At 66.4% G+C, this 108695-nt stretch carries 113 protein-coding genes and 1 pseudogene (2 of these 114 cut by a window edge); 57 read left to right on the top strand and 57 right to left on the bottom strand.

All coding sequences use genetic code 11. The features are described from left to right. Positions 1-173 carry the end of an SDR family oxidoreductase gene (locus AC5RUF_RS02325; RefSeq protein ID WP_494129576.1) on the top strand. It extends 709 nt beyond the left edge of the window, so 173 of the gene's 882 nt are visible here — the last part of the coding sequence; its start codon lies off the left edge, out of view; the stop codon is at positions 171-173. A 138-nt stretch (positions 174-311) separates the two neighbouring features. Beyond that, entirely contained in the window at positions 312-569 is a 258-nt protein-coding gene (locus AC5RUF_RS02320) for a PLDc N-terminal domain-containing protein (protein ID WP_494129575.1), read from the top strand. 25 nt (positions 570-594) lie between these two features. Here the strand turns inward: AC5RUF_RS02320 and AC5RUF_RS02315 are convergent, their stop codons facing one another. Next, positions 595-879 (bottom strand): hypothetical protein, encoded by a 285-nt coding sequence (locus tag AC5RUF_RS02315; protein ID WP_494129574.1) that lies wholly within the window; start codon positions 877-879, stop codon positions 595-597. A 240-nt stretch (positions 880-1119) separates the two neighbouring features. Between AC5RUF_RS02315 and AC5RUF_RS02310 the strand changes: the two genes are divergently transcribed. Together AC5RUF_RS02310 and AC5RUF_RS02305 are read left to right on the top strand one after the other, a co-directional pair. Further along, a complete protein-coding gene (locus AC5RUF_RS02310; protein WP_494129573.1) occupies positions 1120-1602 on the top strand; it encodes a GNAT family N-acetyltransferase in 483 nt (160 codons plus the stop codon). A 26-nt stretch (positions 1603-1628) separates the two neighbouring features. After that, positions 1629-2162: a GrpB family protein gene (locus tag AC5RUF_RS02305; protein WP_494129572.1), complete on the top strand. Its 534-nt coding sequence runs from the start codon at positions 1629-1631 to the stop codon at positions 2160-2162. A 6-nt stretch (positions 2163-2168) separates the two neighbouring features. Here the strand turns inward: AC5RUF_RS02305 and AC5RUF_RS02300 are convergent, their stop codons facing one another. From AC5RUF_RS02300 to AC5RUF_RS02285, 4 genes and pseudogenes are all read right to left on the bottom strand, one after another. Continuing rightward, a complete protein-coding gene (locus AC5RUF_RS02300) occupies positions 2169-2936 on the bottom strand; it encodes an SCO1664 family protein (protein WP_494129571.1) in 768 nt (255 codons plus the stop codon). Further along, positions 2936-3490: a DUF3090 family protein gene (locus AC5RUF_RS02295; RefSeq protein ID WP_494129570.1), complete on the bottom strand. Its 555-nt coding sequence runs from the start codon at positions 3488-3490 to the stop codon at positions 2936-2938. Before AC5RUF_RS02295 ends, AC5RUF_RS02300 begins: the two co-directional genes overlap by 1 nt. Before the next feature lie 9 nt (positions 3491-3499). Continuing rightward, complete coding sequence (locus AC5RUF_RS02290; RefSeq protein ID WP_494129569.1) at positions 3500-4207, bottom strand: histidine phosphatase family protein; 708 nt, start codon at positions 4205-4207, stop codon at positions 3500-3502. A 55-nt stretch (positions 4208-4262) separates the two neighbouring features. After that, positions 4263-4853: pseudogene (locus tag AC5RUF_RS02285) on the bottom strand (recombinase family protein). Positions 4854-5068: 215 nt separating this feature from the next. Between AC5RUF_RS02285 and AC5RUF_RS02280 the strand changes: the two are divergent. Beyond that, a complete protein-coding gene (locus AC5RUF_RS02280; RefSeq protein ID WP_494129568.1) occupies positions 5069-6067 on the top strand; it encodes a hypothetical protein in 999 nt (332 codons plus the stop codon). 248 nt (positions 6068-6315) lie between these two features. Here AC5RUF_RS02280 and AC5RUF_RS02275 read toward each other — a convergent pair whose 3' ends face one another. Further along, entirely contained in the window at positions 6316-7326 is a 1011-nt protein-coding gene (locus tag AC5RUF_RS02275) for an NAD-dependent epimerase/dehydratase family protein (RefSeq protein WP_494129567.1), read from the bottom strand. A 720-nt stretch (positions 7327-8046) separates the two neighbouring features. On the opposite strand from AC5RUF_RS02275, the gene AC5RUF_RS02270 reads away from it, so the two are divergent. Beyond that, positions 8047-8349 (top strand): cupin domain-containing protein, encoded by a 303-nt coding sequence (locus tag AC5RUF_RS02270; protein ID WP_494129566.1) that lies wholly within the window; start codon positions 8047-8049, stop codon positions 8347-8349. Between the two features lie 138 nt (positions 8350-8487). On the opposite strand, the gene AC5RUF_RS02265 is transcribed toward AC5RUF_RS02270, so the two are convergent. Further along, entirely contained in the window at positions 8488-9762 is a 1275-nt protein-coding gene (locus AC5RUF_RS02265; protein ID WP_494129565.1) for an MFS transporter, read from the bottom strand. Between the two features lie 33 nt (positions 9763-9795). Beyond that, on the bottom strand, positions 9796-10968 hold the full coding sequence (gene argE / locus AC5RUF_RS02260) for an acetylornithine deacetylase (RefSeq protein WP_494129564.1): 1173 nt from the start codon (positions 10966-10968) through the stop codon (positions 9796-9798). Positions 10969-11137: 169 nt separating this feature from the next. Here argE and AC5RUF_RS02255 point away from each other — a divergent pair, with 169 nt between their 5' ends. The 5 genes from AC5RUF_RS02255 to AC5RUF_RS02235 all read left to right on the top strand — a co-directional run bounded on the left by AC5RUF_RS02255 (position 11138) and on the right by AC5RUF_RS02235 (position 15213). Next, positions 11138-11563, top strand: coding sequence for a nucleoside 2-deoxyribosyltransferase (locus AC5RUF_RS02255; RefSeq protein ID WP_494129563.1), 426 nt, complete (start codon positions 11138-11140; stop codon positions 11561-11563). Between the two features lie 168 nt (positions 11564-11731). Beyond that, on the top strand, positions 11732-12517 hold the full coding sequence (locus AC5RUF_RS02250) for an arginase family protein (RefSeq protein ID WP_494129562.1): 786 nt from the start codon (positions 11732-11734) through the stop codon (positions 12515-12517). 32 nt (positions 12518-12549) lie between these two features. Continuing rightward, complete coding sequence (locus tag AC5RUF_RS02245) at positions 12550-13074, top strand: NUDIX hydrolase (protein WP_493996082.1); 525 nt, start codon at positions 12550-12552, stop codon at positions 13072-13074. 239 nt (positions 13075-13313) lie between these two features. After that, positions 13314-14639 (top strand): MFS transporter, encoded by a 1326-nt coding sequence (locus AC5RUF_RS02240; protein ID WP_494129561.1) that lies wholly within the window; start codon positions 13314-13316, stop codon positions 14637-14639. A gap of 4 nt (positions 14640-14643) precedes the next feature. After that, positions 14644-15213, top strand: a complete 570-nt coding sequence (locus AC5RUF_RS02235; RefSeq protein WP_493996080.1) for a CGNR zinc finger domain-containing protein — start codon at positions 14644-14646, stop codon at positions 15211-15213. A gap of 334 nt (positions 15214-15547) precedes the next feature. Here the strand turns inward: AC5RUF_RS02235 and AC5RUF_RS02230 are convergent, their stop codons facing one another. Further along, the gene (locus tag AC5RUF_RS02230; protein WP_493996079.1) at positions 15548-15931 is read right to left on the bottom strand and encodes a GntR family transcriptional regulator; all 384 of its coding nucleotides are present in this window, start codon (positions 15929-15931) and stop codon (positions 15548-15550) included. Further along, on the bottom strand, positions 15928-16806 hold the full coding sequence (locus AC5RUF_RS02225) for a hypothetical protein (RefSeq protein ID WP_494129560.1): 879 nt from the start codon (positions 16804-16806) through the stop codon (positions 15928-15930). Before AC5RUF_RS02225 ends, AC5RUF_RS02230 begins: the two co-directional genes overlap by 4 nt. Before the next feature lie 475 nt (positions 16807-17281). Between AC5RUF_RS02225 and AC5RUF_RS02220 the strand changes: the two genes are divergently transcribed. After that, the gene (locus tag AC5RUF_RS02220) at positions 17282-17530 is read left to right on the top strand and encodes a hypothetical protein (protein ID WP_494129559.1); all 249 of its coding nucleotides are present in this window, start codon (positions 17282-17284) and stop codon (positions 17528-17530) included. On the opposite strand, the gene AC5RUF_RS02215 is transcribed toward AC5RUF_RS02220, so the two are convergent. From AC5RUF_RS02215 to AC5RUF_RS02205, 3 genes are all read right to left on the bottom strand, one after another. Further along, a complete protein-coding gene (locus tag AC5RUF_RS02215) occupies positions 17470-18054 on the bottom strand; it encodes a DUF3060 domain-containing protein (RefSeq protein ID WP_494129558.1) in 585 nt (194 codons plus the stop codon). The two genes, AC5RUF_RS02220 and AC5RUF_RS02215, sit on opposite strands and share 61 nt — an antisense overlap. 203 nt (positions 18055-18257) lie before the next feature. Continuing rightward, positions 18258-18767, bottom strand: coding sequence for a putative immunity protein (locus AC5RUF_RS02210; protein WP_494129557.1), 510 nt, complete (start codon positions 18765-18767; stop codon positions 18258-18260). A 48-nt stretch (positions 18768-18815) separates the two neighbouring features. Continuing rightward, positions 18816-19790 (bottom strand): DMT family transporter, encoded by a 975-nt coding sequence (locus AC5RUF_RS02205; RefSeq protein WP_494129556.1) that lies wholly within the window; start codon positions 19788-19790, stop codon positions 18816-18818. Between the two features lie 72 nt (positions 19791-19862). Here AC5RUF_RS02205 and AC5RUF_RS02200 point away from each other — a divergent pair, with 72 nt between their 5' ends. After that, positions 19863-20759 (top strand): LysR family transcriptional regulator, encoded by an 897-nt coding sequence (locus AC5RUF_RS02200; RefSeq protein WP_493996073.1) that lies wholly within the window; start codon positions 19863-19865, stop codon positions 20757-20759. Positions 20760-20839: 80 nt separating this feature from the next. On the opposite strand, the gene AC5RUF_RS02195 is transcribed toward AC5RUF_RS02200, so the two are convergent. After that, complete coding sequence (locus tag AC5RUF_RS02195; RefSeq protein WP_493996072.1) at positions 20840-21346, bottom strand: hypothetical protein; 507 nt, start codon at positions 21344-21346, stop codon at positions 20840-20842. Positions 21347-21471: 125 nt separating this feature from the next. On the opposite strand from AC5RUF_RS02195, the gene AC5RUF_RS02190 reads away from it, so the two are divergent. Together AC5RUF_RS02190 and AC5RUF_RS02185 are read left to right on the top strand one after the other, a co-directional pair. Next, entirely contained in the window at positions 21472-22065 is a 594-nt protein-coding gene (locus tag AC5RUF_RS02190; protein ID WP_494129555.1) for a DedA family protein, read from the top strand. Between the two features lie 135 nt (positions 22066-22200). After that, the gene (locus AC5RUF_RS02185; RefSeq protein WP_494129554.1) at positions 22201-23541 is read left to right on the top strand and encodes an APC family permease; all 1341 of its coding nucleotides are present in this window, start codon (positions 22201-22203) and stop codon (positions 23539-23541) included. A 13-nt stretch (positions 23542-23554) separates the two neighbouring features. Here the strand turns inward: AC5RUF_RS02185 and AC5RUF_RS02180 are convergent, their stop codons facing one another. Continuing rightward, positions 23555-24115: a TetR/AcrR family transcriptional regulator gene (locus AC5RUF_RS02180; protein ID WP_493996069.1), complete on the bottom strand. Its 561-nt coding sequence runs from the start codon at positions 24113-24115 to the stop codon at positions 23555-23557. A 95-nt stretch (positions 24116-24210) separates the two neighbouring features. On the opposite strand from AC5RUF_RS02180, the gene AC5RUF_RS02175 reads away from it, so the two are divergent. After that, a complete protein-coding gene (locus AC5RUF_RS02175; protein WP_493996068.1) occupies positions 24211-24957 on the top strand; it encodes an SDR family NAD(P)-dependent oxidoreductase in 747 nt (248 codons plus the stop codon). A 35-nt stretch (positions 24958-24992) separates the two neighbouring features. Here the strand turns inward: AC5RUF_RS02175 and AC5RUF_RS02170 are convergent, their stop codons facing one another. The 3 genes from AC5RUF_RS02170 to AC5RUF_RS02160 all read right to left on the bottom strand — a co-directional run bounded on the left by AC5RUF_RS02170 (position 24993) and on the right by AC5RUF_RS02160 (position 27549). Next, a complete protein-coding gene (locus tag AC5RUF_RS02170) occupies positions 24993-25502 on the bottom strand; it encodes a universal stress protein (protein ID WP_493996067.1) in 510 nt (169 codons plus the stop codon). A gap of 179 nt (positions 25503-25681) precedes the next feature. Next, positions 25682-26965: an MFS transporter gene (locus AC5RUF_RS02165; RefSeq protein WP_494129553.1), complete on the bottom strand. Its 1284-nt coding sequence runs from the start codon at positions 26963-26965 to the stop codon at positions 25682-25684. Between the two features lie 71 nt (positions 26966-27036). Continuing rightward, on the bottom strand, positions 27037-27549 hold the full coding sequence (locus AC5RUF_RS02160) for a PaaI family thioesterase (protein WP_493998897.1): 513 nt from the start codon (positions 27547-27549) through the stop codon (positions 27037-27039). Between the two features lie 171 nt (positions 27550-27720). Here AC5RUF_RS02160 and AC5RUF_RS02155 point away from each other — a divergent pair, with 171 nt between their 5' ends. Continuing rightward, on the top strand, positions 27721-28341 hold the full coding sequence (locus tag AC5RUF_RS02155; RefSeq protein WP_494129552.1) for an ArsR/SmtB family transcription factor: 621 nt from the start codon (positions 27721-27723) through the stop codon (positions 28339-28341). Beyond that, entirely contained in the window at positions 28338-28550 is a 213-nt protein-coding gene (locus tag AC5RUF_RS02150; RefSeq protein WP_493998936.1) for a hypothetical protein, read from the top strand. The genes AC5RUF_RS02155 and AC5RUF_RS02150 overlap by 4 nt, the downstream gene beginning before the upstream one ends. 57 nt (positions 28551-28607) lie before the next feature. Here the strand turns inward: AC5RUF_RS02150 and AC5RUF_RS02145 are convergent, their stop codons facing one another. Next, the gene (locus tag AC5RUF_RS02145) at positions 28608-29063 is read right to left on the bottom strand and encodes a hypothetical protein (RefSeq protein WP_493998937.1); all 456 of its coding nucleotides are present in this window, start codon (positions 29061-29063) and stop codon (positions 28608-28610) included. A gap of 229 nt (positions 29064-29292) precedes the next feature. Here AC5RUF_RS02145 and AC5RUF_RS02140 point away from each other — a divergent pair, with 229 nt between their 5' ends. The 3 genes from AC5RUF_RS02140 (at position 29293) to AC5RUF_RS02130 (ending at position 30467) form a co-directional block, all read left to right on the top strand. Next, the gene (locus AC5RUF_RS02140; RefSeq protein WP_494129551.1) at positions 29293-29601 is read left to right on the top strand and encodes an SDR family oxidoreductase; all 309 of its coding nucleotides are present in this window, start codon (positions 29293-29295) and stop codon (positions 29599-29601) included. A gap of 72 nt (positions 29602-29673) precedes the next feature. Continuing rightward, positions 29674-30015: a PadR family transcriptional regulator gene (locus tag AC5RUF_RS02135; protein ID WP_493997781.1), complete on the top strand. Its 342-nt coding sequence runs from the start codon at positions 29674-29676 to the stop codon at positions 30013-30015. Then, positions 30012-30467: an HAAS signaling domain-containing protein gene (locus AC5RUF_RS02130; RefSeq protein WP_493997782.1), complete on the top strand. Its 456-nt coding sequence runs from the start codon at positions 30012-30014 to the stop codon at positions 30465-30467. The genes AC5RUF_RS02135 and AC5RUF_RS02130 overlap by 4 nt, the downstream gene beginning before the upstream one ends. A gap of 8 nt (positions 30468-30475) precedes the next feature. Here AC5RUF_RS02130 and AC5RUF_RS02125 read toward each other — a convergent pair whose 3' ends face one another. Next, the gene (locus AC5RUF_RS02125; RefSeq protein WP_493997783.1) at positions 30476-31252 is read right to left on the bottom strand and encodes a hypothetical protein; all 777 of its coding nucleotides are present in this window, start codon (positions 31250-31252) and stop codon (positions 30476-30478) included. A 152-nt stretch (positions 31253-31404) separates the two neighbouring features. Here AC5RUF_RS02125 and AC5RUF_RS02120 point away from each other — a divergent pair, with 152 nt between their 5' ends. After that, on the top strand, positions 31405-32241 hold the full coding sequence (locus AC5RUF_RS02120) for a PhzF family phenazine biosynthesis protein (protein WP_493997784.1): 837 nt from the start codon (positions 31405-31407) through the stop codon (positions 32239-32241). A 15-nt stretch (positions 32242-32256) separates the two neighbouring features. On the opposite strand, the gene AC5RUF_RS02115 is transcribed toward AC5RUF_RS02120, so the two are convergent. Further along, entirely contained in the window at positions 32257-33663 is a 1407-nt protein-coding gene (locus AC5RUF_RS02115) for an acetamidase/formamidase family protein (RefSeq protein ID WP_494129550.1), read from the bottom strand. A 460-nt stretch (positions 33664-34123) separates the two neighbouring features. On the opposite strand from AC5RUF_RS02115, the gene AC5RUF_RS02110 reads away from it, so the two are divergent. From AC5RUF_RS02110 to AC5RUF_RS02100, 3 genes are read left to right on the top strand one after another with little or no spacing between them, the layout of a single operon-like run. Continuing rightward, positions 34124-35098 (top strand): efflux RND transporter periplasmic adaptor subunit, encoded by a 975-nt coding sequence (locus AC5RUF_RS02110; RefSeq protein WP_494129549.1) that lies wholly within the window; start codon positions 34124-34126, stop codon positions 35096-35098. After that, positions 35095-35814, top strand: coding sequence for an ABC transporter ATP-binding protein (locus AC5RUF_RS02105; protein ID WP_493996269.1), 720 nt, complete (start codon positions 35095-35097; stop codon positions 35812-35814). The genes AC5RUF_RS02110 and AC5RUF_RS02105 overlap by 4 nt, the downstream gene beginning before the upstream one ends. After that, entirely contained in the window at positions 35811-37004 is a 1194-nt protein-coding gene (locus AC5RUF_RS02100) for an ABC transporter permease (protein WP_493996268.1), read from the top strand. The genes AC5RUF_RS02105 and AC5RUF_RS02100 overlap by 4 nt, the downstream gene beginning before the upstream one ends. 36 nt (positions 37005-37040) lie before the next feature. On the opposite strand, the gene AC5RUF_RS02095 is transcribed toward AC5RUF_RS02100, so the two are convergent. Continuing rightward, a complete protein-coding gene (locus tag AC5RUF_RS02095) occupies positions 37041-37673 on the bottom strand; it encodes a M15 family metallopeptidase (protein WP_494129548.1) in 633 nt (210 codons plus the stop codon). A gap of 87 nt (positions 37674-37760) precedes the next feature. On the opposite strand from AC5RUF_RS02095, the gene AC5RUF_RS02090 reads away from it, so the two are divergent. Next, positions 37761-38456 (top strand): response regulator transcription factor, encoded by a 696-nt coding sequence (locus AC5RUF_RS02090; protein ID WP_493996266.1) that lies wholly within the window; start codon positions 37761-37763, stop codon positions 38454-38456. A gap of 10 nt (positions 38457-38466) precedes the next feature. Next, the gene (locus AC5RUF_RS02085) at positions 38467-39594 is read left to right on the top strand and encodes a sensor histidine kinase (protein WP_494129547.1); all 1128 of its coding nucleotides are present in this window, start codon (positions 38467-38469) and stop codon (positions 39592-39594) included. On the opposite strand, the gene AC5RUF_RS02080 is transcribed toward AC5RUF_RS02085, so the two are convergent. After that, a complete protein-coding gene (locus AC5RUF_RS02080) occupies positions 39591-40877 on the bottom strand; it encodes a YibE/F family protein (RefSeq protein WP_494129597.1) in 1287 nt (428 codons plus the stop codon). The two genes, AC5RUF_RS02085 and AC5RUF_RS02080, sit on opposite strands and share 4 nt — an antisense overlap. Before the next feature lie 124 nt (positions 40878-41001). Here AC5RUF_RS02080 and AC5RUF_RS02075 point away from each other — a divergent pair, with 124 nt between their 5' ends. Then, complete coding sequence (locus AC5RUF_RS02075) at positions 41002-42354, top strand: hypothetical protein (RefSeq protein WP_494129546.1); 1353 nt, start codon at positions 41002-41004, stop codon at positions 42352-42354. An 86-nt stretch (positions 42355-42440) separates the two neighbouring features. Here the strand turns inward: AC5RUF_RS02075 and AC5RUF_RS02070 are convergent, their stop codons facing one another. Continuing rightward, positions 42441-43406 (bottom strand): helix-turn-helix transcriptional regulator, encoded by a 966-nt coding sequence (locus AC5RUF_RS02070; protein WP_494129545.1) that lies wholly within the window; start codon positions 43404-43406, stop codon positions 42441-42443. A gap of 105 nt (positions 43407-43511) precedes the next feature. Here AC5RUF_RS02070 and AC5RUF_RS02065 point away from each other — a divergent pair, with 105 nt between their 5' ends. Beyond that, positions 43512-43979 carry a VOC family protein gene (locus tag AC5RUF_RS02065; protein WP_494129544.1) on the top strand — a complete coding sequence of 156 codons (468 nt, stop codon included), beginning with the start codon at positions 43512-43514 and terminating at the stop codon, positions 43977-43979. A 49-nt stretch (positions 43980-44028) separates the two neighbouring features. Here AC5RUF_RS02065 and AC5RUF_RS02060 read toward each other — a convergent pair whose 3' ends face one another. Together AC5RUF_RS02060 and AC5RUF_RS02055 are read right to left on the bottom strand one after the other, a co-directional pair. Further along, on the bottom strand, positions 44029-45552 hold the full coding sequence (locus AC5RUF_RS02060) for an amino acid permease (protein WP_493996261.1): 1524 nt from the start codon (positions 45550-45552) through the stop codon (positions 44029-44031). Positions 45553-45885: 333 nt separating this feature from the next. Continuing rightward, entirely contained in the window at positions 45886-46578 is a 693-nt protein-coding gene (locus AC5RUF_RS02055) for an SDR family NAD(P)-dependent oxidoreductase (protein ID WP_493996260.1), read from the bottom strand. Positions 46579-46679: 101 nt separating this feature from the next. On the opposite strand from AC5RUF_RS02055, the gene AC5RUF_RS02050 reads away from it, so the two are divergent. Then, a complete protein-coding gene (locus AC5RUF_RS02050) occupies positions 46680-47546 on the top strand; it encodes a helix-turn-helix domain-containing protein (RefSeq protein WP_494129543.1) in 867 nt (288 codons plus the stop codon). Positions 47547-47576: 30 nt separating this feature from the next. Here the strand turns inward: AC5RUF_RS02050 and AC5RUF_RS02045 are convergent, their stop codons facing one another. Further along, a complete protein-coding gene (locus AC5RUF_RS02045; protein WP_494129542.1) occupies positions 47577-48650 on the bottom strand; it encodes a DNA polymerase IV in 1074 nt (357 codons plus the stop codon). Positions 48651-48740: 90 nt separating this feature from the next. On the opposite strand from AC5RUF_RS02045, the gene AC5RUF_RS02040 reads away from it, so the two are divergent. Next, complete coding sequence (locus tag AC5RUF_RS02040) at positions 48741-49289, top strand: hypothetical protein (protein ID WP_493998148.1); 549 nt, start codon at positions 48741-48743, stop codon at positions 49287-49289. 42 nt (positions 49290-49331) lie between these two features. Here AC5RUF_RS02040 and AC5RUF_RS02035 read toward each other — a convergent pair whose 3' ends face one another. The 4 genes from AC5RUF_RS02035 to AC5RUF_RS02020 all read right to left on the bottom strand — a co-directional run bounded on the left by AC5RUF_RS02035 (position 49332) and on the right by AC5RUF_RS02020 (position 51576). Continuing rightward, the gene (locus AC5RUF_RS02035; protein WP_493998147.1) at positions 49332-49913 is read right to left on the bottom strand and encodes a YdeI/OmpD-associated family protein; all 582 of its coding nucleotides are present in this window, start codon (positions 49911-49913) and stop codon (positions 49332-49334) included. A gap of 123 nt (positions 49914-50036) precedes the next feature. Further along, the gene (locus tag AC5RUF_RS02030; RefSeq protein ID WP_493998146.1) at positions 50037-50165 is read right to left on the bottom strand and encodes a hypothetical protein; all 129 of its coding nucleotides are present in this window, start codon (positions 50163-50165) and stop codon (positions 50037-50039) included. A gap of 131 nt (positions 50166-50296) precedes the next feature. Continuing rightward, positions 50297-51313 carry an NADPH:quinone reductase gene (locus tag AC5RUF_RS02025; RefSeq protein WP_494129541.1) on the bottom strand — a complete coding sequence of 339 codons (1017 nt, stop codon included), beginning with the start codon at positions 51311-51313 and terminating at the stop codon, positions 50297-50299. Between the two features lie 68 nt (positions 51314-51381). Next, positions 51382-51576 carry a hypothetical protein gene (locus AC5RUF_RS02020; RefSeq protein WP_494129540.1) on the bottom strand — a complete coding sequence of 65 codons (195 nt, stop codon included), beginning with the start codon at positions 51574-51576 and terminating at the stop codon, positions 51382-51384. A gap of 468 nt (positions 51577-52044) precedes the next feature. Here AC5RUF_RS02020 and AC5RUF_RS02015 point away from each other — a divergent pair, with 468 nt between their 5' ends. Further along, a complete protein-coding gene (locus tag AC5RUF_RS02015; protein ID WP_494129539.1) occupies positions 52045-52650 on the top strand; it encodes a class I SAM-dependent methyltransferase in 606 nt (201 codons plus the stop codon). On the opposite strand, the gene AC5RUF_RS02010 is transcribed toward AC5RUF_RS02015, so the two are convergent. Beyond that, positions 52647-53648: a CPBP family intramembrane glutamic endopeptidase gene (locus AC5RUF_RS02010; RefSeq protein WP_494129538.1), complete on the bottom strand. Its 1002-nt coding sequence runs from the start codon at positions 53646-53648 to the stop codon at positions 52647-52649. The genes AC5RUF_RS02015 and AC5RUF_RS02010 overlap by 4 nt on opposite strands. Positions 53649-53779: 131 nt before the next feature. Here AC5RUF_RS02010 and AC5RUF_RS02005 point away from each other — a divergent pair, with 131 nt between their 5' ends. Beyond that, the gene (locus AC5RUF_RS02005) at positions 53780-54952 is read left to right on the top strand and encodes a sensor histidine kinase (RefSeq protein ID WP_494129537.1); all 1173 of its coding nucleotides are present in this window, start codon (positions 53780-53782) and stop codon (positions 54950-54952) included. Then, complete coding sequence (locus tag AC5RUF_RS02000; protein ID WP_494129536.1) at positions 54949-55611, top strand: response regulator; 663 nt, start codon at positions 54949-54951, stop codon at positions 55609-55611. Before AC5RUF_RS02005 ends, AC5RUF_RS02000 begins: the two co-directional genes overlap by 4 nt. Positions 55612-55639: 28 nt before the next feature. Here AC5RUF_RS02000 and tatA read toward each other — a convergent pair whose 3' ends face one another. The 9 genes from tatA to AC5RUF_RS01955 form a co-directional block, all read right to left on the bottom strand. After that, complete coding sequence (gene tatA / locus AC5RUF_RS01995; protein WP_494129535.1) at positions 55640-55921, bottom strand: Sec-independent protein translocase subunit TatA; 282 nt, start codon at positions 55919-55921, stop codon at positions 55640-55642. Next, positions 55911-56888 carry an alpha/beta hydrolase gene (locus AC5RUF_RS01990; RefSeq protein WP_494129534.1) on the bottom strand — a complete coding sequence of 326 codons (978 nt, stop codon included), beginning with the start codon at positions 56886-56888 and terminating at the stop codon, positions 55911-55913. The genes tatA and AC5RUF_RS01990 overlap by 11 nt, the downstream gene beginning before the upstream one ends. Continuing rightward, complete coding sequence (locus AC5RUF_RS01985) at positions 56888-57562, bottom strand: N-acetylmannosamine-6-phosphate 2-epimerase (protein WP_494129533.1); 675 nt, start codon at positions 57560-57562, stop codon at positions 56888-56890. The genes AC5RUF_RS01990 and AC5RUF_RS01985 overlap by 1 nt, the downstream gene beginning before the upstream one ends. Continuing rightward, entirely contained in the window at positions 57555-58511 is a 957-nt protein-coding gene (locus AC5RUF_RS01980) for an ROK family protein (RefSeq protein ID WP_494129532.1), read from the bottom strand. The genes AC5RUF_RS01985 and AC5RUF_RS01980 overlap by 8 nt, the downstream gene beginning before the upstream one ends. 5 nt (positions 58512-58516) lie before the next feature. Continuing rightward, positions 58517-59449: a dihydrodipicolinate synthase family protein gene (locus tag AC5RUF_RS01975; protein ID WP_494129531.1), complete on the bottom strand. Its 933-nt coding sequence runs from the start codon at positions 59447-59449 to the stop codon at positions 58517-58519. A gap of 45 nt (positions 59450-59494) precedes the next feature. Further along, positions 59495-60307, bottom strand: coding sequence for an ATP-binding cassette domain-containing protein (locus AC5RUF_RS01970; RefSeq protein WP_494129530.1), 813 nt, complete (start codon positions 60305-60307; stop codon positions 59495-59497). Continuing rightward, a complete protein-coding gene (locus AC5RUF_RS01965) occupies positions 60304-62496 on the bottom strand; it encodes a dipeptide/oligopeptide/nickel ABC transporter permease/ATP-binding protein (RefSeq protein WP_494129529.1) in 2193 nt (730 codons plus the stop codon). The genes AC5RUF_RS01970 and AC5RUF_RS01965 overlap by 4 nt, the downstream gene beginning before the upstream one ends. 2 nt (positions 62497-62498) lie before the next feature. Continuing rightward, entirely contained in the window at positions 62499-63458 is a 960-nt protein-coding gene (locus tag AC5RUF_RS01960) for an ABC transporter permease (protein WP_493997540.1), read from the bottom strand. Between the two features lie 70 nt (positions 63459-63528). Then, a complete protein-coding gene (locus AC5RUF_RS01955) occupies positions 63529-65145 on the bottom strand; it encodes an ABC transporter substrate-binding protein (protein ID WP_493997537.1) in 1617 nt (538 codons plus the stop codon). A 200-nt stretch (positions 65146-65345) separates the two neighbouring features. On the opposite strand from AC5RUF_RS01955, the gene AC5RUF_RS01950 reads away from it, so the two are divergent. From AC5RUF_RS01950 to nagA, 3 genes are all read left to right on the top strand, one after another. Continuing rightward, positions 65346-66083 carry a FadR/GntR family transcriptional regulator gene (locus AC5RUF_RS01950; protein ID WP_493997538.1) on the top strand — a complete coding sequence of 246 codons (738 nt, stop codon included), beginning with the start codon at positions 65346-65348 and terminating at the stop codon, positions 66081-66083. Further along, the gene (locus AC5RUF_RS01945; RefSeq protein ID WP_494129528.1) at positions 66080-66805 is read left to right on the top strand and encodes a glucosamine-6-phosphate deaminase; all 726 of its coding nucleotides are present in this window, start codon (positions 66080-66082) and stop codon (positions 66803-66805) included. Before AC5RUF_RS01950 ends, AC5RUF_RS01945 begins: the two co-directional genes overlap by 4 nt. A gap of 61 nt (positions 66806-66866) precedes the next feature. Further along, a complete protein-coding gene (nagA, locus tag AC5RUF_RS01940; RefSeq protein ID WP_494129527.1) occupies positions 66867-68081 on the top strand; it encodes an N-acetylglucosamine-6-phosphate deacetylase in 1215 nt (404 codons plus the stop codon). Positions 68082-68103: 22 nt separating this feature from the next. On the opposite strand, the gene AC5RUF_RS01935 is transcribed toward nagA, so the two are convergent. The 3 genes from AC5RUF_RS01935 to AC5RUF_RS01925 form a co-directional block, all read right to left on the bottom strand. Then, positions 68104-68676, bottom strand: a complete 573-nt coding sequence (locus AC5RUF_RS01935; protein ID WP_494129526.1) for a Clp protease N-terminal domain-containing protein — start codon at positions 68674-68676, stop codon at positions 68104-68106. A gap of 4 nt (positions 68677-68680) precedes the next feature. Beyond that, entirely contained in the window at positions 68681-68896 is a 216-nt protein-coding gene (locus tag AC5RUF_RS01930) for a helix-turn-helix domain-containing protein (protein WP_493997708.1), read from the bottom strand. A 139-nt stretch (positions 68897-69035) separates the two neighbouring features. Next, positions 69036-70064: an isopenicillin N synthase family dioxygenase gene (locus AC5RUF_RS01925; RefSeq protein ID WP_493997709.1), complete on the bottom strand. Its 1029-nt coding sequence runs from the start codon at positions 70062-70064 to the stop codon at positions 69036-69038. Positions 70065-70213: 149 nt separating this feature from the next. Here AC5RUF_RS01925 and AC5RUF_RS01920 point away from each other — a divergent pair, with 149 nt between their 5' ends. After that, positions 70214-70714, top strand: coding sequence for a glutathione peroxidase (locus tag AC5RUF_RS01920; RefSeq protein ID WP_493997710.1), 501 nt, complete (start codon positions 70214-70216; stop codon positions 70712-70714). A gap of 17 nt (positions 70715-70731) precedes the next feature. Here the strand turns inward: AC5RUF_RS01920 and AC5RUF_RS01915 are convergent, their stop codons facing one another. Beyond that, positions 70732-71631 (bottom strand): Cof-type HAD-IIB family hydrolase, encoded by a 900-nt coding sequence (locus AC5RUF_RS01915; RefSeq protein WP_494129525.1) that lies wholly within the window; start codon positions 71629-71631, stop codon positions 70732-70734. Positions 71632-71777: 146 nt separating this feature from the next. On the opposite strand from AC5RUF_RS01915, the gene AC5RUF_RS01910 reads away from it, so the two are divergent. From AC5RUF_RS01910 to AC5RUF_RS01900, 3 genes are read left to right on the top strand one after another with little or no spacing between them, the layout of a single operon-like run. Beyond that, positions 71778-72077, top strand: a complete 300-nt coding sequence (locus AC5RUF_RS01910) for a type II toxin-antitoxin system VapB family antitoxin (RefSeq protein ID WP_227904874.1) — start codon at positions 71778-71780, stop codon at positions 72075-72077. Next, on the top strand, positions 72070-72744 hold the full coding sequence (locus AC5RUF_RS01905) for a LytR C-terminal domain-containing protein (RefSeq protein ID WP_494129524.1): 675 nt from the start codon (positions 72070-72072) through the stop codon (positions 72742-72744). Before AC5RUF_RS01910 ends, AC5RUF_RS01905 begins: the two co-directional genes overlap by 8 nt. A 6-nt stretch (positions 72745-72750) precedes the next feature. Beyond that, positions 72751-73476, top strand: coding sequence for a 4'-phosphopantetheinyl transferase family protein (locus AC5RUF_RS01900; protein WP_494129523.1), 726 nt, complete (start codon positions 72751-72753; stop codon positions 73474-73476). Here AC5RUF_RS01900 and AC5RUF_RS01895 read toward each other — a convergent pair. Next, positions 73461-74633, bottom strand: coding sequence for a heparan-alpha-glucosaminide N-acetyltransferase domain-containing protein (locus AC5RUF_RS01895; RefSeq protein ID WP_494129522.1), 1173 nt, complete (start codon positions 74631-74633; stop codon positions 73461-73463). The two genes, AC5RUF_RS01900 and AC5RUF_RS01895, sit on opposite strands and share 16 nt — an antisense overlap. Before the next feature lie 458 nt (positions 74634-75091). Here AC5RUF_RS01895 and AC5RUF_RS01890 point away from each other — a divergent pair, with 458 nt between their 5' ends. From AC5RUF_RS01890 to AC5RUF_RS01865, 6 genes are all read left to right on the top strand, one after another. Then, positions 75092-79162, top strand: coding sequence for a Pls/PosA family non-ribosomal peptide synthetase (locus AC5RUF_RS01890; RefSeq protein ID WP_494129521.1), 4071 nt, complete (start codon positions 75092-75094; stop codon positions 79160-79162). Next, positions 79159-80124, top strand: a complete 966-nt coding sequence (gene dapA, locus AC5RUF_RS01885; RefSeq protein ID WP_493996863.1) for a 4-hydroxy-tetrahydrodipicolinate synthase — start codon at positions 79159-79161, stop codon at positions 80122-80124. Before AC5RUF_RS01890 ends, dapA begins: the two co-directional genes overlap by 4 nt. A 23-nt stretch (positions 80125-80147) precedes the next feature. Next, entirely contained in the window at positions 80148-81593 is a 1446-nt protein-coding gene (locus AC5RUF_RS01880) for a heparan-alpha-glucosaminide N-acetyltransferase domain-containing protein (protein ID WP_494129520.1), read from the top strand. A gap of 38 nt (positions 81594-81631) precedes the next feature. Beyond that, a complete protein-coding gene (locus AC5RUF_RS01875; protein ID WP_494129519.1) occupies positions 81632-82669 on the top strand; it encodes a hypothetical protein in 1038 nt (345 codons plus the stop codon). Positions 82670-82733: 64 nt separating this feature from the next. Next, entirely contained in the window at positions 82734-82910 is a 177-nt protein-coding gene (locus AC5RUF_RS01870) for a hypothetical protein (protein WP_493998804.1), read from the top strand. A gap of 51 nt (positions 82911-82961) precedes the next feature. Beyond that, positions 82962-84359, top strand: a complete 1398-nt coding sequence (locus tag AC5RUF_RS01865; protein ID WP_494129518.1) for a M1 family metallopeptidase — start codon at positions 82962-82964, stop codon at positions 84357-84359. Here AC5RUF_RS01865 and AC5RUF_RS01860 read toward each other — a convergent pair. The 3 genes from AC5RUF_RS01860 to aceA form a co-directional block, all read right to left on the bottom strand. Continuing rightward, positions 84356-85009, bottom strand: coding sequence for a DsbA family oxidoreductase (locus AC5RUF_RS01860; RefSeq protein WP_493997353.1), 654 nt, complete (start codon positions 85007-85009; stop codon positions 84356-84358). The genes AC5RUF_RS01865 and AC5RUF_RS01860 overlap by 4 nt on opposite strands. A gap of 122 nt (positions 85010-85131) precedes the next feature. After that, complete coding sequence (gene aceB / locus AC5RUF_RS01855) at positions 85132-86763, bottom strand: malate synthase A (RefSeq protein WP_494129517.1); 1632 nt, start codon at positions 86761-86763, stop codon at positions 85132-85134. A 93-nt stretch (positions 86764-86856) separates the two neighbouring features. After that, positions 86857-88155, bottom strand: coding sequence for an isocitrate lyase (gene aceA, locus AC5RUF_RS01850; RefSeq protein WP_494129516.1), 1299 nt, complete (start codon positions 88153-88155; stop codon positions 86857-86859). A gap of 238 nt (positions 88156-88393) precedes the next feature. Between aceA and AC5RUF_RS01845 the strand changes: the two genes are divergently transcribed. Both AC5RUF_RS01845 and AC5RUF_RS01840 read left to right on the top strand, forming a co-directional pair. After that, complete coding sequence (locus tag AC5RUF_RS01845; RefSeq protein WP_494129596.1) at positions 88394-89818, top strand: helix-turn-helix domain-containing protein; 1425 nt, start codon at positions 88394-88396, stop codon at positions 89816-89818. Between the two features lie 52 nt (positions 89819-89870). Further along, a complete protein-coding gene (locus AC5RUF_RS01840; protein WP_494129515.1) occupies positions 89871-90764 on the top strand; it encodes an Fpg/Nei family DNA glycosylase in 894 nt (297 codons plus the stop codon). A gap of 104 nt (positions 90765-90868) precedes the next feature. Here AC5RUF_RS01840 and AC5RUF_RS01835 read toward each other — a convergent pair whose 3' ends face one another. From AC5RUF_RS01835 to AC5RUF_RS01825, 3 genes are all read right to left on the bottom strand, one after another. Then, complete coding sequence (locus tag AC5RUF_RS01835) at positions 90869-94669, bottom strand: S8 family peptidase (RefSeq protein ID WP_494129514.1); 3801 nt, start codon at positions 94667-94669, stop codon at positions 90869-90871. 413 nt (positions 94670-95082) lie between these two features. Continuing rightward, positions 95083-95928, bottom strand: a complete 846-nt coding sequence (thiD, locus tag AC5RUF_RS01830; protein ID WP_494129513.1) for a bifunctional hydroxymethylpyrimidine kinase/phosphomethylpyrimidine kinase — start codon at positions 95926-95928, stop codon at positions 95083-95085. 119 nt (positions 95929-96047) lie between these two features. Next, on the bottom strand, positions 96048-96701 hold the full coding sequence (locus AC5RUF_RS01825; protein WP_494129512.1) for a TetR/AcrR family transcriptional regulator: 654 nt from the start codon (positions 96699-96701) through the stop codon (positions 96048-96050). A gap of 213 nt (positions 96702-96914) precedes the next feature. On the opposite strand from AC5RUF_RS01825, the gene AC5RUF_RS01820 reads away from it, so the two are divergent. From AC5RUF_RS01820 to AC5RUF_RS01810, 3 genes are all read left to right on the top strand, one after another. Next, positions 96915-97652, top strand: coding sequence for a queuosine precursor transporter (locus AC5RUF_RS01820; protein WP_494129511.1), 738 nt, complete (start codon positions 96915-96917; stop codon positions 97650-97652). A 722-nt stretch (positions 97653-98374) separates the two neighbouring features. Further along, positions 98375-98587 (top strand): hypothetical protein, encoded by a 213-nt coding sequence (locus AC5RUF_RS01815; protein ID WP_494129510.1) that lies wholly within the window; start codon positions 98375-98377, stop codon positions 98585-98587. 131 nt (positions 98588-98718) lie between these two features. Beyond that, positions 98719-98940 carry a hypothetical protein gene (locus AC5RUF_RS01810; protein ID WP_493998501.1) on the top strand — a complete coding sequence of 74 codons (222 nt, stop codon included), beginning with the start codon at positions 98719-98721 and terminating at the stop codon, positions 98938-98940. Positions 98941-99122: 182 nt separating this feature from the next. Here the strand turns inward: AC5RUF_RS01810 and tgt are convergent, their stop codons facing one another. After that, positions 99123-100397, bottom strand: coding sequence for a tRNA guanosine(34) transglycosylase Tgt (gene tgt / locus AC5RUF_RS01805; protein WP_493998500.1), 1275 nt, complete (start codon positions 100395-100397; stop codon positions 99123-99125). A gap of 379 nt (positions 100398-100776) precedes the next feature. On the opposite strand from tgt, the gene AC5RUF_RS01800 reads away from it, so the two are divergent. Next, a complete protein-coding gene (locus tag AC5RUF_RS01800) occupies positions 100777-101805 on the top strand; it encodes an FUSC family protein (RefSeq protein ID WP_494129595.1) in 1029 nt (342 codons plus the stop codon). A gap of 21 nt (positions 101806-101826) precedes the next feature. On the opposite strand, the gene AC5RUF_RS01795 is transcribed toward AC5RUF_RS01800, so the two are convergent. Continuing rightward, on the bottom strand, positions 101827-102696 hold the full coding sequence (locus tag AC5RUF_RS01795) for a DUF6707 family protein (protein WP_493998680.1): 870 nt from the start codon (positions 102694-102696) through the stop codon (positions 101827-101829). Between the two features lie 117 nt (positions 102697-102813). Further along, positions 102814-103353 (bottom strand): NUDIX hydrolase family protein, encoded by a 540-nt coding sequence (locus AC5RUF_RS01790; protein ID WP_227913103.1) that lies wholly within the window; start codon positions 103351-103353, stop codon positions 102814-102816. A gap of 128 nt (positions 103354-103481) precedes the next feature. Here AC5RUF_RS01790 and AC5RUF_RS01785 point away from each other — a divergent pair, with 128 nt between their 5' ends. Next, entirely contained in the window at positions 103482-104108 is a 627-nt protein-coding gene (locus tag AC5RUF_RS01785; RefSeq protein ID WP_494129509.1) for a YdeI/OmpD-associated family protein, read from the top strand. A 58-nt stretch (positions 104109-104166) separates the two neighbouring features. Beyond that, positions 104167-105039 (top strand): class II glutamine amidotransferase, encoded by an 873-nt coding sequence (locus AC5RUF_RS01780; protein ID WP_494129508.1) that lies wholly within the window; start codon positions 104167-104169, stop codon positions 105037-105039. A gap of 27 nt (positions 105040-105066) precedes the next feature. On the opposite strand, the gene AC5RUF_RS01775 is transcribed toward AC5RUF_RS01780, so the two are convergent. Continuing rightward, on the bottom strand, positions 105067-106194 hold the full coding sequence (locus tag AC5RUF_RS01775) for a glycoside hydrolase family 76 protein (protein ID WP_494129507.1): 1128 nt from the start codon (positions 106192-106194) through the stop codon (positions 105067-105069). 150 nt (positions 106195-106344) lie between these two features. Between AC5RUF_RS01775 and AC5RUF_RS01770 the strand changes: the two genes are divergently transcribed. Then, positions 106345-107118: an SDR family NAD(P)-dependent oxidoreductase gene (locus AC5RUF_RS01770; protein WP_494129506.1), complete on the top strand. Its 774-nt coding sequence runs from the start codon at positions 106345-106347 to the stop codon at positions 107116-107118. A 74-nt stretch (positions 107119-107192) separates the two neighbouring features. Continuing rightward, complete coding sequence (locus AC5RUF_RS01765) at positions 107193-108404, top strand: acyl-CoA dehydrogenase family protein (RefSeq protein ID WP_494129594.1); 1212 nt, start codon at positions 107193-107195, stop codon at positions 108402-108404. A gap of 161 nt (positions 108405-108565) precedes the next feature. Here AC5RUF_RS01765 and AC5RUF_RS01760 read toward each other — a convergent pair whose 3' ends face one another. Then, positions 108566-108695, bottom strand: partial view of an IucA/IucC family protein gene (locus AC5RUF_RS01760; RefSeq protein WP_494129505.1) — the final stretch only. 1748 nt of this gene lie beyond the right edge of the window; only the last 130 of its 1878 coding nucleotides appear in the window; its start codon lies off the right edge, out of view; it ends in the stop codon at positions 108566-108568.

The raw sequence follows: 108695 nt of genomic DNA, 5'->3' as shown, positions 1-108695 counted from the left end.
TCGCCGCCGGCCTGCCGGAAGCCGTGGCGGACTTCCTGCTCGCCTGGGTGCGCGGGATCAACTCGGGCGAATGGGACCACCCGAGCGGTGATCTGGACAAACTTTTGGGGCGCAGGCCGACGTCGGTGCGCGACTACCTCCGCGATCACTACCCCGCCCCGCAGCAGCGCTGAGCGAACGCTGTTAAGGAGCGTCCGACGTCGGCCGCCGGTACCAGCCCGAACGCACCGCTGCGGGCGCACCGTCGGAGGTGACCGCCTAGGGTGGGTGCAGGCCGCGCGTACGTGGGGCGCACAAACAAGGGGGTTGCGATGCTGGCATGGACCGCGGACGAGGGAGCAAATCCGGTCATTCCCACTCATTGGGAGTTCACCGTGATCGGAGTGGGGGTGCTCGCCTTGGTCCTCTTTGTGCTGGTTCTCATCGACATTGCACGCTCGCGCCGCGTCACCGGCCCGGCCCGCGCGGTATGGGTGCTTGTGGTGCTGGTTTTCCCGGTGGTCGGTTCGCTTCTGTGGCTCCTTGTTGGCCGCCGCAATAACGCGTCTATCCGTCCTCACGGACAGTGAATCGAGCGGCGCAAAGGTGCCGGACTCACCATGCGCCGGAGGAAGTGCCCCCTGTCGGCATGGTGTCCGCGCGGTTTTCCGCATGGCGGATCACCAGGGACGCTGTCACCAGTGCGATGGAGAGCAGCACGCAGGACGCCAGCACCGTCAGGTAGGCCAGCGACACCAGCACGGCCACAGGCGCCGATTCCCACATTTCGGGGAGCTGAAGGAAGTTGCTGCTGTCGCCGAGGCCGAAGTTCCGGTTGATGAACGGACCCAGCACAAGCAGGGTGATGGCAGCCAGACCCAACCGCATGCCGAATCTCATCGCTGAACTGGCCAATGCCGGACCGGACATATCGTTCCTCTCCAAATGACGTTGGCCGCATATAACCCAGGTGCCTGGGCCTGAGTATGGGTGCAGTTTGCAGGAGGATCAATACGTGGCCGCCCGGCCCGATCTGCCCGGAGCGGTCTGGTGTGGCATCTCGCCAATCCGGTTCCCGACGTCGTCGTACCCGTCTCGCCGTGGGCCCCGTTCGGCGGACCCACCCTCTAGAGTGTTCGGATGACTCTTGAACTGCGTATGATGCCGGCCGAAAGACTCCCCGCCTGGCTCGAGGAAACCCGCCGGAACTACGAGCAATCGCGCATTGAGTCAGGTGAAGCCGCGGAAGTAGCGGCGCACAAAGCGCGGGTGTCGATGGCGGCGTCTTTCCCGGACGGAAAGATCGCGCCCGGCCACCTCGTGTACGACGTCGTCGCTCACGAAAACAACGGAAAGTCCACGATCGTCGGGTACCTCTGGATCTCCCAAACAGAAGACAGGGCAGACGCGTGGTGGGTTTCGGATATCGAGATTCATGAGGGCCACCGGGGCAAGGGCTACGGCCGTGCCGCAATGCAACTGGCGGAGACGGCCGCTGCCGAACAGGGCGCTGCGACGCTTGGCCTGAATGTGTTTGGCTACAACACTGTGGCCCGTCACCTGTACGAGTCCCTTGGCTACGAGACCGTTTCCGCGCAAATGCGAAAGCCGGTGGGGCGGTGAAAAACCGAAAACCGCGGCGCCCGGACGTGACGACTCTGGAGCTGATCGGCGGTCCCGAGCGGGTCGAGGTAAGCCTGTACAACTACGACGCCGGGTGGCCGGACCTGTATCTGGCGCACCGCCGCCGGATCGAGGCCGCCCTGGCGCCGGCCAGCGCGCAGATCGAGCACATCGGCTCGACGTCGGTTCCCGGCTTGGCCGCAAAGCCGATCATCGACATTGTGGTTGCCGTAGCGGACATCACCGCCGAAGAGGACTACCTCGATCCGCTCCTCGCCGCCGGATATGAACTGCGGGTGCGTGAACCGGGACATCGCCTGGTGCGCACACCGGCCCGTGACGTGCACGTGCACCTGTACGGGCAAGGCGATCCTGCTGTGGAGGAATACCTCCTCCTGCGCGACCACCTGCGGGCAAACGCGGAGGACCGTGCCCTGTACGAGGCCACCAAGAGAGCACTGCTCAGCGGCCAGTGGGACGACATGAATGACTACGCCGACGCGAAAACCGACGTCATCCTGGCGATCAAGGCACGGGCACGGGCAGCCCGGCGGGCCTAGGCGAAGCTAGAACAACGGCCAGGGAACCGCCGGCATGTTCCCGCTCGGAGCCGGAAACTCACCGGCCGCGCGCAGCCGGGCGCAACGGGCGGCAAACGCCGCAATCTCCTCAGCGGTCAGCAGGCCCGCCAGCTGCGAGCCCAGCTCACCCTGCAATCCCTCCAGCACCCGGTCAATGCCCTCGAGTTCCTCGGCGCTCAGCTCCTCGCCGATCCAGCCCCACAGTACGGTGCGCAGCTTGTGTTCCTCGTGGAACGTCAGGCCGTGGTCGACGCCGTACCGGTGCCCGCCGGGCATGGCCAGGACGTGGTCGCCCTTGCGGTCGGCGTTGTTGACCAGGATGTCGAACACCGCCATCCGCCGCAGCGCCGCAGTGTCCTCGTGGATGAGCGAGACGATCCGCCCGGCGTCGTCGGAGCCCTGCAGCACCTCTTTCCAGCCGCTGTCCGGCAGGTCATCGGCGGGCACCAGGTCTACCGGGGCCTGCGCCGGGTCGGTCTCCTGCCAGAGCTGGACCATGCCCTCACCGAACTGTCCGTCCCGTAGCCAGGTGCGCGGCACAATGTTCCAGCCGAGGACCTCCGAGACGAGGTAGGCGGCGACTTCGCGGTGGGCGAGGCAGCCGTCGGGAAAGTCCCAGAGCGGCTGCTCGCCGGTAATCGGTTTGTAGACCACCGCGGCATCGCCGATGCTGCCCAGGAAGGTGGCGTTCGACGCCGTCGTGAGGCGGCCGGTGAGCGTCAGCTCGTCGGTGACCAGGTCCGGGACCGGCATCAGGACTCGGGGAAGGTGCAGGTGTGCCCGTCAGGGTCGATCGGCTGCCCGCAGATTACGCAGATCGGCCGGCCGGCGCCCACCACCTCGCGGGTGCGCTTGGCGAAGGCGCGGGCGGTGCCCACCGGCATCCGCACGCGCAGCAGCTCGGAAGGATCGGCGTCTTCGTCGTCCTCGAGGAAGCCGTCGTCGTCCTCGTCCACGTCCTCAAGCGGGTAGGCCTCGATGACGACCTGCGCCGTCGTCGGATCCCAGCCCAGGCTCATCACGCCGGCGCGGAACTGTTCCTCCACCGCCTCGAGATCATCATTGTCCACCAGCTCGAGGGGCGTGCTGGCGGGGACGTGGAAGGGGTTGCCCCCGGCGGACATCAGCTGGTCGAGGATCTCGTCGATCTTCTCGGCAAGCTGGGCCGACTGCAGCTTCTCCAGGGCGATACTGACAATCTGCTTCCCGGTGCGCACCTGCAGGTAGAACGTGCGCTGGCCCGGGACGCCGACGGTGCCGACGACAACGCGGTCCGGCCAGTCGAACTCATGAACGGTTGTAGGCATGGAACTACTCTAGGCTCCTTGGGCCGGAGGCGCCGTATGTCCTGCGCCACCGCCCACCGGCGCATCCTCGGCCGGAGCGTGCGCCGCCAGCCAGGACAAGTCCCCGCCGTCGGTGTTGGAGGCCAGGACGGTGGGCCGCCCGGTGCCGTAGTGCACGATCGATACGGATGCCGGACCCACGTGGAGGCGCTGGAACATATCCAGGTGCATGCCCAGCGCGTCGGCGAGGACCGACTTGATGATGTCGCCGTGGCTCACCGCCGCCCACACCGCTCCCGGCCCGTGCTCGGCCTCGAACGCGGTGTCGTGCCGCCGGATCGCGGCTACCGAGCGGGCCTGCATCGCGGCCATGGACTCGCCGCCGGGGAAGGTGACGGCGGAGGGCTGGGACTGCACCGTCTTCCAGAGTTCCTCCTTCGCCAGCTCCTCCAGCGTACGGTTCTGCCAGGCGCCGTAGTCGCACTCGGTCAAACCGTCCTCGACCGGGGTGTGCGGGGTGCCGGCCTGGCGGTCCAGGATGAACTGCGCGGTCTGCTGGCAGCGCTCCAGCGGGCTGGACACCACGCCCACCAGGGGGACGACGGCAAGCCGGTCTCCGGTGGCGGCCGCCTGGTCGCGGCCCACAGAGTCAAGTTCGACGCCGGGGGTGTGGCCGGCCAGCAGCCCGGAGGCGTTGGCGGTGGTGCGGCCGTGCCGCACGAGGATTACTGTTGCCATCCCCCCAGCCTAGTCATGCGGGCGGGGGAGGGGTGCAGGATCGCTGGTGGGCGAGCTAGCAGCTGCTGCTTGGAGGGGTGACCTGCACGACCCGGTACACCGTACTTCGGGCAACCTTGAAGATCTCGGCGATCTCCGCCGTCGTGTGCTGTCCTGCCTTATATAGGGAGACGAGGTGGGCTTCCTGGAGCTTGGACAGTTTGGGCTGCTTGCCGCGGACCCTGCCCTTGGCCTTGGCGACCTGCATGCCCTCGCGGGCCCGGGCCCGAATGTGGTCCGAATCGAATTCGGCAACCATGGCCGTGACGTTGAAGCGCAACCGGCCCACCGGGTCCGAGGGATCGTGGATGGATCCGCCGATGCTAGAGCTTCACGTTTTCCTTGGGGAGTTCTTCGATGATGTCGCGGGCGTCGGGCAGAGAGCGGGTGAGACGATCGAGTTTGGTGAGAACCAGCGTGTCGCCGTCGCGGACAACGGCCAGTGCCTGGCGCAGGTCGGGCCGGTCCCCCGGTTTGTGCCGCTGAGCCCGTGGTCGGTGTAGATGTGATCCTGCGGTACACCGAGGGTGGATTGCTGGTTCTGCTGGGCAGTGAGGTCCTGTTCGTTAGACGAGACAAGGGCGTAGCCGATCATTAGGGCGTTCATAGGCCGAACTGTGGCGCTTAGCCAACCTTCATAGGGCATTTTGGCGGACCGGGTATACGCGAATTTACCGGATCAGGCCCGCGGCGGCTCGTCCGTGGCAGCACTCGGTATCAGGGACCGCGAAGGGGGACCGGCTCACGGGACGCGCGGCGCCTCTACAGCTTGAGGCAGCCATCGCAGGGGGTTTGTCAGTCCTTCGTGTGAGACTGTGAATCGTGATTGAGCGAGCAGTGAATTTTGAGCGCCCCCGCGGGATGCGCTGCGGCACTTGTCAGTATGAGTGGCAAACGGACGACGAGTGGTTGGACCGCTTTCACCAAGCAAAGGAAGCCTGTCCGGAATGTCGCACCGACTGCCAGGTTGAGGATCGGCCCGACTTCTGGGTCGTGCAAGACGACTCCTCGCATGATGACTCAAAAGTGCGTGACGTCTATTGGTACCACTCGTCAACGCACGCAAACTGGCCGGACCGCACCTTCGACCCTACGGCTCGTCTGACGGATGAGACCAAGCAGAGATTCCAAAACATCGGCACCGATGGGCTAGCACTGGAGCGCTGGGCTCGAGGTCAGAAGACCAAGGCACTGCACCTCGGAACGTACGAGGCGGCAATCGAGAACATGCTTAGGCGGATGAAAGATCAAGACAGCGCCGACGAGCAGTTTTACCTGTATCGGGTGCGCCTCAGCCCCAACGCTGCCATTGAACCCGGCGTGCACAAGGAACCCACGGACTGGGTCGGCGACGTGCAGTTAGCCAACGTATGCGCCCCTGACGTCAACACGTTCCGCTACGTAAACACCCACGAGGACCCGTCAAGCGTTTCTCTCGCGGTCACACCAGATGCGATCCAGGCCGTAAAGGGTATCCCCATTCCCTTGGCAGTCGATCGAGCACATCCGTGGGTAAGTGCCGCAGCGGCGAGATTGCTAAAGGCGGCGTCCCTGCCGGCCCCTGAGCCGAAAACCAAGTTTGAACGCATGCAGCGGCACAGGCCCTCAGCGCTTTCTATTGAGGCGTCCAAACTGGAAGATGAAGTCGCTGACGGGCTGCCGTTCGGGCTTCGCGACAGGTTCCATCGGTACTTTGATGAAAAGGACCTGGCTGCAGAGCCAGCTGCATTCCCGTCGAAGTTGATGGGTCTGGCTGCACTCGTCAACGATCCACTCCGGGTTCTCGGAATGCTTGATACCGTACCGTGGCGAGAAGCCTGACTGTGGTTTGACCTAATGCCCCACGAGCCGGGCACTCAGGACTCGATCATCTTGCGTCGAAGACAGACAACGAAACCTCAGCCGCCGAACATACTGCTTCTAGCACCAAGTCGACTCCCCTCTCGATGCCCGGTAAGGGATCCATTCCCGGCCACTACCGCCACCGTTCGTCAGTCGCCCCTAACGATGCGTGCTGGCAGCCGCCAAAGGGGCGGTTCAGGAAATAGCCGAACGTGGGAGCTGCTGCTTTAGCGGACTAGTCCTGCTTTGGTCAGGGAGTTCAGCAACTGGGTTTCTTTCGTATTTGTCAGTCCCGACCGGGGAGTCTCGTCAGAGCCCAGGGGCGGTTCTTCAAGCAGAATGTCGCTAAGCGTGTCCTGTAGCGGACGCAGTTCAAGTCCGGCGTCGATTGCCCGCTTGTTTGATCTCGCATTCATGCCATGCCACTCGGGATCGACGAGCCAGAAGGGCAACGACCCTTCGCCTGACCATTCATTCACGCCTTGTTGCATGAGCCATTGTTCCGGGGCTGCGACGACCGGCCCTTGGTGCCCGGCAACAGAACGGGTGATTTTCGTGTGTTCGTGGAACGGCAGAGGAGTGCCGACGGCGTTAAAGATGCCGCTGGTGCGATTTACTGCCAAACGTACCAGCCATGCGGCAAGGTCGCGGACGTCGATCATCGCCGTGGGCAGCTCCGGTGTGTCCGGTACGAGGACGGCGCCGGGCTCGTTCGAAGGGCTGGCGAATCTGCGGACCCAGTAGGTTGTGCGCCCTGTCGGATCGCCGGGACCACCAATCAGTCCCACCCGGGCAATTACACTACGGTTCGAGCCAAATGCTGCTAGCACTTCATTCTCGCAAGCCACTTTGGCGGGCCCATAGTCATCAGGTGTGGCTATCCTGTCGGCTTGGAGGGGAGGCAAGCGGAGGGAATCTTCGTCCGCGCCTACCTCCTTTTGGGATGCGTAGACATTTCCCGTAGACACGAAAATGTATCGGTCAGCGGCCTTCTCAAGATCCCGGACAGACCGTCGCACAAATACTGGCTGGCGGGCCACATCGATTACCGCCTGCCACCGACCCTTGGCTAGTTCCTGCAGGGCATGGTCGTCTTCACGATCCGCACGAACGAGACGGACGCCTGGCGGTACGCTATCCCCGCGAGCCACACACGTAACCTCGTGGCCCATGGCCAGCGCGACCTTTGCGACGGTGAAACCGAGCCAGGCTGTTCCACCCAGTACAAGAATTCTCATGGGACGACAATCACAGTTCTGAAACAGGAAAGCATTCGTTTATGCCGTCGGCACAACGAAAACGACGTTTCAAATGCGATCCACTGGTTAGGGGTCGCCACCACCCGAACGTCGTCTTCGTAGATATGTTGATCGCCGTACCGAACCCTGACCATTTCGCTTTAATCCGGGAAACGAGGTTCCTCCCCCCCCCAGATCTCGCACTGAGCCCTGTTCGCAGCGGCCATACCGGGCCGGCTGGCGCTAATCGAACCTCGCGCTATGCGTACTCCTATAGACGACCCTGTCGCGGACGATCGTCCCCGCATAGTGACCGCTCGGATCATAGACCCTTGCCCAGGTAGATGCCCGAGCGGGAGTAAAGCCGATCTCCCTGCAATCGTAGGGGCCGGCCATTCTTCGTGTAGAGGTAGCTCATGCTCCCAATTCAGCCATGCCGGTCTGACAAAAAGCATTCGCGGCTCGCTGCGTCAGTTCCAAGGTGGAAAGAACCGTCTGAACTACCTGTCACGCGAGCCGGTGACGGGTCCGGTCAACGATCCCTTGCGGGACAGTCCGATCTCGAAAGTTGATGACGTGGCGCTCCTATCACCGGCGGGTCGGTTCGTCGTATGCGTGTCTTGGGCAGATCATGGGCCAATGACTTCTCTCCACGGAATCGATGTCGCCGCTGAGTTGCGGCAGGTCCACGCCCATTGAACCCCACGGGTCATTGGGCGCGTGAACGATCAGTACGTGAAGGTCGCGAAGCTGCTCGGTGAGCTGGTCTGGCACGCCCACGACGCCGAGGACGAGATGTTCCTCGTCGTCTCCGGCCGGCTACGCATCCAGCTGCCCGATAATGAGGAGGTTGTGCTCACGCCGGGCCAGTTCTACGTCGTTCCCCGCGGGGTGCAGCACAACCCGATCGCGGACGAGGAGGTCGAGATCGTTCTGATCGAAACCGTCACTACCGCGCACACCGGCGACGTCGTCGTGGAGGGCACCGTTCCGGTCGAGAGGCAGGTCGGCGGGTTCCGCTGATCTGCACCTGACCCTAGGGCACCGCAGTGGACGCCAGTGGCTGGTGCCTGCGAAAAACCGTTCGCTTCGAACAAAGGCCCCATTCCGCTGCTCATCGACAGCGGAATGGGGCCTTTTGGGTTCTTGGACGGTCGGAACCTAGGGCTGGTTGTAGCGTGTTCGCACGAAGAACAAACCAACAAGGGAAATCACGGCGATAGCCATGTAGTAGAAGCCGGGTGCGCTCAGCGATCCGGTGATATCCAACAGCCAGGTCAGCACCAACGGCGCAATACCACCCAGCAGCGTCACACCGACGTTATAGGTGACTGCCAGCCCGGTTCCCCGAATTGCTGCCGGGAACAGCGAGGAGAGCAAGGCAGGAAGCGGCCCGAAGTAGAACGCCATAATCACCCCAAGCAGGCCGATGACGCCCACAAGTGTTGGGACCGATGGGTTGGTGACCATGAGCTGGAACAGCGGCCACGCCAGAAGCAGCGCACCGATTGCCGCATAGGTCATCACCTTCGCGGGACCCACACGGTCCGCCAGGTGACCAACAAACGGCACGCCCGCGAGGGTCACCAGGCCGGCCACCACGCCGCCGAGGAATGCCGCGGTTGCCGGGATTCCCAGGTTTGTCACGGCAAACGTCGGCATGTAGAGGATCATGTAAACGGAGATCGTGGCAACACCAACGCAAGCCGAAGCGGCAAGCAGGCGCCCGTAGTGGTTCACGATCAGCGTCTTGACCGGCGAGGATTCCTTTTCACTTTGGATGAACTCTTCGGTTTCCGAGAGCCTGGCGCGGATGTAGAGGCCCACCGGACCAATCAGGAGGCCGACGAAGAACGGCACCCGCCAGCCCCAGCTGTTCAGTGCCTCTTCGGAAAGCCCTTCGGTCAGGGCGAAGCCAAAGGCTGAGGCCAGCAGCATCGATGCGCCCTGGCTTGCCACCTGCCAGGAGGAATAAAACGCTTTCTTATGCGGCGCAGTCTCAATCAGGAATGCGGTTGCCGTGCCGAATTCTCCGCCTGCAGAGAAGCCCTGGATCAGGCGTGAGAGCAGGATGATGACCCCGCCCCACATGCCGACCATGGCATAGGTGGGCGCCACCGCCATAATCAGCGTGCCGACCATCATCAACAGCAGGGTCAGGGACAGTGCGCTCTTGCGTCCCTTGCGGTCCGCGTAACTACCCAGCACCAGGCCGCCCAGGGGGCGGACGAGGTAGGAAATCGCAAAAGTGGCAAAGGTGAGGATCAGCGCGAACACCGGATCTGAGTCCGGGTAGAAGTTCTTGGCAATGACGGTTGCGAAGGTTGCGTAGACGATGATGTCGAACCACTCGAGCGCGGCACCAATCGAGCTGCTGATCACCGCCTTCTTGGCATCCCGAAATTGTGTTGCGGTTATGGTTGGTGGTGCGCTCATAAGGTGCTCCTGGTGGGCATAAGGGTGGGCAGACTAGGCAGTGAGTGCTTCCACAAGGTTGTCGATGAAGGATTCGCACGCGGCGATCTGTTCCAGCGCGATGAACTCATCAGGTGCATGCGCCTGGGCAATGTCGCCGGGGCCGCAGACAACCGTGGGAATGCCCGCGTTGGAGAACAGCCCCGCCTCGGTTCCGTAGGTCGCTTTGTCCGGGCTGATCGTTCCACCGAGTTCGGACGCGAAGGAGACTATTGAGGCGTCGGCAGGAGTATCGAGTCCCGGAGTCTGGGCGAGCACGGTAAAGTCGACCCGCGCTTCCGGGTTCTGGTCCTTCATGAGCGCCTCAATGCGCAGTGCTTCGGCACGGAACTCTTCGATGAGTTTCACCGGATCATCAGCAGCGATGGAGCGGAATTCAAAATGAAGTGTGCATGCTGCGGGGATGGTGTTTACCGCAATGCCGCCCTGGATCTGGTTCACCGTGGTGGTGGTGTAGGGGACGATGAAGGCTTCATCGGAGGCGCCGGCGTCGGGGAATTCCTTGGCTTTGCCATCCACATATGCCGCAAAGTCGGCGGCCGCGGCAATCGCATTGACGCCCTGAGTGGTCAGGGAGGAATGCGCTGCCACACCGTGAAAATCCACCCGGATAACATTGACGGACTTGTGTCCCCGCATCACGCGCATGGAGGTCGGTTCCCCGACGATGGCGCCGCGCGGCTTCAGACCGTCCGCGGTGATGGCCGTTACCAGGTCAACCGCTCCGATGCAGCCGACTTCTTCATCGTAGGAGAAGGCCAGATGGATGGGTTCGCTGAGTCGAGCTGCGACCATTGAGTCGAGTCTGGTCATCACCACGCCGATAAAGGATTTCATGTCAGAGCTGCCCCGGGCATAAAGCTTGCCGTCCCGTATCTGAGGGGTGAACGGATCGGAACTCCAATCCTGTCCGTCGATAGGAACAACGTCGGTATGCCCGGAAAGCACAATGCCGCCGGTCCGCGTGCCGTCGCCCGCAGGAATCGTGGCGAGCAAATTTGCCTTCTGCCCGGTTGCGTCATGGATCCGCTTTGATTCGATGCCCAGGGCATTCAGGCGTTCACTCACGTAGTCGATCAGCGGAAGGTTGCTGTCGCGGCTGACCGTCTCAAACCTAATCAGTTTGGTAATTTCCTCAACCGTTGCATCGCTCGGTGTGGGTGACATGTTTACTCCTGGTATTCATCGAGACAACCCCGTCCGCATTTTCAGCGGAAGGTTAGTCGGCAGTCTGTCACCAGGGGTCATCCTTGTCACACCGGTTTGGGCGCTTCCGTAATACTTCCTTTGAGCGGCAGGCACGTCGCTCAGATTTCCAGCGTCAACGGGGGGATAGATGAAAAGGTTCTATGTTGCGTCGGGTTTCAGCAATATCCCCAACGTGCGGTATGTCGTGCAGGCGTTGGAAGCCAAGGGCTACGTCAACACATACGACTGGACGCAGAACGCATCCGGGAGGGATGGAGGCTCGGTCACGCCCGCTTCGCTGCGTGCCATCGGGCAGCAGGAAAAAGAGGCCGTACTAAGTGCCGACGTCGTGGTGATCCTGCTGCCGGGTGGGAAGGGCACGCACGTTGAGCTTGGAATGGCGATCGCTCAAGGCAAACGGACAATCCTGCATTCACCGGATGACGCCATCAGCAACGCCGAGACCACCAGCACGTTCTACCACCTGCCGGAGGTGGAGAAGTATCGTGGGCCTCTGGACAACCTCGTCGATATGATCGTCGGTCCTTGGGGACGGAACCACAGTGCACGCTAGCGGCATGGTGCCTGAGAAAAAACCGTTCGCTTCTGCCAAGCTATGCGGGTGATCGCTTTCCTCTCTGCGCCGACCGGCCTTGGACTGCGGCCTCCAGTGCCCGGCAGTGTTCCCGGCACCAGCAAAGCACCAGAGGCGCTCAGGGAGGCCGGACTGGCTGCCCGCCTGATGGAGAACAACGCCAGGGACGCCGGCGTCATCATCCCCGGTCGATACGTAGACGACGACGCCACGCGTCCAGCCGGCCGCGTCCGGAACGAGAAGGCGATGGTTGACCACGCTCGCCGGCTGGCTGAGCGGCTGGACCAGATTCTCAAAGCAGGAGACGCGCCTCTGGTCATCGGAGGGGATTGCAGCATTCTTCTGGGAGTCGGGCTGGCTCTGGCCAAGCGCGGAGGCCACTCCGGCCTGGTGCATGTCGACGGGCACACCGACTTCCGCCACCCAGGCAACAGTGATGAATGTGCAAGTGTCGCCGGTGAGGATCTCGCAGCAGCTGTAGGGATGCATTGGCCGGCCATATCGAACATCGACGGCAAAGGCCCATACTTCGCTGCGAGCCGCGCCGCCCACATCGGTCACAGAGAGAACGATGAAGCAGCATCCGAGGTTCGCCGCATTTTGGGGCTGGCCATCTCGGCCAGCGAGGCAATGACGGCTAGTCCGGCGGACATCGCGGAGAGGGTTCACGCGACCACAGGCACTGACTATTGGCTGCAGGTCGACGTCGACGTCCTGGATCCAAGCGTCATGCCAGCCGTCGACAGTCCCGACCCCGGTGGGCTCGGCGTTGACGAGCTAGTAAAACTCCTTGAACAACTCGCGCCCCGCGCGATCGGTGCATCCGTGACGGTCTTCGACCCAGACCTCGACCCTGAGGGAGATTACGCGCTACTCGTCTCCAACATCATCGTCGCAGGCCTCAGCAGTCTCGGGCACGGAGTGGCGCATTGATCGGCAGGTGTTCATCAGGACACGATGACGCGATGAGCAGCGAAGGGGAGTGGTGGGACATCTTGGACGGCGAGGGAACGCCGACCGGAGAGATCTTTCGCAGGGGTGCTGAAGGATGGCCGTCCGGATGCTTTCATCTGGTTGTCGCGGTCTGTGTACAGCGTGAGGACGGGGCAGTCCTGCTTACCCAGCGGGCAGCCAATAAGGAGTTTCCATTCACTTGGGAGTTCCCGGGCGGCAGTGCTCTGGCTGGTGAATCGAGCGTGGATGCAGCGGGCCGGGAACTGCGGGAGGAATCGGGCATAAATGTGGAGCCGTCCGCACTCACACCAATTGGACGGTTCGCCGAGACCGCAGCTCTCCTGGACTTCTACGTCGTGCGTGTGAGGTCGAATGTGCGGCTAACATTGCAGCGCAGTGAAGTCATCGCGGCCGAGTGGGTGACACAGGAGGTGGTGGAACGGCGGCTGGCTCTGGGCGTAATGGCAGATCCCTGGAGTGCCCGGCTGGACACCCTTTGGCCTTCGATCAGGCATGCGCTGCGCAGGTCGTCCTGAGTGATCCCTTACGAAACGAGCGCTTTCCCCGAAGATTGCTGGTGATGCCAAACCGCCAGCGTCGAATCGGCGATATTGCACTGAGCATTCCCGTTTCGTTCACAACAGGGATGCCTGACGGGTGTCGAGCTCATCGGGCCGGCAAATGCGGGGATTCGACCCGATAAGCCTACGCGCGCCTACTGTGGCTCAGATTCTGGTCTACTCTTTTTCGCGCGAAAACCGTAGAGTGCGGAGGCATGGGGATTCAGTCGCGGAGCGGACGCGTCGTTGTTTTATGCCTTCTGCAATTCCTGGATGTGATGGGGGCGACGATGGTTCTGACGCTCCTGCCCACTATGTTGGTGGAAGTTGACGCGGGACCGGCAGGAGCCACCTTTCTATCGACCGGTTATGCCGTGGCGTTCGGGGGCTGCCTCATCCTCGGGGCCCGTTTCGCCGACAAGTTCGGTCACGTACGCATGATTACCGTATCCAGTCTGGTGTTCGCCGGCGCCGGCCTCCTCGTGGCGTCCTCCCCCTCCTTGGCATTCCTGACCGTGGGCCGGATACTTCAAGGTCTCGCCGCAGCGGTGACAGTTCCAGCGGCGCTATTCCTCATCACTCAAACCACGGCAGAGGGGCCAGCCAGGCGGAAGGCCGTCGCGGCGTGGAGCGCCGCCGGCGCGGCAGCAGGTGCCAGCGGTTTCATCATCGGCGGACTGGCCTCAGCAATAGACCAATGGAGAAATTCGTTCCTGCTGGTGGGGCTACTGGGCGGAGCCCTCGGGCTGCTAACCAGGCGGATGTTCCGCGGTGTCACCGCCCCCGCTTCTGAGGGACCACTGGGAGTCGCCGGCGGGACAATGCTCACGGTGGTGGTGGGGTTGATTGTTGCGGGGACGGCTCTTGCGCAGGACCACACAAACGCAGCTTCATGGTTGGGGGCTGTGGCATTAATCGCTGGGGTCGGTCTAGTCCTTGTCGAAAGAGCCAGTGTTAAGCCGATCCTTCCGCCACAGATTCTCCGGTCGGCTCCCGTGCACTGCGGTGCCTGGGTTTCATTCATTAATACCGCTACCACGAGTTCCACTGCGGCCATGGTCACGTTGTCGCTGCAGGAAGAGCATGGGCACTCCGGGCTCGCTACCGCCGCCGTCCTATTGCCCTTCAGCCTGGCGGTCGTCCTGGGGTCCTTATGCGCACCGGTGCTGATGAGCCGCAAGGGTGTGTATCGGACCATGGGATGGGGTTTAGGGGGGATTGGAGCGGGTACAGCGATCCTTCCGGTGGTAACGGGACAGCTGGGAGGAATCGGTGTGGCCATGGCCTTATCCGGAGCAGGCATAGGGTTTTCTTCTGCGGCAGCGACACATACGGGAACAAGCGTGTCTGAAGAAATCCGTGCCGCGGCCGGTGCTGTGGTGAACACCGCGGCGCAGCTTGGCACCGCCGTGGGAGTCGCCCTGTCGTTAGCGGTGGCCGCCCAGTGGGGTTTCAATGTTGCTTGGGCGGCTCTGGCCGTTTTGGCCGTTGCCGCTGCAGCAGGAGTCGGTCGCCTGGGAGCCGATACGAAAGTACTCTGAATCTGTGGGCGAACTGATTTGGGGCTGGTTAAGCGAGCCGCTGGCACTCGATTTCGCCAATACCGCGCATTGGCACGGAACCGAGGACGTTGATCATCTCGACACGATCGACGGCGTGCTGGAGTGGCTGGATTACGAACCCCATGCCCTGCCGGATCCTGGAGAACTTGGCGAGGCGTCCCATGAGCAGTTGTTATCGCTGCGGGATGCTTCCCGGCGGACTTTCCGTGCTTTGGCCGCCGGTGAAGCAGTCCGCCCGGACGACATCGAGACCATCAACGAGACGGCGCGAATGCACCCGACCATCCAATGCGTCGATCCCAGCACATTCCGTAGGAATATCGAGCCCGCCGCCCCCGGCATCAACGTACTGAATGGTTTCCTCGCGGCCACGGTTATCACCCTCCTTACCAATCCTGACGAGGTAGCGCGGCTGGCTTTTTGCACGGCCCCCAACTGCGGGGGACTCTTCCGTCAATCCCGTCCCAACCAGAAGTGGTGTCATCCGGATTGCGGCGCTAGAGCACGGGCCGACCGCCAGTACCGCCGCGGCAGCGGACGCAAACCGGCATGAGACGGCTCAGCACACTATCAAGGCGGGCCTGATAAACGCGGAGTTCCTCAGCAATGCCCTGAACTATCTGCGCGACGGTGGCAGACCGGACGGCAGCGCCTCGAAAGCAGCGCCGACGGATCTCACCCGAGAATCAGGAACCGTTGGCAAGGACGGATCGATTTACCCTCTGATCCGTCGCCCGGCCGCGACGTGACGGGTGGCCAGGGAGCTTGATCAAGAGGGAAAGTTCTCGTGGGGCGAGACGGCCGAGGCAGCCGTGCGGTGCGGTTTCAATTCAGGACAAGGATCGCTGCGAGTTGGTTACTAATTAGCAGCGTCCAACGCCTGGGGACTAAGGAGACTGCATGTCATCGTCGCCCTTGTTGGTTTCAGACGATGCAGTCCAGACATTGCGCAGTATCGCAATGACATCATCCAGTGATACTCCTGCAGTGTCACTGGCTTCGACGAGTGTACGGATGGTTTCTATGACCGTTTGCGGGGCCTTGGACGCCCCGGGGGCGACTCGGGTGCCGGCGGCAGTACGACTGATGACGAGTCCGTCACGCTCAAGAACTTTGTACGCCTTGGCAACAGTGGCCTGCGCTACGGCAAAATCGCGTGCTGTTTGGCGGACGGTGGGCAAGCGTTCACCGTCCCCGAGTTGCCCGGAACGGATCGCGCCCCTGAAGAGTTCTGCTATCTCATCGGCTGAGCTCGGTGTGGGAGCATTCACCGAGATGCCCCCGAACTCCCGGTGCTGCCCTCAGCCGCTCGTTCAGGTAAGGACTTCTTGACTGTCCCCCTAAGGTGGGCCCGAGCGGTGTCAACGGCTGTCCGGAGCGCCAATGCGACCCCGGCTCCCTGAATCAGATGGCCCGTGAGATTCATTTCCTTAGCAATCCCGCTGTAGCTGCCCTCAACAAACATGATCGGAGAAGACGCACTGACTTGGTCGTAACCGGCGGATGTTTGACCCGACAAGCCGGTGTGCATCCAAACCGCCCCGAGGGTAATGATCAGTCCGGCGAACACGATAAGGCCCATGAGGCGTGCCACTGATTCCCGCTGCGCCCTGACACTCTGCACAGAGACCTGCGCAGGTACTGGGCGGTTGACATCCGTCCGGCTGGTCACAAAGAGTACGACGCACGCAAGGACGACGGCGAGGAGGGTGGCCAGGTGGTTGGGCCAACCCGCACCAGGGGCATAGCCGTTACCTCCGTTGAAACTCATGAAAATCGGAAGCGATGTGTACTCCAGTATGCGGCCAACAAACGGACCGCTTTCTGGTGCGCTTGTGGCGATCATGATCTGCCACATAGTCGTGACCACCAATAGAGTGCCTGTGAGTCCGATGCCCCAAAGCAGGGATGTGGATGTATACGCGAACCAGCGACGTCGTGGGGCGATGGCGCGTTGACCCGGTGCGGGAAGCGCTTCCTTACTCAACATCCGCGCTGTGATAATCAATGCCAGCATTGCTGCAACCAGCGGGGCAGGACGCCGCCACCAGCCGTCGAATCCTGACGCGTCGAATATGAGCATGTTCATTGTGCTCGTGATGCTCGCGGCTACGACCACGGCGCACGGGCCGAAGGTTCCCGTCAAAAACAATGTCCTTCTACGGGAGCCTTCGGCTGGGAGTGAAACGATTCGCCGGGGGAAGAGCCAAGACGCCGCGAACAGCGGAAGCCCAGGAACGATCGCCACTTCCCAAGGAAGCTCATGCAAGAAGGTGCTGGCTAGGTTGGTGTCCATCTGTACCCCCATAGGCGTGGAAATGTGATGATGTTCACCACGTGTTGTGCTGCCAAAGTAGCACAAGTGACAGAACCTCGGAACTTGGCGGCAGTACTTCTTGGGATGTCTGGACGGTTTGGCTTTTCCTCTGTGGTGGGGTGCCCATCAGGGGATCCCTCTACGGTGCACATGAAGCAACGCCTGGCTCAGTGAGGAACAATGATCGCAGTTCCCACCAGGAGGCAGAGGTGATGAAGAGGTTCTATGTGGCGTCGAGCTTCAGCAATGTCCCCAACGTGCCATCGGGCAGCAGGAAAAAGATGCCGTACTAGGTGCCGACGTCGTGGTGATCCTGCTGCCGGGCGGGAAGGGCACGCATGTTGAGCTTGGTATGGCGATCGCTCAAGGCAAGCGGACACATTCACCGGATGACGCCATCAGCAACCCCGAGACCGCCAGCGCGTTCTACCGCCTGCCTGAGCTGGAGAAGTATCGCGGGCCTCTGGACAACCTCGTCGATGTGATCGTCGGTCACCGGGCCGAGACCGCGTTTGAACCCTCGTTTTCGATCACGGGATCACCGGAGGCGTAGGAAACACTGTTGTTCTCCCCGTCGACGTCGATGTCACGGGTCTCCTCGACGCTGGCAGTGTTCGCGGTGCCGTCGACGTCGATTTCGGGCACATTCCTAAGGGTGGCGCTGTTGTTGTTTCCCTCAATGTCGAGGCTTTCCGCGTCCTCGCCGCTGACTGAGTTGTTATTGCCGTGGATGTCGATGTCCTCGCATCCACCGGTGGTCCGTACGCTGGCGTCGCTTGTCTGGACGTCGATGTCCCCGCCGCCGGAGCAGGTGATGCTGACGCTGGCGTTTGCTTCCGTAATTCTGTGTTCCTGACCGCGGCTGAGGGTGATCGCGCCGGCGCCGCCTGATGCCGTTGACGCGCTTGAAGCGGTTGGGGAGGCCGTGGCCGTGTTGTCCGGTGTTTGGGCGCTGGCTGTGGAAGGGCTTCCGGTTTCCTCGGGTGCGGGAGCCGGGTCAGCGGTGCATCCGGCAATAAGGGTCAGGCCCGCGACGGCGGTGAGCACGGGTGCGGTGATGCGGAGACTGCGGTACATGCGGGTTCTCCAGACGGCGTTGGATGATCGTGTGGCCTGCCCCGAGAAAACACGCAGCTGATCGAGTACGTCCTCATGCGGGGCCCTTCCGCTTGCCTGTTCATTCTCCAGCATCCCGGGCGGGACAGCCACGGATATCCGCAGAATGCTGGTGTTCTCCGTGCACCGCGCCGTCGGCACGCCCCTTCTCCGGGCACCGGTGCTTAGTCGTCGAACACCGACCAGCAGATACTGCTCCTGCGGTTTTGGTCCTCGAGGACAAGCGTGCGCAGGTGGTCGGGAAGCTGCTGACGCTGCCAGTCGCGCTCAGCGCTCGCGGCGTCTCGATCGCGGGGCGCGGCAGCGGCAACGGCCTTGATGGCATACGCAGCCGCCCCCAGATCGTGTTCGGGAACATGGGCGACACAGGCGGCCTGGCCCGCCGCGTACGCCGCGAACCGGGACGCACCACGCAACGGACGCGCAGCACCCATCGCGTGTCCTCCAACTGCACGGGTGCCCATCATTTTCGCTTCGCCACGCACCCAGGCCCGTACCGCTTCGATTGCCGCGCGAGGCCGAGGGTCGTCGCGGTTCGACACCTCGAACAGCTCCAAAACATGCTCAGCGCACGTCGCGGCCCACAATGCCAGGAGCCGATGGTCGGCATCGGTCAGGAGTCCGCCGCGCCGGACGGACACGAGGCGGGGATCGCGGACAGCCGGAAGGATCATGAAACTGTTTCTTACTCCTACTCGTCCCGGGCGGCAACACCACTCCTGCTACTGCGCGCGCCGCTCCGGAGTCGTTGTTGCGCGGTGGCGTGTTTCGGACCGTAGTCCCAGATACGTGCTGGCGATGATGAGCGCGGCACCTACGATGCCCAGGGGCAGGAGCGTTTCCCGGCCGATGCTGATTCCGATGAGAACGGCCCAGATGGGTTCGGTTCCCATAAGGAGGCTGGCCCGGGACGCCGAGGTCTGTTGAATGGCCCAGGTCTGGACGAGGAAAGCGAACACGCTGCACGCCAGCCCAAGGTAGAGCACGCCCATCCATTCGCCCGCATCGAAGCTGTGCACGGCCTGGAGCACACCTCGGTAATCGGCGAGGGTATAGGCGGCGGCGCAGACAGCGCTCTGGATCAGGGTCAAAGTCAACGCGCTGTAACCGCGGCCGCGCGTGAGCGCGGAGACTGCGGTGACGTGGATGGACCGAACGACGGCGGCGGCCAGCATGAACAGGTCCCCAAGAGTCGGCGTGGCGAATCCGTCCCCGGAAACCAGAAGGCACACGCCCACCACCGCGACCACCCCCGCGATGAACACCATGCGCGGCAGCGGTACGTGGAACGCAATGCTTTCGGTGACGGGGGTGAACACAATGACGAGACTGATGATCAGCCCCGCGTTCGTGGCGCTGGTGCCGGCGATCCCGTGAGTCTCGAGAATGAGTACCGCCGCCTGGGTGAAGCCCAGTGCGACGCCGACCATGGTTTCGCGGCGCCCGGGCCGACGTCGGTTCCAGGTCAGCCAGATCAGGGCCAGCGCCAGCGCGGTGATCAGGAAGCGCAGGGAGAGGATGACGGTAACCCCAACGGTTGCGGTCAGGGTCTTGGCCGCGAGATAGCTGCTGCCCCATACGACGGCGACCATGAGCAGCAAGATATCCACCCTGCGCGCAGCAAGAAGGGCGGCGAACGGGTTGCGTCGTTGAGTCCGGATCTGCGGAGCAGGTGGCAGGGATGATGTGGTGGGCACTCGTCCAGTTTTAGGGCAGTTGAACGATAAGACGAGAGGTCAGTTGGTGAACTAATAGTTTAGATTGCACTTATGGATCTCCACCAACTGCGGCTACTCCGGGAATTGGGCGAACGAGGCAGTCTTGCCGCCGTGGCCCGCGCGCTCCACGTCTCTGCTTCAGCTGTGTCGCAGCAGCTCACGGCGCTGCAGCGTCGGGTCGAGGTTCCCCTCACTGAGCGACGGGGACGGACCCTTGTCCTGACCGGTGCCGGTCAGGCCCTGGCCCGCGCCGCCGTCGACGTCAGCGTTGCGATGCGCTCGGCCGATCAGGCCGTCAGCCAATACCTCCAGGACCCCCGGGCGGCAGTGACTCTCTGCGCGTTCAACAGCGCGGGCCTGACGTACTTCGGCCCCCTGCTCCAGGAGCTATCCGGTGATGGGAATCCGCGGCTGGTCTGCCATGACCAGGATGTGGGACAGGAGGATTTCCCCGCCCTGACGGCCGACTACGATCTGGTCATCGCGCACCGCCTTGAGCACAGTACGCCCTGGCCCGAAACCACCACCGTCCTGCCACTGGTGCGCGAACCCCTGGACGTCGCCATGTCGGACCGGCACCGCCTCGCCAGCGCGCCGAGCGTCAGCATCGCCGACCTGATCGATGAAGAATGGGTGTCCGTCCACGACGGGTTTCCGCTCGTGCATGCTCTGCAGGCAATTGCCGTTCACGCCGGCCAACCCCTCAACATCACGCACCGCATCAACGAATTCTCCACCGCAGCGGCGATCGTCTCCGCCGGCCCCGCCATCGCACTGATGCCCCGCCACACCGCAGCTCCACCGCCTGGCAGCGGAATCGTGCTCAAACCAATCCATGATCTGCCGCTGGCGAGGCGCGTTGACATCCTCTGCCGGCCGGAAGCCCTGCACCGGGCCGCTGTCCTGCAGGTCATTGCCGCTCTGCGAAGGACAAATGCAATCGCTTGAGTCTGTCGGGGAGACCGTCGTGCCATCTGGTGTTCCGGCGCTGGTCGACACCGCCCAGCGCCCCCAAGGCTGCGGCGGCTCTAGGCTCGCGTTTCGTCTGCATCCTGAGTGAGGCGGTGCTCATAGGCGGCATTGCGTTCCTTGTGGCCGAGACCGATCTGCAGCGCCGGCGCCAGCGACCCATGCGCGTACAGCTCGATTTCGGTGTCCCCTGCCAGCCAGGCCGCGGCACGGTTCCCGCGGTGTGCGGGCGGTTCATCGAAGGGCGGGCCGAAAAGGCTGATGAGGCCAGCCCTCACTCCGTCATAACCGGCATTAACGGCGTCCGGGTCCCCTTCATGGGCGAAGAAGTTGAGGCTGAAGAGGGATCCGTCCAAAGCGGTCCACGACGGGTGCTGGGTCGCCAGCCGGTGGGTCACGAAGGCGCCCCTGGTGAGTCCCGGCAGATGATCTCTGTTGTGATCCCCGGCCGTGAGTTCACAGCCAAGACGCTCGAAGTAGCCGTGGAACTGATCTTCGGCAGAAGGCCAGGGCGTACCGGTCACAGCTTGGATGAATTCCACGATGGCGCTTGCAGGCGGGGTCATGGCTGCACTCTACACAGCCTGTAACGACGCACCGAGACACGGGTTTCGACGCCAGGCGGAGACGTTTGCGCTGGCGGACCTCCGGGCGTCCCGATCTGGTCCTATCGTGGAGGATGGGCGAACTCATGGATGGCATTCTGGGAGTTCCACCCACCCTGGCCTACGCCTTGGTCGCCCTGCTCGTCTTCACCGAGGATGCCCTGTTTATCGGGTTCGTCATCCCGGGCGAAACGGTTGCCGTCCTCGGCGGCGTGCTCGCCAGCCGCGGCCAGGTGCAGCTGGAACTCATGATGGGGGTGGTGGTCCTCGCTGCGGTCGCAGGTGACACCGTGGGCTATGAAGTGGGCAGACGCTTCGGTACGAAGCCCCTGGAAAGCCGGATGTTCAACCGGCACCGCGGGAAACTGGACAAGGCGCAGGACTTCCTGCGACGACGAGGCGGTTCTGCCGTTTTCCTTGGCCGCTTCATCGCGTTCTTCCGGGCCGTTATGCCCGCACTTGCCGGTGTCTCCCGCATGCACTATCCCCGTTTTCTCGCCTTCAACGCCGCCGGCGGACTGACCTGGGGCGTCGGCTTCGTGCTTCTCGGCTATCTGGCCGGCAACTCCTATGAAGTCGTAGCCAGGACCGTTGGTACGGACGTTGCCGCCGCCGTCCTGCTCATCGCCGTCGCGGCACTTGTGGTCTGGCGCGTCCGGGTCGCACGCAGGAAAAGCTAACCGCTGGCCGGGCCGCAGCCGTGTGCCGACGTCGGAGGGTGAGCACGGCGAGCGGAAGCAGGGCCGCGGATGCGCGGTGCACTTGGATTTCGCCCAAGTATTGCGCAGGGACGGCAAACGGACTCCAATAGCCCAATGACGACAGATTCCGGTACGGCCGCAGCAAAAACACCAACCGGTTTAAAGCGGGCCATCGGTGTGCCGCTGCTGTTCGCGTTTATCGTGGGCGACACCCTTGGTGCAGGCATCTACACCCTTGTGGGGACCATGGCCTCCGACGTCGGCGGCGCAATCTGGATACCCCTGCTGATCGCGCTGGTGGTCGCGCTGCTCACTGCCGCGACGTACGCGGAACTGATCACCAAGTATCCGCACGCCGGCGGAGCTGCGCGCTACGCCGACCGGGCCTTTGGCATCCCCTACGTGTCATTCCTGGTCGGCTTCCTGATGATGGCCTCGGGAATCACCACAGCCGCTGCGCTTGCGAACGCCTTCGCTGGCGATTACCTGACAGCGCTCATCGACGTGCCGGCCGCCCCCGCAGCGGTCGTGTTCATCATCCTGCTGACCCTGATCAACCTCCGTGGTGTCAAAGAATCCCTCGCCGCGAACCTGATAGCCTCCGTCATCGAAGTATCCGGCCTCGTCATCGTCATCATCGTCTGCGCCATGGTTTTTGCCGCCGGCAATGGGGAAACGTCCCGGCTCCTGGAATTCGCACCGGACGTGCCGCCCCTGCAAGGCGCCTTCGCCGCATCGATCGTCGCCTTTTTCTCCTTCCTCGGCTTCGAGGCGGCAGCAAACATGGCCGAGGAAGTGCGCAACCCGTCCAAGGCCTACCCCCGCGCACTCTTCGGCGCCATCTGCACCGCCGGGCTGGTGTATCTCCTCATCGCCCTCGGTGCGGTCATCGTGATGGACCCGACCGAACTGGCCGAGTCCACCGGCCCCCTGCTCGCCGTCGTCGCCGCCAGCGGTGTTGCCATCCCGCCCGGACTCTTCAGCATCATTGCGCTGATCGCCATTGCCAACGGCGCGCTGCTGTTCATGGTAATGGCCAGCCGTGTGGGCTACGGATTGGCCGAAGCGGAACTGCTCCCTCGTGCCTTCAGCCGCGTGCTGCCGGGTCGCCGCACCCCGTGGGTCTCCATTGTTGTGGTGGCTGGACTAACGATTGTCCTGACCCTCACCGGAAATGTCGCCTCGCTGGCCGAGACCACCGTGCTGCTCCTGCTCCTGGTGTTCCTGTCCGCGAACGTCAGCGTCCTGGTCCTCAAAAAGGACAAAGTGGACCACGACCACTTCTCAGCCCCCCGGTTCATGCCGGTCCTCGCCATCATCGCGAGCATTGCGCTCCTCACCCAGCAAAGCGCGGCCATCTGGCTTAGTGCCGCCGTCTACGTAGCGATCGGATCCCTGCTGTTCCTCGCTGCGCGGGCCCAACGCAAACATGAGGATCGCGTGAACGCCGGCTGACCCGCGGCTCCGCTCAGGCGGAGGCCTGCAGCATCCGTTCGACGGCGGTGACAACGGCTTGCCGTCGGGCGGCAACTTCGTCGCCTCGGGCCGGGTCTTCCGCAAGACCGGTCAGCCCCTCCGGTGAAAGCTGCCAGGCCTGCGCGATGGCGTAGATAAACACCAGGACGTCGACGGCGGACAACGGGCGCGCGGCGGCGGTGACGACGGCGAGCGTCTTGTTCCGGTAGATCTCGCTCGGCTCGGCGGTGGCCTCCGGCCGCTCGAGCTGGGCCCACATGCTGAGGCGGAGGACTTCCGGGAACCGCTGGTGATGGTCGAACACGTCTCCGGCCCATCCGGGGAGGTCCTCCGGACGCGGCGGAACGTTCTCTGCCATGCGGCGCAGTGCGTCCGCCACGGTGGCATCAAACAGGCCGCTTTTGCTGCCGTAGTAGGCGTAGAGCATCCGCACGTTGCTCTGCGCCTGGGCAGCGATCCGCTCCACGCGCCCACCGGCCAACCCGTGGGCCGCAAACTCCAGGGTCGCTGCGGCGAGTATCCGCTCCTTCGTGGCTTCCGCGTCCCGTGCCATGCGTTCCCCCTGGATAGGTCTTGACGGGTCTGTGCCCGGCCACTAGCTTATCGGTAAGTATCCATTTACTTACACATCAACTTACAGGAGACGCCATGACCCGCATTGCCCTGGTGACCGGAGCCAACCGCGGACTGGGACGGGCCACCGCGCTCGCTTTGGCCCGGAACAAGATCAAAGTCGTCGCCGCATCCCGGAACGGTGCACGCGACGTCGTCGACGAAATCGCCGACTCGGGTGGCGAAGCCATCGCCGTCCGGCTGGACGTCGCGGACCTGGCTTCCATTGCGGCGGGCCGCACCGCGGTGCTGGACGGTATCGGGCAGGAGTGGAATGCCGTCGCCCTTGATGTGCTGGTCAACAACGCCGGGGTGGGACTGTTCGCGCCGCTCGGCGGCATCACGGCGGAAGACTTCGACGCCACCTTCGCCGTCAATGTCCGCGGCCCTCTCTTCCTTATGCAGGCTTTCCTGCCGCACCTGTCGGACGGGGCGAGCATCGTGAACGTCTCGAGCTCGCTCAGCCGTCACGTCAGTCCGGCGACCTCCGTCTACGCGGCATCAAAGAAGGCGCTCGAAGCACTGACCCGCAGCCTCGCCGTCGAACTGGGTCCGCGGGGCATCCGGATCAACGCGATTGCCCCCGGGCCCACCGCCACCGACTTCAACGGCGGAGCCATGCGCGATGACGAAGCCATGCGTACGGCGCTGTCCGGGCAGACCGCCCTGGGCCGGGTGGGCGCGCCGGAGGACATCGCCGACGCGATCGTCGCCCTGGTGTCCCCCGAATTCCGGTGGGCAACGGGGGAGCGGATCGAGGTTTCGGGCGGCGTGCTGCTGTAACAGGGCCCGGCCTCTGCCGGGCGCGGCGTGTTCGTTTACCCCGTCCGCTCCCATGGCAGCAGGCCGTCGTCGAGGACAGGATTGAGCGGGACCATAACTACCGGACGATGCTGGCGGTGGGAGAGCTGCACGGCAACGGAGCCGGTGAAAAACTCCTCAACGGAGCCCCGGAAACCGGCTTCCCGGGTGCCGACAACGATGATTGCCGCGTCCAGCTGCTGCGCCAGCCGGGCAAGCTGCTGTGCCGGCCCGCCCGCCAGCGCCCGGACGGACCATTTCACCGAGCGGGGATCCAGGATCCCCGCAATCTCTGCCCGTAGTCCGGGATCGAACTCCTCCGTCTCGGTGAAAGGCAGGTCCGGATTGAGGGGCGTTGACACCACCGTTCCGTCGGACCGTTGCTCCACCTGCTCGCTGGAGTTATCAACATGGGCACAGACCAGATCGGCACCGAGCAGATCGGCCAACCCTGCCGCCGCCTCGACTACCCCCGCGGCAGTGCCACTCTCGACACCGACCAGGATCTGGGGCTTTGAGTTGCTCATAAAAATGACTCCTTCCGTCTGGACCGCGGAAGACCTGGGCCGCGGTTCCGGGGCTCATCGTCTAAGGAAAAGGTGTCACAACCTCCCGGATTTGTGCACCGGCAGGGCGTGATGAAGGCTCATGACGCGCGGATTGTGGGCGGGCTCTTGTGGATCAGGACCTGCTGCAACGTCCGGACTCAGACGGCAGCCGGGCTCCGACGTCGGACCGTGAGTACCGCGAGCGGGAGCAGGACCGCCGTGGCGAGGACGGAGAGTACCGGGAAGCTGCTGGCGGCCAGCAGCGGCCCGGCGGCGAAGGCCGCGACGGCGCCGCAGAGGTTCGCGAGGGCATCGACGCCGCCCTGGGAGGATGCGCGGGTCTCGGCTGAGACGACCATGCTGAACAGGGCGGAACCGGCCACATTGACGAACGCCCAACCGACGCCGAGCAGGAACAGCGACACCATGATCCAGCCCGTGTCCGACGGGCGGAGGGCGCCGATCGTCGCGGACGCCGCGAACACCAGGATGCCCGCCACAATGCTGGACCGGTGCCCGTACCGGTCGACAATGAATCCGACCAGGGGTGCCAGCGCGTACATGCCGGCGATGTGCAGGCTGATCGTGATGCCGATGACCGTGATGGAACCGCCCTGGTGCGCGAGGTGCACCGGGGTCATCGTCATGATCGAGACCATCACCACCTGGGCGGAGAGAATGGCGATCACAGCGAAGCGCGCCGGCCGGTTGACCCGCAGCTCGGCCAGGATGCGGCGCACCGGGGCCCGTTTCTGCCCGGGCACCGCCGCGGGGGAGGGGGAAGCGCCTTGCAGGATCAGCAACGGGTCGGGCCTCAGGGCGAGGAACACAAGGACGCCGGCCAGGCCCAGGCAGACAGCGGCCACCAGGAATGCCCCGGCGAACACGCTGAGGCCGGTGGCCCGATGGAGAATCTGGCCCGGCACGCCCAGATTCGGGCCCAGCACGGACCCGATGGTGCCCACCCACACCACCAAGGCCAGGGACCGGCCCTTGTGGTGCGGTTCGGCGAGGTCGGTCGCGGCGAACCGGGCCTGGAGGCTGACGGCGGACCCGGCGCCGATCAGCAGCAAGCCGATGAACAGCGGTACCACGAGGCTCCACTGTGCCGCTGCGACCAGGACCGCCGCGCCGGCGGCGGCGGTCCACCATCCGGTGGCCAGGGCGATCCGACGGCCGCGGCGGGCTGCCAGGTTCCCCAGCGGCAGGCCGAGCAGCGCCGCCCCGAGCGTGCTGGCCGTCCGTGCCAACCCCGCCCACGCTTCGCTGTCTGTCACCTGCCCGGCCAGCAGCACGCCGATCGAAGGTGCGACGCCGACGCCGACGGTGCCGATGATCTGCATCAAAACGAGCACGCGCAGGGTGCGCCGCTGCACCAGGCCCAGCGGGTCCGGCCGGGCATCGGAATATGGGCCGCTGGCGGGCGGTTGGGGGTCGGGCACTCGAGTCCTTCGTTATGGAGAGTCCGGAGCGGTTTCCCGCCCGCGGCCGTCAGTTGGGGTAACGCCTGCTGTCAGCGGACCGACGGCTCGGGGCCCACCACCAGGCAGGTGCTGGACGCGGTAGCGAGAACCCGGCCGGCGGCGTCGCGCAGGTCGGCTTCGACAAACACAGCGTTGCGTCCGGCCTTGGTCACCCATCCGTGGGCGGTGACGGTGCCCGTATCCGCGGTGGCGGACCGCAGGAAGGACACCTTGAGTTCAAGGCTGGTGTAGCCGACGCCGGCCGGCAGTGTTGCGTGCACGGCGCAGCCGCACGCGGAGTCGAGGACGGTGGCGAAAAACCCGCCGTGGACGGAGCCGATCGGGTTGTAATGCGATTCGTCAGGCTCCGCCGTCATCACGACGTCGCCCTCGCCCACGCTGACGAGGCGCAGTCCGACGTGGCTGCTGATCGGCGGTGCGGGAACCTCGCCGGCGGCCAGGGCCTGCAGGTGCTCAAGCCCGGTCCGTGAGAATATGCGCCTGACGTCCCGCTGCGCCGGGGAGTATTCGAGCGTTTTTGAGCGCATTCCGGAATCGGTCATCGGTGCTCCTTGGGTAGGAAGTTCATGGCCACAGTAATGCAAGCCACGCCCGGTCCAGCGGATCACGGGCCGGAGGCTGTGCCGGGGCCGATGCCGGGTGGGATGTTCCATGGGCGCGCACTATGCAAAGAAACGTTTGCAAATAAACCTTTGCACTGGCATGCTGGTCCCATGACCGCAGAACCACTGCCCGGAAAGCAGCCCACCCGCGACGGCGACCGCGTCCTGGATGGCCCGGTGCTCAAAGCCCTGGCCCATCCGCTGCGGGTGCAACTGCTCGACATCCTGTCCCAATACGGGCCCCAGACCGCCAGCAGCATGGGCAAACGGGTGGGGGAATCCAGCGGCGCCACCAGCTACCACCTCCGGCAACTGGCCCGGCACGGTTTGGTCCGTGAAGTCGAGAACCGGGGCTCGGGACGCGAGCGGTGGTGGGAGCGCCCGCGTGGCGCCCTGACCGTCAGTACCTCGACGGCCGAACAGGACCCCGCCGTCCGCGAGGCGGCCCGGCAGGTGAACCGGCACTTCGTCCAGGGGCGGGCGGAGGCCCTGGCCGCGTTTACGGCGAGCAATCCGTCGGATTTGCCGGCCGAGTGGGTGGACGCCGCCATGCTCGGCACGCTCAACGCCCAGCTCACCGCTGAGCAGCTGCAGGCGTTCACCCGCGAGATGGAAGCGATCCTGCGGGAAAAGCTCGAGGCCTACCGGAGCGAGCCCGGAACCCCCGGGGCCCGCCCCGTCCAACTGCACTTCAACGCCTTTCCCCTCATCGATTTCCAGGAGCAGCCATGAGTTCTGCCAGCCTCGGGTACTACCCGCCCGCAATCGTCAACGCAGGATTCACCTCCCGCACCCTGATCCGCCTCGGCACGGCCTTTATTGCCGCCGGCTCCAGGCTCGCCCGGCCTGAAGGACCGGAAGTTGCCCTGTTCCGGCAGCACCTTGAGCGCCGGACGGATGCACGCGCCATCGCCCACAGCGGTCTTTACCCGCTGCTATAGGGCAGGCAGCCCGGGCGCCCGAGACCCGGCACACCGATCGACTGACCCCTCAGGTCCTCAGTCCACTTCGGTGAAACGGGTCCCCAGGGGGTCCGATAGGACCGAGAGGTCCAGGGGCTCGGGATCAGTGCCGCCCACGCCCACCTCGGAGTAGTCAACAACAAACCAGTTCCTGCCCTCGGCAAAGTACACGGACCCGTCACCCTCCGCGCTCCCGGCCATCAGGTCATAGGTCGCGTCCCGCGCGTCCTGTGAATCAAAGTAGAAGATTTCGACGGTTGAGGTGCACTTCACCGATTCGGCGGGTATCCGGCCGTCGCTGCCCATAACGTCGGTGGACGCGGGCGGGTCCTCCAGGCAGTCAAGCTGTCCGGACACCGCCTCCCGGGCCTCGTCCAGGGAACCGTACGACGGCAGGTCATCGGCGGTTGGTTTCTCCGCGGTGCAGGCAGAGCACGTTGCGGCGAGCACCGCCAGGATCCCGGCGGTCACTATGGTGCGATTGTTCGGCATTTTTGCTTCCCCCTTGTGCGCGCCATCGTGGCATATCCGTGACGTTCGGGGAAGAGCCGTGTCAGCGGGTCCGGTCGGCCCCGGGAGGCACCAAGCCGGGCCGGAGCGCAGTCAGCAGTCCGGAAACAGGACCCAGATCGACGGCGGCACTGCCCGCGGCGCGCTCGCCGGCAGCCGGCAGCAGAGCAGCATACGCGATTCACTACGGCGCGCGTCCAAGGCGGCCATGATGGCAGAGGGCAACGGCCTGGCCAAGCTCACGCGGGGCACCGGGGCGACCGTGAACTCGGTGCTGGGTGGGCCCACATATTCCGACGGCGTGGCCCGCACGGTCGAGGGCCTGGCCGCCTCCACCGGGCAGTCCGTGGACGCCATGAAGCAGGCGATTATCGGGGCGAACTCCACCTCGCTGCTGGAACGGTTCATCGACCCGGAGGAGATTGCCGCGTTGGTGGCTTTCCTGGCCAGCCCGCGTGCCTCGGCGACAAACGGCGCCGCGGTGCGCGTGGACGGGGGCGTGCTGACCACGGTAGTTTGAGCGCGGTTGCCTCCGCAGTGGGGGCCTATTCAGGGGTTGCATGCATTGCAACCTACCGGTAGCGTGCAGTGCATGACACCATCCCCCGCATCGGTTCTGACGCAACTCCGCAAGGGAACCGTGGACTACTGCGTGCTCGCCTGCCTGCGTTCCGGGCCCGCGTACGGACTCGAAATCGCTGAACGTCTCGGCGAGAGGAAGGTCCTGTTCGCCAGCGGAGGCACGCTCTATCCGCTGCTATCACGCCTGCGGCAGCAGGGGTGGGTCACCACCACGCTGGAGCCGTCACCGGTTGGACCCCCGCGGCGCTATTACCACCTCACGGATGAGGGCGAGAGCGCGCTCACGGTCTTCATCGAGACCTGGCACCTGTTCGCCACGGACGTTACAACCTTGATCAAGGAGACCTCATGAACACCACCGAACCGATGCCGCCACTCCTGGAGGCGTACTTTGACGACCTCGACCGTGCGCTAATCGGCGCTGATCCGAGGGAACGCGCGGAGACAGTGCAGGCGATGCGCGAGCATGCCGCGGAAATGCTCACCCGGCATGGAGCTTCGGAGCAGACCGCCGAGCTCATCATCGCCGATTTCGGACCCGTTGAGCAGGTTGCTGCCTCTGCCACTCCGGCCCCCGCGCCGGGCGCGGCACCGGCGCGTCCCTGGGCCGATATCTGGCTGCTCGTAGGCTCAATCGTGGGCCTGGTGTACTTCCTCTTCCCGGTGATCTCGGTTGCGATGCTTGTCTGGGCGATCGTGCGGTTGAGGGGTCATGCAGGGAGCCGGCCGCTGCAGAAGGCTGCCTTGTGGGTATCCGGCGCGGCAGTCTTTTCTGCGGCCTTCTTCTTCATCGTCCGCTGGTGACCCCGGACTTACTTAATCCCGAAGTCGTAGCCGCCGCCCTGACGGTGCGCGAACCGTTCCCGGAGGAAGTTGCCCGTGTTGGTCAGCTCAGCTGAGCTCCGGCGGTGGCGGCTGGCATGCAGTTGCTCGGCCTGTCCGGAGAGCAGCTGCAACTGCTCTGCCAGTTCCTGGTTGGGAGTCCGCCCGCTGGTCTGGCGCTTGTCGAGCATGCTGGATGGAATGGCGAGGTAGTTGTGGAGGACGCTGGGCAGGTAGTCGCGCACAGTCGCCTCCAGCTCGTACTCGAACTGGGGATCGCCCAGCGGATCCCGGGTCTCGGCGTCGATCACGGCGTCCAAGGTTTGGCACGTCTGGACAACCGAGGCATAGGCCTCGGACGGAAGCCGGTATCGGTTCTTTTTCGCCACGGAGGAAGACCAGGCCAAGGCGGAGGACAGGTCCTGGGTGGTGCCTTGGGCATCCGCTTCCCCCGCGGTGGGCTGGTTCAGCGGATTGCCCTGGAACCCGCGCTTCCGCGGATGCAGCCACAGGTCCCGGAGCATGTAGGAGCGCATGGCCGAGACGGCGATGAGGCCCATGACGACGAAGAAGGAAAGAACGAACTGGGCGGCGCTTTCGGGCAGGGCAACCGCGGCAAGCACGAGGCCAACGTACAGGCCGCCCTCCAGGATCACTTTCCAGTTGCTTCTGCGGACCCCGATCATCAGCACCAGCAACGGCAGGAACGGAAAGAAAAAGACGGCGACGGCGACCTTGAAGACGTTCCCCACAGTAAGACGGGACATCGTTTTCCTCTCGTGAGACAGGGACCGGCATTGCCGTTGCGGACAGCGGAGGAACCGTGGAAAACGGCACCGCTCGTATGTCTTAACGCCCCTGGGCGGCATCCAATTCCACACTACAACTTCATCCTGAGGCGGGTTGTTACAGTCGAGCCATGAAAGCGCGTCCCTACAGCGAAGTTGATGTCTTCTCCCATGAGCCGTACCGGGGCAATGCCTTGGCCGTGGTTCACGACGCCGACGGGCTGAGCGCCGAGGAGATGCAGCGGTTTGCCAGTTGGACCAACTTGTCGGAGACAACCTTCCTCCTGCCCCCGACCACCGCAGCGGCCGACTACCGGGTGCGGATCTTCACCGGCAAGGAGGAACTGCCGTTCGCCGGCCATCCCACCCTGGGTTCGGCCAAGGCCTGGCTGGATGCCGGAGGAACCCCGCGGGCCGGCGGAACCGTGATCCAGGAATGCGCTGCCGGCCTGATCCCGGTCCGGGTTACGGAGGACCAGCTGGCCTTCGAGGCGCCTCCGCTCACCCGCTACGAACCGGCGGACGAAGCGCTGACCGTCCGGATTGCCGCGGTCCTGGGCATCCCGCGCCAGGACATTGTTGCCGCGTCCTGGCTGGTCAACGGCCCAAAGTGGATCGGTGTGCGCCTTGCCTCGGCCCGGGAGGTCCTCGACTTGGAACCGGACCCGGGCAAGGCCGGAGAACTGGAAATCGGCGTTGTCGGCCCGCACGAACCCGACGGAGAAACCTCTTTCGAGGTGCGGGCCTTCGTCGGAGGGGACCCCGTCTGGGAGGACGCCGTCACCGGCAGCCTGAACGCCGGACTCGCCCGCTGGCTGATCGACAGCGGCGTCGCCGCACCGCCGTACACGGCAGCCCAAGGGACCGTCCTGGGCCGCCGCGGTCGTGTACACGTCAGCCTCCGGGACGGGGACATTTGGGTGGGCGGCGAGGCCACCGGCTGCATCCAGGGGACGGTCCGGCTGTAGGGGAGCGGCCGCGGCCTAGCTGAAATCTGCCTTCCGGATCAGCCCGTGCACGCCCACGGTCCGGTCCACCACCTGGGACACGGCGAAGTCCGCAGCGGCGGAGAGATAGGCGTAGGCCACGGCCCGGTCCATGCCCTTCTCCTGCTCCAGGAAGTCCAGCGCGTTGACTACGGCCCGGCGCATAGCCACATTCAGGTCGCTGCCCACTCCGCCGCCGGCCAGCCCGTCCGGGTCCGACAAACCAATGGGGATCCAGGCATCCTGCGTTTCGCCGAATGGATATTTGTGCGCCAGTTCCGGGGCATCTCCGGCACCGGGTTTGCAGACGGTCAGCCGGAAGGTGCCGCGCAGGGAGCCCTCCATCGCGGTCAGTGCCACCTCGCCGTCGCCCATGCCCATATGCGGATCGCCCACATAGAACAACGCGCCGTCGGCCTTCACCGGCAGATAGAACGTGGACCCGGGCCCCAGATGCCGGATGTCGATGTTGCCGCCGCCGAGAGTGGGCGGTATCGAGTTTGCTTCCGGGTCGGTGAGACCGCTGGTCTCGGCGAAAGCCACGCCCATCATGCCCATGAACGGGCGCAGGGGGAAGCGGACCTTCATATCGCCGCTGGTCATGGCGCCCTTGCCGTCTTCGATCGCAGTAAAGACCGAGACGTTGTGGTAATCCGTAGGGATCCCGGAGGACCGGTTGTCCTCACCCGCCGGCGGCATGACCTCCTCAAGGGTGATGCCCGCAGGGGCCGACGGGCCCTGCTGCAGCGCCAGTGCTCCCTTGCCGTGCCGGCTGGAGACAACGCCGTACGGTACGCGGGGCACGGCGGCGAGGGTTTCAATCTTCAGCACATCACCGGGCTCCGCCCCCTCCACCGCCACCGGGCCGGTGACCACGTGCGGCCCGTCGGCATCGAAGTTCCGCGGCGTGCGGTTGTAACCGTCAGCAATGTCGATGGCGTCCTGCAGCACCCCGTCCTCTGCGACGCCGTGTCTGCCGAAGTAGGACAACGGGTCACGTCCCTGGTCCTCCAGGATTCCTTCATGCGAGAGGGCATCAATGGTGATGGTCTGCCCGGACTTCATCCGCGCCACCGGCGTCGCATGCACCGTGGGGACATAGCCCCAGAGAACGTCCTCGGGAGTGGATGCCAGGTAGTGGTCCCCGGGCATGTCCCCGGTGTGCGGCTGCAGGATCGCGCCGGACGCCGCGCCGGACGCCGCGCCGGTGGTCGCGCCGGAGGGGGTGCCGGGCGTGCCCGTGCCGGTGGCTCCCGCCTTCGCCGGTGCCTGCGCCGCTGTGGGCGTGCACCCGGTGGTCAGAGCCAGGGCTCCTATCCCGGCTGCGGCGCCGAGGAATCCCCGGCGGCCCAGTCCTTTGGTTAGCACCTCGGCGGCCTCGCGGCCGATCAGCATTCTGTTCATGGTGTCCTCCTCTAGCTGGTGCAAACAAGCTAGCCAGCCGGAGTTTCGGGGCTGTTTCCAGAGGATGAACGGGGGATGCAGGCAGCCGATCTGGCCGCAGAGGCGGACTGGGTCACCAGCCGCCTGACCGGGTGCTCAGGAACATATTGTGCGCGTATGGAAAACCGCATACGCACCTGCAACACGGTGTCCTTTTAACTGGACCCGTGAGTGACAGCAAATCAGCAAGAACAGCAGGCCGGCGGACGTGGAATGCACCAGCGGAGAGAAAATCCGGAGACTATTCGTGTCCGGCTCGGCCATTGAGCCAGTCGTCGGTAGTGTCCCACTTGAATCGGAGCGGACTGCCCCGACAACTTTTTATACGGGGGAATTCATGACCGCGCGCCGATTTATCTTTCCGGTTTTATGGCTGGTGCTCTTTGCCGTCATAGCCGCTGCACTTTTCAAGCTTGCTTTCGTGGACGGTCTGAACACGGATGCGTCGTCCGGCGGCGAGATGCCCACCGCACAGATCAACACCCCTCTGGTGCCGGCGGCATTAGGCACGGTCAACAACGTTTTCCAGGTCCAGGGCTCAGTGGCCAGCAATCCGGCGGTCACGGTCAAGAGCACCGGCGAAGGCGCGGTGGACTTCATTTACGTCGAACCAGGTGAGGAGGTCGTGAAGGGGACACCCCTGGTCCAGTTGAAAATCCCGGTGGAGCCCGCAGCGCCGGCGGTCCCGAGCGATACCTCGGACGCGTCTGACCGCCCGGCGGCGCCGCCGGCGCAGTTGTACACCTACGCCGATGTGGTTGCCACTGCACCGGGAACCGTGGCACAGGTGTCCGTGCTGCTCAAACAGCAGCTGGCGGTGGGCACCGAGGTCGCGTCCCTGGATCCCGGCACCTTCTCCGTCACCGGCACGCTCACTTCCGACCAGCAGTTCCGGATCCTCAGCCGGACGAGCACCGCCACGGTCACGGTGAACGGCGGCCCGGCGCCCTTCCCCTGCAGCGAGGTCAGCATGGGCAAGGCCCCCGCCGCCGGCGTCGAGACCGCCGGGGAACAGCCCGCCGCCGGCGCTCCCCAGGAGCCCGCAGCCGGCAGCGTAAGCTGTGCCGTTCCGGCGGATGTCCCCGTCTTTGGCGGCCTGGGCGCAACCATTGAGATCACCGCCGGCCGGGCCGAGAACGTTGTAACGGTACCGACGACGGCGGTTCGCGGCACTGTGCAGAACGGCGTTGTATGGGTACTCCCAGCGGCCGGGAACAATTCCGGCGAATCGCCGAACGCGGGCGAGGCACAGGAACGGAAAGTCACCCTGGGCCTGAATGACGGAAAGATGGTGGAGGTTTCCTCCGGGCTTGCCGAAGGCGAGATGGTCCTGCAGTTTGTTCCGGGCGCCCCGGCGGAGGAGCAGGACCAGATGAGCGGAGGCATGGGCGGATGAGTGCTTCCCGGAATCCGCAGGAGCCGTTGGTGGCGCTGTCGCAGGTCACCCGCTCTGTCCACCTGCCGGACGGGGTGGACCTGCAGATCCTCTCCGGCATCGATCTCGCCATCTATGCAGGGGACCACCTTTCCATCGTGGGGCGCTCCGGGTCCGGCAAGTCGACGCTGCTGAACATCCTGGGCCTGCTGGATCTGCCCACATCCGGAGAGATGACGTTCGCCGGGGTGCCGGTGAACCAGTTGGGTGAAAAGCGCCGCGCTGTTGCGCGGGGAGCATCCGTGGGCTTCATCTTCCAGCAGTTCAACCTATTGGCTGAGCGGACCGCGTTGGAAAACGTCATGATGCCGCTCCTGTATGCGCGGGGCAGGCAGTTCTGGCAGCGGGAGGCCCTGGCCGCGCAGATGCTGGACCGGGTGGGGCTGGGTGGCCGGTTGCAGGACCGGCCCCGGAACCTTTCCGGCGGCGAGCAGCAGCGCGTGGCCATTGCCCGTGCCCTTGTCCGCTCACCGCAGCTGATCCTAGCTGACGAGCCGACCGGTGCACTCGATATCGGCACGGGACAATACGTTATGGACCTGTTGGCAGAGGTGGCCCTGGAATCCGGTGCTGCCCTGGTGACCATCACCCACGATCCCAAGGTCGCGGCCCTTGCCCAGGAGCACTTCCTGCTGCAGGACGGCCAGCTTGAGCCCGGACTGGCGGTGGCAGCATGAGCCTCTCCGGGATTGTCGGGTCCCTGGTGGAGGCCTGGGCCGAGCTGCGCATCCACAAGACGAGGGTGCTGCTGGCCCTGATCGGCGTGGCCCTTTCCGTGGCCGCACTCACCACTGTGGTCGGATTGGGCAACATGGTCCGCGAGTCCATGGCGCAGAGTCAGGAAGCAATGAGCGGCCGGCCTGCCACGGTAACCGTCGGGATGTACAGCAAGGACGGGTCCAGTCCGGATTCCAGCGCGGCGACGTCGGCGTACCGGGAAGTCGCCGAGCGCTACGCCGTGAAGTATGCGTCCGCGATTTCCTCGGGGCAGGTACCCTTCCAGCTTCCCCAAGGCGTGCGGCAGACGCCGGTGAATGTGGTCGATCCGGCCTACAGCGTTATGCACCGGGTGCCCATGGTGGAGGGGACCTGGTTTGCTGCGGCGGATACCGAACGGCTCGCCCCCGCCGTGGTGGTCAATGAAGCGCTATACACCGCCATCGGACGTCCCGACCTCGCCGTTGATCCGGTGCTGTCCGTTTCCGGCGGGCAGCCGATTGAGACCGTCATTGTGGGCGTGACCCGGGAACAGTACCCGGGGGAGGAGCCGCAGGCGATTATGCTGTCCGACGCGTTCGCCCGGCTGGGAGTGACCGCGGACTATCCGCGGCTGGAGATGTGGGTCCAGGAGGCGGACAGCGACGCGTTGTCTACTACCGTCACTGCCGACCTTCAGGCCCGGTTCCCCGACCTCCAGATCGATGCCTACCGCTCCGACTACGCGGCCTGGGGTGATCCGTTCGGCGGGCTGCAGTGGGCAGTCGCCGGCGTTGCCGGGCTGGTGATGTTGCTGGGAGCCGTTGGGCTGCTCAATATCTCAATGGTGACCGTGCGTTATCGGGTCCGGGAGATCGGCATCCGGCGCAGCTTCGGGGCAACTTCCGGGCGCATTTTCTTCGGCGTGATGCTGGAGTCGGTGGTAGCCACCTTCGTGGCCGGAATCCTGGGGGTGATGGCCGCCATCGCGGTGGTCAAGCTGCCGGTGGTCCAACGGACGGTGGCCTCGGGACTGTCCGAGCTGCCGCCGTTTCCGCTGGAGGCCGCACTGATCGGCTTGGGTGCTGCGACCGCTGTCGGAGCCTTGGCCGGGCTCATCCCGGCGTTGGTGGCCGTGCGGGTGAAGGTCATCGACGCCATCCGCTACTAGCGGATCGCAGTGGTTGCAGTAGAGCCGGGCGGGTGCCTACTGCAACCACTGGCTCGGATCGGCATATCGGGCCGGGCAGCCATAAAGGCGGGCATCGGGACGCAGCTCGTAATGCCAGGGTTCGTTGTCGTAAATCTGGCACAACCCGTAGTGGGCACCGTGTGCGGACAGCCACTGGGCGGCAGGCATGGGTCCGACGTCGACGGCGTCCCCGGACACATGCGCGGAGGTATCCGGCGTGGCCACCCAGCGGGCTGCTTCCGTCTCCGAACCGTAATCGGCAATGGAGTCCTGCAGCAGCTGCTCCTGGTACTTCCGGGAGCGCCAACCGCTGGTAATGGAAATGCCGATCCCGGTGTCCGCGGCGTCCGACACCGCCATGCGAAGTGCATCGTGCAGGTCCGGTGCAAGGTTGCCTACGGCCGGGGCGCCGTCGTCGAAGGCAGTGGTGCCCTCGGGAACCAGGCCGTCGGCCTCGGAAAGGGGCGCTTCCAACCCGCCGTCTCCGTCCGGCAGGAAGGAATCTCCAATGGCCGGCCGCTCGGGTCCGCCGGCGGAGATCCGGGAATGTTGGAGGGCACCAAGGATGACGGCGCTGAGGAGGAGGGCAACGGCGAGCGTGATCCACCCGCTGCGGCGTGCTGTCCGGGCTGGGTGATGAAGGGTCATGCCACCACTCCAAGCTGCGGGGTGTTGTCAGCCCGTACGGGGTTTTGGATACGCCGCTGATATGCATCAACTCGTAGTATCGGGCGTATGCGTGTGTTGATCGTCGAAGACGAGCCCTTCCTGGCCGACGCCATCCGTGACGGTTTACGCCTGGAAGCCATTGCCGCCGACACCGCCGGTGACGGCAATACCGCTTTGGAACTGCTGAGCGTCAATTCCTACGACCTGGCGGTCCTGGACCGCGATATCCCCGGACCCTCCGGAGACGATATTGCCCACCACATCGTCGCCTTAGGCAGCGGAATGCCGATTCTGATGCTCACCGCGGCTGACCGGATTGATGACAAGGCGTCCGGTTTCGAGCTTGGCGCTGACGACTATCTCACGAAACCGTTTGAATTCCGGGAACTCGTCCTGCGGATCAGGGCACTCGGCCGAAGGCGGGCGCCCACGCGGCCCCCGGTCACCGAGGTTGCCGGCCTCCGGCTGGACCCCTTCCGGCGGGAAGTGTTCCGTGACGGACGCTATGTTGCACTGACCCGCAAACAGTTCGCCGTGCTGGAAGTCCTGGTTGCCGCCGAGGGCGGAGTGGTCAGCGCCGAAGAGCTCCTGGAAAAAGCATGGGACGAGAACGCGGACCCCTTCACCAACGCCGTGCGCATCACCATCTCTGCGTTGCGCAAACGACTGGGTGAACCCTGGGCCATCACCACGGTGCCGGGCGTCGGATACCGCATCGATACCGGGCCGGATGCCGAAAGTCCGGCAGGAGGCCGTGGATAGGCGTCCGGGGTTGAGCGTCCGTCTCAAGCTCGCCCTCAGCTATGCGATATTCCTGATAGCCGCAGGCAGCCTGCTCATCGCCGTCGTGTGGGTCTTTTTGTTGCGGTACGTACCTGAGCAGGCTGTATTCATGCCGGATTGGGAGACGCGGGGCCCCGCTACCTTTATTCCTGGCAGGTCCGACCTGTGGCGGGCCTTTGCGCCAAGGGCTGCCACGGCACTGGGATTCCTGCTGGTACTTGGGCTGGGAGGAGGGTGGTTTCTCGCCGGGCGCATGCTCGCGCCGATGACGCAGATCAGGGCTGCAACGCTCGCGGCCATGAACGGATCGCTTTCCCACCGCATCCGGTTGGAAGGCCCGAAGGATGAATTCCGCGAACTTTCCGACAGCTTCGATGCCATGCTTGGACAGCTCGAAGCACACGTGGCCGAACAGCAGCGCTTCGCTGCCAACGCCTCGCATGAATTGCGGACCCCGCTGACGATCTCGCAGACCCTCCTCGAAGTGGCCCGGAACGACCCGGGCCATGACCATGCCGAGCTCCTCGAGCGGCTTTATGCCGTGAACACCCGGGCGATCGACCTTACCGAAGCGCTGCTGCTTCTCAGCCGCGCGGATCGGAAGTCCTTCTCCCACGAACCCGTCGACTTGTCCCTCCTCCTCGAGGAAGCGGCTGAAACGCTGCTCCCGCTGGCGGAGAAACGCGGCATCACCATCTACACATCCGGCGAGGTCCGGCCTGTCAGCGGCTCGCGTGCACTGCTGCTGCAATTGACCACCAACCTGCTGCACAACGCCATCGTGCACAATCTGCCGGAAGGCGGAATGGTGCGGCTCCAGGCTGAATCCGGTTCCTGGACCGTGGCGCTCACTGTGGAGAACACAGGGGAACGACTTTCCCGCGAATTGGTTTCCACATTGACCGAACCGTTCCAACGGGGGACCGAACGCATCCACACCGACCAGGCCGGCGTCGGCCTGGGCCTGGCGATCGTCAAAAGCATTGCTGCCGCCCACGACGGAACCCTGAGGATCGCCCCGCGTCCTGAAGGCGGACTCCGCGTCCGCGTGCAATTACCTGCACTGCGGCCGGCCCTTCGACCTGTAGGGAACGACGCCGGGAGGTCGCGGGTTTAGGCCTGCACCCCGTCAGGCCTAGCAGGGAGAGCGGATGGTTCCGGGGCTGGTGTTTCCTCCTCCCCGTCCGCCCGGGCGGTGGCCTTGACCACCAGCACGGCCACGGCGGTGGTCACCGGAACGGAGAGCACCAGGCCGATGGATCCGGCAAAGGTGCGGACCACTTCCTCGGCCAGCTCCCCGGAGGTCAGCGCGTCCAGCAATGACCGGTCGTAAAGCAGGACCAGGATCAGCACCGGAAGGGCAGCTCCGGCGTAGGCGAAGGCAATGGTGTAGACGGTGGAGGCAATGTGGTCCCGGCCAATGCGCATCGCCGAACTGAACAGTTCACGGGCGCTGGTGCGGGGCGCGAGCTCATGCAGTTCCCAGACGGCGGAGGACTGGGTGATGGTGACGTCGTTGAGCACCCCGAGCCCGGAAATGATCAGTCCGCAGGTGATCAGGCCGGAGAGCGAGAGGTCCTGCGCCGCGTTCATCAGCTGGTAGGTGCTCTCATTGCCGGCGCCGGTTAGATATGCGGCCCGGGTGCTCCAATGGGACAGCAGTGTGATGATGCCCAGCCCGAAAAGCGTGCCCAGCAGGGCGGTGGAGGTGCGGGCGGAAAACCCGTGCGCAAAGTACAGGACTCCGAACATGATGGCCGCTGACCCGGTCAGCGCCACCGGAAGTGCGGACTGCCCCTCAATCAGTGCCGGCAGCATAAATGCCACCAGCACGGCATACGCTCCGACCAGTCCGATGATGGCCCGCAGTCCCCGCCAGCGCGCCACGGCTATCACCACCACGGCGTACAGCGCCGCCAGGAGCATCACCGGTACGGTGCGGACAAAGTCGACGAAAACGTATGTGGTCCCGGGTTGTCCCTGCATCACCTCGGACAGGTCCAGATAGCGGATCCTGTCGCCGGCCTCCACGCCGTGGGAAAGCGCCACCTCGGGGGTCACTTCCACCGGCACCTCCGGGCCACCGTCGTCGGGCGCGGTGGAGGCGATCAGGCACGGCAGGGCCAGATCACTGCCGGCCTGGCCATGGTCCGGGCAACCCTCGTCGCCGGCCTGCTGCACGATTCCGGTTTTAAAGCTCACGCCCGGCGCGGCGCCGTACGGATTGCCCAGCCCCGTCTCGCCGCGCTCGCCGGTGGGCCACATCAGCAGCATCGCCACCGCAGTGAGGACGGCCAGCGGCACCAGGACGGCGGACAGCAGGATATTGGCCCGACGGCGGCGGTCCCGTGCGCTCCGGGACAGCGGCGGAGCGGGGGAGTGGGAGTGTCCGTGCCCCATCAGCGGTTCGACCTCATCCGGGAAGCCTACAAGCAACCAGGCTCTTATTACGAATGAGTCTCATTACTACCGCCCCTCCGGTCCAGGGTTGCTAATGAGAATCATTTGCAATTAGCCTCGGGGCATGTCGAACGTGAAAACCGTCCCCCTGCCCTTGTCCGCAGCCGTCACCGGTGCCCTGCTCCTGTCCTCCTGCTCTACCGCCAGCCCGCCGATCCAAACGGAAACCGGTTCGTCCTCCCCGGCAACCGCCAACCGCCAGGAGGTCGGCGCGCTTGCCCCGCGGGCCGTGCTGACTTACGACGGCGGGCTGCTGACCGTGGACACTGAGACCGGGAAAGTGCTGGCAACCACAGAAACCGAAGGGTTCCTGCGCCTCAACCCTGCCGGCGACGGCCGGCACGTCCTCGTCAGCGCCGGGGACGAATTCCGCGTCTTCGACAGCGGCCTGATCGTCCAGGGGCACGGCGATCACCACCACTATTACGAACAAGGCCCTGCCTTGACCGGCGGTGCCGTCAAGGCCCCGGAAGCCGGTCACGTCGTCGTTCACGAGGGCCGGACGGCGCTCTTTGCCGACGGCAGCGGAACGGCGAGCCTTATGGACACCGGCGCGTTCGAGGACGGACGGGTGGATCCGGACGAGGTGGACGAGTATGCGGCTGATGCTCCCCACCACGGCGTTGCCGTTCCCTTGGCGGATGGCAACCTGCTGGTCACGGCCGGCACGGAGGAGTCCCGCAGTATGGTCCGCGTGCTTTCCGCGGACGGCGGGGTGCTGACGGAGACCACCGACTGCCCCGGCGTGCACGGCGAGGCAACCGCCAAACCCACCGCGCAGGGAGACGTAGTGGTGCTGGGCTGCGAGGACGGCCCGGTGATCTACCGTGACGGCGCGTTCTCCAAGGTCCCGGTACCCGAGGCGTACCAGCGCTCGGGCAACCTGTTCGGCAGTCCGGAGTCCTCCGTGGTGCTCGCCGACTACAAAACGGATCCCGACGCCGACCTGGAACGTCCCACGCGCATCGGGCTGATCGATACCGTGGCCGGCGCCGTCAAGACCGTTGACCTGGGTTCCGCCTACTGGTTCCGTTCACTGGCCAGGGGGCCTGAGGGCGAAGCCGTGGTGCTCACGTACAACGGCAAGCTGGTGATCCTGGACGAGGAGACCGGCGAGACCATCCACGAGGTTCCGGTGGTGGGAGCCTGGGAGGAGCCGGCGGAGTGGCAGCTGCCTGCACCGGCGGTGAAGGTGGGGGCCGACGGACTGGCCTACGTGACCGAGCCCGCGGCGAAGAAGCTGCACGTCGTGGACCTCGCGGCCGGCACCGTCCTGTCCAGCTTCGACCTGCCCGAAGCTCCCACGGAAATGGCCATTGTCACCGGTGAAGCGGAAGGTGCAGGTCACGGGCACGGAGACCACCACGATGACGGGCACGGGCATGACGGCCACGACCACGGGCATGATGAGGACTGATATGTTTCCGCCCGCTTTCCCCGGGAACAACCATCACGGTGCTGGGGATCGTGCTCTACGGGGCAGCGGCAGTGATCGGCCGCTTATCACGGGCCGGATCCGGCCCGGGCATCCCCGGCAGTGCTGATCCGGGCGGCGAGTCCGGTGGCCGAGTCGATGAAGGCCTCGGGACCAAGGACGGTGAACGGAGCGTCGAAGCGCAGGGCCCAGGACATCAGCCCGGCCCAGGACCAGGATCCCACCCGGACGCGGCAGGCCGTATCCGACACCTGCTGCAGTTCCCCGTCGCCAAGCCACGGTGCAATGTCCGTTGCGGGAAGTTCAAGGAGAAACTCTCCGAAACAGGGCCAAGCGTCACCGCCCTTCGCGCCCTTCATCCGCGCAGTAAGGAAGGAGCCAGCGTCGCCGGTCGGGATGTCGCGCCGGGTGAACCGTCCGCCGCCCGGAGATTTCGGCACCATCCGGTCCAGGCGGAAGATGCGCCAGTCCGCTTTGTTCAGGTCCCAGGCCACCAGGTACCAGCGGCCCTGCCAGGCGACGACGGCGTGCGGCTCCGCGCGCCGGGGCGGCCCGGATTCGTCCCCGTCATAGTCGAAGCGGACAATGCGCTGATCCCGGGTGGCCAGGCTGACCGTTTCGAGGACTTTCGGATTCACGCGGGCCGCTGGACCGGCGTCGGTAAACCGGATGCCCTCCACGCGGTGCCGCAGCCGGGAGGGCATGACCTGCTTCACCGTCGTCAGCGCCCGGGCCGCGGCGTCGTCGAGGTCCACCCCGCTGGAGGGCGCGCTTTGCAGCGCCACTGCAATGGCCACCGCCTGCTCGTCATCAAAGAGCAGCGGCGGCAGTTCCGCACCCGCGGCCAACCGGTAGCCGCCGTCGGGCCCTTTGACCGCGGTGATCGAATACCCGAGTTCACGGAGCCGGTCCACATCGCGCCGAACCGTCCGGGAGGTCACCTCCAGGCGCTCCGCAAGGACCTGTCCCGGCCAGTCCCGGCGGGACTGAAGCAGCGACAGCAAAGCGAGCATTCGGGACGAGGTTCCGGGCATGTTTGAAGTATCCCGGAAATAGAGGACATAACCTGTCCGCTACCAGGGTCAGTCTGGTTGGTGAGCCGCAAAACGCGGCCGTTGACGAGGCAGAGGACCGATCCCATGAGCATCAGCACCACCACCCACCTGAATTTCCGCGGAACCGCAGGCCAGGCACTGGAGTTCTACCAAAAAGTCTTCGGCGGCACGTTGACCGCCGCCACCTACGGCGACTTCGGGATGCCGAAGGAGGTCCCGGGCGCGGACAAGATCGTGTTTGGGCAGGTCGAATCCGAGGACGGTTTCCGAGTGATGGCCTACGACATTCCCGGCCAGGACAGCACCGACCCCGCCGAGACCGCCGGCATCACCCGGCGGGAGAACGGTGCCACGATCACCGACCGTACATTTTTCCAGTCCCTGCGCGGGCAGAGCCTGTCGGAGGTCGAGACCCTGTGGGAGGGGCTGGCCGACGGCGCCCAGATCATCGAACCGCTGGCCGCTTCCGCGTGGAGCCCGGGGTTCGGAATGCTCACGGACCGCTTCGGCGTGACCTGGGTGATCGACGTCGAGGCACCCTATAACGGCTGAGCCGGGCGCGGGACCGGCTCCCCGCACCAGAGGCGAGAGCCGGTGGCCGTTAGTCCCGGGACTCGTTGCCCGCACCGGTACGGTTGGCCACCACCGGCTGCATGCCGGTGTAGCCTTCCCGCGCTGCTGCGATCTCGGTGACGCGGTCGCGGCAAAGCCGCCAGCCGAGCATCAGCAGCGGAATGATGACCACCAGTGAGGCGATGGTCCAGGTGCCCACTGGCGAATCGAACGCCATCAGCACCAGCACGGCGAGCAGGAACGCGAGCGTGATCCAGCCGCTGACCGGGGCACCGGGCATCCGGAAGGCGGGCCGCTCCAGCTCGCCGCGCTTCGCCCGCCGGGTCAGTGCCATCTGGCACAGGACGATCATGGCCCAGGTGCTGATGATGCCCAGGGAAGCGACGTTCAGGACGATTTCGAACGCTGCGGCGGGCACCACGGCGTTGAGCACCACACCGAGCAGGGCAACCACGGCGGTCAGCGCGATGCCGCCGTAGGGGACACCGGCCTTGTTCATGCGGGCGGCGAACTTCGGGGCGGAGCCGGCCACGGACATGGAGCGCATGATCCGGCCGGTGGAGTACAGACCGGCGTTCAGCGAGGACAGCGCCGCGGTCAGGACCACCAGGTTCATGATGGCGTCCACGCCGTCCACCCCGATGGAGCCGAAGAACGTGACGAACGGGCTTTCCCCGGCCTTGTAGGAGCTGTAGGGCAGCAGCAGCGAGAGCAGGACGAGCGTGCCGACGTAGAACACGGCGATGCGCACGATCACCGTGTTGATTGCCTTGGGCATGATCTTTTCCGGATGCTTGGTTTCGCCGGCCGCGGTGCCGATCAGTTCGATCGAGGCGTAGGCGAAGACCACGCCCTGCAGGACGACGACGGCGGGCAGCAGGCCGTTGGGGAAGAGGCCGCCGTTGCCGGAGATGAGACTGAAGCCCACCTGCTGGCCCTCCACCGGGGTGCCGAAAATGACAAAGCAGATGCCCACGATCAGGAAGGACACCAGGGCCACCACCTTGATCAGTGCGAACCAGAACTCAAGTTCGCCGAACACCTTCACGCTGATCAGGTTCAGGCCCAGCACCAGGATCAGGGCGGCCAGCGCCCAGGTCCACTGCGGCACGTCGGCGATCGGCGGCCAGTACTTCTTGAAGAAGTTCATGTAGAGCGCGACGGCGGTGATGTCCACGATGGCGGTCATGGCCCAATTCAGCCAGTACAGCCAGCCGGAGACGAAGGCCGCCTTCTCGCCGAAGAACTCGCGGGCGTAGGAGACGAACGAGCCGGAGGAGGGCCGGTGCATTACCAGTTCGCCCAGGGCACGCAGGATCATAAAGGCAAAGAAGCCGCAGACGGCGTAGCTGATGACCAGCGACGGACCGGCCGTGGCCAGGCGTCCGCCGGCACCCATGAACAGTCCGGTGCCGATGGCCCCGCCGATCGCGATCATCTGGACCTGCCGGGGCTTGAGCCCCTTGTGGTACCCCTCGTCCTCGTGTTCGATGCCGGCGTCGGAAGTGCCCTTCGGGACCGTGGAGTCCGGGAGGGCCGCTTGCTGCGTCATGGGTGGTCGGTCCTTTGATCGGCTCAGCCCGGGGGTTGGCCCCGGGCTGAAAGGTGGCGGGCGGCTCGCCGGTGAACGAAGCCCGGGAAAAATGACAAGGTTTACGGTGTGCGTGCCTCAACAAGTTTGCCGCTTCGGAGTGAGCCCGCCGAAACGGACGACGGCGGACCCCACAACATTGTTCGGCCCGCTAACGACTGATGCACCCGTAGACTATGGCACCAGTCACAGCGAAGCGTCAAAACGGAAGCATGGTGACTATTTGCCCGGGGCAGGCTGCCCGGCCCGATGGGAGCCGGGCCGGGCAGATGGTGAGGGGCAGGGGGCGGAGTGCTAGAAGGGGGCGGTGCCGGACCTGTCGATGAACGTGCCGGTGGGGCCGGAGCCGCCGCGGGTGGCCAGCTCCACGATGGCGTCCGTTCCCTCGCGTATTGTTTGGGTGCCCTGCCGCCCGTTGAAATCAGTGGCGGTGTAGCCCGGGTCCGCAGCATTGATGCGAAGCTCAGGGAACGCCTTGGCGTACTGCACGGTCAGCATGGTGACGGCGGACTTGGAGGAGGTGTAGAGCGGCATCATCACGGTGGACTCGACGCGCTCCGGGTCGTGTACAAAGCCGAAGGAGCCCACGCCGCTGGTGACGTTCACAACCGTTCCCTCGGCGGACTCGCGCAGGAGCGGTAGGAAAGCGTGCATCATGCGGACGATGCCCACCACATTGGTGCCGTACACCGCCTCTGCGTCCGCTGCCGTCAGTTCTTCCGCCTGGGCGAAGGGTCCGGGAATGCCCGCGTTGTTGACCAGGACGTCCAGGCCGCCGGCGGCTGCCACCGTTTTGGCGGCGGCCTCCACGGAGGAATCGCTGGTGACATCGAGCTGGACGAACGTGCCGCCAAGTGCTTCGGCCGCTTCCCGCCCGCGGATTTCATCGCGTGCCCCCATCCAGACGGTATGCCCCGCTTCGAGGAGACGGCGTGCTGTTTCATAACCCAGGCCTTTGTTGGCGCCGGTAATCAGTGTTGTTGTCATGGCCTTAGTCTTGATCCGCTGAGGACGGATGTCATGGCACGGGTCAGCATATGGACTGTCAGTGCCACCCAGAACCGGTGTGCTGCTGTCAGACTCTCTCCATGCAGGATTCTGACTTGGGTGCCCTTCTCCGTTCCTGGCGTGACCGCCTGCAGCCGGCGGACGCGGGTCTGCCCGTCTACGGGTTCCGGCGGGCGCCGGGGCTGAAGCGGGAGGAGCTGGCCCAGCTGGCAGGCCTCAGTGTTGATTACCTGGTGCGCCTTGAGCAGGGCCGCGCCCGCCGGCCCTCCGCCCAGGTGGCGGCGGCGCTGGCACGTGCGCTGCAGCTGAGCGACACCGAACGCTCATACCTCTTTGAGATTTCCGGGCTGCTTCCACCCGGGCCCGGAGAAGTTCCAACGCATATCCCGCCCGGTGTGCAGCGGCTGGTGGCGCGGCTCGGTGAAGTGCCGGTGGCAGTGTTCACCGGTGCCTGGGACCTGCTCACCTTCAGTCCGCTGTGGGCGGCCCTTCTCGGGGAGCCCGTCCCGCCCGACAAGGGGCGTCCCAATCTCCTGCGCTCGCACTTTGCCGGGAGAACGCTGGGCAGCAGCAGGACCCGGATCATCTGTCCGGAGGGCAGCCTGGAGATTTTTGAAGCCTCCCTGGTGTCGGACCTGCGCCGCGCTCACGGGCGGTACCCGCATGACGGCAGGGTGCAGGAGCTGGTTGCTGATCTGACAGCGTCCAGTGAACGGTTCCGCGCACTGTGGGACAGCGGAACCGTCAGCGAGCACCAGTCCGAAAGGAAAGTGGTGCAAAACGCCGTCGTCGGCGACGTGGAGCTGGACTGCGACATTTTCACCGTGGCCGGCACGGACCTGCACATTGTCGCCTACACCGCTGCCGCCGGATCCGAGGCTGCGGGGAAACTCGATTTCCTGCGCGTCTCGGCTGTCGCGGCCAGGGCACTTCAGCTGGACGGCTGAGCGGAGGCCGCCGCGCCGGCCACAGCACGCTCACCACCCGCCGCGCGTGGGCGTGTGCCCCTTCCGGGCGTCGTCGGGCATCGGCATTTCGGCACGCAGGCCCAGCAGCCGGATGGGCCGGCCCGGTTCGATGGCGCCGGCCAGGTCCAGCGAGCGGGCGAGGACGTCCTCCCGGTCGAAGGTCTCGGTAATCTTCTTCGCGTGGGTTTTGGTGGTGAACGGGGCGTACCGGACCTTCAGGGTCAGCCCGATTACCGGCCGGCCTTCTGCAGCGACATCCTCCAGCACCTGAGCGGCCAGCTCCCGGACGGCGGCTTCCACCTGCGCCGGGTCGCTGAGGTCCTGCTGGAAGGTGGTTTCCCGGCTGTGCCCGCGGGCCACCCACGGGGTGTCATCCACGGTGCTGCTGCCGTCCCCGCGGCCCAGCTCGGCGTACCAGGGACCCATCTTGGGACCGAATTCCGGGACCAGGGACTGCGGATCGGCGGCGGCGAGTTCGGCCACGGTCTTGATCCCAATCTTTGCCAGCCTGCCGGAGATTTTATTCCCCACGCCCCACAGCTCCTTGGTGGGCCGGCCACCCATGACCTCCAGCCAGTTCTCCTTGGTGAGGCGGAAGACGCCGGCCGGCTTGCCGAGGTCGGTGGCGTTTTTGGCCCGGACCAGGGTGTCGCCGATGCCCACGCTGCAGTGCAGCTGCGACTGCTCCAGGACTGCTGCATGCAGCTCCCGCGCATAGGCCTCGGGATCGCTCGTGGACGTGCCGACGAAGGCCTCGTCCCAGCCCAACACCTGCACGACGGCGCCGGGCTGGGCGCGCAGCGTCGACATCACCGTTTCCGATGCCGCGAGGTAAGCGTCGGCGTCGACCGGCAGGATCACGGCGTCGGGCACCTTCCGGGCGGCAATCCGCAGCGGCATGCCGGAACCGACGCCAAACGCCCGTGCCTCGTAGGAGGCGGTGGACACTACCGCCCGTTCGGTCGGGTCGCCCCGCCCGCCGACAATCACCGGCTTGCCCGCCAGCTCGGGGCGGCGCAGCACCTCGACCGCCGCAATGAACTGGTCGAGGTCAACGTGCAGTACCCAGGAGTCTTCGCTCACGCGACCAGTGTGCCGCAGCCAACGCGGCCGGGACCAGCATAATTACCTGCCTACGTTGCCCTCGGCCGGGTCGGGTGCAAGACTCCGGGAATGAATGATGCCTACCAACGGCTCGGACCCCTGCTGCGGCCCGGCGAGCAGCTCCGCTGGAGCGGGCGGCCGGATCCGAAATCCCGTTTCGCCAAGGCCGATCTCTTCCTGGTGCCGTTCAGCCTTTTCTGGGCAGGTTTCGTGTTTGTGTGGGAATGGCTGGCCGTCACCCGCGATGCCCCGTTGCTGTTTGTCCTGTTTGGGATCCCGTTTGTGCTGATGGGCCTGTATCTGGTCTTCGGACGCTTCATCTATAAAAAACGCCGCAAAGCGTCCACGGTTTACGGGCTGACGGATTCGCGGGCAATCGTGTCCACCCGTCCGGGGGCAGTGCAGGAGGTGGGGCTGTCGGGCGTTCCGGTCAGCACCACCCGCTCCCGGGACGGCCGGCATGCCACGGTTCTTTTCGGAAACAGCCCGTTACAGGCGGCTGCCTACCAGAACACCGGGTTGGATTTCTTTGCTTTCGGTTCTGCGCAAGCGGTGGGGTTCTACGACGTAGCCGACCCTGACGAGCTGGTCCGCGAACTGAACCTGGTTCATCGGTAATCAGGCAGGATCAGCTGACCAGACCTTGCCGCGCCGATGTTCCTATCCGTGGCCTCCGGCCAACCGGGCAACCTGCCGGAGGATGCGTGCCGCCCGCACGTCGTCGTTGGTGGCGGTAACAATCTGAAGCAGGACGGGATACCGGGCCGTGCGGCTGAGCGCGGTAAACGCGGCGGCTGCAGCGGGATGGGCGTCGAGAGCGGCCTGCAGATCCGCAGGAACGTCCAATGCGGCAGTTCCCGGGTAGGCATTCTCCCAGCGGCCATCCGCTTGGGCCCGACTGATCTCGGCGTGGCCGCGCTCACGCATTCGGCCGGCCGCAATGAGTCCTGCAGTCAGTTCGATGTTCCGCTTCGACCACAGCGACCGGGCCCGCCGCGGTGTGAAGTGCTGCCGGTAAGTCGTCTGGTCCACGGAGTTCCTTCGCCCGTCTATCCAGCCGCTGCACAGGGCTTCCTCCAGGGCCTGCGAATAGGTCAACGACGTTGGCGTTTGGGTCCCCTTCTTGGCGAGAACGAGCCAGACGCCGTTGCTGGCCGATTCGTGTTTCTCCAGCCATGCCCGCCACGCCGCGGCGTCGGCCACCGTGAGTTCGGGGACGGCTGGTGCTGAGGTTCCGGGCATGCCTCGAGTCTCCCTCATAAAGAGGACAGCCTTTGTCCGGTACCGGTGCATTGCTCCGCCTCCGAAGGCGAGGAAAGGCCGGGCCGCCCCTGCAGGGGCGGCCCGGCCTTTTGGTTCATGGACCTACTTCTGGTCCTCGTCCTTATTGCCGCTCATCTTCTCCTTGACCTTGTCCTTGGCCTGATCAACCTGCTCGGGGTGGTCCTTGGCCGCGTCCTTGGCCTTGTCTGCCATGCCGCCCAAATCTGCCATGGGATTCTGCCTTTCCTCACTGGGGGTTGAGGCTCAGGTCCAGCTGCCTCGGTGGGTATTCCCCATCGTGCACCCGGCCGCGGCCGGGCGTAACCCCCGCCCGGTCCGGCAACGGACCGCACTTCCCTTGACTAAGCGTTTTCTACCCGGATCAGGATCTTGCCGGTGGTGCCGTTTTCGACGGCGTCATGCGCGGCTGCGGTTTCCTCCAGCGGGAACCAGGTCAGCGGCAGCCCGGCGGACTCGCCCACGGGCAGCACGCCATCGCGCAGGGCGGCGGTGATGTCCTCCGCCGCGGCATGTTGGGCCGCCTCGCCGACCGTGTAGATGAGCACGCCCTGCCAGCGCACGTTCTTGGCGAAGCTGGCGACGATCGGCGCGGTGAACTCCTCGCCGTTGTTGTTCGCGTAATAAGCGATGCTGCCGTGGTTGGCGATCACCTCCACGTCGAGGGCGGCATTCTGTGCGGGGGAGACCTCTACTATCTGGTCGACGCCGTCCGGGGCGATCTCGCGGATCCGGTCCGCCTCGGCGTCGTCCGGGTAGCGGACAACGCGGTGCGCGCCGGCGGCGCGGGCCAGTTCGGCTTTCGCGTCGCTGCTGACGGTGGCGATCACGGTGGCGCCGGCCCAGACGGCCAGCTGGATGGCGGCGTGACCCACGGCTCCGGCCCCGCCCTGCACCAGGACCGTCCGTCCGGACAAGGCGCCCGGAGCGAGCCGCGCCGGTCCGTCTTCGTGCACGGTCAGGGCACGATGTGCGGTCATGGCGGGCACGCCGAGGCTGGCGGCGACGTCGAACCCGATGCCCTCGGGCAGCTTCACCGCCCGGTCGGCGGGAAGAACCGTGAATTCCTGGGCGGTTCCGGTCGGCCGGCCGTGGGCCGCGAGGTAGATCCACACCCGGTCTCCGGGCTGCAGATCGGTGACCCCCTCGCCGACGGCGTCAACCGTTCCGGCGCCGTCCTGGTTCGGCACCACCTCGGGGAAGGGAGGATCACCGGCGGCCCTGGCCTTCCAATCGGTGGGGTTCACACCGGAGACGGCCACGCGGACGCGGACCTCGCCCGGGCCGGGCGCCGCGACGTCGCGCTCCGTGAGCGAGAGGACGGATGAAGGACCTGTGGCGGAGTACACAATTGCTTTCATGGGCGGTACAAGTCACCCGGTGCACCTTCTATTCCCGGGCCGGGTCCGACGGCGCCGGGCCGTACGGGTTACTTGAGCGAGTAGGCGCCGCTCTGGGAAACCACATAAAGTCCCACCGTGCCGCTCCCGCCCTGGGCCATGATGGATTTGGCCCTTACCTTGACGTCAAAGGTTCCGTCCGGGTTTTCGAAGACGTCGTAGAGCAGGTCCGGGCTGTTCTGCAGGGAGTCCGCGACTATCCGGCGCGCATCCTCGGCGGTCACGGTTGGAAGCGTGGGCCAGGCCGCAGCGTCCTCGGGTGAGACGCCGGCGTTAATCAGGTCTTCCCGGGTTTGGCCCGGACTGAGCGGCTGGGGATTGCGCTGGACCGGTGGGACGGACGGGTCGGCTGCCGCCGCCGTCGACGGGGCCGGCGCCGGGGAGGAGGGGGGTGGGGCAGCGGACACTGCCGTGGGTTTCACCGTTGGTGATGCCGTCGCGGAAGGTGGCGCTGGAGTAGAAGGGGCCGACCGTGCGGTGCCCTGGGCGTCGCTGCTGCAGCCCGCCGCCAGCAGAACTGCGAGTGCCAGGGCGGCGGCCCGGCCCGGTCCAAAATCCTTCTGCACTTTCATGACCCCCCTAGTCGAATGTTAGGGAGCCTATCGGAGTCCGGAAATCCGGGCAACGGCCGGACGCCGCCGTTTGCCCTCCGGCCGGGCCGTCGCACACGCTCCCGGACGTAGGCTGGAAGCATGCGACACGAAACCCTCTGGGAAGCCAAAAAGCGACAGAACCCCGGACACTCGGCCTGGTACATCTCCCGGTTCGAGCAGATGCGCCGCGACGGTGCGGACCTGCACGGCGAAGCCCGGCTGATTGACGCCATGCTGCCCCGCGGCGCCCGGATCCTCGACGCCGGCGCCGGTCCCGGCCGGGTGGGCGGCGAACTGGCCCGGCGCGGGCACACCGTGGTGGGCGTGGACGTGGACCCCGAATTGATCGACGCCGCCCGGCAGGACTTCCCGGAGGTGCAGTGGTTCGTCGGCGACCTGGCCGAACTGGACCTGCCCGCCGAAGGCGTGGCTGAGCCGTTTGACCTGATTGTCTGCGCCGGCAACGTCATGACGTTCCTAGCCCCGGGCACCGCCGTGGACGTGCTGACCCGGATGCGCAGCCACCTGGCCGCGGACGGGCGGATTGTGACGGGCTTCGGCGGCAACCGCGGCTACGCCTTCGACACGTTCTTCGACGACGCCGCCGCGGCCGGACTCGAGGTGCAGCAGCGCTTCTCCACGTGGGACCTGCGCCCGTTCACACCGGAATCGGACTTCCTGGTGGCGGTGCTGGGCCGGGCCTAGCCGCCGGTTTTCGGGCTGACGGTTATCCGCGGGCTTCCGGTTCCTGCCCTGTCCTGCGGCGCATTATGCGCAGGAACCGGAAACCAGCGGACCGCAAGCAGTGCATAGGCCAGCAGGAAAGCCAGCGAAAACGGCAGGGCCGCCAGCGGCATATCGGTGGCGTTGGGGTCCGACAGCCCGGCCGCCCCCAGAGCAAAAACGCCCACATTGTTGATGACATGCAGGGCGATTGCCGCCTCGAGGCCGCCGGTTCGCCAGGCCAGCCAGCCCGTGACAACGGCAAAGGCGGCAACATCAATCTGCCCCACGAGCCCGTACCCGTGGCCGAGTACAAACAACGGAACCGGGAGCAGGATCGCAAAGGCCGGATGCCGCAGCCAGGAACCTATGCCCTGCATCAGCAGGCCGCGGAAGGCGTATTCCTCGGCGGCGGCTTGAAGCGGCACAACGGCCAGGATCACCAGCAGCAGAAGCCACGTGTTGCCGGAACTTCCGTCCCGGCTGCCCTCACCGCCCTGCACCCAGGCCTCCGGCAACAGCAGGCTCAGGCCGTTCCACACCACAAAAAGGACAGCGGCCAAGCCGAGCAGGCGGGGAAAGAAGCGCCAGCGCAGCCGGCCGGTGACGGATGAGAGTGTGCCGGCCGGACGCCGGCCGCCCCAGCGGACGCCCAGTGCTGCCGCGGGCCACAGAAGGCAGACTGTGGCAAGCATAAAGAGCAACTGGGCGGGATCGGTGAAGTCCGCGTCTACGGATACCGCCCGGTCCACGGCGGTGCCAATGGACGGCACGAAGACGCCCGCCACCACCAGCGCAACCACTGCCAGCAGCATCAGGGCAACGAACACAGCCAAGGCAACCAGGAAGGTGGTCAGCGGATGCCACCACCTGTTGCCGGGCCGGGCGAGAGCTGCCCGGTGATACGCGTAGGGCTCAGCCGGAAGTTGCGACGGCGGGCCAGGAACCGGAGACTCCGGGTGCGGGTCAGTGAAAGTCATGAAACCAGTCTGGCCGCAGCACGCCGGCCGCCGCTTCGGCCATCCGGCTCCCGCCGCCTGCCGGATGGAGGAGATAACCTCATGCTTTCGGCCAATTGCGGGCCCGTCGGACAGCTCATTAGGATCAGTGGATGCCCCCTCTGAGACAACGCCCCAGCGCCTGGAAAGTGGCCGGTGTTACTGCCGGAACCGGGGCGGCCGGGTTGTTGCTTTTCCTGGTGGCCCAAGGCGCCATGATGCCTCCCGAGGGGGAAGAGGTTACGGGCAGGTTCGCCGCCTTGATGGTCCTGGACTTCTTCCTGGGCCTTGCGGCCATCGGCCTGCTGCCCCTTGCCCTCCGCCGGGCGCCGGTGGGCGCCGGCCTGGCCATCATTGCCGTCAGCGGACTTTCGAGCCTGGCTTTCCCTGCGGCCTGCCTGTGCATTATCCGCATCGCGGGGCTGCGGCGTCCCCGGTACCTGGCCGCCACCGTGGCGGTCTTTGCCGCTGCGATGGCCGCCGGCGTCGCCCTTGACCCCGGCGACCCGGCCGAGGGCGGGACGTGGTGGGTGCTCCTGGTTGCCCTGGTCCCGTTGGTGGTCCTGGTGCTCATCGGCCTGAACCGCGGCGCCCGGCAGCAGCTGATCGTCTCGCTGCGCCACGAAGCGGACAGCGCACGCCGGGAACAGGACGCCCGGGCGGACCAGGCCCGGCTGGCCGAACGCACCCGGATAGCCCGGGAAATGCATGACACCTTGGCCCACCGGCTCAGCCTGATCAGCATGCATGCCGGAGCCTTGGAATACCGGACGGACCTGGACGCCGAGACCATCCGTTCCACGGCCGGGGTGTTGCGGGAGACCGCCCATAAGGCAGCGACGGAACTGCGCACGGTGCTGACGGTCCTGCGGGACGAAGAGGCGGAGGCCGCGCCCCAGCCGAACATCGCGTCCATTCCGGCGTTGGTGGACTCCGCGCGTGCGGCCGGCACCGACATCACCCTGAGGATTGAACCGCCCCTGCTGGCTGCTGAGGCCGATGCCCCTGCGGATGCCACATCCCGCCACCTGTACCGGGTGGCGCAGGAAGGCATTACCAATGCCCAGAAACACGCCCCCGGCCATCCGGTGACGGTGTCCCTGTCCGGTGCCCCCGGGCGCGGGATCACGGTGGAGGTGAGCAACCCGGTCTCCGGATCTCCGCGCCGCTCACCGGACGGACTGGGCCTGATCGGGCTGGCCGAGCGGGCCCGGCTGTCCGGCGGATCCTTCGAATCGGGTGCCCGCAAGGGCGTTTACACCACCAAAGTGGAGGTGCCGTGGTGAACGCGGACAAAGTGCGGGTCCTGGTAGTGGATGACGAGCCCCTGATCCGGGCGGGCCTGCGGCTCATCCTCGACGGGGCTCCGGACCTTTCCATCGTCGGGGAAGCGGGCGACGGCGAAACAGCCGTCCGGCTCGCTGCCGACCTGGAACCCGACGTCGTGCTGATGGACATCCGCATGCCGCGCCTCAGCGGGATCGCGGCCACTGAACGCATGACTGCGTTGCCCGCCCCGCCGCGGGTAATTGTCCTGACCTCGTTCGACACGGACGACTTCATTCTGTCCGCGCTGCGGGCCGGGGCCAGCGGTTTCCTGCTGAAGGACACCGCGCCGGCCGACATGGTCTCAGCCGTCCGCGCCGCGGCGGAGGACAACCTGCGTTTCTCCCCGGGAATCCTCAAACGTATTGTCGCGGCGGCGGCCACCGTCCGGCCGGCCCCCGCGGTGCAGCACAACCCCCTGAAGGAGCTCAGCGAGCGGGAGCGTGCCGTCGCCCGTGCGGTTGCCCGCGGCCTGACCAACACGGAAATAGGGGCTGAACTTTTCGTCAGTGTGGCTACGGTGAAATCCCATATTGCCAGCGCCTTCACCAAACTCGACGTCACCAACCGCGTTCAGTTGGCCGTGACCGTCCTCCAGACCGAATCACCGGCCGGGTAGGTCCGGGACCGTTGCCGCCCTGCTTCCCCTATAGGGGACGCGCCGCGGACTGACCTGCGGGGGTGGTCGCAGCCGGAGGCACAGTGCCTGCCGCCGGCGGCACCGGTGCAGGGGCGTCCAGCACGGCTCCCGTCACCGGATCCACCACCGGTGCCGGTTCGTTGTTCTCATCCTTCAGCTGCTTCACCTCCGATTTGAAGATGCGCAGGGACTGACCGACGCTGCGCGCCAGCCCGGGAAGCTTCGGTGCGCCAAACAGCACAATCGCCAAAACAACCACTACTAGGATTTGCCAGCCTTCAAGCCTCATAACGGGAACCTTCCGTGGGGGTGGATGTGGATAACGCAGGGGTGGCGCCGTGCAGGGCGCGGATCAGGGCACGGTCGCGGTCGCACAGACACTGGCTGCCGACGGCGGAGTCCGGGCAGTTCAGTTCGAAGCCGTGGTACGCGCCGGGATACACATGCAGCTCGGTGGGGACCCCGGCCTGCAGCAGCCGCGAAGCATAGGAAATGTCCTCATCGCGGAACAGGTCCAGCTCACCGGTCTGGATCAGGGTGGGCGGCAGACCGGACAAGTCCCGGGCGAGGGCGGGCGCGGCATAGGGGGAAACGGCCGGCGTGCCGCCCAGATAGCAGTTCCACGCGAACTCGCTGTGGGCCCGGTTCCAGGTGGGAATGGCACCGAACTCCCGGGCCGACGCGGAGGTGTGCGAGGGATCCAGCATCGGATACATCAGGTAGGCGAAGGCAAGCGGAGGGCCGCCGGCGTCGCGGTTGCGGAGGGTGAGGGCCGCGGCCAGGCCGCCGCCGGCGCTGGAACCGGCTACTGCCACCCGCGCCGGGTCCACGGACAGGGCCTCCGCCGAGGCAAAAAGCCAGGCCAGCCCCGCGGCAACGTCTTCCAGCGGCGCCGGAAAGGGATGTTCCGGTGCCAGCCGGTACTCCACGGCCACCACCACGGCCGCAGTCCGGGCGCACAAGGCGGCGCAGTACGGGGTGTCCAGCTCCACGTTTCCGGCAATCATGCCGCCGCCGTGAATCCAATAGACCGCCGGGTGCGGCCCCGGCCCCGACGGGGTGAACACCCGCAGGGTGACGCCGTCCGCGGCATGGTCGCGCACGGAAACGCCCGGCACGGCAGCTGTACCGGCGGGAGCCTCCGCGTTCCGGCGGAAAGCGGCCAGCTCCGCCAGCGAGGTGGGCGGGGGAAAGGAGAAGGAGTACTCCAGCCCGGGCTGCAGCTCCGGGTCCACCCGCGCCAGGAAGGGACCCATCAGGCCAGCGCGTCCGCGAACCAGCCGGTGATCGTGGCCGGGTGGGTGATGGCGGTGCCGACGACGACGGCGAAGGCCCCGGCATCCAGGGCTGCCCGCCCTTGCGCGGGGGTGTGGATGCGGCCTTCGGCAATGACCGGGCGGCCGCCCAGGTCCAGTCCGGCCAGTTCCCGCAGCAACTCCAGGTCCGGTCCGTCGGTCCGAGGCCGTTCCCCGGTGTAACCGGCCAGGGTGGTGCCGATAATGTCCGCGCCCGCCTCGGCGGCAGCCAAGGCGTCGGCCGCCGAGCCGCAGTCGGCCATGACCAGTGCCGGGGACTGCCGGTGCACGCCGTGGATGGTTTCGGCCAGCGTCAGGCCGTCCGGCCGCGCCCGGCGGGTGCCGTCCAGGGCCACGATGTGCGCCCCGGCGTTCGCACAGGCCAAGGCGTGGTGCAGCGTGGGGGTGATGAACACGCCGTCGTGCCCGTCCTTCCACAGCCCGATCACCGGCACCTCCACGGCTGAACGCACCGCCTGGATGTCGCCGATGCCCTGCACCCGGACGGCCGCCGCGCCGCCGATCACCGCGGACTGCGCCACCTGCGCGGTGGTGCGCGGATCGCGCATCGGCTCGCCGGGGTAGGCCTGGCAGGAAACGATCAGGGAGGAGCGCAGGGATTCGAGCTCAAACATGGGAACCTTCGGAAACGGGGGAGAGGGACAAGGCCCGGCGGGCGGCGCCGCGGATGGCCGCGGTTTCGCCCAGCTGGGCCGGAACGATGGGCAGATCGGTGAGCGGGCGCAGCAGTTCGCGGCGGGCGGCCTGCTCCATGGGGCCCCACCAGAGCGGGCCGGCAAAGGCCAGTCCGCCGCCCACCACCACGACGGCAGGGTCCAGGATGTTGGCCAGCCCGCCGATCGCGGAACCGGCCGCGGACGCACCGCGGCGCAGCGCCTCGGCGGCGACGGAATCACCGCCGGCGGCCAGCCGGTATACCTCGCGGGTGTCTTCGGCGTCGGTGCCGCCGAGCCGGGTGTACAGCGCAAAGATGCCGGGGCCGGAAGCGATGGCTTCCACGTGTCCGGCGCCGCCGCAGCTGCAGGGCAGCGGTTCGCCGCCCTCGTAGGCGAACGGCGAGGCGAAGTGGCCCACATGCCCGGCCGTGAAGGTGGCGCCCTCGAGGCATTCACCGTGCAGGACGTATCCGCCGCCCACGCCCGTGCCCATGCCGATGAACAGGACGCTGGGCACACCCGCGCCGGCCCCCAGCCAGCTTTCGCCGAGGGCATGGGCATGCACGTCGTTGAGTGCGGCGGCGGGCAGACCGGTCCGGGAGGTCAGCTCGGCGGTCAGGCAGGTGCCGGCCCAGCCCGGGATCGAGTCAGTGGCCGAGGTAACCACCCCGCGGCCGGAGTCGATCACCCCGGCGGAGCCGATGCCCAGTGCGTCCACCGCCAAGCCGCGGCGGGCCGCCTCGTCGAGCAGGGACCGCACCAGCCGGGCTGCCGTTTCCAGGACCTCGTCGGCCCCGGACTGTGACGGCGTGGGCACGGCGAAGGAGAACACCACGTGCCCGCCGGCGTCGACAATCCCGCCTGCGGTCTTGGTGCCGCCCAGGTCAAGCCCGATCACGTGGCGCATGGAAATCAGAGCAGCCCGTTGTGCTCGAGGACCGCGCGGATGGCTGCGGTTTCGGTCTCGTTCAGCGCTGCCATGGGGGCGGACATCACGTTGGTTTCGATGACGCCCAGCAGCATCAGGGCGGTCTTGAAGGCGCCCAGGCCGGCAGCACCGGGGGAGACCCGGCCGGGGGTGGGGGCGTAGACAATGTTGAACAGGTTCGCCAGGCGGTCCTGCAGGCGGGCTGCTTCGGCATAGTCGCCGGCCTGCGCGGCGGCGTAGAGGGCTGCGTAGCCTGCCGGGTCCACGTTGCCCAGGCCGGGAACGACGCCGTGCGCGCCGCCCAGCAGCGCGCCGTCGACCACCACTTCGTGGCCGGTGAAGACCGCGAAGTCCTCGATCTCCCTAGTGGCCAGCAGCAGCTGGCGGAAGGACACGTCGTCGCCGGAGGAGTCCTTCACGCCGGCCAGGACGCCGTCCTGCGCCAGGGCCACCAGCAGCGGCAGCGGCAGCTTGAAGTGGGTGCGGACCGGGACGTCGTAGGCGAACAGCGGCACGTCGAGGGCGGCGTGCAGGGCACGGAAGTGGGTTTCGGTCTCGGCCATGTCGGAGATGGCGTAGAACTGCGAGGTGGCCACAATCGCGTCCGCGCCGAGGTCGATCAGGCGCCGGCCTTCCTCGATCACGCGCGGGGTGGTCTGCTCGCTGGCTCCGGCAATGAGGGGGACCTCGCCGGCGTTGACCCCGGCGATGGTGCGCATCACGGTGTCGCGCTCGCCGTTGGTCAGGTACGGGACCTCGCCGGAGGAACCCAGCACGAACAGGCCGCTGACGCCGCCGTCGAGCAGGTACTTGGTCAGCTTCTCCAGCGAGGCGGTGTCAATGGCGCCGTCCGCGGTGCGGGGCGTGACGACCGGCGGGATAACGCCGTGGAAGCGGGACTTTGGTGCGTGTGACAAAACTTCTCCAGTGCTTGGTGTTGGTGCGGAATATAGGGGTGCGGGTCAGGCGTGCAGCAGGCTGGGTGCCGCGCCGAGGAGGGACTTGGTGTAGTCGTTGGAGGGCGAGTCGAAGACCTGCCGGGCGGGTCCTTCCTCGACAATCCGGCCGAAGTACATCACGCAGATCCGGTCCGATACGTAGCGGACGGTCTGGATGTCATGCGAAATGAACACCATGCCCAGGTTCAGGTCCCTCTTCAGGTCCGAGAGCAGGTTCAGCACCTGCGCCCGCACCGAAACGTCCAGCGCCGACGTCGGCTCGTCGGCCACAATCACCGACGGGTCCAGGCACAGCGCCCGGGCAATGGCCACGCGCTGGCGCTGGCCGCCGGAGACCTGGTGCGGAGTGACCTCGGCGGCGGACTGCGGCAGGCCGACCAGGCTGAGCAGTTCCTTCACCTTGGCGTCCCGGGTCTGCTGGTTGCCGATGCCGTGCACCTGCAGCGGGTCGGTGAGGATGTCATGGATGGTCATCCGCGGGTTCAGGGCGGTGGCCGGGTCCTGGAACACCACGCCGACATCGCGGCCGAAGGTCTTCTTCGAGGAAGAGGCCCGGGTGCTCACCTTTTTCCCGTGGAACAGGACCGAGCCCGACGTCGGCTCCTGCAGCCCGACGAGGACGGAGGCCAGGGTGGACTTGCCGCAGCCGGATTCGCCCACAATCCCCACGGTTTCGCCGCGCCGGACGGTGAAGTCCACGCCGTCCACCGCCTTGACGATGTTCGGGCGGAACAGGGACCCGGAGCGGGCCCGGTGATGGACCTTGACGTCCTTCAGTTCCAGCACGGGGGCGGTGTCTTCGTGTTTCGCGGTCATGAGTCCTGCCTTGCTGTTGTGCCGGATTCCACCAGGGCGGCCGGGGTGTGCGGTGTTTCGCCGGTTTCGTGGCTGGCCCAGAAATGGTCCTTGTTGCCCACGCGGACAAACTGCAGCACCTGGTTCGGATCGGCATCGGGACGCAGGGAGCGTTCAGCAAACCGGTCGCCGGGGGCGAAGTCCTTCGGGGAAGGAACCGTGCCGCGGATCTGGTGCAGCCGGTCCGCGCCGGCCTCGATGGAGAGCACCGCGCCCAGCAGACCGCGGGTATATTCGTGCCGCGGGTCGCCCAGCAGCTCGGGAACATCGGCGGATTCCACCACCTGTCCGGCGTACATAACGGTGACGCGGTGGGCCAGGGAGGCGACCAGGGCCAGGTCGTGGCTGACGAAGACCATGGCGAAGCCGAGCTGTTCACGCAGTTCGTTGAGCAGGTCCACCACCTGTTTCTGCACGGTGACGTCCAGGGCCGTGGTCGGCTCGTCCGCCACCACGATCCGAGGCGAGCGGGACAGGGCCATGGCAATCAGCACGCGCTGGCGCTGCCCGCCGGAAAGCTCGTGCGGGTAGCTCTTGAGTGTGCGCTCGGGATCCAGCTTCACCATTTCCAGCAGTTCGCGGGGGCTCTTCCGGCCGCCGCGGCGGGTCAGCTGGAGCATCTGGTCCTTGATGAGCATGGACGGGTTCAGCGAGCTGAGCGCGTCCTGGTAGACCATGGCAATCTGCTCTCCGCGCAGGCCCTTGTACAGCCGGTCGCGGTCCTTGGGGCTGTTGGTGAGCAGCTCCTTGCCACGGTACTTGATGGAGCCGGTGAGCCGGGCGGTGGCCGGCAGCAGCCCCATGATGGCGAGGGAGGTGATGGACTTGCCGCAGCCGGATTCGCCCACCAGGCCCATGGTTTCGCCCTCGCGGACGGTGAAGCTGACCCGGTCCACAATGGCGGTGTCGCCGTAGCGTTCCGGGAACCGGATGGAGAGGTCCCGAACCTCCAGGATCACCGGGGCGTCGGCGCTGACCGGGGGCAGCCGGTCGGAACGGCGGGACTCCGCGGCTGCCAGCAGTTCCAGCTCCGCGGCCAGGGCCTCCAGCGAGCCGGCCTTGGTGACGTTGGTGCCGGCGTCGGAGCGCAGCGACCCGGGCACGGCGGTGCCTGACGCGGCGGCACCGGCGGCCAGGTCGGCGTCCGTGCCGGTATCCGCTCCGCTGTCCGCAGGGGCAGTGAGCGGAGAGTCGGCCAGCGAGGTGCCGGCGGGATCCAGCACGGAAGGCTGGGCGGCAGTGGCCACGGCGTCGGCGGCCCGCTTCTTCCTGCGGCGGGTGCCCGGGTTGACCATGGCGTCGGTGAGGCCCTCGGCCAGGATGTTCAGGGCCAGGACGGTGAGCAGGATGGTGATGCCGCCGAAGGTGGTGGGCCACCAGGCGCCGGAGAAGACCACGTTGCGGCCGTCGGCCATGACGTTGCCCCAGGAGGCGGCGGGCTGCTGCACGCCGGCGCCGAGGAAGGACAGCGAGGCTTCCAGGATGATCGCGTCGGCCACCATCACGGTGGCGAACACCAGCACGGGGGCCGCGCAGTTGCGGGCGATGTGCCGAAGCAGGATGTAGGTGCGTCCCGCCCCAATGACGCGTTCGGCGCGCACGTAGTCCTCGCCGTACTGGGCCAGCACGTTGGCGCGGACCACGCGGGCAAGCTGCGGGGTGTAGACAATGGCGATGGCCAGGATCAGCACCGGAACGGTGGAGCCGAACAGGTTCAGGGAATGTTCCCGCAGCGCAAACAGCAGGGCTGCGGCCAGGGCGATGCCGGGGAAGGCCATCATGATGTCCAGGATCCGCATTACGGTCTCGCTGACGGCCTTGCGGGACGTGGCGGCGACGGCGCCCAGGATGGAGCCGAGCACCAGGGCCAGGGCCACGGCGCCCAGGCCGATGGAGATGGAGACCCGTGCCCCGTAGAGCATGCGGGAAAACACGTCGTAGCTGGAGCCGTCGGTGCCGAAGAGGTGGTCGCCGGCGGGGGAGAGGACGGGGGCGGTGGATTCGTTTTCGCCGAAGGGGGCGAGGAAAGGCCCGAAGATTGCCACGAGGACAATAAAGGCCAGGAATCCGAGGGCGAGCTTGGAGCTGATGCTCAGCGCGGTGAAGCGGGCTCCGGTGTTGCTGAGCCGTTCGGTAAGTCCGTTGCGCATGGTTACACCGTCCGGATTCGAGGGTTGATGAGCAGGTAGAGCAGGTCAACCACAATGTTGACCAGGACAAAGGCGACGGCGATGGTCAGCACGGCGCCCTGCACCAGGTTGGTGTCCGACGTCGTCAGGCCCACCACAATGAGATCGCCCATGCCGTTGAGGCTGAAGATTTTTTCGATGACGACGGCGCCGCCCAGCAGGTAGCCGACGCGCAGGCCCAGCACGGTCACCGGGGTGACCAGTGCGTTGCGCAGCACATTGCGGGCCACCACGGTGCGGTACGGCACGCCGTTGCCGATGGCCGTGCGGACGTAATCCCGGTCCAGCTCCTCCACCATGGAGGTACGCACCACGCGGATGAGTGAGGCGGAGACGGGGATGCCCAGCGCCAGGGCCGGCAGCGCCATGGAATACAGCCAGCCGACAAAGCCGTACTGGTCCGCCCAGGCCAGGCCGCCGGTGGGGAAGATGGAGCCTTCGGGCAGGGCGAACCACTGGATCAGCAGGATGGCCAGCCAGAAGGAGGGAGTGGCAATGGCCGCAATGGAGAAGATACGGATGGCCTGGTCCGGCCAGCGGTCCCGGTACAGGGCCGCGGCCACGCCGAGGACGAGGGAGAGGACAACGGCCAGCAGGATGCCCAGGAAGGTCAGTTGCAGGGTGACCGGGAAAGCGGTGGCAATCTTGGTGGCCACGGACTCTTCGGGCGGGTTGGTGGTGCCGAAGTCCAGCCGGATCACACCGCCCAGGTAGCGGAAGAACTGGATCACGAGGGAATCGTTGAGTCCGCGCTCCTCGCGCCAGGCTTCCTTGGCCTCTTCGCTGGCATTCTCGCCGAGGACGGCGGTGGCTCGGTCAGCCGGTACCACCGAGAGCACGATAAAGACCATGATGGTCACGCCCAGCAGCATGACCGGCAGGGCAGCCAGCCGGCGGCCCAGCAGGCGGATAAACGTTGTCACTTCCATAACTCCAATACAGGGGAGGCCGGCGGGACGCCCCGGGGGAGGCGTCCCGCCACAGGTGGTGGTGCTATTTGCGTCCTACCCCGATGAAGGACACGCCGGTGGTGGGCAGCGGCTGGAAGCCGTCCAGCGCGTTGCTGTCCCAGGCGGTGGGCAGCTTGCGGTGGAATAGCGGGTACAGCGGGGCCTCTTCAGCCACGATGTTGACCACTTCGGCGTGGATCTTCTTCGCCTCGTCCTCATCCACCTGTACGGCTTGGTCCAGCTTCTGCTGCACGGTGGCGTACTCGGGGGTGGTGTTCCAGCCGGCACGGCCTTCCATCCAGGTGGCGCCGCGGTAGAACCAGCTGAGCAGGATGTCGCCGTCGTTGCCGAACACGGAGGGGTCACCGGGGGCGCACAGCACGTCGAAGTTCTTGCCGCCCACCTTTTCCGGGGCGTACACGGCCGCGGACTGCAGGATTTCCAGGGTGGTGGTCACCCCGATGGCGTCCCAGTACTCCTTGATCAGCGGCACCACGCGGGTGACCCAGCCGGTGTCGGTGGAGGTCAGCGTGATGGTCATGTTCTCCATCCCGGCCTCGGCGAGCAGGGACTTGGCCTTGGCGGCGTCGAAGCCGTAGTTGGTGGAGGCCTTGGTGTAGGAGGGGTGGCCTTCCTGGAAGTACGACGACGCCGCGGTGGCGTTGCCCAGCAGGGCCTTGGAAATGACCGCATCGGTGTCGATGGCGTAGTGCAGGGCCTGGCGCACCCGCTTGTCCGAGAACTTCTCCGAAGCGCAGTTGAACATCAGGAACAGCAGCCCGAACGACTGTACGGATTCCACGTCCACCTTGGCGGCCAGCTGGTCAACGTCCAGGTACGGAACGTCTTCAATGGCCTGGGCCCGGGACGGGACGGCGGCCACGCGGGCTGCCGGGTCGGCCAGCAGCAGCCAGGTCATGTCTGCCACCCGGGCCGGGTACTTGCCGTTGTAGTCGTCGAACTTCTTGAAGACGATGCGGTCTTCCTTGACCGCGGACACCAGGCTGTAGGGGCCGGAGCCGATGGGCTTCAGGTCGAAACCGGCCGGATCGGCCTTCACTGCGGCTTCGGGGACCACCTTGATCACCGAGATGCGGGAACTGAAGCCCGGGAAGGGGTACTTCAGCTTGAACTGGACGGTGGAGTCATCCTTGGCGGAGACGGAATCGATGAAGGGGATGAAGCCGGCGAACAGCGACTTGTTGGCCGGGTCCATCACGCGCTGGAAGGAGAACACGACGTCGGCGGTGGTGACCGGCTCGCCGTTGTGGAACTTCGCTCCGTCGCGCAGCTGCACTTCGTAGGTGGTGTCATCCACCTTGACCGGCTCGGCCTTGGCCAGGGCGAGGTAGGACTCCCGAGTGGCCGGGTGCAGCTCGGTGAGGCCTTCGAAGATGTGCAGGTTGGCTGCCTGCGGGGTGGCTCCGGTGGAAAGCATCGGGTCGAAGCCGGTGGAGAGCTGGTAGGAAATGCCTGCCTCGATGGAGCCGGTGCCCTCAGCTGCGGCGCCGGTGCCGGCCGGGGCGGGGCTGCCGCCGGGACTGCAGGCGGAAATGGAACCTGCAAAAGCTGCGGCGGCACCCATGACGCCTGCAAGCTTGAGGAAATTGCGGCGGCTCGAGTCTTGCAGCAGCCCGCGGGGTTCAAATGAGTTGCTCATTTATTGCCTCACCATCCGAAGTCACTTATCGGACGTAGGATGTCCGAAGTTGTCTCGTGAACTGTAAGGTTCATCACATCACCGCGTCAAGCTTTGCTTTGCCGGGAACCTGGGGCCCTTCCGCAATAGGTAGGACATCCTATAACCTCGACATGCATTCCGTATCCGTACTACCTGCCACCCCGTTCAGGAGGACCCCGATGAGTCTGCCCGAGGCGTCACTGCCGCCGGCGCGGTTCAGCGCCCAAAACCGTTCCCGCGCCCTGCAGGCGGACATCATGGAGCTCATCCTTGACCGTGACTTGAAAGCCGGGGATGCACTGCCCACCGAGGCTGAGCTCGCCGCCGCACTCGGCATCGGGCGGAACACGCTGCGCGAGGCGCTCAAAGTGCTGCAGGCCCTGGGCGTGGTGGAGATTCGCCACGGGTTCGGCATGTTTGTGGCGCCGGCCAACTTCGATGCGCTCGCCGACGGACTGACGTTCCGGGGCCGGCTGTCCTTGCGCCATGAGGGGAAGGAAGCCCTGCAGCTGGTGGACGTGCGGCAGGCACTGGAAGCAGGACTGGTGGGGGAGGCGATGGACCTTTCCACCCCGGAGCATTTGGCCGAAATTGAAGCCACCGTCCGGAAGATGGAAGAGCTGGCCGAACGCGGGGAAATTTTCACCGAAGTGGATGAAACCTTCCACTACCAGCTGTTTGAACCCCTGGGCAATGAGCTGCTCTCCAACCTGATGTCCGTATTCTGGAAGGTGTACGGCAAGATCCACTCCGAACTCGGAGTGGATCCGCTGATCAACCTGGTGGAGACCGCAGCCATCCACCGCGACATTTTCGAAGCGGTCAAGGATGGCGACAAGGAGCTGGCCTCCGAGCGGCTTCGGCGCCACTTCGACGGCATCCGGGCCGAGCTCGCCAAACTCCCCGATGCCCCATGAACGGAACCATGAACCTCATCCGCTGCTCCGGGGACGCTGCGCTGGGAGAGGCCGGCGCCGACGTCGTGCTGCAGGCACTCGCCTCACCCGCTCCGGTGATCGGTGTGGCCACCGGATCCTCCCCGTCGCCGCTGTACGCCGCGCTGGCCGCCAGCGGGGCGGACTTCAGCCCCGCCATATGGTTTGCCCTGGATGAATATGTGGGACTGCCGCCGGGGCATCCGCAAAGCTATGCCGAAGTGCTGCGCCGCGAAATCATCGAACCCCTCGGCCTCGACCCGCAGCGGGTCCACCTGCCGGACCCACACCGTGTGGACCTGCGGGACGCGGCCCGCCGCTACGAGCAGCAGATTGCCGCTGCCGGCGGCATCGACCTGCAGATCCTGGGGATCGGCCGCAACGGACACCTGGCCTTCAATGAGCCCGGCGCCGCACTGGACTCCCGTACCCGCCTGGAGACCCTCACCGAGGACACCCGGCGCGCCAACCAGCGCTTCTTCGACTCCCTGGAGGAGGTGCCCACGCACTGCCTCACCCAGGGACTCGGGACCATCCTGGAAGCCCGCCACCTGCTGTTGATTGCCCGCGGACCGGAAAAGGCAGAGGCCCTGTCCCGTGCCCTGACCGGACCCGTCAGCACGGACTGCCCGGCCTCCGTGCTGCAGACCCACGGTCACGTCACGGTCCTGGCCGACGCCGCCGCCGCCTCCCTGCTGAACTGACCGTGCCCCGACTGACAGTGCCGCTGCGACGGAGATGTGCCGCCGGGCGAAAGGACACTCCATGACTGCGGATTCTTCCCGGATATTCCTGCGCGGCCGGGCCGTGACCGGCTCCCGGACCCTGCCGGACGCCGCCGTGGTGGTGGCCGGCCCGGAGCTCGCCTCGGTGGGCCCGACGGATGAGATCCGGCCGGCACCCGACGATGCCGTCATTACCCTGGCCGACGATGAGGTGTTGGTCCCGGGGCTGGTGGACCTGCACTGCCACGGCGGCTACGGCGTCGACTTTTCCGGGGCCGGCGCCGCGGAGGCCCGGCAGGGAATCGCTGCCCTCCACGCGGCCGGCACTACGACCCTGCTCGCCAGCCTGGTGACCGGGAACCCGGATATCCTGGCCCGGCAGCTGGCCGTGCTGGCCGGCCTTGCGGAGGAGGACTTGCTGGCCGGCCTGCATCTGGAAGGGCCGTTCCTGGCCGAAGCCCGGTGCGGGGCGCAGAATCCGGCCTGGCTGCGGGACCCGGATCCGGAACTGGTCCGGGTCTTCGCCGAAAGCTCCCGCGGGCAGCTGAAGACCATGACGTACGCCCCGGAACTGCCCGGCGCGGCCGGACTGTTGCAGCTGCTGGTCGGATACGGGGTGCTGCCCTCCCTGGGCCACACGGCTGCCACCGCCCAGCAGGCCGCCGCGTCGCTGGCGCTGGCAAGGGAGGAGGCGGCGTCGTCGTTCGACTATCCAGCCCGGCCCACCGTCACACATCTGTTCAACGCCATGGACCCCCTGCACCACCGTGCCCCGGGCACGGTCTCGGCCTGCCTGCGCGCAGCGAAGGCCGGCGGTGCCGTCGTCGAACTGATTGCCGACAACGTCCACCTGGACCCGCAGCTGGTGGCCACCATGTTCGAGCTGCTGGGCGCGGAGAACATTGCCCTGGTGACTGATTCCATGGCCGCCGCCGGGCTGAGCGACGGGGAGTACCTGCTCGGACCCACCGAGGTGACGGTCCTGGACGGAACGGCCCGGGTCACCGCCACCGGTGCCATTGCCGGCGGCACGGCCAGCATGCTGGACCTGATGCGCAACACGGTGGAAGCGGGGGTGCCGCTGGCCGACGCCGTCCTGGCGGCGAGCACTGTTCCGGCCCGGGTCCTCGGCCTGGAAGGCCGGGCCGGCGAGCTGGTGCAGGGCGCCGCTGCGGACCTTTTGATCCTGGGCCCGGGGCTGGAGCTCCGCCGGGTGATGCGGCGGGGACAGTGGATGGACCGCCGGGAGCAATGAAACCCGGCACGCCGCACGGGAGTCAGGCAGCCGTATCCAAGCAGCGGCGGACGCGGGAGGCAAGCTCCTCCGGTGCGATGTGCCGGCGGATCAGCGACAGCACGGTTGGATCACCGCCGCGCAGGAGCCCCAGCAGCAGGTGCTCAGTCCCGATATACCCGTCCTTGCGGGACATTGCCTCGCGCAGGCTGTCCTCCAGGACGGATTTTGCTCCCGCGCTGAAGGGTATGTGGCTGCCCTTGCGGGAGCCGAAGAGCCCGCGCCGCGGGGGCGGAGCGGCAGCGTCCAGGGCGCCGGGACCAAACTGTGCTTCGACTGCGGCGCGCACGGCATCCAGATCGATGCCAACGGACCCGAGGGCCTCGGCGTCGTCCGGATGGCTTCCGGCCTCCCGCAGCTCTTCGCGCAGCACCGCGGGAGTCAGTCCTGCCGCAGACAGAATGGCATCCAGCGGGCCGGGTGAAGAGGCTGCTGCGGACACTGTCCCGAGCAGCACATGCACCGGCAGGATCCGGGCAGCATTATTGAGCTCCCGTGCTTCTTCCTGTGTAGAAGTAACGCTTTCTCTAGCTTGTTGAGTGAACCGTTCAAACATGGTGCTACCTCGGTTTCCGGTTGTACTTCTGGTGCACTGCCTGCTTGCTGATGCCCAACTGGTCGGCGATGGCCTGCCAGGACCAGCCCTGGGCCCGGGCGTTGGCCACCTGGACCGCTTCAAGCTGGTCACGGAGCTTGCCAAGGGCAACGACGGCGCGGAGCCCGGTGGCCGGGTCCGGGCTGGCGGCCGCGGTGGTCAGCTGCTGTGGATCTTCCATACCGTCAAGCTATGTTGACAGACAGCGCGCGTCAAGAGGGATTGACAAACAATATGCCAAAAGGGTGCGCCGGGTGTGCCTCCTGGGCGGTCCCGGCGCACCCTTTTGGTGCTGCTGTTGTGACGCCTGCTGCTCCGCCTTACTTGCCCGCCAGTTCCGGGTGGTGCAGCTTGGCCACCTGCGGGTGCGCCCGCAGCCAGCCCTTCAAGACATTCGCCCCATAGGAGGCGAGCATGGGGTTGTCCGGATCATCGGAGATTCCGCGGGACTGCCCGGCCAGGGCCGGCGGCAGCTGTACCGGGTCAATCACGGCGTCCAGGCGCGGGGACCAGAAGAATGGAATGGCGTAGCGGTCAACGCCCGGCGCCGGTGCCAGCACCCGGTGGATGGTGGCGGACAGGTAGCCCTGAGTGGCCACCTCCAGCATCTCGCCGAGGTTCACCACCAGTGCGCCCGGAATGGGTTCCACCGGGAGCCAGGTGTCGGACTCGTGCGGCTTCACTTCCAGTCCGCCCACCGAGTCCTGCAGCAGCAGGGTGACGAACCCGTAGTCGGCGTGTGAGCCCACACCTTGGGTGCCGGCTTCCTTGACGACGCCGCCCACGTAGTGGATGAGCTTGGCCATCCAGGCCGGCGTGCCTTCAAACGGTTCGGTGAAATGGTCCTCCGGCAGCTCCAGGGAGACGGCAATGGCGGACAGCAGCTCGGCGCCCACTGCGGCCATGTGGTCGGCCCAGGCCATGGAGGTCTTCCGCAGTTCCGGGAGCACCTCGTCCGGGAACAGATTCGGGCCCTGCACCAGCCAGTACGGCTGGTCGGCGGGGTAATCCTCGGCGGGCTCCCGTTCCGGGCCGAAGTCGATCTGCTCGCGGGAATCCGGGCGGCCCTTGGTGATTTCGGTGCCCAGCCGGGTGTAGCCGCGGAAATGCGGAGACTTCCGGTTGTCCAGCGCGAGCCGGTCTTCCAGCGGCAGGTCGAAGAACCGCTTGGTGATGCTGAACAGGTCCTCCACCATCTCTTCGCCGGCACCGTAGCCGACCAGCTGGAAGAAGCCGATCCGGTGCGTTGCATCGCGCAGCTGGTCGATGAACTCGGGGTTAAAGGAGCCATCTGCGCTGCGGGCAGTGCTCAGGTCCAGGACGGGAATTGACTCGGGAATCGCGCTCATTCCGGCAAGCTATCACCGGCCCATGTCAACTCTGAACCAAATGTTACGAAGTGCGATGCGACACGTCCCAGAAAGAATCGGCGGGGCCCGGATTCGGTGTTCCGGGCGCCGATGGGATGCAATGGAGGTACCCGAGTGAAAGGCGAACCGTGGATACCCAGAACCTGTACGACATTCCGCTCACCCTGCTGAACGGCACCGAGACCACCTTCGGAGAGCTGTTCCGCGGCAAGGCGGTACTCGTGGTCAACGTGGCTTCGCGCTGCGGTTTCACCAAGCAGTATGAGGGCCTGCAGTCGCTGTACGAGACCTACCAGGAGCGGAACTTCGCCATCCTGGGCGTGCCAAGCAACCAGTTCAACGGGCAGGAGCCGGGCAGCGCCGAGGAGATTGCCGAGTTCTGCAGCCGGAACTACGGTGTCACCTTCCCGCTGGCCGCCAAGACCGAGGTCAACGGCCCGAACCGGCACCCGTTGTACGCCGCGCTGACCCGGTTCCGCGACGGCGGCCTGGGCGAGGACATCGGCTGGAACTTCGAGAAGTTCCTGGTCACCGACAGCGGCGAGGTGGTGGGACGCTTCGCCTCCGACGTCGCCCCGGGTTCCCCGGAAATCCAGGCCTCGGTGGAAGCGGTGCTTCGACTGGAGTAGCGGCGGCCCGCCGGCGGCTAGCCGACGACGGCGTCATCCGCCGGTGCGCCGGCAGCCATCTCCTCCCAGCGTTCCAGGTAGGCCGCACCGGCGTCGTCGTGGATCAGCGAACCGGCCGTGAGCACCGGATAGTCCTTCGCCGGCACGCCGTCGGCAGGCCGGACGTCCACGTGCGCCACATCGAAGCCGAGCCGGGACAGCTCGTCGGCCATGGCGTAGTCGGTGCGGGAGTCGCCCATGGTCCGCCACGCGTGCGGCACCGGGGTGCCGTCCGCCTCGAGCATCGCCAGGGCGCGCCGGGCACCCAAATCCTTGCCCACTCCCACCGCTTCAATGTCCGTGGAAATGATGGTGGGGTCAATCCGGAAGGCGACGTTGCCGGCGGCGTCCGGGACGGCATGGTCCAGCCGCTGCCCGCCCAGCCCGGCCAGGGAGAGCTGTTCCAGGGCGTCGGCGTCGAACCGGTGCTGCTCGCTGAGGTAGGCGGCGTTGTCCACGTGGACCAGCTGCTCCACGGACAGCATCGCGAGCTTGGTTTCGTCGAAGAACATGGTTTCGGCGTATTTGGCGCCCACCAGGTCCCGGATGGTTTCAGCATAGTCGCCCGGCACCTTCAGCTCCGGGTCGACCTGGGGCTGCCCGGCGCCGGAGCCGTCGAAGGAGAACCAGACAGCCCCCTTCTCGCAGACGGCATGCACGCGGACTCCGACGGGAAGTCCGGCGGCCATCATGGGCTGCATCACCTGTTCACGGATAAAGGCATCGGAACGGCCCGTATTGAAGATCACCGGCCAGCCGGCGGACGCCAGCGCAACCAGGCTGCGGATGATGGCCGGACGCACGGTCCGGGAGACGGGGCTGGCAACGGGTCCGTCGACGTCGAGCAGCAGGCCAAGGCGGGGGGCAGAGAAGTTCACCCCTCCAGTATTCCAGTGCCGGCGGGTGGCTTCCGGCCGGCCGACGGCACCCCAACGGCACTTGGGCGGCGGATTTGGCCATTCGGCTGCAGTCCGCGCCGGGTGTCATTGTTTCTTTGGGGCCAGTTGTTCTTTACTCTGTACTAGTGATCTTCAAAGCCGTTGGCGACGTACGCCCCTACCCTGACCACGGATACGTAACACCGAAGGACTGGGCAGCTGTACCTCCCCGGCAGGTCCGCCTGGATGAACTGGTGACCACGAAGGCCACGCTGGACCTCGGTGCCCTCCTGGCCGAGGACTCCACCTTTTTCGGAGACCTGTTCCCGCACGTCGTCCAATGGAAGGGCACCATGTATCTCGAAGACGGACTGCACCGGGCCGTACGGACGGCGTTGCACCAGCGGACCATCCTGCACGCGCGCGTGCTGGTCCTCGATGACTAAGGAGCCCCCCGACGGGACGCAGGGCGCCCCGTTCAGGGACACGGAGTGGCACGGACACCGGATCATTACCGGTGACCAGCTGGGGGCGGTCTTCGCACCTACCGATGAGCCCGAACTGCTGCGGCGGGCGCAACGGCGCAGGCGCCTGCACAACACGGTGATCGGCGTCCTGGCCCTCCTGCTGTTGGGGGCGGTGGTGCTCGCGCAGGGGCTGGTATCCGGCTGGGTTCAGCTGCCCTCAGCCGCAGAGCCCGGCAGCACAACAGGTCCGGCGGACGAATGTCCTGCCGGGCCTTTTCCGTATCTGGACCCGGGTACGGTGGACGTCAATGTCTACAATGCGACGGCGGCTCCGGGCCTGGCCGGGACGGTGGGCACCGAGCTGGATGCACGCGGCTTCCGGGTGGAGACCGTGGGCAACAGCAGCGTCAACCGGGTAGGCATGACGGCGCTGGTGCTGTCCGGAGCGTCCGGTTTTGCCGCCGCCTATACGCTTCAGCAGCACATTCCCGGCACGGAGTACGTGCAGGATGACCGGACCGACGCATCCGTAGACGTTGTCATCGGCTCCGGCTTCACGGAACTGTCGTCGGCCGGGCAGGCCGCCGCCGCCGGGCCGGGCGCCCTGGTGTGCCTGGGCACGTCCACACCGGCCGGCGAGCAGTAGCCGGCGGTGGCGGACAACGCGGCCGGAACGGTGCACCTCGCCGTGCGCCGGCTGGACGGCGTTGACACTGGTGCAGCCCGCAGCTTGGGCCCGGAGGTGCAGGAACGCGCCCGGCAGATGCGCCGGCCGGAGGACCGGCAGCGGTTCCTGGCCGGACGGTTGGCCGCCAGGGCGCTCGTGGCCGGATGGCTGCAGGTCCCGGAAGATGCGGTCACAGCCACCGCCTACTGCCGGGACTGCGTGCATGGCAACAACGGTTCGCACGGCGAGCCGCGCTACTTCGTTGACGGTGTGCCGGTGCCGCTGCACGTCAGTTTCAGCCGCAGTGGCGGCTGGCTGGCGGCCGCCGCTGCGGCAACCCGCATCGGGGTGGACCTGGAGGATGCTTCAGCCGAAGCCTTTTCGGCACCGGGGTTGGAGGACGTGATGGCCACCGCATCGGAGAAGGCGGCTGTGGCCGCCGTCGGCGCCCCCGACCGCCCCCGCCTGCGGGCGCAGCTGTGGGTGCGCAAGGAAGCGCTGCTCAAGGCCGCCGGATACGGGCTGCGGGTGGATCCGCGCAGCGTGGAAACCATGCATGCGTCTGACGGCCAGGGCCTGCGGGCCTACGACGTCGAGGCGGAACCGGTCGGTCTCCCGGCGGGTTTTGTCCTCGCGTACGCAGTGGAAGAGCCGGCCCACCGGATGGTTGTGCTGCCTCCGGTACCGACGGCCGGTCAGCGCTCCGGCTGAGGATCCGGATGCCGGCGGAGTACCGCTTTCCGGACTGCACCCGAACCGCGTGAGACCAGCTGCTCCAACGGACCCTGCTTCCCGGCCCGCTGCCAGAGCACGGCGAAAACGATGAAAGCCGCGACCTGCAGCCAGAAGGACAGGTACGGAAGATCCGCCAACGCGCCGGTGCCAAGGAAGAGGAGATGGGTGCAGTACAGGGTCAGCGTCATCCGCCCGGGCGCGGACAGGACAAGCAGCGCCCGGCCGGCATAACGGGCCAGCAGCAGCATGGCACCCACCACTGCGAGGGCCACGCCGATGGTGTGCAGGAGATCGAACGGAGTGGTGGTGTGCGGGGAAACAACGGCCAGCCACCACCCGGAGGATGTCGGCAGATACTCCTCGGGGCCCCACACCATAACGTCCCGGATTTCCTCGGCGAACAGGTCCGGATCGGTGGCCACCAGCCGGTTGAAGCCCTGTCCCGGGCCGTCCATAAGCAGGACGGAGCCAAGCCAGGCCCCCACCGCCAGCAGGAGGCCAACACCCAGCAGTTTCAGCTGCACGGCGGACCGGGCCAGGGACAGCCGGCCCACGGCCAGGCCAACGCAGATGTAAGCCATCCAGGGGATGGCCGGATAGGTGCCGGTAAGCAGGAGCTGGCTGACGAAGACCCCGGGTTCGGTCAGCGCAGTGGTGAAGGTGGGGTCGAAGCCCGGCTCGGGCAGTGAGTCACGGAGCAGCTGCATCAGGACCGGCCCCAGCACGGCGAAGCCCGCGGCGGCAATCAGCAGGGTTCGGGTGGAAACACCCAAAAACGGTACAGCCAGCAGGAACATGGCGCCGTAGTAGGCCAGGATGATGAAGGCCGGCATGTCCACGTAGGCGATGGCCAGCCCCAGGGCCATGATCAGTCCGGCGCGGGCAGCCACGGCCCAGCGTGCAGCGGTGAGCAGGCTTCCGCGTTCACTCCTGGCGGTCCTGGTAGTGAAGGCCAGGGTAACCCCCGCCAGCAGTGCGAACAGTGCCGCTGCCTTGCCTGCGAACAGCAGCCACGTCAGGGTGGGCTGGTAGTCCTCGCCCGCTTCGGGCAACACATGGATCGCCATCATGCCGAACAGGGCCAGACCGCGGGCGGCGTCCACTCCGGACAGCCGGGTTGTAGCTGGTGCCATGTGCAGGATCCCGTCGGCCAGTTCTCCGGTGCTTTCCCGGTTATCCGGGCTGCCCGGTTCTGCCCGGCCAACCCGGTGCCCGCCGCCCGTTTAACGGGACGGCTTAACGGCGGCGCCGGGAAGACACAGGCAATCAATGACATCTGTTTTTAACCTGTTGGAAATCTGAGAAAAGCCTGTGAAGCCGGGGGCTGCCCCAATACCTGCCCCCTGTTCCCCCGGAAGGGCGCGGAAGCTGCCCAAGGGCCGTGGAGAAGTCGAGTAGCGCTGTGAGTAGTCGGACCTACAGCCGGCGCGGTTAAGGGGTACATAGCGGCTTCCATGACGCCCGGGGTACTCGTGCGCCGGCCGACCGGACTTCCTATCGTTTCAGCTCGGTCCCGGCCTTCAGCCGGGCGAGAGTGCGTGGTCCGTCCGGCCACGGATATGAGCTGCATCAGCAGGGAGAACCGCTTTACATGAATATGCCCGAAAACCCCCAGGGTCTGGCGGCCGAACCAGAGGCCATTCGCAGCGCCGGACCCAGCAACAAAACCCACCTCCGCACCGCCGGAACCTCCACCGCTACATCTGCCACCGCCATGATTTCCGATCCGCCCCCCGTTTCCGCTGACGCAGCGGTCTTCCACGGAGGCCGCACACCCGACCAGCGCACCCTTGTGGACATTCTGTCCGAGACCGTTTCCGCCTATCCCGGGGCACCGGCCATCGATGACGGCACGGTGTCCCTGAGCTACGCCGAACTTGAATTCGAGGTCCAGGCACTCGCCCGCCGACTCTGGGCCGGCGGCATCGGCGCCGGAGACCGTGTGGGGATCTATGTACCGTCCGGCTCCGCGGACCTCTACGTTGCCATCCTCGGGGTGCTGTACTCCGGCGCGGCCTATGTGCCGGTCGATTCCGACGAACCTGCCGGCCGCGCGGATGTGGTCTGGACGGAAGGCGGGGTCTGCGCCGTTATCGAAGCCGGGCTGAACCTGAACTTCCTTCAGGGCGTCCCCGCGGGCGGGCACAGTCCCCACCCCCATCCGGAGGACGACGCGTGGATCATCTTCACGTCCGGGTCCACCGGCAAACCCAAGGGTGTTGCCGTCACCCACCGCTCCGCGGCAGCCCTGGTGGATGCTGAATCCTCGCTTTACTGCGTGGAGGCGCCGCTGTGTCCCGGTGACCGGGTGCTGGCCGGACTTTCCGTCAGCTTCGACGCCTCCTGCGAAGAGATGTGGCTCGCCTGGGCGCACGGCGCCTGCCTGGTCCCTGCGCCCCGCTCCGTGGTCCGCTCCGGCGCGGACCTGGGTCCCTGGCTGGTGGAGCGGAGGATCACCGCGGTGTCCACCGTGCCCAGCCTGGCGGCACATTGGTCCACCGACACCCTGGAACGGGTGCGGCTGCTGATTTTCGGCGGCGAGGCCTGTCCCGAGGACCTGGTCCGCCGGCTGCTCGGCTCAGGCCGGGAAGTCTGGAACACCTACGGTCCCACGGAAACCACGGTCATCGCCTGCGGGGCGCTCCTGGACGGACAGCCGCCTGTACGGATCGGCCTGCCGCTGGCCGGCTGGGACCTCGCCGTCGTCGGTGCGGACCGGCAGCCGGTGAAATGGGGTGAGGTGGGCGAGCTGGTGATCTCCGGCGTCGGAGTGTCACGCTACCTGGACCCGCAGAAGGACGCCGAGAAGTTCACTCCGCTTCCCGCCCTCGGGTGGGAGCGCGCGTACTTCAGCGGTGACCATGTCCGGGCCGAGCGGGAGGGCCTGGTTTTTGTTGGCCGGGTTGACGAACAGATCAAGATCGGCGGACGGCGGGTGGAACTGGGGGAGCTCGACGACGCCCTCAGCCGCCTGCCGGGGGTCGCGGCCGCCTCCGTGGCGGTCCACGCCACCAAATCGGGGAACAAGGTGCTGGCTGGGTATCTGCTGCCGGCGGCCGGCGTCTCGCTGGACCTTGCCGCGGCACGGGCGCAGCTGGCAGAGCATCTGCCCGCCGCCATTGTTCCGTCACTTGGCATTGTGGACGAGCTGCCGCTGAAGGCCTCCGGCAAGGTGGACCGCAAGTCACTGCCCTGGCCGCTGCCCGCCGTGGAAACGCCGGCCGACGTCCGGGTGGAACTGAACGCGGACCTGCGCTGGCTGGGCCAGCGGTGGACGGACCTGCTGGGGCCGCTGCCGCTGACCGAGGAAAGCGATTTCTTCGCCCTTGGCGGGGCGAGCCTCTCAGCGGCCCAGCTGGTTTCCGCGCTGCGCGAGCGGTATCCGAAGGTCTCCGTGGCGGACATCTACGAGCATCCGAGCCTCAGCGGCATGTCGGAGCACCTGGCGTCCCTGCGTGATTCCGAGCTGGATGTGCGGCCTACGCCGGAGTCGCCCTGGTGGCTGGGGCTTGCCCAGACGCCGCTGATTCTCGCGCTGTACGGGATTACCGGCCTGCGGTATGTCACCGGCATCGCCGTGGTCTGCATGGTGATGTTCCATGTGGTGGGCAGCCCGTGGACCCCGGACCCGCCGCTGGCCCCCACCCTGGCCGCCTGGATTGCCCTGTACAGCCTGCCGGCCCGGATGCTGGGTGCGGCGGTTGCCAGCCGGGTGCTGCTGCTGGGTATCGGTCCGGGCATCTACCCCCGCGGCGGCAGTACGCACCTGCGGCTGTGGGCAGCGGAACGGATTGTGACCTACTGCAAGCTTGAACCCATCATGGGCACCCCGCTGGGAACCTGGTACGCCCGTGCACTTGGCTGCCGGATCGGGGAGGACGTGCACCTGGACGCCATGCCGCCGGTGACCGGTTTCGCTTCGATCGGCGACCGCGCCTCCATCGAATACGAGGTGGACCTGGCCGGGCACTGGATCGAAGGCGGACAGCTGCATATCGGTGCCGTGCACGTAGCCGAGGACGCCCGGATCGGCACCCGATCCACCCTGATGGGCGGAGCGAAAGTGGGGCGCGGGGCGGAAACCGAACCCGGAACACTTGTTTCCGGCGAGGTTCCGGCGGGAGAACTCTGGGCCGGATCACAGATGCGCAAGGTGGGCACCGCCGGGGAAGATTGGCCCGCCGAGCCCGCACCCACGGCCGAGACCCCTGTTACGCGGCTGCTGTACCCGGCGGCGCTGGCCGGAACCGGACTGATGAACCTGATGGCACTGGTTCCCGGTTCGGCCCTGATGCTGTGGCTCCTAAACGGCGTCGAGTCCTTTGCCGCCGCCCTGTGGATCCTGGCCCTGTGGGCGCCGGTCTTCGTGGTGTTTTCCATGGCCACCTACCTGGCGCTGATCGCGGGCGTGGTCCGGGCAGTTTCGCGGCTGATGCCGGCCGGACTGCATCCGGCAAACGGACTGGCGGGCTGGGCCTCCTGGCTGAGCACCCTGCTGCTCAGCCGTTCCCTGATCACCATGTACCCGCTGTACGCCAGCGTGCTGACACCGGCCTGGCTGCGGCTGCTCGGAGCCAAAGTGGGCCGGCACGTCGAGATCTCCACCATGGAAACCGTGCCGCACCTGACCGAGCTGGGTGACCGCTCCTTCCTGGCGGACCATTCCATGGTGTCCATGCGTCGCGTCCGCCGGGGATGGCTGCACCTGGGGCCGGCCAGCGTGGGGGAGAAATCCTTTGTGGGCAATTCCGCGATCGTGGGGCCGGACATTTCCGTGCCGGAGAATTCCCTGATCGCCGTGTTGTCCTCCGCCCCCAAAGAGATGCCCGCAGGTACCTCCTGGTTCGGCCGGCCTGCCGTGGAGCTTCCCCGCCCGGTACAGGTGGGCGACAGTTCACGCACCTATGATCCTCCGCGGCACCTGTTGGTTGCCCGCAGCGCCGTCGAGGCCTGCCGGATCTTTCCTGCCGTGATCACCGCCTGGCTGGCCCTGGCCACGGTATGGGTGCTGGCCTTCCTGTATGACAACTTCGGGTTCCTCACGGCCGTGTTCTGGTCCGGACCGGTCCTGCTGCTCAGCGGTATCGCCGCCGCACTGATTGCCGTGGCCGCCAAGTGGCTCCTGGTGGGCCGGTTCGCGGCCACCGAACATCCGCTGTGGAGCTCGTTCGTGTGGCGGAATGAACTGGCGGACGTCTTTTCCGAGTCGCTGGCGGTGCCCGGACTGGTCCGGATGAGCCTGGGCACGCCCATGCTGAACGCCTGGCTGCGCTGGATGGGTGCACGGATCGGCCGGAGTGTCTGGTGTGAAACCTGGTGGCTGCCGGAGTTCGACCTGATCGAGGTGGGCGACGGAGCCAGCATCAACCGCGGAACCGTGCTGCAGACCCACCTCTTCCATGACCGCATCATGCGCTTGGACGAGGTCCGGCTTGAAGACGGAGCCACCCTCGGGCCCAACAGCATTGTCCTCCCGGGCAGTGCCATCGAAGAGGGCGGCACCGTTGGCGGATGCTCGCTACTGATGCGCGGCGAGAGTGTTCCGGTCAACAGCGCCTGGTGCGGCAACCCGTTGGCGCACTGGGACCAGAGCCGTCCCACCCAGAGGCGGGCGCGCCACCGCAAGATGAACCAGTACAAATCGGCAGGAGCAAGGGTATGAACGCACTCGGCACCGACACGGAATCTGTCTTCCGGCGGTTCGGCCGGATCCTGACGGCCATGGTTACCCCCATGGATGAACACGGCCGGCTGGACCAGAACGGCGCCGAGGAGCTGGCCCGCCGGCTCCTGCAGGACGGCTGGAACGACGGCGTGGTGGTCAACGGCACCACCGGTGAATCCTTTGCGACGTCGGACTGGGAAAAGGCGTCCATGATCCACTCCGCCAAGCGGGTCACGGCCGGAACCGGACGGCGGGTCATCGCCGGAGTGGGGTCCGCGGACACCCGGCACAGCATCGCGCTGGCCCGTGCCGCCGCCGAGCAGCAGGCGGACGGGTTGCTGGTGGTAGCCCCCTACTATTCGCGGCCGTCGCAGAAGGGCCTGCTCCGCCATTTCGAGGCCATCGCCGACAGCACCGACCTGCCGGTGATGCTGTACGACATCCCGGCCCGCACCGGCGTCGCCATTGCCCCGGAGACGCTGGTGGCGGCGGGCCGCCACCCCAACATCGTGGCGGTCAAGGATGCCAAGGGCGATCTGGCTTCATCGTCGTGGGTCATGAACCACAGCAATCTCGTTTATTACTCGGGCGACGACGTGCTCAACCTGCCGTTGCTGTCGATCGGGGCCGTGGGTGTGGTTTCGGTTGTCGGGCACGTGGCTGCCCACCGGCTCCGCGCGCTGGCTGACGCTTTTACGCAGGGACGGGTGGATGAAGCGCTCCGGATTCACCGGGAACTGCTGCCGGTCTACATCGGTATGTTCCGGTGCCCGGGAGCGGCCTCCACCAAGGCGGCGCTGCGGGAACTTGGCCTCCCCTCCGGACCCGTCCGCGGACCGCTGGCGGAGCTCGACGACGGCGAAACCGCGCTGCTGCTCGCAGACCTGGCTGCCGCGGGTCTGTCCACCACGGTTGCGCCGCGCCCCGCAGTACCCGATGCTCTAGCTCCAACGCATTGAGCGGACGCCTAAAGGAAGGGGGGATGGCGATGAACAACGCGGCACGGCAGGAGACGGCAAAGCGCCGGATTGAAGGCGTGGATGCGGCCCGGGGCTTGGCGCTGGTGGGCATGATGGCCATCCACGTCCTGCCCGGCTGGAACGACGACTTTGAACCGACCTTTTCCTGGCTGGTGTTTGCCGGCCGCGGTGCCGCCCTGTTTGCCCTCCTGGCCGGGGTGTCCCTCGCTTTTATGTCCGGCGGGCAGTATCCACCCTCGGGAAAGTACCTGAAGGCGGCGAGGCTGGGGCTTGGCGTCCGTGCCGTCCTGATCTCCGTCATCGGACTGCTGCTCGGATACCTGGTGATAAATGCCCAGGTGATCCTGGTCTACTACGGCGTGATGTTCCTGCTGGCCCTGCCGCTCCTTCGTCTCCGGCCCCGGACCCTGTTGCTCCTATCCGCCGGGATAGCCCTGACCGCCCCCGTACTGATGCAGGCCACCAGGGACTCACTGGCGGACATGGGTGGAGTGGAACCAAACTTTTCCACGCTGGCCGAATCCCCGGGGGACGTGCTGGGCCAGGTTCTGCTCTCCGGTACCTATCCGGCCCTTCCGTGGATGGCATACGTCTGTGCCGGATTGGCCATTGGCCGGATGGATCTCGGCCAGCGGGCCGTCCAGCTCCGGCTGGTCCTGTCGGGAGCCGGGCTGGCCATTGGAACCGCAGTCCTGTCAGCGCTCCTGCTGGGACCGGCCGGCGGCCGCGGACAACTGGTGGACGCTGCCTCGGTATGGTCCGACAACCCCGAAGAAGCCGTCAGCGACATCCTCATTTGGGGGCCTGATCCCACCCTTCCCACCGACTCCTGGTGGTGGCTGGCCAGCCTCACACCGTACTCCAGCACTCCGCTGGTCCTGCTCAACACCATCGGCACCGTTGCCGGCGTCCTCGGGGTGCTCCTGCTGCTCAGCGGCGTGGCAGCCGGCCTGCTCCGGCCACTCGCTGTCCTGGGGAAAATGACCCTCACGTTGTACTCCCTGCATTTGCTGCTCCTGGCCACCGGCATGCTTGAAGACCAGCCGCACCTCGGGCTTATAGTCCAGCTGATTGTCGTGGCAGCCTTTGCCTACGCCTGGCAGCGGTTCAACCCGCAGGGCCCGTTGGAGAAGACGGTAGCCGAAGCTTCGAAGTGGGTCCGCGGAAAGTACCTCGAACGGGGTGCCAAACCGGCGGCAGCACATCGGGCCGGAGCCGATCATGCCGGGGCCGACCATGCCGGGAACAACGCTGCCGGGGGTCGCAGTGCAGGAGTCTTTGCGGATTCCGTCCGCCCGCTGCCTTCCGCGCCCCCGCTGCCTTCAGCGCCCCCGCCGTCCGCCGCAGCTAAGCTGCCGCTCGCCGCGCCCCCGCCGTCCGCCGCAGCTAAGCTGCCGCTGGAGACGGAAGGCCGCGGCCGGCACAGAAACCATGGACAGCACGGTTGATGCCGTTGGCTTCATGGCGGCGAATCGTACAGGCGTTGATGACGGCTGCCCTCGGCTCACTCCTGCTGGCGGCACCGGCAGCACCCGCCGCGGCATCGGACCATGAAGCGGACCCCTGCCTCCGGCTGAGCGCGGGGGAGGTGAGGTATGACGTGGCGGACGCCGATCGGGTTACCTTCGCCACGGCGGAAAAGTACGGCGTCACAAAAACCCTGCTCACCGGATGCGTGCGCCGCGGGACCGGCTACGAACAGGAATGGCAGACGTGGGGGTTCAGCGGCCGTAACGGCTTTGCACCGGCCGGGAGCATGTGGGAGAACACCCTGTACTCGCCGACCGGTTCCTTCACCTTCACCGAAGCGCTGGGACGCAGCAACCCCGGAACCGCACTGACCTACTACACCCTGAAACCGGGATCACGGTGGGGCGGGGAACACGGAACCACCTACAACCAGTACTTCGAGGGCACCGGCGGGCCGGCGGATGAAGATCTGTGGCGGTACATGGAACAAGGACTCTATGAGCAGGCGGCGGTCATTAACTGGAATCGTCCGCCGGACATGCCCACCCGTCAGGGCGCCTCTTTCGCCATCTTTTTCCACGCCGGATACGCCCCCACCTGGGGGTGCATCTCCACGGACCTGTCCACGGTGGTGCGGCTGCTGAAGACCGCCGTTCCAGGGGACCGGATAGTCATGGGGACCGTGGACGACGTTTTCACTGAGTCCACGGCGGCCTCCGACGCCGCGGCATCCGCGGCGGCGAGGGCCGAGGAGAAAGCAGAAGCGGCGGAAGCCCGGACCGACGCCATGACCACCGGCGCTGCAACCCTGGCGGCGCTCGCCGTGTTCGCGTTGCTGGTGCGGTCGGCCTTCCGCCGGATGGGCCGCAAACACGCCCAGGCATGGGCGCGGGCCGGGGCGCCGCACAGCCCGGCGGATGCAACGGCGCAGCAGCATCCGCCCGGGCCGTCGTCGTCCGGGTCGCCTCCAACCGGGTCCCTGCCGGAGGAAGCAAAGTACACCGGCATGCAGGATTCCCGCACTGGCGGGCCCTCAGGCAACCTGCGTCGCTGACCCAGGGGCTTCCTCCTTTAGACTGCAAGGTGTGAGCCAAACATCTGCCGCCGGGAACGTCTGAATGGACGCCGAAGCAACGGATGCCGGCCGGAAGCTGTACGAGGAGCGCATGGCGTTCCTGCCCGGGCTTTGGATGCCGGAAGCTCCGCCGTGGGAGGACCTTTCGGAAGAGGACCGGCAACGGTGGATCCGGACCGCCGCGGAACGTCCGGATAACGCAGCGGACCCGGACGAATAGCATCGCGGATTACGCGTACGCCCGCCGCCGCGGCATGGCAGGCTGGCCGGCATGCAGCAGGCCGGACAGCAGCAGCCCACCCCCGACTCCTACACCCCGACCCACGGCAGCGCAGAAGTGGGTATCGGTCACTATGACCTGAGCCTGGATTACCGTGTCCGGTCCAACCGGCTGAAGGCCGTGGCCGTCCTGACCGGGACCGTCCGGGACGCGGCGGGCACCGCCCCTGACGGGACAGGCCCCCGCCTGGACCGGATCAGCCTGGATATGGCGCGGCCGCTGCGGGCGGAGGAGGTACTGCTTTGGTGCCTGGACGCGGACAGCGGCGCCGGCACCCCGGTGGCCGTGAGGTCCTTCCGGCAGCACCGCGGGAAACTGGAAATACGGCCCGAACGGCCGCTGGGTGGGGGGGAAATGTTCCGGCTGTCCATCCGGTACCGGGGTAAACCGCGGCCGGAGGAGGGCCGGTGGGGCGACGTCGGCTGGGAGGAGCTGACCGACGGGGTGCTGGTGGCCGGACAGCCGACCGGTGCGCCGTCGTGGTTTCCCTGCAACAACCTGGTGGCGGAAAAGGCGACGTACCGCATCGGCGTCAGCGTGGAGGCGGGGTACCGGGTGGCCAGCAACGGGTCCCTGGTCTCGCGGGTCCCGGGTTCCGGGCAGGAAACCTGGATTTTTGAGCAGTCCGAGCCGATGTCCGCGTATCTGGCGACCGTGCAGATCGGACGGTACCGTCAGCTGGACCTTCCCGGGCAGGTACCGCAGTCCGTCCTGGCTCCGGCCTACCTGGCCGGGCAGGCCCAGGCCACGCTGAGGCGGCAAGACGCGATGATGGTCCTGTTTTCCGAGCGTTTCGGGCCCTATCCGTTCGGCAGGTACACAGTGGTGGTAGCTGACGACCGGCTGGAGATGCCGCTGGAGGCACAGTCGGTGTCGGTGTTCGGGCACAACCATCTGGGAACCGGGGCGGAGCAGGAGGCCCTTGCGGCCCATGAACTGGCCCATCAGTGGTTCGGAAATTCGGTCACCGCGCGCAGCTGGCAGGACATCTGGCTGCATGAAGGGTTCGCGACGTACGCGGAATGGATGTGGGCCGAGGCCGCCGACGGCGCCGACCCGGACCGGCGGGCACGCAACGAACTGGCCTGGCTGCGCCGCCAGCGGCAGGACCTGCGGCTGGCCGACCCGGGACCGGCGGGCATGTTCGATGAGCGGGTCTACCGGCGCGGCGCCCTGGCCCTGCACACCTTGCGGCGGGCGGGCAGCGACGCGGTGTTCTTCTACCTTGTGCAGGAGTGGTGTTCCCGGTATCGGCACAGCTGTGCCGATACCGGGAACTTTCTGGACCTCGCCGACGGTATCTATGCCTCCGCAGGCGTTTCAGCGTCGGGGCTGCTGGCCCCCTGGCTTTACGGTCCGGAGGTGCCCGACGACGCCGGGCCGGCCTAGGCCGGGTGCGTCTCCTGCCACGCCTGGTCCAGTGCGGAGGCGAAAAGATCCGTGGGCTGCGCACCGGAGATGCCGTACTTGTCGTCGAGGACAAAGAACGGCACGCCGCTGATGCCCAGCGAGCGGGCCTGAGCGATGTCCGCGTTGACGTCCTCGGTGAACTCCTCCCCGGCCAGCATGGCGCGCACCCGTTCCGGGTCCACACCTACCCGGCCGCCGATCTCCGCCAGCGTGTCAGCCGAACCGATGTCCTGGCCCTTCTCGAAGTGGGCCGAGAGCAGGGCCTCCTTGGCGGCGTCGGCGGCTGCATTGCCGCCCTCCGCGCGCGCCAGATGGATCAGCCGGTGCGCGGAGAAGCTGTTGGCCACCACGAGGGAATCGTAGTCATATGAGAGTCCCTCACCGGCTGCCTGGACAGTGACCTGCTCGAGCATCCCGGCCAGCTGGGCTGGGTCGATGCCCTTGCGTTCGCTGAGGTACTGCACCTCGGTGCCCTCGTAGTGGTCGGGCAGGGTGGGATCGAGCTGGAAGCTGCGCCAGCGGACGTCCACCTCGTCCCGGTGCGGGAAGGCAGCCAGGGCAGCCTCGAAGCGGCGCTTGCCGATGTAGCACCAGGGGCAGGCAATGTCGGACCAGATTTCAATCTTCATATCACCTCACAACGCGCAAAGGACCGGGAGCCATTCCCGCAGCGAAAACGGTGCGGGAGGCTCCCGGCCCCTGACGGTGCGGATACTGAAGCGGTATCCGCACCAACCCCTACCCCCAGGGGTTATGCCGGCGCCAGCTCCTGCGCTTCGTGCAGGAAGCGGGCGTAGGCAGGCACGGTGAGGAAGGTCGGGAAATGCTCCCCGCAGGCCACTTCCTCAAAGAGTTCGCGGGCGTCGTTGAACCGGTCGCCGTCGAAACGCTGCAGCTTGCCGAACTCCTCGTCCAGGAGTTCCTCCACCCACTGATGCGTCACGATCTCGCCCTCGTCGGTCACCGCGGAGGTGTGGATCCACTGCCAGATCTGCGAGCGGGAGATTTCCGCGGTGGCCGCGTCCTCCATCAGGTTGTTGATGGCGGCCGCGCCGTTGCCGCGCAGCCAGGACTCGATGTAGCGGATGCCCACCTCGATGTTGCTGCGGATGCCGGTCTCGGTGATGACACCCGGCGTGGAGGCGATGTCCAGCAGTGCCTTGTCGTTGGGGACTACGTCCCCGCGCGTCTTTTCCAGCTGGTTCGGGCGGTCGCCCAAGACGCCGTCGAACACCTCCATGGCCACCGGCACCAGGTCCGGGTGAGCCACCCAGGAGCCGTCGAAACCGTCGCCGGCCTCGCGGGTCTTGTCGGCGCGCACCTTCTCCATGGCGACGTCGTTGGCTGCGGCGTCCTTGCGGTTGGGGATGAAGGCGGCCATGCCGCCGATGGCGTGTGCCCCGCGGCGGTGGCAGGCACGCACCAGCTGCTCGGTGTAGGCACGCATGAACGGCGCGGTCATAGTCACCATGTTGCGGTCCGGCAGCACGAACCGGGGACCGCGGGTACGGAAGTTCTTGATCACCGAGAAGATGTAATCCCAGCGTCCGGCGTTCAGGCCGGCGGCGTGGTCGCGCAGTTCGTAGAGGATTTCCTCCATCTCGAAGGCGGCGGTGATGGTTTCGATCAACACCGTGGCGCGGATGGTGCCCTGGGGGATGCCCAGCAGGTCCTGCGCCAGCACGAAGATGTCATTCCACAGCCGGGCTTCGAGGTGGTTTTCAATCTTCGGCAGGTAGAAGTAGGGGCCGCGGCCGGAGGAGATCAGCCGCTGCGCGTTGTGGAAGAAGTACAGGCCGAAGTCCACAATGCCGCCGGCAATCGGGGTGTTGTCCACCAGCATGTGCTTTTCGGGCAGGTGCCAGCCGCGGGGCCGGACCACGATGGTGGGCAGGTCCGTCAAAGAGGAACCGCTGAGCTTGTATTCCTTGCCTTCGGGTGAGGTGAAGTCGATGCGGCGGTCCAGGGCGTCGCGCAGGTTCAGCTGTCCGTTGATCACGTTGGACCACGACGGCGTGGAGGAGTCCTCCATGTCCGCCAGCCAGACCTTGGCGCCGGAGTTCAGGGCGTTGATGGTCATCTTGCGGTCCACCGGCCCCGTGATTTCCACGCGGCGGTCCTCCAGACCGGGAGCGGTGGGGGCCACACGCCAGGAATCGTCTTCGCGGATGTTGCGGGTTTCGGGCAGGAAGGCGGGGTCCGCGCCGTTGGAGATCTGCGTCCGGCGGGCCTGACGCTGCTGCAGGAGTTCCTGCCGGCGCGTGGCCGTGGCCCGGTGCAGCGCCTTGACGAAGTCCAATGCCTGCGGGGTGAGGATTTCCTCCTGGCGCCGCACAGCGGGGGCGGTCAGGGAAATGCCGTTCAGGGTGATCGGGTCATTCATGGCGTTCTCCTTGGGAAATTCAAAAAATCAAAGGGTGTGGGTGTGATGCTGCGGGGCGGGTAACCGCCCCGCAGCAAGCCCCGGATGCAGGGCTTAGTGGAACTGGCTGGACTCGGTGGAACCGGCAAGGGCCAGGGTGCTGCCCTCGGGGTTCAGCGCGGTGGAGATGGCATCGAAGTAGCCGGTGCCGACCTCGCGCTGGTGCTTGGTGGCGGTGTAGCCGCGGGATTCGGAGCCGAACTCCTTCTCCTGCAGTTCCACGTAGGCGCTCATTCCGGTCCGGGCGTAGCCGTGGGCCAGATCGAACATGGAGTAGTTCAGGGCGTGGAAGCCGGCCAGGGTGATGAACTGGAACTTGAAGCCCATGGCACCGAGTTCGCGCTGGAACTTGGCGATGGTGTCGTCATCCAGGTGCTTCTTCCAGTTGAAGGACGGCGAGCAGTTGTAGGCCAGCATCTGGTCCGGGAACTCGGAGCGGACGGCTTCGGCGAACTTGCGGGCCATCTCCAGGTCCGGGGTGCCGGTTTCCATCCAGATGAGGTCCGAGTACGGCGCGTAGGCCTTGGCCCGGGCGATGCAGGGCTCAATGCCGTTGCGGACCTTGTAGAAACCTTCGGCGGTGCGCTCGCCGGTGATGAATTCCTGGTCGCGCTCGTCGACGTCGGAGGTGATCAGCGTGGCTGCCTCGGCGTCGGTACGGGCGATCACCACGGTGGGCGTGCCGGCGACGTCGGCCGCGAGGCGGGCAGCGTTGAGGGTGCGGATGTGCTGGCCGGTGGGGATCAGGACCTTGCCGCCGAGGTGGCCGCACTTCTTCTCCGAAGCGAGCTGGTCTTCCCAGTGAACACCGGAGGCGCCGGCCTGGATCATGGACTTCATGAGCTCGTAGGCGTTGAGCGGGCCGCCGAAGCCGGCTTCGGCGTCGGCCACGATCGGCACCAGGTAGTCATCCACGCTCTGGATGCCTTCGGCGAACTCGATCTGGTCGGCACGCAGCAGGGCGTTGTTGATGCGCCGGACCACGGTGGGCACCGAGTTGGCCGGGTACAGGGACTGGTCCGGGTAGGTGTGGCCGGAGTTGTTCGCATCGGCTGCCACCTGCCAGCCGGAGAGGTAGATGGCCTTCAGGCCGGCCTTGACCTGCTGCACCGCCTGGTTGCCGGTGAGGGCACCCAGGGCGTTGGTGTAGCCTTCGTCGCCGGCGTTGCGCAGCTGGTCCCAGAGCTTCTCGGCACCGCGGCGGGCCAGGGTGTGCTCCTCCTGGATGCGGCCGCGCAGCTTGACGACGTCTTCGGCGGTGTAGTCGCGCTCAATGCCTGCCCAACGGGGGTCGCTGGCCCATTCCTGCGTGAGCTGTTCTGCCGTGGGGGCGGTGTTCTGGTCCTGGCTCATTGCTAAATCTCCTTGAATTCATCTCATTCGTCCCGGCCGCTTCAACCGGAATTTCCTGCTGTGAACTAAGCCTGTGCCAACAACAACCCCTCTTCTAGGGTTTTTCTATGGAAAGAAATGCGTTTCTTCGCGTATTGTGAAAAACGTGACGAGTGCAACATGGAACCGGCCCAGTCCCGGACCCCGCAAGCGCGGATCGGCCGCCGGAAAGCAGTCCGGAAGCGATACCGAGCGCACCCTGGATGTGATCAGCCTGGGCCGCCGGGTCCGCCATCTGCGCAAGGCCAAGGGCATGACCTTGGATGACCTGGGCGCCGCCGTCGGAACCGTGGCGTCGCAGTTGTCCCTGATCGAAAACGGGAAGCGTGAGCCGAAGCTCGGCATGATGCAGGCCCTGGCTGCCGCGCTGGATGTCAGCATCGATTCGCTGCTCGGCGCGGAGCCGCCCAGCCGTCGGGCCGCCCTGGAGATCGAGCTGGAACGGGCGCAGCGCGGACCGTTGTATGCCTCGCTCGGCCTGCCCAAGGTGCGGATCGGCTCCCGGCTGCCGCTGGACGTGCTGGAATCCCTGGTCGGACTGCAGGCCGAGCTGGAACGCCGGCTCAACGAGCAGGTGGCCACCCCGGAGGAGGCACGCCGGGCCAACGGCGAGCTGCGGGCCATGATGCGGGAACGGAACAACTACTTCCCCGAGTACGAGGCCGAGGCGCAGAAGGTGCTGCAGTCCGTGGGGCACACCTCCGGGCCGCTGTCCCAGCACGTGATTGCGGATATTGCCGCGCACCTGGGCTTCAGCCTGCACCATGTGAATGACCTGCCGCACTCCACCCGTTCCGTCACCGACCTGAAGAACCGGCGCATCTACCTCACCCAGTCCCAGCGTTCGGACCACGATCCGCGCTCGGTGCTGCTGCAGGCACTGGGGCATTACGTGCTGCAGCACCAGACACCCAGCAGCTACGGCGAATTCCTCAGCCAGCGGGTGGCCACCAACTACTTCGCCGCCGCGCTGCTGCTGCCGGAGAAAGCCACGGTGGAGTTCCTGCAGCGGGCCAAGGCTGCCAAGGAAATCGCCGTGGAGGACATCCGGGACGCGTTTGCCGTCTCCTATGAAACCGCGGCGCACCGGTTCACCAACCTCGCCACCGAGCACCTGGGCATCCCGACCCATTTCCAGAAGGTGCACGAGAGCGGGATTGTCTACAAGGCCTATGAGAACGACGGCGTGACGTTCCCGGCGGACCACACCGGCGCCATCGAGGGCCAGCCGATCTGCCGGTACTGGACCTCGCGGGAGGTGTTTTCGGTGCCGGACCAGTTCAGTGCGTTCAACCAGTACACCGACACCCCGGCCGGCACCTACTGGTGCACCGCCCGGGTGGAACGCGGTTCCGCCGGAAAGTTCTCCGTGAGCATCGGACTGCCGTACCAGCACGTGAAGTGGTTCCGCGGCCGGGACACCACCGAACGGTCCAAGTCCCGCTGCCCGGACCCGGACTGCTGCCGCACGCCGCCCGGCGAGCTGTCCTCGGAATGGTCCGGCTTCGCCTGGCCCAGCGCCCGCGCGCATTCGCACCTGCTGGCCGCGCTGCCGCCCGGCGCCTTCCCCGGTGTGGATGAAACCGAGGTGTATTCGTTCCTGCAGTCGCATTCGGAGCAGTAAGGCATCAGGCAGGGGAACTGACGCACAACCCAAGACGCACTAGGGTGAATCCATGCCTGAGATGCCCGAAGTGCAGGGACTCGTTGACTTCCTGCGGACCAAGCTCATCCCGTCGGACTCGCCCCCGGCCGTGATTCGGGACGTGGAAGTGCTCTCCTTTGCGGTGCTGAAGACCGCCGGCGTTCCGCTGGACGCACTGCACGGAGAGGCGGTCACCGCCGTGGACCGCCGGGGAAAATTCATAGTCCTCACGGCCGGGGAGGTGCACCTGGTGATGCACCTGGCCAAGGCAGGCTGGCTGCGCTGGTCGGACGCCTTGAAGCCGGGCCGGCTGCGGCCGGGGAAGGGCGCCATGGCGCTGCGGGTGCGGTTCGCCGCGGCTACCGGCGACGACGGCGGGAAGGAACCCGGCTTCGATCTGACCGAGGCCGGGACCAAGAAGTCCCTGGCCGTGTATCTGGTGCGCAGCCTGGACGAGGTGCCGGGGTTGGCCCGGCTGGGTCCGGAAGCGCTCGACGTCGGCTTCGACGCCTTTTCGGACCTGCTGGCCGCCCATCACGGCCAGATCAAGGGCCTGCTCCGGGACCAGTCGGTGATCGCGGGGATCGGCAATGCGTACAGTGACGAAATCCTGCACGCGGCACGGCTGTCACCGTTTGCCAATGCGGCCAAGCTGGACGCGGACCAGGCCGGGCAGCTGTTCGTGGCCATGCGCACCACCCTGGAAGCCGCCATTGAGGGTGCCTCCGGACGGCCGGCGTCGGAACTCAAGGACTCCAAGCGGCAGGCACTGCAGGTCCATGCCCGGACCGGGCAACCGTGCCCGGTGTGCGGGGACACCGTCAGGGAAGTCTCGTTTGCCGATTCCTCCCTGCAGTACTGCCCCACCTGCCAGACCGGCGGCAAAATCCTGGCGGACCGCCGGATGTCCCGGTTGGATAAGTAGAGCCGCAAAAGCAGCAGCGGACCCCGGCGTGTGCCGGAGTCCGCTGCTGTCTGGCCAGGGGTTTTATCCCGGCTCGGAGTTACCTCCGCACCGGGATTACGGGCTTAGCTGCGGCCACCTCCGTGACCGCCGCCGTGGCCGTGGCCACCCTTGCACTTCTGGCCTTCGAACTTGGCCTTGTAGCTGGCCTTTTCAGCCTTGCCCTTGCCGGTGAACGTGTAGTTCGCCGTGACTTCGCCGCCCTTGATGGAGGACTGCTTGGTCTTGATGCTCACCGACTTGCTCTTGCCCGGGGACAGGTTGTTGACCGTGACGGTGCCGTAGTTGGACTTCACCACCACGTTCGCCTGCCGGGTACCGGTGTTCTTCACCGTGACGGCAATCTCCGCACCCGACCCCGAGCACTTGCTGACCGCGCTGACCGGATTGGCCGGCGTGGGCTTGGGCGTGGGGGTCGGCTTGGGTGTCGCCGTCGGCTTCGGCGTTGCCGTGGGGGTCGGCTTGGGTGTCGCCGTCGGCTTCGGCGTTGCCGTCTGGGTGGGAGTCGGCGTCGGCGTTGCCTTGGCCGGAACCTTGATCGGCAGTACTTCCGCACGCCCGCCGTCGCCGTTGGTGCCGCTCAGGTCACCCGTCGCGTTGTGCAGGTGCAGGAACAGTGCCTTGGCGTCGGTGGTGCCGGCGCTGCGGGTCACATCGATCTTGGCACCATCGATATCCGCGAACACCGCACTCGGGGCTGCACCGGTGAAGGACAGCGCCGGGTTGGCGGCATCAAACGGAATGTACTCCGTGGTGTCCACCGGAATGCTCTCGCCCAGCTCATTCACGTTGTACGGGCTCCACGTGGTGACCCGGTACTTGAACGGCGCCGAAGCGGCGTTCACATCCAGGCCCAGGGCCGAGGCCCGCACCGGGAGGGTCACCGCATTGGTGTCGAACGTGTTGGAGTCCGTGTTGCCCTGCAGGCCGTTGGCTCCGGTCTGGAACACCATGGTGGCCGTGCCGTCCGCATTCAGCCGGTAGGTCGAGACGAGGACCAGGTCCACGTCATCGGTCCGGCTGGTGAACGTCACGAAGTCGGGAACCGAGTCACCGTTGGTGTCGATCTCCACGTCGATTTCGTACGCGGACCCGAGGTAGGGCCAGTTGTCCCAGGTGCTGACACCGAAGTTGACCAGTGAGGACGCCAGGTCCCCGCCGGCAGCCTTCACGCCCGGGACGGTGGAGGAAGCACCCACGGACTGCAGGTCCAGGGCGTTCATGGAATCCATCTTCACGGAGTCCAGCTTCGGGCTCTGCGCACCGAGGACCAGCGGCGAGACCAGGGACAGGTAGCGCGAGGCGCCCGTGCCCTGGTTGAGGTCGCGCCCCTGCAGGGTGACCGTGCTCTTGAGGGCCTCGGAGTCGGCGAAGGCGATTTCCTTGCCTGCGCTCATGTCCGACGTCGGCTTCGGCGCGGAGTAGACCGGAACCCGCAGTGTGGGCGTGCCGGCGGCCGCGAACTGCACCCGCCCGGACACATCCGCCAGGAACTGCCGGTTCATGCCCAGCTGCACGCTGTCAGCGGCCGGATCCATGGTCTTGGCCAGGGCGGCCGGATCGGAGATGCTCAGCGTGACATCCACGGTGGCTTTGCCGTTGGCCGGCACGTTCACCGAGGGGGTGGTGCTGATGACGACGCCGGGCATGGTGGATGCCTGCAGGTAGCTGACCTGGTAGGAAACGGGGCGGTCGGCCCGGTTCTCCACCGTGACCTGCTTGGTCTGCACCAGGGCTTCCTTGCCGAGCTCCAGCACACCGAAGTTCACGCTGGTCAGCGCCGGGTCCTCCGTCGCGTAGGCCAGTGCCTTGGTGCTGACCGCATCCAGGGCATCCACCCGGCCCGAGCCGACCCGGTTCGGGGCCTGGACGGCTCCGTTGGCGGTCAGCAGGTCATGGGTGGCGGTGTTCATGATGGCGGTCTTGACCTGGTAGGGATTCAGGTCCGTGGCCGCGTACACCAGGGCGGCGATACCGGCCACGTGCGGGGTGGCCATGGAAGTGCCGCTGCTGACGGACGCACCGTCGCCCGACCCCACCGACACCGAGCCGATGGACGAGCCGGGAGCAGCGACGTCGGGCTTCACCACGCCGTTGGAGCCGTGCACGCCGCGGGAGGAGAAGGAGCTGACGGTGTCGCCGGCCCCGGAGGGACCGGAGGTGGTGGCCTGGTAGGCCGGGGACAGGCGCAGCGTGAGGGTACCGGCGACGGCGGCCGGACGCAGCCGGTCCGAGGACTCGGCGTTCAGCTGGATACCGGGGATGGTGGCGTTGCCGCCGATGCCGGCGTCAAAGACCGAGCGCGGGGAATCCAGCACAACACCGGTGGCGCCGGCGTTCTGGGCGTTGTTGAACCGGACGCCGGACCCGCAGGGGAAGGCACCGTTCTCTTCCCACTGGATCCAGACCCACTTGCCGGTCAGGGAGCCTGCCGGGAACGGGTTGCAGCCGAAGGCGTTGTCCGCCGGGGCAGCCACCACGGTACCGGTGAGCTGGGCTTCCGTCACCGCCGGGTTGGAGTAGTTGAAGTTGGAGGAGTACTGCCCGGCTGCCGTTCCGGCCAGTTCGGCCGGGGCGAGGACATCGGCCCGGTCCAGGGTGACCTGGGAACCGATGCTGCTGGCCACCGTCAGCGCCGACTTGGCGTTGCCGGGGGAGCCGCCGACGTCGTACACGTCTCCGGCGTTGCCGGAGGCGACCACCGAGAGGATGCCCTGCTCGGTGAGCTTGTTGACAATGTCGTTCTCGGGATCGTCGTACGGGGCGTAGTCCGAGCCGAGTGACATGTTCACAACCTGCGCACGGTCGGAGAAGTCGCCGTCGCCGTTCGGGTCGAGGACGAAGTCCAGGGCCTGGCCCACCACCTCGGAGGAACCGGAGCAGCCGAAGACGCGGATGCCCACCAGGGACGCTTCGGGGGCGGAACCGGGACCGATGCGCATGGAGTTGACTTGTTCCGCGGTCAGGGTGGAGTAATTGCCGCGGAACGTGGTGCCGTCATTGTTCGTGCCGTAGCCGGCTGCGGTACCCGCGACGTGGCTGCCGTGCCCGCCGCAGTCCAGCGGGTTGAGGTCCGGACGCGGAACCGGCTGGTAGGTGGGGGAGTTGGGGTCGGCGTTGTAGTCGTCGCCCACCAGGTCATAGCCGCCGATGAACTTGGTGGAGTCGATCAGGCCGCTGTCGGCGGCGGGAATGGTGGGGGAGGCCTGCGCTGCGGCGTAGGCCTCAACCGTCCCGGGGCCGCCGAAGTCGCTGTGGGTGTAGTCGATGCCGGTGTCCAGAACGGCAATAGTGATGCCCTTGCCGGTCTGCTGGCGCTCCACCCAGGTGTTCAACGCGCGGGTATCGATGTCGGCGCCCTTGTTATCCACGGACTTCGGCACGATCTTGGTGATCCGCGCGACGTCCGCGCGGCCCGCGAGGTCGCGGATGGCCTGGGCGTCGCCCACAATGGCCGTGCCGGGGAGGGTGTTGGTGGTGGTGTAGAGGGTACTGGCGGCAGCCTCTGCCGCTACGGATTCGGCCTGGCTGGTGATGTTGCTGCGGATCTCTTCCACCAGCGGCTTGTTCACCACCGGCTCGGCTTTGCCTTCCTTGACCTCTTCCGGCTGCGTCTGCTCAAAGGCACCCTCGCCGGTGAACTGGACGTAGACGGAAACCTGTCCGGAGGCATCCCGCAGGCTGGGAGATACCTTCTGGGCCTGGAACTCTTCGACGGATATGCCCTGGGCACGGCCGTCGCTGTTGGTGGGATCTTCCGGGACCCCGGTGGCCTGGGCCGGCAGGCCCAGGGACGCCGTGAGTGCGAGCCCGGCAAATGCGGCAGTGAGTACCGCGCCGGGTTTGTGATGGATGGACAATCTCATTGCGCTCCTTGAACGTTCCACCGAGCGCTACCGGGCACGTCCAAGAGACTTTTGCACCGGCTGCTGACGCACTGCGGCAGGTTTTCCGTTGTGCCCCCAACCCCCGTCAGGAGTGTCAGCATGCACGTAACGGCCCCCAAACCAAGCAGCCGTAGGGGTCACAATAGAGGAGCAATCCGGTGGTGCAAAGGTTGGTGCCGCACACAGCGAATTATTTGTTTGGCTCTTGTTTTTTCACGGTTCAGGCAGTAGTTTTCGGCACCTGCAGACTAAAAACATAAACAAAAGGAGCCGCCCGTCGCCGGGGGCTCCTTTTTGTTTTTGGTATGGGAGTTTGCTGTTGGGAACCAGGGGTTTCCGGGCTGCCGCACCCGACTGCAGAGCCGACTACGAAGCCGGACTGCAGGGCCGGGCTACAGCGCCGGACCCTGCCCCGCGTTGCCCTGCCACAGGGCGTCGAACGGAGCGTTCGAGGAGACCCGGTTCCGGATGCCTTCGGTCACGAAGGCCTTGGCGGTCCTGGCAGCCTCCAGGGGGGTGGCACCCTTGGCCAGCTCGGCGGTGATGGCGGCGGCCAGGGTGCAGCCGGCACCGCTGACGGCCACGTTGCCCACCTTGGGGGCGCGCAGGACTTCCATGGTCTCGCCGTCGTAGAACACGTCGACGGCGTCGTCGCCTTCCATCCGCACGCCGCCCTTGGCCAGCACCACGGCTCCGCTGGCCTCGTGGATGCGGCGGGCCGCTTCCTTCAGGTCCTCCACGCTCTCGATGGAGTCCAAGCCGGAGAGGGACAGGGATTCAAAGTGGTTGGGGGTCACGAAGGTGGCCAGGGGCAGAATCTGGGCCTTGAGCGCCTGATCGGTGTCCAAGGCGGCTCCGGGTTCCTGGCCCTTGCAGATCAGCACCGGATCCAGCACCAGGTTCTTCCAGTCCTGGGCCTGCAGCGCCTTGGCCACGACGTCGATGGTGGCCGGGGTGCCGAGCATGCCGATCTTGACGGTATCCAGGTCATACGCCGTAGTGATTGCTTCGAGCTGGTCGGCAATAACCTGCGCATCCACCGGAACGAAGCGGTGGTTCCAGGAATCCTTGGGGTCGAAGGACACGATGCAGGTCAGTGCCGTGATGCCGTAGACGCCCAGTTCCTGGAAGGTCTTCAGGTCAGCCTGGGCGCCGGCGCCGCCGGTGGCTTCGGAACCGGCGATGGTCAGCGTTACGGCCGGAGCGGCAGCCGCAGAAGAGTGTGTGTTAGCAGACATGGCTCCATCTTCCACCCAAACCGGCAAACGCGGCCACCCGGCCCGGATGCCCGCCGGCGCTGCCCACCGGCGCCGCGCCGTCGTCGTGCGCCCGGCGCCTCTGTTTCCGCCCCGGCGAGCTACCCGTCCCGCCGGATCCCGCGCAGCAGGTGCACCACGTCCTCCACGATGTTCCGGACCACGGGAAGCCGCGAAAGGATGACCAGCTTGGCCACCAGCGGCGCCAGGTTGGCGGCGAGCCGGTGGGACCGGCGCTGCCCGGGGGACCGGTCATAGACCCAGAACAACGTGATGCCCATGTACATCAGCCAAAGCAGCTCGGACAGGTCGTCGCGGATGGCCAGCGGCGGCTGCGGCCTGGCGCTGGTGACGGCCTGCCGGAACATGGCAATCGATTTTCCGCGTCCGACGGCGGCGTGGGCACGGCGGTTGGGAGCCATGGCATCGCGCAGGAAATGCATGCCGAAGGCGTGGTACGGGGCCATGGTGTCCAGGCCGGAGGACAGGATGACCTTGAGGTTTTCGCCGAGGTTGTGGCCCTCGCGGATCAGCGGCAGCGCCATTGAACGGTGCTCGTCCTGCAGGGACGAGTAGAGCTCGTGGATGAGGTCATCCTTGGAACGGAAGTAGTAGTAGGCGTTGCCCACGGACACGCCTGCCTCCAACGCGATGGCGCGCATGGTGGTCTTTTCATAGCCCTGGACGGAGAACAGGCGAAGTGCCGTATCGATGAGGAGCCGGCGCGTCTGTTCGCTCTTGACGGTGACGGCCAATGATGCTCCCTTATGCAGTATTTCCAGCGATCAGTAGACCACAGTTTTGAACATGTTCAAAACAGGCCGGAAGGGGTCGGATTCCGCGGCAGGCCGGGACCGGGGCCGGGGCATGGCAGAATGGATGCGGTCCTACGGGACCGCCCGGGGCAGCGGGCACAGTGCTAATACAGCCGGCGAGAGCCAGGCGAACCACTACCGGAACGGAATGCCATGGATGTACAGCCACGGGCAGCTGCGAAAACCGCTGCAACGTACGCCTCCCGCGGGAGCTCCCACTATGACCTGATCCTGACGCTGATGTGCGTGGTCATCGTCATCTCCAACATCGGCGCCACCAAGGGAGTGCAGTTCGCCCTTCCCGGCGGCTGGGAGATCGTCACCGACGGCGGATTCTTCCTCTTCCCGCTCGCCTACATCCTCGGCGACGTGGTCAGCGAGGTCTACGGTTTCAAGGCCGCCCGGCGGGCCATCTTCACCGGCTTTGCGATGGCGCTGCTGGCCGTGGTCAGCTTTGCCATCATCATTGCCCTGCCCGGGTTCACCGACGACTACGGGCTCGAGAAGCAGGCCGCGCTGGAGACGGCGCTCGGGCCGGTGTGGCAGATTGTCGGCGCCAGCCTGATGGGCTTCCTGGCGGGCCAGCTGCTGAACTCGCTGGTGCTGGTGCGGATGAAGGAGCGCTTCCGGGAAAAGGCCCTGGCGGGCCGGCTGATGGCCTCCACCGGCGTGGGGGAGTTCGCCGACACCCTGATTTTCTGTGCCATTGCCGCTCCCGTCATCGGCATTACCGACGCCGGCGGGTTCTTCAATTACGTGCTGTTCGGGTTCCTCTACAAGACGCTGATCGAGTACCTGTTTGTGCCCGTGACCGCCGTGGTAATCCGGTTGATCAAGAAGCGCGAGCCCACCTATGCGGAGCCCGCACTGGAGCCGACGCCGGCGGGATAGATTGCGCGGCCAGGTTGGCGCGGCAGGTTGGCCGGGGAATCGAGAAGGCACGATTTACCGGCGGGGGAATCGAGAGGGCACGATTTACCGGTGGGGGAATCGAGAGGGCACGATTTACCGGTGGGGGAATCGAGAGGGCACGATTTACCGGTGGGGGAATCGAGAGGGCACGATTTACCGGTTTCCGGGCGAAAAACGGTAATTCGTGCCTTCTCGTTCCGGTGGCCGGCCCGTCCGGCTCAACGGTCGGTCCCGGTTGGCTGTTCTGCTGCCGCCGGGGTGCGGCCCGGGCTTTCTAGCGGACATCTGCTGCCGCCGGGCGGGGGCGGGGCTTCCGAGCGTGGCATCTGCTGCCACTTTGTCCAATCGCTCCCGTTTTGGGTTTTTGCTGCCACATAAAGGTGGCAGCAGCAGCGCAAACTGGTAGCAGTTTCCCGATCCGACCGGGTTTAGCCCGCCCCCTCCATCCGGACCCATCCGCCCCGTCCGGGCCCCGCCAGCCAGCCCCGCCCCTCCATCCGGACCCATCCGCCCCGCCCGGGCCCCGCCAGCCGGCCCCGCCTCCGTCCGGACCCATTTCGGACCGCTTCCGGCCCCGCTACGGGGCGATCGGTGCCGTGATGCCCAGCGAAACCGGGGGAAATCTTCCGCTGGTTGTGCAAGGGTAGGGGGATACGCGTTTCACTTGCTACTCACACCCTGAATCCGGCAGGAGACAAGACATGAGCAGAGAAGATCCGGTCCCCAACGCGGGAGCGAAGGCAGTAGACGAGAACCTGGCGGGAAGCCGCGACGAGTTCAACGATGAAGTCACCCAGGCGATGATTGAGGATATGCAGCAGGACGACAGCCCCGGTGACAGCGAGCGGGACTCCCAAGCCGCCCTTGAGGTGGATGAGGAAACGCCGGCGACGCCGGGCAAGGCCTCGTCCTGAAACGCAGCCCTCGGGGCTTCGTCAGCCCGATAAGTCCGCGAGGAATCCCGGGCAAGGACCGCCAATAAGCAGCGGGATTTCCCCCAGCAGCCCGTAATCCACAGCAAGATCCTTGATTCCAGGAGGACAGCATGGCCGGAGACAAAGACTTCGAACACAACGAAACGCAGGCTGAGGAACAGCTGCAGATAGTGGATCCGCCCGCTCCGGGCGAAGACGGCCAGAAAAACGGCCAGCAGCAGGCCGGCGGCGCGCCCACCGGCGGGCCGGAGGACCCGAGCGCCGCGGACCAGAACCCCACCGGCGAAGCGGACGAGCAGGAAAACGAGCCGCTCCCGCGCACTTGGAACTAGACGGACCCGAACGACGCGGACCTGAAACCAGGCGCACCCTGGAACCAGAAACCTGGAACTAGGCAGACCTGAAACCAGGCGAAACCTGAAACCAGAAACCAAGCGCACCTGAAGCCCGGGAACGAAACAGGCAGCTCGCCGGCGGGAACCGCTGCCGGCGGGCTGCCTGTTCCAGTTAAGGGCTACTGCCCGCTGTAGTACTTCCCCAGCACCTCGGCCTTGAAGTCGAAGAAGGAGCCGTCTTCGATGGACAGGCGGGCGTCGTCCACGAGTTTCACGGTGAACCGCTCGTTGTGGATGGAGATCAGCGTATGGCTGACCATCTCGTTGGCCTTGAACAGGTGCTGGATGTAAGCCCGCGTGTAGTTGGTGCAGGTGTAGCAGTCGCAGCCGTCCACCAGCGGCCCGAAGTCCTTCTTGTACTTCGCATTGGAAAGGTTCTTGCGTCCGTACGGGGTGTAGAACGCAGAATTGCGGGCCACCCGGGTGGGGGAGACGCAGTCGAACGTGTCGGCGCCGTTCTCGATGGCGGTAAAGATGTCATCGGGCTCGGAAATGCCCAGCAGGTGCCGGGGCTTGTTCTCCGGAAGTTCCTCGGTGCACCAGCGGACAATGGTGCCGAGGTTTTCCTTCTCGAACGCCCCGCCCAGTCCGAACCCGTCAAAGTCCATGGCACCCAGATCGCGCGCTGCCTTGCGCCGCAGATCCTCGTACTGGGCGCCCTGCAGCACGCCAAACAGTGCCTGGTAGGGCTTGCCTACCCGTTCTTCGGTGAGCCGGTTGTGCTCGGCAAGGCACCGCAGGGCCCACAGGCGGGTGCGTTCCAGCGACATTTCCTGGTAGCCGCGGGAGTTCATCAGCGTGGTCAGCTCGTCAAAGGCGAACATGATGTCCGCACCGATCTTGTGTTGGACCTGCATCGAAATCTCCGGGCTGAACCGGTGCTTGTCGCCGTTCAGGTGCGACTTGAACCAGACGCCGTCGTCATCAATGTGCGCCAGGCGCTCCTTGCCGGGCGCGACGTCGTCGTCCGCTCCCGTGGCATGCGTGGTGCCGTCGGCATTCATGTTGATGACCTTCTTGAACCCGGCGCCCAGGCTCATGACCTGGAACCCGCCGGAATCGGTGAAGGTGGGGCCGGACCAGTTCATGAACTTCCCCAGGCCGCCGGCCTCGTCCAGGATGTCCGGGCCCGGCTGGAGGTACAGGTGGTAGGCGTTGGCCAGGACGGCCTGCGCGCCCAGATCGGCGACGGACTCGGGCAGCACGGCCTTGACCGTGGCCTTGGTGCCCACAGCAATAAAGGCCGGCGTCTTGATTTCCCCGTGCGGCGTGGAGATGGTGCCGGTGCGGCCCTGGAAGCCTCCTCCGTTCGCCTCTACGCGGGCTTCGGCCGCTGCCGGGGCGGTTTCGCGCAGGCGCTTACCGAGGGTGAAGGAGAAGGCTGAAGAAGACACCCTTCCATTTTGCCTTACCCCGGGTAACGCACGCGCGCCGGGGCGGGTACGACGGCGGGACACGGCGATGCCGGAGGGGCGCCGGACAGGCATCGGGGCGGGTACGACGCCGGGACGCCGCGACGCCGGACAGGCGCCAGGGCGGGCACGAAGACGCGACGGTGCCGGGAGGTGCGCCCCGGACGACGCCGCCGCTACCGGGGAAGGCGGCGTGCCGGTGGGAGGTTCCCCACATTTATTCAGGCCGCCGCACCTCCGGCGATACGTTGGATAGGCGGATTTCTGCATCCGGAAGTCAACCCCGGGCAACAGCCGCACCACCACTCCCGATGCCCCGGTACGAAAGGCTGTGCCTGCCCCCTTGACCCATTTGCGAGAGATGTTTCGGATCGCCCCGGCCCACAACGACCACCACGTGGCCATCCGGTGTGCCATCGGCATAGGTTTGCCGCTCTTGCTGGTACTGGCGCTGGGGCGGATCGACCTGGCCATCTTCGCGTCATTCGGGGCGTTCACCGGGATCTATGGCCGCAACGAACCGCACCGCCAGCGGCTGGGCCACCAGGCCCGCGCCGGGGCACTGATGCTGGCGGTCATCCTGGCGGCGGCGCTGTCTGCACGGCTGGACCTGGACGCGTGGGGCACGGTCATTGGCACAACCGTGGTAGCCGCGCTGGGCACCGTCGTCACCGGGTTCTGGCGGCTCCGGCCCGCGGGCTCGCTGTTCCACATCTTCGCGTTTGCAGCCATCTCCTCGGTGCCGAACCAGCCGCCGGTCTGGCAGGGCATGCTCGTCGCCGTCCTGACCGTGGCTTTTTCGATCCTGCTGGGCCAGTCCGGAATGCTGGCCCGCCGGTACCGGACGGACTGGAGCCGGCCGGTCCGCCCCCGGTTTTCGGCTGCGCAGCGCCGGTTCATCTACATTGACGGGTTGCTGTACGGCATAGCCGCCGCACTGGCCGGGTCCATCGCCACCCTGCTGGGGATCGGCCACAACTACTGGGCCATGGTGGCCGCCACCGTCCCTTTGATCGGCCAGACCGTACGGCACCGGGTGCACCGCGGTCTGCAGCGCATCCTGGGCACTTTTGCCGGCCTGGTCCTGACCGCCCTGATCCTCTTCCCCGGCCTGGAGCCGTGGCAGATGGTGCTGGTGATTGCCGCCTGCCAGTTCGGCGCGGAAATGCTGATCGCCCGCCAATATGCCCTGGCCCAGGCTGTGGTCACCCCGCTGGCCCTGGTCAGTACGGAACTGGCTCACCCCAGCAACCCGGTGCAGCTGCTCACGGACCGGGGGCTGGAGACACTGATCGGCGCCGCGGTCGGCATGGCAGTGGTGGTTGCGGTGCATCTGCGGCAGAAGCACCTGGAAACAAAACAGCAGCGCCACAACCCTGCGGCAGGTTAGCGGCAGCAGCAGTAACGGAGCTCAGTCCTGGCGAACGGCGATCAGCTCGGTGCGGATCCGGCGCTCCAGCTCGGCGTCGGCCAGTGTCTGCGAGCCGCCGTGCGCCCGCAGGTACAACAGGGCGTTCAGGCGCAGGACGCGCCATTCCCGTTCTTCGGACTCGTTTCCCGCCTCGGCGGCACGGTGGATTTCCCGGTCATAGAGGTTGGGTTCGTTCAGCTGGCGCTGCAGCAGCTCGGCTGCCAGCTTGGCCTTCAACGGGTCCGTTTCGGACGCATCGGCCGCACGCACCGCCTGGCTGTAGGCGGCGGCACTGTCCTCGTCGCCGTTTTCGTGGGTGATGTGGGCGGCCAGGGCCAGAGCGCCCTGGATCCAGTTCCATCGGCCGAAATTGCCGTCGAAAGGCAGGCCGGTGATGACGTTGCAGACCTTCAGGGCGTTCGCGGCATCGCCCAGGTCCACAAACAGCAGGTAGGCCAGGTCCCGGACGTCCTGGAGGTTGCTGCCGGACTTGACGTTCAGTCCGCGCTCCAGCCGGGCCGCGATGTCCTGGACGGCAGCGTTGCCGGGATGGGCCGCGGCCGCTTCGGAGATAATCTCCGCCGCGTTGTCCTCTTCGGAGGGCACCTGACGGACGGCGTCGGACGGGTCTCCCTCCGGAGCCGGGGCCTGCACCCGGACGGACGAACCGTGGGCCAGCCGCAACGACTGTCCGTCTTCGAGCTTGACGATCACCAGTGCCGGCGTGCCGAAATCGTCGTCCTCCACGCTGGTTCCCGCCACGGGAGCCAGCGGTGCTGCGCCGCCGTCGGCCGGGACAAGCCTCTGGCCCGGTGCTAGCAGTTCCGCATTGACCCGGAACGCATACGTTTCCGGCAGGCTCTCAGACATGGCGATTCCTTCGTGGTTGGACCTCGGCTCCCCAGACCTTCCATTATATAAAGCTCAGGTAACGCCGCCCCGGTAGTTCCGCCGGGGCGGCGCCGTGAGCCGTCGCACGCTGGCCGGTCAGCGTCCCCAGCCGGCCGAGGCCAGGGCCTGGCGCAGCAGATCGCCGCGGCCGCCGGAGAACTCGGCGTAGATGGCCGGGCTGAGGGCTTCCTCGGGGGTCAGCCAGGACAGTTCCAGCGCGTCCTGGCGCGGATCGCACTCACCGGTGACCGGAATCAGGTAGGCCAGCGCGACGGCGTGCTGGCGCTCGTCCGTGAGCCCGCTCTGGGACGGGGAGGGGAAGTACTCGGCTACGGCAAACGGCACGAGCGTGGGCGGCAGCTGAGGCAACGCCATGGGACCGAGGTCCTTTTCCAGATGGCGCAGCAGGGCGCCGCGGATGGTTTCGCGGTACATCACCCGCCCGGAAACGAAGGAACGCACCATCCGGCCTTCCGGGGTGGCCTGCAGCAGCAGTCCCACCTCCGTCACGTAGCCCAGCGGATCGCATCGCACCGGAACGGCCTCGACGTAAACCATGGGCAGGCGCTGCCGGGCTTCGTAGAGGTCTTCCTCGGAAAGCCAGCCTGGATACGGGTCAGGAGTACGAACGTTCATAGGAGTGTTCTACCGCAAAGGCACCGGAGGAGTCATACGGCACGCTGCGCTTCGGCCATCGGCTGAACCGGAACCCAAACGCCGTAGGGGCTCTTTTGGTCCGCCGGCAGCAACCCTAGGCTTGATTCATGACACGGGAGCTCCCGGAGCTCCTCCTGCCGGATGCCGGGGCCTGGCGGGAGTGGCTGGAGCACAATTACGCCCGATCAACCGGTGTGCGGCTGGTGCTGGGCCGCAAGGGCGGCGCGGTGACAAAGCTGAACTATCGGCTGGCCCTCGACGAGGCCCTCTGCTTCGGCTGGATTGACGCCCAGGCGGACAAGCGGGATGAGGAAAGCTATCTCCAGCGGTTTCAGCCGCGCGGGCCGCGCAGCATCTGGTCCCTTCGCAACGTTGGGCACATCAACCGGCTGGAAGCCGAAGGCCGGATGCATCCGGCGGGCCGCGACGCCGTGCTGAGCGCCAAGGTGGATGGCCGTTGGGACGCCGCGTACGCCGGATCGGCGACGGCGGAGATCCCGGCCGATCTGGCGGCGGCCATCGCGGCGGTGCCCGAGGCGCAGCGGATGTTCGATGTGCTGACCGCCCAGAACCGTTTTGCCCTGTACTTCCGGCTGCAAAACCTCAAGACGGCCGAGGCGCGCAAGCGCCGGATCAACGCTTTTGTGGAGATGCTCAGCGAGCACCGCAGCCCGTACCCGCAGAAACGCGCACCCCTACCCTTGCCCGGGGCGGACGCGCCGGGGGACGCTTAGGAGCACCGCGGGGCCCCTGCCGGTCCGGCGGTTCCGTTCATCCCACCAGGAGGTCCACATGTGCCGGCTGTTCGGTATGCACGCGGGAACGGACCCGGTCCGGGCCACCTTCTGGCTCCTCACGGCGCCGGACAGCCTGGCCCGGCAGAGCCGCAAGGAGGCAGACGGGTTCGGCATCGGCACCTATGCCCGGGACGGCATACCCGTGCTGGACAAGGCACCCATCGCGGCCTATGAAGACGTCCAATACGCCCAGGCCGCCCGGGACTTGGAAAGCACCACGTTCATTGCCCACGTGCGGTACGCCAGCACGGGCGGGGATACCGCCGTTAACACCCATCCGTTTGAACAGGACGGACGCCTGCTGGCCCACAACGGTGTGGTGGAGGACCTGGATAAGCTCGAAGACCGGCTGCGGCAGCTGGACGTGTATGACCTGGTGAAGGGCGAAACGGACAGCGAACGGGTCTTCGCCCTGATCACCGGCCTGGCCCGGACCAACGGCGGGGACATCACGGCCGCCATCGGCACGGCGCTGACCTGGGTGGCCGAGAACCTGCGGCTGTACGCGGTGAACATCATCCTCACCACCGCCACCGACCTGTGGGCGGTCCGGTATCCCGACACCCACCCGCTGTACGTGCTGCAGACAACCGGCGCCGAAACCCAGGCCGAAAAACGCACCAACCGGATCAGCGTGCACAGCGAACAGATACGGCAGGAACAGCGCCCCGGCGTGCTGGTGGGCACCGAAAAAATGGACGACGACCCCAACTGGCGGCTGCTCGACGCCGGCGAGCTGCTGCATGTGGACAGGAACCTGCACATGGAGCGCCTGTTCCCGCTGCCGGACCACCCGCAGCACCTGATCACGCTGGCGGACCTGGATGCGCAGGCGGCGGCCTCGCAGCACCCGGAGAAGGTCGCCTGAAAGCGGCTTCGCCGCCGGGGTGCTTCGCTAACCGTCCAGTCCCGCCCGCCTGACGCGGGCCGACGCTTCAAGGATCATCCAGGCCTGCAGCTGGGTGGAAAGTTCGACGGCGGTCCCGCCCGGATACGTTGCGGCGGCCGGTTCCGGCGGACGGGACGAAAACAGCACCCAGTCCGCCCGCTTCCCGCGCCCCTCCCACAGGGCCTGCGCGGTGGCGTCCACCAGGCCGGCAGCCGTGCGGCGGGACGGCTCGGGCAGCGCCGGGGACACCGCAGCCTGCGCCAGGTACCGGGCCAGAATTCCCGTGAACAACCCGCCGTCCCCGGTGCCGTGCGTCTGCAGCACCTGCGGCGTCCCGCCGTCGTGCGTCAGGTGCCGGGCCACGGCACTGATCAGATCCGCCGCCCGGGCCAGGTTCGCGTTGCCGCCCAGCTCCAGCAGCGCTCCCAGCACCGGTCCCTGGTTGTAGGTAAACACCCGCGATTCCAGCTGCGGACGGCCGCGGACCACCTTCACCCCGTCCAGGTACAGGCCGGTTTCCGGATCCATCAAGGTGGCGTTCAACCAGTCCACCAGTGCCTGTGCCCGGTCCCGCGAGCCCGTGCGGACAAAATGCAGGGCAGCCGGGGCGGTTGCCGGGGTGTTCTTGAAATTCCGGTCCCGGTTCCAGTAGATGCCGCCGCCCAGCTCGGGCGTGTTCGCGGAGACCAGAGCTGCGTCCAGGGCCTGAAGGATCTTGCGGTAGGGCCGCTGCCGGTCGCGCGAGCCGGCCAGGGCGTTCAGGCGTCCCACCGCCAGGGCCAGCCACGCCATGTCGTCGTAGAACCGGTTGGTGTAGCGCAGCCGGTTGCGCAGCCCGATGGTCCGCACCAACGCCGGCGCCAGTTCATCAGCCGAGGGGTGCTCCGCGCCCCGGAACGGACTGCCGGTCCGGCGCTCCCGCAGGGCGGCATCCACCAGGGCGTCCAGGTAGTGCGCCTGCCACCAGTAATGCCAGGGCTGGCGCAGCTGCTGCAGCCGTGTGGCCGGGCGGCGGGTGGCGGCCAGATGGGTGCCGGGAATTCCTGCCAGCTGCCCGCCGAAAGCGGCGCTGACCGCGCGCGCGGCAGCCTCGGCACGCTCGTCTGCGTCCAGGTTCGGGTCCTCGAAGAGCATGGGCCAACCCTAGACCAGCCGCGGAGGATGCGGCACCAGCCGGGGCACAGTAGGCTCGGATCCTGCCATGTGACCTGCCTAACAGGTTGCGGCGGCAGCGCCGGGTGAGGGAAGAACCCGGCACGAAGAACCGGCTAGCAGGAGGAATACATGGACATCGCAGGCGCATCGGCAATCGTCACGGGGGGAGCGTCCGGGCTCGGGCGCGCAACGGCGAAGAAACTGTACGACGCCGGGGCGTCCGTTGTGGTGGTGGACCTGCCGCAGTCCAATGGGCTGGCCTTCACCGAAGAGCTGGGCAGCAACGCGCACTTCGTGCCCGGGGACGTGACCGACCCGGAGCAGATGCAGGCCGCCGTCGAAGCCGCCATGGCAGCCGGGCCGCTGCGCGTGGCCGTGAACTGTGCCGGCATTGCCACCCCCGGCAAGGTGCTGGGCCGCGACGGTGTGCTGCCGCTGGAGGACTTCGCCCGGGTCATCAGCGTGAACCTGGTTGGCACGTTTAATGTCACCCGGCTGGCGGCGGCAGCCATGGCGGAAACCGAGCCGGTGACCGCCAACGGCACGCAGGAGCGGGGCATCATCATCAACACCGCCTCGGTGGCCGCGTTCGACGGGCAGATCGGACAGCCGGCCTACTCAGCGTCCAAGGGCGGCGTGGCCGCCATGACGCTGCCGCTGGCCCGGGAACTGGCCCGCCACCTGATCCGCGTGGTGACCATTGCGCCGGGCATCTTCGAGACCCCCATGATGGCGAGCCTGCCGCAGGCCGCCCAGGACTCCCTGGCCGCGCAGGTGCCGCACCCCTCCCGGCTGGGCAGGGCCACGGAATATGCCTCCCTCACCGCGCACATCATTGAAAACCAGATGCTCAACGGCGAAACCATCCGCTTGGACGGTGCCATCCGGATGGGACCGCGCTGACCCCGATGACTGAAACGCACCAGTTGAACACAACGGACGCCGCCGGGCGGCCGCGCCGGGCGGCCGGCTCCGCGATGGCCACCGGTGCCCCGGCCGACCTGCCGGATGCCGACTTCTACGGTTTCGAAGAACAGCTGAGCGACGCCGAGAGGGACAAACTGGCCCAGCTGCGACGCTTCCTCGCCGAGGAAGTGCTGCCGTACGCCACCGGCTGGTGGAACGAGGCCCGGTTCCCCGCGGAACTGCTGCCCAAGCTGGCGGCACTCGAATTGTCCACGCCGGTGCAGCAGGGATATTCACCGTTGTTCGCCGGGCTGGTGATTGCGGAAATGACCCGGGCGGACACCTCGCTGGCCACCTTCTTTATGGTCCACCACGACCTGTTTGTGGAAGCCCTGCACGCCTTCGGCTCCGAGGAGCAGAAGGCCCGGCTGCTGGAGGATGCCCGCGCGCTGCGCATCACGGGTGCCTTTGCGCTGACCGAACCGGACCACGGCTCGGACGTGGCCGGCGGGATGGCCACCACCGCCGTCCGCGACGGCGGCACCTGGGTGCTGAACGGTGCCAAACGGTGGATCGGCAACGGGACCTTCTGCGACTACATGGTGCTGTGGGCCCGCGAACCGGACACCGGACGGACGCGCGGGTTCCTGCTCGACGCAAACCTGCCCGGGGTCACCCGCACCCGGATCGAAAACAAGACCGCCCTGCGCACGGTGCAGAACGCAGACATCCTCCTGGAGGACGTCCGGGTGCCCGAGGCAGACCTGCTGGCCGGAGTGGAAAGCTTCGACGATACAAAGCAGCTGCTGCGCGGCTCACGCATCATGGTGGGCTGGCAGGCGGTCGGCGCACAGCTGGCCGCGTTCGACCTCGCCCGGGCGCACGCCGTCGAACGCCTGCAGTTCGGCAAACCGCTGGCCTCCTTCCAGCTCATCCAGCAGCAGCTGGTCCAGATCCTCGGTAACGCCGTGGCGAGCACGGGCATGCTGGCACGCGTCACCGAACTCGAACACGGAGGCTATCCCGGCGCCGCCGGCCACGTGCCGGGTGTTGCCGGCGGCGACATGGCCCGGGCCGCGCTGGCGAAATCGTATGCAAGTGCCCGGATGCGGGAGAGCGTCGCCTTGGGCCGGAGCATCCTGGGCGGCAACGGGATCGTGACCGATTACCGGATGGCCAAGATCTTCGCCGACGCCGAGGCCATCTACACGTATGAGGGGACGTATGAGATCAACTCGCTGATTGTCGGGCGGGAGATTACCGGGGTTTCTGCATTGCGTTGAGGTTGTGGCTGGGTGGCCCCTGCGGGGCCTGGAACGGCGGCAACGAAATGCCCGCGCTCGCAGAGCTCGCGGGGAATATTAAAGCCGCCTTCCTCCAGGCCCCTCCGGTGCCCCCTCATGCCTCCAGAACCCGTGCGGACGGCGGTATTTCCAAGCCGTCCTTACCTGATGGCGGGTGTGGCCCTGCCCGCCGGTACAGACTCCGGCCGGGGACGGAAGGGCGCCAACGGGTTGGCGAGCCGGCCGGAAAACTGCAGGCCCCCGGACGGGTCGGTGAGGTCCAGCATCTGT

It is taken from the genome of Arthrobacter sp. Y3224198, assembly GCF_059090025.1.
Note: the sequence above shows the minus strand (reverse complement) of the source record. Positions and strands in the feature narration are given on the sequence as shown.

Excerpts from the sequence above, each read along its gene's own strand:
- AC5RUF_RS02320 (WP_494129575.1), top strand. The coding sequence starts at position 312 with ATGCTGGCATGGACCGCGGACGAGGGAGCAAATCCGGTCATTCCCACT.
- AC5RUF_RS02315 (WP_494129574.1), bottom strand. The coding sequence starts at position 879 with ATGAGATTCGGCATGCGGTTGGGTCTGGCTGCCATCACCCTGCTTGTG.
- AC5RUF_RS02310 (WP_494129573.1), top strand. The coding sequence starts at position 1,120 with ATGACTCTTGAACTGCGTATGATGCCGGCCGAAAGACTCCCCGCCTGG.
- AC5RUF_RS02300 (WP_494129571.1), bottom strand. The coding sequence starts at position 2,936 with ATGCCGGTCCCGGACCTGGTCACCGACGAGCTGACGCTCACCGGCCGC.
- AC5RUF_RS02295 (WP_494129570.1), bottom strand. The coding sequence starts at position 3,490 with ATGCCTACAACCGTTCATGAGTTCGACTGGCCGGACCGCGTTGTCGTC.
- AC5RUF_RS02290 (WP_494129569.1), bottom strand. The coding sequence starts at position 4,207 with ATGGCAACAGTAATCCTCGTGCGGCACGGCCGCACCACCGCCAACGCC.
- AC5RUF_RS02275 (WP_494129567.1), bottom strand. The coding sequence starts at position 7,326 with ATGAGAATTCTTGTACTGGGTGGAACAGCCTGGCTCGGTTTCACCGTC.
- AC5RUF_RS02265 (WP_494129565.1), bottom strand. The coding sequence starts at position 9,762 with ATGAGCGCACCACCAACCATAACCGCAACACAATTTCGGGATGCCAAG.
- argE (WP_494129564.1), bottom strand. The coding sequence starts at position 10,968 with ATGTCACCCACACCGAGCGATGCAACGGTTGAGGAAATTACCAAACTG.
- AC5RUF_RS02255 (WP_494129563.1), top strand. The coding sequence starts at position 11,138 with ATGAAAAGGTTCTATGTTGCGTCGGGTTTCAGCAATATCCCCAACGTG.
- AC5RUF_RS02250 (WP_494129562.1), top strand. The coding sequence starts at position 11,732 with ATGGAGAACAACGCCAGGGACGCCGGCGTCATCATCCCCGGTCGATAC.
- AC5RUF_RS02245 (WP_493996082.1), top strand. The coding sequence starts at position 12,550 with ATGAGCAGCGAAGGGGAGTGGTGGGACATCTTGGACGGCGAGGGAACG.
- AC5RUF_RS02240 (WP_494129561.1), top strand. The coding sequence starts at position 13,314 with ATGGGGATTCAGTCGCGGAGCGGACGCGTCGTTGTTTTATGCCTTCTG.
- AC5RUF_RS02215 (WP_494129558.1), bottom strand. The coding sequence starts at position 18,054 with ATGTACCGCAGTCTCCGCATCACCGCACCCGTGCTCACCGCCGTCGCG.
- AC5RUF_RS02210 (WP_494129557.1), bottom strand. The coding sequence starts at position 18,767 with ATGATCCTTCCGGCTGTCCGCGATCCCCGCCTCGTGTCCGTCCGGCGC.
- AC5RUF_RS02200 (WP_493996073.1), top strand. The coding sequence starts at position 19,863 with ATGGATCTCCACCAACTGCGGCTACTCCGGGAATTGGGCGAACGAGGC.
- AC5RUF_RS02195 (WP_493996072.1), bottom strand. The coding sequence starts at position 21,346 with ATGACCCCGCCTGCAAGCGCCATCGTGGAATTCATCCAAGCTGTGACC.
- AC5RUF_RS02190 (WP_494129555.1), top strand. The coding sequence starts at position 21,472 with ATGGATGGCATTCTGGGAGTTCCACCCACCCTGGCCTACGCCTTGGTC.
- AC5RUF_RS02185 (WP_494129554.1), top strand. The coding sequence starts at position 22,201 with ATGACGACAGATTCCGGTACGGCCGCAGCAAAAACACCAACCGGTTTA.
- AC5RUF_RS02180 (WP_493996069.1), bottom strand. The coding sequence starts at position 24,115 with ATGGCACGGGACGCGGAAGCCACGAAGGAGCGGATACTCGCCGCAGCG.
- AC5RUF_RS02175 (WP_493996068.1), top strand. The coding sequence starts at position 24,211 with ATGACCCGCATTGCCCTGGTGACCGGAGCCAACCGCGGACTGGGACGG.
- AC5RUF_RS02170 (WP_493996067.1), bottom strand. The coding sequence starts at position 25,502 with ATGAGCAACTCAAAGCCCCAGATCCTGGTCGGTGTCGAGAGTGGCACT.
- AC5RUF_RS02160 (WP_493998897.1), bottom strand. The coding sequence starts at position 27,549 with ATGACCGATTCCGGAATGCGCTCAAAAACGCTCGAATACTCCCCGGCG.
- AC5RUF_RS02155 (WP_494129552.1), top strand. The coding sequence starts at position 27,721 with ATGACCGCAGAACCACTGCCCGGAAAGCAGCCCACCCGCGACGGCGAC.
- AC5RUF_RS02150 (WP_493998936.1), top strand. The coding sequence starts at position 28,338 with ATGAGTTCTGCCAGCCTCGGGTACTACCCGCCCGCAATCGTCAACGCA.
- AC5RUF_RS02145 (WP_493998937.1), bottom strand. The coding sequence starts at position 29,063 with ATGCCGAACAATCGCACCATAGTGACCGCCGGGATCCTGGCGGTGCTC.
- AC5RUF_RS02140 (WP_494129551.1), top strand. The coding sequence starts at position 29,293 with ATGGCAGAGGGCAACGGCCTGGCCAAGCTCACGCGGGGCACCGGGGCG.
- AC5RUF_RS02135 (WP_493997781.1), top strand. The coding sequence starts at position 29,674 with ATGACACCATCCCCCGCATCGGTTCTGACGCAACTCCGCAAGGGAACC.
- AC5RUF_RS02130 (WP_493997782.1), top strand. The coding sequence starts at position 30,012 with ATGAACACCACCGAACCGATGCCGCCACTCCTGGAGGCGTACTTTGAC.
- AC5RUF_RS02125 (WP_493997783.1), bottom strand. The coding sequence starts at position 31,252 with ATGTCCCGTCTTACTGTGGGGAACGTCTTCAAGGTCGCCGTCGCCGTC.
- AC5RUF_RS02120 (WP_493997784.1), top strand. The coding sequence starts at position 31,405 with ATGAAAGCGCGTCCCTACAGCGAAGTTGATGTCTTCTCCCATGAGCCG.
- AC5RUF_RS02115 (WP_494129550.1), bottom strand. The coding sequence starts at position 33,663 with ATGAACAGAATGCTGATCGGCCGCGAGGCCGCCGAGGTGCTAACCAAA.
- AC5RUF_RS02105 (WP_493996269.1), top strand. The coding sequence starts at position 35,095 with ATGAGTGCTTCCCGGAATCCGCAGGAGCCGTTGGTGGCGCTGTCGCAG.
- AC5RUF_RS02100 (WP_493996268.1), top strand. The coding sequence starts at position 35,811 with ATGAGCCTCTCCGGGATTGTCGGGTCCCTGGTGGAGGCCTGGGCCGAG.
- AC5RUF_RS02095 (WP_494129548.1), bottom strand. The coding sequence starts at position 37,673 with ATGACCCTTCATCACCCAGCCCGGACAGCACGCCGCAGCGGGTGGATC.
- AC5RUF_RS02090 (WP_493996266.1), top strand. The coding sequence starts at position 37,761 with ATGCGTGTGTTGATCGTCGAAGACGAGCCCTTCCTGGCCGACGCCATC.
- AC5RUF_RS02080 (WP_494129597.1), bottom strand. The coding sequence starts at position 40,877 with ATGGGGCACGGACACTCCCACTCCCCCGCTCCGCCGCTGTCCCGGAGC.
- AC5RUF_RS02075 (WP_494129546.1), top strand. The coding sequence starts at position 41,002 with ATGTCGAACGTGAAAACCGTCCCCCTGCCCTTGTCCGCAGCCGTCACC.
- AC5RUF_RS02070 (WP_494129545.1), bottom strand. The coding sequence starts at position 43,406 with ATGCCCGGAACCTCGTCCCGAATGCTCGCTTTGCTGTCGCTGCTTCAG.
- AC5RUF_RS02065 (WP_494129544.1), top strand. The coding sequence starts at position 43,512 with ATGAGCATCAGCACCACCACCCACCTGAATTTCCGCGGAACCGCAGGC.
- AC5RUF_RS02060 (WP_493996261.1), bottom strand. The coding sequence starts at position 45,552 with ATGACGCAGCAAGCGGCCCTCCCGGACTCCACGGTCCCGAAGGGCACT.
- AC5RUF_RS02055 (WP_493996260.1), bottom strand. The coding sequence starts at position 46,578 with ATGACAACAACACTGATTACCGGCGCCAACAAAGGCCTGGGTTATGAA.
- AC5RUF_RS02050 (WP_494129543.1), top strand. The coding sequence starts at position 46,680 with ATGCAGGATTCTGACTTGGGTGCCCTTCTCCGTTCCTGGCGTGACCGC.
- AC5RUF_RS02040 (WP_493998148.1), top strand. The coding sequence starts at position 48,741 with ATGAATGATGCCTACCAACGGCTCGGACCCCTGCTGCGGCCCGGCGAG.
- AC5RUF_RS02035 (WP_493998147.1), bottom strand. The coding sequence starts at position 49,913 with ATGCCCGGAACCTCAGCACCAGCCGTCCCCGAACTCACGGTGGCCGAC.
- AC5RUF_RS02030 (WP_493998146.1), bottom strand. The coding sequence starts at position 50,165 with ATGGCAGATTTGGGCGGCATGGCAGACAAGGCCAAGGACGCGGCCAAG.
- AC5RUF_RS02025 (WP_494129541.1), bottom strand. The coding sequence starts at position 51,313 with ATGAAAGCAATTGTGTACTCCGCCACAGGTCCTTCATCCGTCCTCTCG.
- AC5RUF_RS02015 (WP_494129539.1), top strand. The coding sequence starts at position 52,045 with ATGCGACACGAAACCCTCTGGGAAGCCAAAAAGCGACAGAACCCCGGA.
- AC5RUF_RS02010 (WP_494129538.1), bottom strand. The coding sequence starts at position 53,648 with ATGACTTTCACTGACCCGCACCCGGAGTCTCCGGTTCCTGGCCCGCCG.
- AC5RUF_RS02005 (WP_494129537.1), top strand. The coding sequence starts at position 53,780 with ATGCCCCCTCTGAGACAACGCCCCAGCGCCTGGAAAGTGGCCGGTGTT.
- tatA (WP_494129535.1), bottom strand. The coding sequence starts at position 55,921 with ATGAGGCTTGAAGGCTGGCAAATCCTAGTAGTGGTTGTTTTGGCGATT.
- AC5RUF_RS01990 (WP_494129534.1), bottom strand. The coding sequence starts at position 56,888 with ATGGGTCCCTTCCTGGCGCGGGTGGACCCGGAGCTGCAGCCCGGGCTG.
- AC5RUF_RS01985 (WP_494129533.1), bottom strand. The coding sequence starts at position 57,562 with ATGTTTGAGCTCGAATCCCTGCGCTCCTCCCTGATCGTTTCCTGCCAG.
- AC5RUF_RS01980 (WP_494129532.1), bottom strand. The coding sequence starts at position 58,511 with ATGCGCCACGTGATCGGGCTTGACCTGGGCGGCACCAAGACCGCAGGC.
- AC5RUF_RS01970 (WP_494129530.1), bottom strand. The coding sequence starts at position 60,307 with ATGACCGCGAAACACGAAGACACCGCCCCCGTGCTGGAACTGAAGGAC.
- AC5RUF_RS01965 (WP_494129529.1), bottom strand. The coding sequence starts at position 62,496 with ATGCGCAACGGACTTACCGAACGGCTCAGCAACACCGGAGCCCGCTTC.
- AC5RUF_RS01955 (WP_493997537.1), bottom strand. The coding sequence starts at position 65,145 with ATGAGCAACTCATTTGAACCCCGCGGGCTGCTGCAAGACTCGAGCCGC.
- AC5RUF_RS01950 (WP_493997538.1), top strand. The coding sequence starts at position 65,346 with ATGAGTCTGCCCGAGGCGTCACTGCCGCCGGCGCGGTTCAGCGCCCAA.
- AC5RUF_RS01945 (WP_494129528.1), top strand. The coding sequence starts at position 66,080 with ATGAACGGAACCATGAACCTCATCCGCTGCTCCGGGGACGCTGCGCTG.
- nagA (WP_494129527.1), top strand. The coding sequence starts at position 66,867 with ATGACTGCGGATTCTTCCCGGATATTCCTGCGCGGCCGGGCCGTGACC.
- AC5RUF_RS01935 (WP_494129526.1), bottom strand. The coding sequence starts at position 68,676 with ATGTTTGAACGGTTCACTCAACAAGCTAGAGAAAGCGTTACTTCTACA.
- AC5RUF_RS01930 (WP_493997708.1), bottom strand. The coding sequence starts at position 68,896 with ATGGAAGATCCACAGCAGCTGACCACCGCGGCCGCCAGCCCGGACCCG.
- AC5RUF_RS01925 (WP_493997709.1), bottom strand. The coding sequence starts at position 70,064 with ATGAGCGCGATTCCCGAGTCAATTCCCGTCCTGGACCTGAGCACTGCC.
- AC5RUF_RS01905 (WP_494129524.1), top strand. The coding sequence starts at position 72,070 with ATGACTAAGGAGCCCCCCGACGGGACGCAGGGCGCCCCGTTCAGGGAC.
- AC5RUF_RS01895 (WP_494129522.1), bottom strand. The coding sequence starts at position 74,633 with ATGGCACCAGCTACAACCCGGCTGTCCGGAGTGGACGCCGCCCGCGGT.
- AC5RUF_RS01890 (WP_494129521.1), top strand. The coding sequence starts at position 75,092 with ATGAATATGCCCGAAAACCCCCAGGGTCTGGCGGCCGAACCAGAGGCC.
- dapA (WP_493996863.1), top strand. The coding sequence starts at position 79,159 with ATGAACGCACTCGGCACCGACACGGAATCTGTCTTCCGGCGGTTCGGC.
- AC5RUF_RS01880 (WP_494129520.1), top strand. The coding sequence starts at position 80,148 with ATGGCGATGAACAACGCGGCACGGCAGGAGACGGCAAAGCGCCGGATT.
- AC5RUF_RS01875 (WP_494129519.1), top strand. The coding sequence starts at position 81,632 with ATGACGGCTGCCCTCGGCTCACTCCTGCTGGCGGCACCGGCAGCACCC.
- AC5RUF_RS01870 (WP_493998804.1), top strand. The coding sequence starts at position 82,734 with ATGGACGCCGAAGCAACGGATGCCGGCCGGAAGCTGTACGAGGAGCGC.
- AC5RUF_RS01865 (WP_494129518.1), top strand. The coding sequence starts at position 82,962 with ATGCAGCAGGCCGGACAGCAGCAGCCCACCCCCGACTCCTACACCCCG.
- AC5RUF_RS01860 (WP_493997353.1), bottom strand. The coding sequence starts at position 85,009 with ATGAAGATTGAAATCTGGTCCGACATTGCCTGCCCCTGGTGCTACATC.
- aceB (WP_494129517.1), bottom strand. The coding sequence starts at position 86,763 with ATGAATGACCCGATCACCCTGAACGGCATTTCCCTGACCGCCCCCGCT.
- aceA (WP_494129516.1), bottom strand. The coding sequence starts at position 88,155 with ATGAGCCAGGACCAGAACACCGCCCCCACGGCAGAACAGCTCACGCAG.
- AC5RUF_RS01840 (WP_494129515.1), top strand. The coding sequence starts at position 89,871 with ATGCCTGAGATGCCCGAAGTGCAGGGACTCGTTGACTTCCTGCGGACC.
- AC5RUF_RS01835 (WP_494129514.1), bottom strand. The coding sequence starts at position 94,669 with ATGAGATTGTCCATCCATCACAAACCCGGCGCGGTACTCACTGCCGCA.
- thiD (WP_494129513.1), bottom strand. The coding sequence starts at position 95,928 with ATGTCTGCTAACACACACTCTTCTGCGGCTGCCGCTCCGGCCGTAACG.
- AC5RUF_RS01820 (WP_494129511.1), top strand. The coding sequence starts at position 96,915 with ATGGATGTACAGCCACGGGCAGCTGCGAAAACCGCTGCAACGTACGCC.
- AC5RUF_RS01815 (WP_494129510.1), top strand. The coding sequence starts at position 98,375 with ATGAGCAGAGAAGATCCGGTCCCCAACGCGGGAGCGAAGGCAGTAGAC.
- AC5RUF_RS01810 (WP_493998501.1), top strand. The coding sequence starts at position 98,719 with ATGGCCGGAGACAAAGACTTCGAACACAACGAAACGCAGGCTGAGGAA.
- AC5RUF_RS01800 (WP_494129595.1), top strand. The coding sequence starts at position 100,777 with ATGTTTCGGATCGCCCCGGCCCACAACGACCACCACGTGGCCATCCGG.
- AC5RUF_RS01795 (WP_493998680.1), bottom strand. The coding sequence starts at position 102,696 with ATGTCTGAGAGCCTGCCGGAAACGTATGCGTTCCGGGTCAATGCGGAA.
- AC5RUF_RS01790 (WP_227913103.1), bottom strand. The coding sequence starts at position 103,353 with ATGAACGTTCGTACTCCTGACCCGTATCCAGGCTGGCTTTCCGAGGAA.
- AC5RUF_RS01785 (WP_494129509.1), top strand. The coding sequence starts at position 103,482 with ATGACACGGGAGCTCCCGGAGCTCCTCCTGCCGGATGCCGGGGCCTGG.
- AC5RUF_RS01780 (WP_494129508.1), top strand. The coding sequence starts at position 104,167 with ATGTGCCGGCTGTTCGGTATGCACGCGGGAACGGACCCGGTCCGGGCC.
- AC5RUF_RS01775 (WP_494129507.1), bottom strand. The coding sequence starts at position 106,194 with ATGCTCTTCGAGGACCCGAACCTGGACGCAGACGAGCGTGCCGAGGCT.
- AC5RUF_RS01770 (WP_494129506.1), top strand. The coding sequence starts at position 106,345 with ATGGACATCGCAGGCGCATCGGCAATCGTCACGGGGGGAGCGTCCGGG.
- AC5RUF_RS01765 (WP_494129594.1), top strand. The coding sequence starts at position 107,193 with ATGGCCACCGGTGCCCCGGCCGACCTGCCGGATGCCGACTTCTACGGT.